94 protein-coding genes, 1 tRNA gene, 6 pseudogenes and 1 riboswitch (2 of these 102 cut by a window edge) are annotated in these 115,343 nt (G+C 61.2%); of the genes and pseudogenes, 50 read left to right on the plus strand and 51 right to left on the minus strand.

Annotation, left to right across the window (positions count from 1 at the left end):
• Together N0B28_RS03810 and N0B28_RS03815 are read right to left on the minus strand one after the other, a co-directional pair.
• Positions 1-755, minus strand: the 5' portion of a protein-coding gene (locus tag N0B28_RS03810; protein WP_275730418.1) for a PLP-dependent aspartate aminotransferase family protein. It extends 412 nt beyond the left edge of the window; 755 of the gene's 1,167 nt are visible here — the first part of the coding sequence; it begins with the start codon at positions 753-755; its stop codon lies beyond the left edge, outside the window.
• Complete coding sequence (locus tag N0B28_RS03815) at positions 752-2,128, minus strand: cystathionine beta-synthase (RefSeq protein WP_043864322.1); 1,377 nt, start codon at positions 2,126-2,128, stop codon at positions 752-754. The genes N0B28_RS03810 and N0B28_RS03815 overlap by 4 nt, the downstream gene beginning before the upstream one ends.
• Positions 2,129-2,336: 208 nt before the next feature.
• On the opposite strand from N0B28_RS03815, the gene metE reads away from it, so the two are divergent.
• On the plus strand, positions 2,337-4,625 hold the full coding sequence (metE, locus tag N0B28_RS03820) for a 5-methyltetrahydropteroyltriglutamate--homocysteine S-methyltransferase (protein ID WP_275730424.1): 2,289 nt from the start codon (positions 2,337-2,339) through the stop codon (positions 4,623-4,625).
• 99 nt (positions 4,626-4,724) lie between these two features.
• Here the strand turns inward: metE and N0B28_RS03825 are convergent, their stop codons facing one another.
• From N0B28_RS03825 to N0B28_RS03865, 9 genes are all read right to left on the minus strand, one after another.
• Positions 4,725-6,929, minus strand: coding sequence for an OsmC domain/YcaO domain-containing protein (locus N0B28_RS03825; RefSeq protein WP_058540633.1), 2,205 nt, complete (start codon positions 6,927-6,929; stop codon positions 4,725-4,727).
• A 179-nt stretch (positions 6,930-7,108) separates the two neighbouring features.
• Positions 7,109-8,209 (minus strand): redox-regulated ATPase YchF, encoded by a 1,101-nt coding sequence (ychF, locus tag N0B28_RS03830; protein ID WP_054916246.1) that lies wholly within the window; start codon positions 8,207-8,209, stop codon positions 7,109-7,111.
• Positions 8,210-8,230: 21 nt separating this feature from the next.
• The gene (pth, locus tag N0B28_RS03835) at positions 8,231-8,815 is read right to left on the minus strand and encodes an aminoacyl-tRNA hydrolase (RefSeq protein WP_043864326.1); all 585 of its coding nucleotides are present in this window, start codon (positions 8,813-8,815) and stop codon (positions 8,231-8,233) included.
• 75 nt (positions 8,816-8,890) lie between these two features.
• The gene (locus tag N0B28_RS03840) at positions 8,891-9,487 is read right to left on the minus strand and encodes a 50S ribosomal protein L25/general stress protein Ctc (protein ID WP_043864327.1); all 597 of its coding nucleotides are present in this window, start codon (positions 9,485-9,487) and stop codon (positions 8,891-8,893) included.
• 138 nt (positions 9,488-9,625) lie between these two features.
• Complete coding sequence (locus N0B28_RS03845) at positions 9,626-10,567, minus strand: ribose-phosphate pyrophosphokinase (RefSeq protein WP_010225730.1); 942 nt, start codon at positions 10,565-10,567, stop codon at positions 9,626-9,628.
• Positions 10,568-10,614: 47 nt separating this feature from the next.
• Positions 10,615-10,689 (minus strand) — tRNA-Gln (locus tag N0B28_RS03850).
• A 34-nt stretch (positions 10,690-10,723) separates the two neighbouring features.
• Positions 10,724-11,572 carry a 4-(cytidine 5'-diphospho)-2-C-methyl-D-erythritol kinase gene (ispE, locus tag N0B28_RS03855; RefSeq protein WP_043864328.1) on the minus strand — a complete coding sequence of 283 codons (849 nt, stop codon included), beginning with the start codon at positions 11,570-11,572 and terminating at the stop codon, positions 10,724-10,726.
• The gene (gene lolB / locus N0B28_RS03860; protein WP_043864329.1) at positions 11,572-12,189 is read right to left on the minus strand and encodes a lipoprotein insertase outer membrane protein LolB; all 618 of its coding nucleotides are present in this window, start codon (positions 12,187-12,189) and stop codon (positions 11,572-11,574) included. The genes ispE and lolB overlap by 1 nt, the downstream gene beginning before the upstream one ends.
• Before the next feature lie 4 nt (positions 12,190-12,193).
• A complete protein-coding gene (locus N0B28_RS03865; RefSeq protein ID WP_054916245.1) occupies positions 12,194-13,924 on the minus strand; it encodes a tetratricopeptide repeat protein in 1,731 nt (576 codons plus the stop codon).
• A gap of 177 nt (positions 13,925-14,101) precedes the next feature.
• Between N0B28_RS03865 and hemA the strand changes: the two genes are divergently transcribed.
• The 6 genes from hemA to N0B28_RS03895 all read left to right on the plus strand — a co-directional run bounded on the left by hemA (position 14,102) and on the right by N0B28_RS03895 (position 19,455).
• Entirely contained in the window at positions 14,102-15,379 is a 1,278-nt protein-coding gene (hemA, locus tag N0B28_RS03870; RefSeq protein WP_043864331.1) for a glutamyl-tRNA reductase, read from the plus strand.
• Positions 15,376-16,458: a peptide chain release factor 1 gene (prfA, locus tag N0B28_RS03875; RefSeq protein WP_054916244.1), complete on the plus strand. Its 1,083-nt coding sequence runs from the start codon at positions 15,376-15,378 to the stop codon at positions 16,456-16,458. Before hemA ends, prfA begins: the two co-directional genes overlap by 4 nt.
• Entirely contained in the window at positions 16,459-17,289 is an 831-nt protein-coding gene (gene prmC / locus N0B28_RS03880; protein ID WP_275730432.1) for a peptide chain release factor N(5)-glutamine methyltransferase, read from the plus strand.
• Positions 17,283-18,038: a molybdopterin-synthase adenylyltransferase MoeB gene (locus N0B28_RS03885; RefSeq protein WP_078481516.1), complete on the plus strand. Its 756-nt coding sequence runs from the start codon at positions 17,283-17,285 to the stop codon at positions 18,036-18,038. Before prmC ends, N0B28_RS03885 begins: the two co-directional genes overlap by 7 nt.
• Positions 18,031-18,822, plus strand: a complete 792-nt coding sequence (murI, locus tag N0B28_RS03890; protein WP_043864474.1) for a glutamate racemase — start codon at positions 18,031-18,033, stop codon at positions 18,820-18,822. The genes N0B28_RS03885 and murI overlap by 8 nt, the downstream gene beginning before the upstream one ends.
• A 114-nt stretch (positions 18,823-18,936) precedes the next feature.
• Positions 18,937-19,455, plus strand: a complete 519-nt coding sequence (locus N0B28_RS03895) for an acyloxyacyl hydrolase (RefSeq protein ID WP_043864335.1) — start codon at positions 18,937-18,939, stop codon at positions 19,453-19,455.
• Positions 19,456-19,512: 57 nt separating this feature from the next.
• On the opposite strand, the gene N0B28_RS03900 is transcribed toward N0B28_RS03895, so the two are convergent.
• The 5 genes from N0B28_RS03900 to N0B28_RS03920 form a co-directional block, all read right to left on the minus strand.
• Entirely contained in the window at positions 19,513-20,214 is a 702-nt protein-coding gene (locus tag N0B28_RS03900; RefSeq protein ID WP_275730437.1) for an SDR family NAD(P)-dependent oxidoreductase, read from the minus strand.
• A gap of 10 nt (positions 20,215-20,224) precedes the next feature.
• Positions 20,225-21,652: a deoxyribodipyrimidine photo-lyase gene (phrB, locus tag N0B28_RS03905; protein WP_275730440.1), complete on the minus strand. Its 1,428-nt coding sequence runs from the start codon at positions 21,650-21,652 to the stop codon at positions 20,225-20,227.
• A gap of 28 nt (positions 21,653-21,680) precedes the next feature.
• Entirely contained in the window at positions 21,681-22,571 is an 891-nt protein-coding gene (locus tag N0B28_RS03910; protein ID WP_043864337.1) for a MerR family transcriptional regulator, read from the minus strand.
• Positions 22,561-23,517: a DUF523 and DUF1722 domain-containing protein gene (locus tag N0B28_RS03915; protein WP_054916238.1), complete on the minus strand. Its 957-nt coding sequence runs from the start codon at positions 23,515-23,517 to the stop codon at positions 22,561-22,563. The genes N0B28_RS03910 and N0B28_RS03915 overlap by 11 nt, the downstream gene beginning before the upstream one ends.
• A 112-nt stretch (positions 23,518-23,629) precedes the next feature.
• Entirely contained in the window at positions 23,630-24,616 is a 987-nt protein-coding gene (locus N0B28_RS03920; protein ID WP_043864339.1) for an NAD(P)/FAD-dependent oxidoreductase, read from the minus strand.
• Between the two features lie 185 nt (positions 24,617-24,801).
• Here N0B28_RS03920 and N0B28_RS03925 point away from each other — a divergent pair, with 185 nt between their 5' ends.
• Both N0B28_RS03925 and hemH read left to right on the plus strand, forming a co-directional pair.
• Complete coding sequence (locus N0B28_RS03925; RefSeq protein WP_058540648.1) at positions 24,802-25,704, plus strand: TIGR01777 family oxidoreductase; 903 nt, start codon at positions 24,802-24,804, stop codon at positions 25,702-25,704.
• A 12-nt stretch (positions 25,705-25,716) separates the two neighbouring features.
• Positions 25,717-26,733: a ferrochelatase gene (gene hemH / locus N0B28_RS03930; RefSeq protein WP_043864341.1), complete on the plus strand. Its 1,017-nt coding sequence runs from the start codon at positions 25,717-25,719 to the stop codon at positions 26,731-26,733.
• 87 nt (positions 26,734-26,820) lie between these two features.
• Here hemH and N0B28_RS03935 read toward each other — a convergent pair whose 3' ends face one another.
• Together N0B28_RS03935 and upp are read right to left on the minus strand one after the other, a co-directional pair.
• On the minus strand, positions 26,821-28,095 hold the full coding sequence (locus N0B28_RS03935) for a uracil-xanthine permease family protein (RefSeq protein WP_043864342.1): 1,275 nt from the start codon (positions 28,093-28,095) through the stop codon (positions 26,821-26,823).
• A gap of 2 nt (positions 28,096-28,097) precedes the next feature.
• Complete coding sequence (gene upp / locus N0B28_RS03940; protein ID WP_054916236.1) at positions 28,098-28,736, minus strand: uracil phosphoribosyltransferase; 639 nt, start codon at positions 28,734-28,736, stop codon at positions 28,098-28,100.
• Between the two features lie 165 nt (positions 28,737-28,901).
• Between upp and N0B28_RS03945 the strand changes: the two genes are divergently transcribed.
• The 3 genes from N0B28_RS03945 (at position 28,902) to N0B28_RS03955 (ending at position 30,440) form a co-directional block, all read left to right on the plus strand.
• Entirely contained in the window at positions 28,902-29,459 is a 558-nt protein-coding gene (locus N0B28_RS03945; protein WP_043864344.1) for a hypoxanthine-guanine phosphoribosyltransferase, read from the plus strand.
• 154 nt (positions 29,460-29,613) lie between these two features.
• A complete protein-coding gene (locus N0B28_RS03950) occupies positions 29,614-30,081 on the plus strand; it encodes a hypothetical protein (protein WP_043864345.1) in 468 nt (155 codons plus the stop codon).
• 71 nt (positions 30,082-30,152) lie between these two features.
• On the plus strand, positions 30,153-30,440 hold the full coding sequence (locus N0B28_RS03955; RefSeq protein WP_054916234.1) for a PA4642 family protein: 288 nt from the start codon (positions 30,153-30,155) through the stop codon (positions 30,438-30,440).
• 54 nt (positions 30,441-30,494) lie between these two features.
• On the opposite strand, the gene mqo is transcribed toward N0B28_RS03955, so the two are convergent.
• Positions 30,495-32,000 carry a malate dehydrogenase (quinone) gene (mqo, locus tag N0B28_RS03960; RefSeq protein WP_043864347.1) on the minus strand — a complete coding sequence of 502 codons (1,506 nt, stop codon included), beginning with the start codon at positions 31,998-32,000 and terminating at the stop codon, positions 30,495-30,497.
• A 791-nt stretch (positions 32,001-32,791) separates the two neighbouring features.
• On the opposite strand from mqo, the gene N0B28_RS03965 reads away from it, so the two are divergent.
• Positions 32,792-33,376, plus strand: coding sequence for a YajG family lipoprotein (locus tag N0B28_RS03965; RefSeq protein WP_043864348.1), 585 nt, complete (start codon positions 32,792-32,794; stop codon positions 33,374-33,376).
• A 72-nt stretch (positions 33,377-33,448) separates the two neighbouring features.
• Here N0B28_RS03965 and N0B28_RS03970 read toward each other — a convergent pair whose 3' ends face one another.
• Complete coding sequence (locus N0B28_RS03970; RefSeq protein ID WP_043864349.1) at positions 33,449-33,655, minus strand: hypothetical protein; 207 nt, start codon at positions 33,653-33,655, stop codon at positions 33,449-33,451.
• A 163-nt stretch (positions 33,656-33,818) separates the two neighbouring features.
• Here N0B28_RS03970 and N0B28_RS03975 point away from each other — a divergent pair, with 163 nt between their 5' ends.
• Positions 33,819-34,079, plus strand: a complete 261-nt coding sequence (locus N0B28_RS03975) for a hypothetical protein (protein WP_054916233.1) — start codon at positions 33,819-33,821, stop codon at positions 34,077-34,079.
• Between the two features lie 89 nt (positions 34,080-34,168).
• Here the strand turns inward: N0B28_RS03975 and N0B28_RS03980 are convergent, their stop codons facing one another.
• Positions 34,169-35,332: a 1-acyl-sn-glycerol-3-phosphate acyltransferase gene (locus N0B28_RS03980; protein WP_043864351.1), complete on the minus strand. Its 1,164-nt coding sequence runs from the start codon at positions 35,330-35,332 to the stop codon at positions 34,169-34,171.
• 123 nt (positions 35,333-35,455) lie between these two features.
• Between N0B28_RS03980 and N0B28_RS03985 the strand changes: the two genes are divergently transcribed.
• Genes N0B28_RS03985 through N0B28_RS03995 form a run of 3 tightly spaced genes read left to right on the plus strand, consistent with a single transcriptional unit; the run spans position 35,456 to position 36,528 of the window.
• Complete coding sequence (locus tag N0B28_RS03985; RefSeq protein WP_043864352.1) at positions 35,456-35,638, plus strand: CPXCG motif-containing cysteine-rich protein; 183 nt, start codon at positions 35,456-35,458, stop codon at positions 35,636-35,638.
• A complete protein-coding gene (locus N0B28_RS03990; RefSeq protein ID WP_054916231.1) occupies positions 35,638-35,898 on the plus strand; it encodes a DUF2007 domain-containing protein in 261 nt (86 codons plus the stop codon). Before N0B28_RS03985 ends, N0B28_RS03990 begins: the two co-directional genes overlap by 1 nt.
• Positions 35,899-35,907: 9 nt before the next feature.
• Positions 35,908-36,528, plus strand: coding sequence for an SOS response-associated peptidase (locus tag N0B28_RS03995; protein ID WP_043864354.1), 621 nt, complete (start codon positions 35,908-35,910; stop codon positions 36,526-36,528).
• Between the two features lie 20 nt (positions 36,529-36,548).
• Here the strand turns inward: N0B28_RS03995 and N0B28_RS04000 are convergent, their stop codons facing one another.
• Positions 36,549-38,690, minus strand: a complete 2,142-nt coding sequence (locus N0B28_RS04000) for a methyl-accepting chemotaxis protein (protein WP_088515272.1) — start codon at positions 38,688-38,690, stop codon at positions 36,549-36,551.
• Between the two features lie 154 nt (positions 38,691-38,844).
• Here N0B28_RS04000 and N0B28_RS04005 point away from each other — a divergent pair, with 154 nt between their 5' ends.
• Complete coding sequence (locus N0B28_RS04005; protein WP_043864476.1) at positions 38,845-39,660, plus strand: M48 family metallopeptidase; 816 nt, start codon at positions 38,845-38,847, stop codon at positions 39,658-39,660.
• Between the two features lie 87 nt (positions 39,661-39,747).
• On the opposite strand, the gene N0B28_RS04010 is transcribed toward N0B28_RS04005, so the two are convergent.
• The 3 genes from N0B28_RS04010 to N0B28_RS04020 all read right to left on the minus strand — a co-directional run bounded on the left by N0B28_RS04010 (position 39,748) and on the right by N0B28_RS04020 (position 42,586).
• The gene (locus N0B28_RS04010) at positions 39,748-40,335 is read right to left on the minus strand and encodes a TMEM165/GDT1 family protein (RefSeq protein ID WP_043864356.1); all 588 of its coding nucleotides are present in this window, start codon (positions 40,333-40,335) and stop codon (positions 39,748-39,750) included.
• Between the two features lie 88 nt (positions 40,336-40,423).
• A riboswitch (yybP-ykoY riboswitch) is annotated at positions 40,424-40,543 on the minus strand.
• 39 nt (positions 40,544-40,582) lie between these two features.
• Positions 40,583-41,581: a class I SAM-dependent methyltransferase gene (locus tag N0B28_RS04015; RefSeq protein WP_275730458.1), complete on the minus strand. Its 999-nt coding sequence runs from the start codon at positions 41,579-41,581 to the stop codon at positions 40,583-40,585.
• 42 nt (positions 41,582-41,623) lie between these two features.
• Entirely contained in the window at positions 41,624-42,586 is a 963-nt protein-coding gene (locus tag N0B28_RS04020) for a 2-hydroxyacid dehydrogenase (protein ID WP_054916229.1), read from the minus strand.
• Between the two features lie 188 nt (positions 42,587-42,774).
• Between N0B28_RS04020 and N0B28_RS04025 the strand changes: the two genes are divergently transcribed.
• From N0B28_RS04025 to N0B28_RS04085, 13 genes are all read left to right on the plus strand, one after another.
• A complete protein-coding gene (locus tag N0B28_RS04025; protein WP_043864359.1) occupies positions 42,775-43,404 on the plus strand; it encodes a LysE family transporter in 630 nt (209 codons plus the stop codon).
• 132 nt (positions 43,405-43,536) lie between these two features.
• Complete coding sequence (locus N0B28_RS04030; protein ID WP_043864360.1) at positions 43,537-45,219, plus strand: fatty acid--CoA ligase; 1,683 nt, start codon at positions 43,537-43,539, stop codon at positions 45,217-45,219.
• 337 nt (positions 45,220-45,556) lie between these two features.
• Positions 45,557-47,440 (plus strand): DUF1302 domain-containing protein, encoded by a 1,884-nt coding sequence (locus N0B28_RS04035; protein ID WP_043864361.1) that lies wholly within the window; start codon positions 45,557-45,559, stop codon positions 47,438-47,440.
• Between the two features lie 25 nt (positions 47,441-47,465).
• Positions 47,466-48,830, plus strand: a complete 1,365-nt coding sequence (locus N0B28_RS04040; protein ID WP_043864362.1) for a DUF1329 domain-containing protein — start codon at positions 47,466-47,468, stop codon at positions 48,828-48,830.
• A gap of 252 nt (positions 48,831-49,082) precedes the next feature.
• Positions 49,083-51,803, plus strand: a complete 2,721-nt coding sequence (locus tag N0B28_RS04045; protein WP_078481525.1) for a LuxR C-terminal-related transcriptional regulator — start codon at positions 49,083-49,085, stop codon at positions 51,801-51,803.
• Positions 51,804-52,054: 251 nt separating this feature from the next.
• Positions 52,055-53,662 (plus strand): tetratricopeptide repeat-containing response regulator, encoded by a 1,608-nt coding sequence (locus N0B28_RS04050; RefSeq protein WP_043864364.1) that lies wholly within the window; start codon positions 52,055-52,057, stop codon positions 53,660-53,662.
• On the plus strand, positions 53,659-54,351 hold the full coding sequence (locus tag N0B28_RS04055) for a HAMP domain-containing sensor histidine kinase (protein ID WP_054916226.1): 693 nt from the start codon (positions 53,659-53,661) through the stop codon (positions 54,349-54,351). The genes N0B28_RS04050 and N0B28_RS04055 overlap by 4 nt, the downstream gene beginning before the upstream one ends.
• A 156-nt stretch (positions 54,352-54,507) precedes the next feature.
• Positions 54,508-55,815 carry a carbohydrate porin gene (locus tag N0B28_RS04060; RefSeq protein WP_275730464.1) on the plus strand — a complete coding sequence of 436 codons (1,308 nt, stop codon included), beginning with the start codon at positions 54,508-54,510 and terminating at the stop codon, positions 55,813-55,815.
• A 278-nt stretch (positions 55,816-56,093) separates the two neighbouring features.
• A complete protein-coding gene (locus N0B28_RS04065; RefSeq protein ID WP_054916224.1) occupies positions 56,094-56,600 on the plus strand; it encodes a GNAT family N-acetyltransferase in 507 nt (168 codons plus the stop codon).
• Positions 56,601-56,935: 335 nt separating this feature from the next.
• On the plus strand, positions 56,936-58,225 hold the full coding sequence (locus N0B28_RS04070; RefSeq protein WP_034039555.1) for a site-specific integrase: 1,290 nt from the start codon (positions 56,936-56,938) through the stop codon (positions 58,223-58,225).
• Positions 58,218-59,948, plus strand: coding sequence for a site-specific integrase (locus tag N0B28_RS04075; RefSeq protein WP_034039553.1), 1,731 nt, complete (start codon positions 58,218-58,220; stop codon positions 59,946-59,948). The genes N0B28_RS04070 and N0B28_RS04075 overlap by 8 nt, the downstream gene beginning before the upstream one ends.
• The gene (locus N0B28_RS04080; RefSeq protein ID WP_034039551.1) at positions 59,945-61,984 is read left to right on the plus strand and encodes a hypothetical protein; all 2,040 of its coding nucleotides are present in this window, start codon (positions 59,945-59,947) and stop codon (positions 61,982-61,984) included. The genes N0B28_RS04075 and N0B28_RS04080 overlap by 4 nt, the downstream gene beginning before the upstream one ends.
• Positions 61,985-62,006: 22 nt before the next feature.
• Positions 62,007-62,429: a hypothetical protein gene (locus N0B28_RS04085; protein ID WP_173896084.1), complete on the plus strand. Its 423-nt coding sequence runs from the start codon at positions 62,007-62,009 to the stop codon at positions 62,427-62,429.
• Positions 62,430-62,496: 67 nt separating this feature from the next.
• Here the strand turns inward: N0B28_RS04085 and N0B28_RS04090 are convergent, their stop codons facing one another.
• Both N0B28_RS04090 and N0B28_RS04095 read right to left on the minus strand, forming a co-directional pair.
• A complete protein-coding gene (locus N0B28_RS04090; protein ID WP_173895841.1) occupies positions 62,497-65,187 on the minus strand; it encodes an AAA family ATPase in 2,691 nt (896 codons plus the stop codon).
• A gap of 417 nt (positions 65,188-65,604) precedes the next feature.
• Positions 65,605-67,356, minus strand: a pseudogene (locus tag N0B28_RS04095) (Tn3-like element TnAs1 family transposase); the annotation flags it as partial.
• A 3-nt stretch (positions 67,357-67,359) separates the two neighbouring features.
• On the opposite strand from N0B28_RS04095, the gene N0B28_RS04100 reads away from it, so the two are divergent.
• Positions 67,360-67,752 (plus strand): isochorismatase family cysteine hydrolase, encoded by a 393-nt coding sequence (locus N0B28_RS04100; protein WP_001351729.1) that lies wholly within the window; start codon positions 67,360-67,362, stop codon positions 67,750-67,752.
• Positions 67,753-67,889: 137 nt separating this feature from the next.
• A complete protein-coding gene (locus N0B28_RS04105; RefSeq protein ID WP_000058717.1) occupies positions 67,890-68,774 on the plus strand; it encodes an EamA family transporter in 885 nt (294 codons plus the stop codon).
• Between the two features lie 31 nt (positions 68,775-68,805).
• On the opposite strand, the gene tet(A) is transcribed toward N0B28_RS04105, so the two are convergent.
• A complete protein-coding gene (gene tet(A) / locus N0B28_RS04110) occupies positions 68,806-70,005 on the minus strand; it encodes a tetracycline efflux MFS transporter Tet(A) (protein ID WP_000804064.1) in 1,200 nt (399 codons plus the stop codon).
• Positions 70,006-70,110: 105 nt separating this feature from the next.
• Between tet(A) and tetR(A) the strand changes: the two genes are divergently transcribed.
• Positions 70,111-70,761 carry a tetracycline resistance transcriptional repressor TetR(A) gene (gene tetR(A) / locus N0B28_RS04115; RefSeq protein WP_000164043.1) on the plus strand — a complete coding sequence of 217 codons (651 nt, stop codon included), beginning with the start codon at positions 70,111-70,113 and terminating at the stop codon, positions 70,759-70,761.
• Positions 70,762-70,792: 31 nt separating this feature from the next.
• On the opposite strand, the gene N0B28_RS04120 is transcribed toward tetR(A), so the two are convergent.
• From N0B28_RS04120 to N0B28_RS04130, 3 genes and pseudogenes are all read right to left on the minus strand, one after another.
• The gene (locus N0B28_RS04120) at positions 70,793-71,035 is read right to left on the minus strand and encodes a transposase (protein WP_000844627.1); all 243 of its coding nucleotides are present in this window, start codon (positions 71,033-71,035) and stop codon (positions 70,793-70,795) included.
• Positions 71,036-71,092: 57 nt separating this feature from the next.
• Positions 71,093-71,809 (minus strand): annotated as a pseudogene (locus N0B28_RS04125) (Tn3 family transposase); the annotation flags it as partial.
• A 33-nt stretch (positions 71,810-71,842) separates the two neighbouring features.
• A pseudogene (locus N0B28_RS04130) lies at positions 71,843-73,681 on the minus strand (Tn3 family transposase); the annotation flags it as partial.
• 60 nt (positions 73,682-73,741) lie between these two features.
• Between N0B28_RS04130 and N0B28_RS04135 the strand changes: the two are divergent.
• Both N0B28_RS04135 and N0B28_RS04140 read left to right on the plus strand, forming a co-directional pair.
• Positions 73,742-74,446: an IS6-like element IS26 family transposase gene (locus N0B28_RS04135; protein WP_275730491.1), complete on the plus strand. Its 705-nt coding sequence runs from the start codon at positions 73,742-73,744 to the stop codon at positions 74,444-74,446.
• A 91-nt stretch (positions 74,447-74,537) separates the two neighbouring features.
• Positions 74,538-74,717, plus strand: coding sequence for a hypothetical protein (locus N0B28_RS04140; RefSeq protein ID WP_000902128.1), 180 nt, complete (start codon positions 74,538-74,540; stop codon positions 74,715-74,717).
• A 153-nt stretch (positions 74,718-74,870) separates the two neighbouring features.
• Here N0B28_RS04140 and N0B28_RS04145 read toward each other — a convergent pair whose 3' ends face one another.
• A complete protein-coding gene (locus tag N0B28_RS04145; RefSeq protein ID WP_000018326.1) occupies positions 74,871-75,686 on the minus strand; it encodes an aminoglycoside O-phosphotransferase APH(3')-Ia in 816 nt (271 codons plus the stop codon).
• Between the two features lie 129 nt (positions 75,687-75,815).
• Between N0B28_RS04145 and N0B28_RS04150 the strand changes: the two genes are divergently transcribed.
• Entirely contained in the window at positions 75,816-76,520 is a 705-nt protein-coding gene (locus N0B28_RS04150; RefSeq protein WP_001067856.1) for an IS6-like element IS26 family transposase, read from the plus strand.
• 81 nt (positions 76,521-76,601) lie between these two features.
• On the opposite strand, the pseudogene N0B28_RS04155 reads toward N0B28_RS04150, so the two are convergent.
• A pseudogene (locus N0B28_RS04155) lies at positions 76,602-77,630 on the minus strand (DUF4158 domain-containing protein); the annotation flags it as partial.
• A 125-nt stretch (positions 77,631-77,755) separates the two neighbouring features.
• Here N0B28_RS04155 and N0B28_RS04160 point away from each other — a divergent pair.
• The 3 genes from N0B28_RS04160 (at position 77,756) to N0B28_RS04170 (ending at position 80,075) form a co-directional block, all read left to right on the plus strand.
• Complete coding sequence (locus N0B28_RS04160; RefSeq protein ID WP_000904906.1) at positions 77,756-78,370, plus strand: recombinase family protein; 615 nt, start codon at positions 77,756-77,758, stop codon at positions 78,368-78,370.
• 65 nt (positions 78,371-78,435) lie between these two features.
• Positions 78,436-79,239 carry an aminoglycoside O-phosphotransferase APH(3'')-Ib gene (aph(3'')-Ib, locus tag N0B28_RS04165; protein WP_001082319.1) on the plus strand — a complete coding sequence of 268 codons (804 nt, stop codon included), beginning with the start codon at positions 78,436-78,438 and terminating at the stop codon, positions 79,237-79,239.
• Entirely contained in the window at positions 79,239-80,075 is an 837-nt protein-coding gene (locus tag N0B28_RS04170; RefSeq protein ID WP_000480968.1) for an aminoglycoside O-phosphotransferase APH(6)-Id, read from the plus strand. The genes aph(3'')-Ib and N0B28_RS04170 overlap by 1 nt, the downstream gene beginning before the upstream one ends.
• 105 nt (positions 80,076-80,180) lie before the next feature.
• Here N0B28_RS04170 and N0B28_RS04175 read toward each other — a convergent pair.
• The 3 genes and pseudogenes from N0B28_RS04175 to intI1 form a co-directional block, all read right to left on the minus strand.
• A pseudogene (locus tag N0B28_RS04175) lies at positions 80,181-80,780 on the minus strand (DUF4158 domain-containing protein); the annotation flags it as partial.
• A 3-nt stretch (positions 80,781-80,783) separates the two neighbouring features.
• On the minus strand, positions 80,784-81,344 hold the full coding sequence (locus tag N0B28_RS04180; RefSeq protein ID WP_033943780.1) for a recombinase family protein: 561 nt from the start codon (positions 81,342-81,344) through the stop codon (positions 80,784-80,786).
• A 443-nt stretch (positions 81,345-81,787) separates the two neighbouring features.
• A complete protein-coding gene (gene intI1 / locus N0B28_RS04185) occupies positions 81,788-82,801 on the minus strand; it encodes a class 1 integron integrase IntI1 (protein WP_000845048.1) in 1,014 nt (337 codons plus the stop codon).
• A 352-nt stretch (positions 82,802-83,153) separates the two neighbouring features.
• On the opposite strand from intI1, the gene N0B28_RS04190 reads away from it, so the two are divergent.
• The 7 genes from N0B28_RS04190 to N0B28_RS04225 all read left to right on the plus strand — a co-directional run bounded on the left by N0B28_RS04190 (position 83,154) and on the right by N0B28_RS04225 (position 88,092).
• Positions 83,154-83,810, plus strand: coding sequence for a quinolone resistance pentapeptide repeat protein QnrVC1 (locus tag N0B28_RS04190; RefSeq protein ID WP_000415714.1), 657 nt, complete (start codon positions 83,154-83,156; stop codon positions 83,808-83,810).
• A 152-nt stretch (positions 83,811-83,962) separates the two neighbouring features.
• On the plus strand, positions 83,963-84,313 hold the full coding sequence (locus N0B28_RS04195; RefSeq protein WP_275730510.1) for a hypothetical protein: 351 nt from the start codon (positions 83,963-83,965) through the stop codon (positions 84,311-84,313).
• Positions 84,314-84,402: 89 nt separating this feature from the next.
• A complete protein-coding gene (locus N0B28_RS04200) occupies positions 84,403-84,957 on the plus strand; it encodes an aminoglycoside N-acetyltransferase AAC(6')-IIa (RefSeq protein ID WP_023622803.1) in 555 nt (184 codons plus the stop codon).
• 55 nt (positions 84,958-85,012) lie between these two features.
• Positions 85,013-85,360: a quaternary ammonium compound efflux SMR transporter QacE delta 1 gene (locus N0B28_RS04205; protein ID WP_000679427.1), complete on the plus strand. Its 348-nt coding sequence runs from the start codon at positions 85,013-85,015 to the stop codon at positions 85,358-85,360.
• Positions 85,354-86,193 (plus strand): sulfonamide-resistant dihydropteroate synthase Sul1, encoded by an 840-nt coding sequence (gene sul1 / locus N0B28_RS04210; RefSeq protein ID WP_000259031.1) that lies wholly within the window; start codon positions 85,354-85,356, stop codon positions 86,191-86,193. Before N0B28_RS04205 ends, sul1 begins: the two co-directional genes overlap by 7 nt.
• 127 nt (positions 86,194-86,320) lie before the next feature.
• Entirely contained in the window at positions 86,321-86,821 is a 501-nt protein-coding gene (locus N0B28_RS04215; protein ID WP_000376623.1) for a GNAT family N-acetyltransferase, read from the plus strand.
• A gap of 506 nt (positions 86,822-87,327) precedes the next feature.
• A complete protein-coding gene (locus tag N0B28_RS04225; protein WP_001389365.1) occupies positions 87,328-88,092 on the plus strand; it encodes an IS6-like element IS6100 family transposase in 765 nt (254 codons plus the stop codon).
• Positions 88,093-88,314: 222 nt separating this feature from the next.
• On the opposite strand, the gene N0B28_RS04230 is transcribed toward N0B28_RS04225, so the two are convergent.
• Positions 88,315-88,872 (minus strand): TetR/AcrR family transcriptional regulator, encoded by a 558-nt coding sequence (locus tag N0B28_RS04230; protein ID WP_090519109.1) that lies wholly within the window; start codon positions 88,870-88,872, stop codon positions 88,315-88,317.
• Positions 88,873-89,051: 179 nt separating this feature from the next.
• Between N0B28_RS04230 and tmexC the strand changes: the two genes are divergently transcribed.
• Genes tmexC through N0B28_RS04245 form a run of 3 tightly spaced genes read left to right on the plus strand, consistent with a single transcriptional unit; the run spans position 89,052 to position 94,803 of the window.
• The gene (gene tmexC / locus N0B28_RS04235; protein WP_090519108.1) at positions 89,052-90,215 is read left to right on the plus strand and encodes a multidrug efflux RND transporter periplasmic adaptor subunit TMexC; all 1,164 of its coding nucleotides are present in this window, start codon (positions 89,052-89,054) and stop codon (positions 90,213-90,215) included.
• Between the two features lie 15 nt (positions 90,216-90,230).
• Positions 90,231-93,365: a multidrug efflux RND transporter permease subunit TMexD gene (tmexD, locus tag N0B28_RS04240; protein WP_275730515.1), complete on the plus strand. Its 3,135-nt coding sequence runs from the start codon at positions 90,231-90,233 to the stop codon at positions 93,363-93,365.
• Between the two features lie 4 nt (positions 93,366-93,369).
• Positions 93,370-94,803 carry a multidrug efflux transporter outer membrane subunit TOprJ1 gene (locus N0B28_RS04245; RefSeq protein WP_003152694.1) on the plus strand — a complete coding sequence of 478 codons (1,434 nt, stop codon included), beginning with the start codon at positions 93,370-93,372 and terminating at the stop codon, positions 94,801-94,803.
• A gap of 1,293 nt (positions 94,804-96,096) precedes the next feature.
• On the opposite strand, the gene N0B28_RS04250 is transcribed toward N0B28_RS04245, so the two are convergent.
• The 14 genes and pseudogenes from N0B28_RS04250 to N0B28_RS04310 form a co-directional block, all read right to left on the minus strand.
• A complete protein-coding gene (locus N0B28_RS04250) occupies positions 96,097-96,405 on the minus strand; it encodes a DUF3630 family protein (protein WP_054916223.1) in 309 nt (102 codons plus the stop codon).
• Entirely contained in the window at positions 96,402-96,797 is a 396-nt protein-coding gene (locus tag N0B28_RS04255) for a hypothetical protein (RefSeq protein ID WP_275730518.1), read from the minus strand. The genes N0B28_RS04250 and N0B28_RS04255 overlap by 4 nt, the downstream gene beginning before the upstream one ends.
• A gap of 17 nt (positions 96,798-96,814) precedes the next feature.
• The gene (locus tag N0B28_RS04260; RefSeq protein WP_275730520.1) at positions 96,815-97,606 is read right to left on the minus strand and encodes a hypothetical protein; all 792 of its coding nucleotides are present in this window, start codon (positions 97,604-97,606) and stop codon (positions 96,815-96,817) included.
• Positions 97,607-97,871: 265 nt separating this feature from the next.
• A complete protein-coding gene (locus tag N0B28_RS04265) occupies positions 97,872-98,201 on the minus strand; it encodes a hypothetical protein (RefSeq protein WP_078481531.1) in 330 nt (109 codons plus the stop codon).
• 37 nt (positions 98,202-98,238) lie between these two features.
• Positions 98,239-99,401: pseudogene (locus N0B28_RS04270) on the minus strand (IS3 family transposase).
• Positions 99,370-99,696, minus strand: a complete 327-nt coding sequence (locus N0B28_RS26250) for a DNA/RNA non-specific endonuclease (protein WP_201023434.1) — start codon at positions 99,694-99,696, stop codon at positions 99,370-99,372. The pseudogene N0B28_RS04270 and the gene N0B28_RS26250 overlap by 32 nt, the downstream one beginning before the upstream one ends.
• A gap of 257 nt (positions 99,697-99,953) precedes the next feature.
• Complete coding sequence (locus N0B28_RS04275; protein ID WP_177346342.1) at positions 99,954-100,277, minus strand: hypothetical protein; 324 nt, start codon at positions 100,275-100,277, stop codon at positions 99,954-99,956.
• Positions 100,258-100,500, minus strand: coding sequence for a colicin E5-related ribonuclease (locus N0B28_RS04280; protein ID WP_078481539.1), 243 nt, complete (start codon positions 100,498-100,500; stop codon positions 100,258-100,260). The genes N0B28_RS04275 and N0B28_RS04280 overlap by 20 nt, the downstream gene beginning before the upstream one ends.
• A gap of 58 nt (positions 100,501-100,558) precedes the next feature.
• Positions 100,559-101,287 carry a hypothetical protein gene (locus N0B28_RS04285; RefSeq protein ID WP_078481540.1) on the minus strand — a complete coding sequence of 243 codons (729 nt, stop codon included), beginning with the start codon at positions 101,285-101,287 and terminating at the stop codon, positions 100,559-100,561.
• 11 nt (positions 101,288-101,298) lie between these two features.
• A complete protein-coding gene (locus tag N0B28_RS04290; RefSeq protein ID WP_275730526.1) occupies positions 101,299-102,315 on the minus strand; it encodes a hypothetical protein in 1,017 nt (338 codons plus the stop codon).
• Positions 102,316-102,922: 607 nt separating this feature from the next.
• Complete coding sequence (gene imm2 / locus N0B28_RS04295) at positions 102,923-103,276, minus strand: Imm2 family immunity protein (RefSeq protein ID WP_024672729.1); 354 nt, start codon at positions 103,274-103,276, stop codon at positions 102,923-102,925.
• Positions 103,276-103,602, minus strand: a complete 327-nt coding sequence (locus N0B28_RS04300; RefSeq protein WP_275730531.1) for a deaminase domain-containing protein — start codon at positions 103,600-103,602, stop codon at positions 103,276-103,278. The genes imm2 and N0B28_RS04300 overlap by 1 nt, the downstream gene beginning before the upstream one ends.
• A 228-nt stretch (positions 103,603-103,830) precedes the next feature.
• Positions 103,831-104,307, minus strand: coding sequence for a lytic transglycosylase (locus tag N0B28_RS04305; RefSeq protein ID WP_274097132.1), 477 nt, complete (start codon positions 104,305-104,307; stop codon positions 103,831-103,833).
• 873 nt (positions 104,308-105,180) lie between these two features.
• On the minus strand, positions 105,181-115,343 hold the 3' portion of the coding sequence (locus N0B28_RS04310) for a DUF637 domain-containing protein (RefSeq protein ID WP_275730535.1). Its footprint extends 736 nt past the window's final position; 10,163 of the gene's 10,899 nt are visible here — the last part of the coding sequence; its start codon lies beyond the right edge, outside the window; it ends in the stop codon at positions 105,181-105,183.

Below are 115,343 nucleotides of genomic sequence, written 5' to 3' on the forward strand. Positions count from 1 at the left end.
GTCTTGACCCCGCGCAAGGTGAGGAAGGCATCGAACGGGCCGGCGATGGCGCCCACCGCGTTCTGTATGAAGCCCAGGCGCTCGGCCAGCTCGGCGTTGTCACCCACCACGGCAATGCCGCCGATCACGTCCGAATGCCCGTTGAGGTACTTGGTGCTCGAGTGCACCACGATGTCGAAACCCAGTTCCAGCGGGCGCTGGATCCATGGGCTGGCAAAGGTGTTGTCGGCCACGCAGAGGATGCCGCGTGCGCGGCAGAGGCGTGCGATGGCCGCCAGGTCGCTCAGGCGCAGCAGCGGGTTGCTCGGGGTTTCGATGCACACCATGCGCGTGTCGTCCTGCAACGCTGCCTCGAACGCGGCAAGGTCGGACAGGTCGACGAAGCTGAAGCGGTGCCCGGCGCTGCGCCGACGCACCCGTTCGAACAGGCGGAAGGTGCCGCCGTACAGGTCATTGCCCGAAACGATGTGGGAGCCGGCATCCAGCAGTTCGAGCACCGCCGAGATCGCCGCCAGCCCGGAGGCGAAGGCGAACGCCTGGGGGCCGCCCTCCAGATCGGCCACGCAGCGTTCCAGTGCCCAGCGCGTGGGGTTGTGCGAGCGCCCGTAGTCCAGGCCCTTGTGCACGCCGGGGCTCTGCTGGATGTAGGTGGAGTTGGCATAGATCGGCGGCATCAGCGCGCCGGTGGACGGGTCGGGCGATTGCCCTGCATGGATCACGCGGGTGGCGAAGGCGGTCTTGTCGTGCTGGGTCATGGGAGTGCTCTGCGCAAGTGGTTAAGCATATCGACACGGGTGATCAGGCCGTGAAAGCCCGAGGCGTCGGCAATGATCGCCACCAGGCCACGGTCCAGTTCGGCCTGCAGCGCCGCCAGGCTGGCAGACGGCGGCAGGGTTTCCAGCTGGTCGGTCATGGCGCTGGCCACGCTCAGGGAGAAGTGCGACGGGTCTTCATGCATGCCCAGCAGGATGTCGGATTCATCGATCACGCCCACCAGGCGCTGGCCGTCGACCAGCACCGGCAATTGCGACACGTCGGCCAGGCGCATGCGCTGGAAGGCAGTGAGCAGGGTGTCGTCGGGGCGCACGCTGATCACCCGGCCATCCTCGAAGCGCCGCGCGATGAGGTCGCGCAGGTCGCCGTATCGGGTGCGCTGCAGCAGGCCCTGGTCGGTCATCCACTGGTCGTTGTAGACCTTGGACAGGTAGCGCGTGCCGGTGTCGCACACAAAGCTGACCACGCGCTTGGGTTCGGTCTGCTCGCGGCAGTAGCGCAGCGCGGCGGCCAGCAGGGTGCCGGTGGAGGAGCCGCCCGGAATGCCTTCGGCGCGCAGCAGCTGACGCGCATGCTCGAAGCTTTCTTCGTCGCTGATCGAGTAGGCCTGGCGCACGCTGGAGAGGTCGGCGATCGAGGGCACGAAGTCCTCGCCGATGCCTTCCACTGCCCACGCCCCAGGCGTGATCAGGGTGCCGCTGCGGCTGTACTCGGCCATCACCGAGCCCACCGGGTCGGCCAGCACCATGGCCAGGCCCGGCTGCACGCGCTTGAAGAAACGGGTCAGCCCGGTAAGGGTGCCGGCCGAGCCCACGCCGACCACGATGGCGTCCACATCGTGCTGGGTCTGCGCCCAGATTTCCGGGGCGGTGCTGGTCTCGTGGGCCAGCGGGTTGGCGGGGTTGTTGAACTGGTCGGCGAAGAACGCATCGGGGATGTCCGCCGCCAGCCGTGCGGCCACGTCCTGGTAATAGTCGGGGTGGCCCTTGCCGACGTCGGAGCGGGTGATGTGCACCTCGGCGCCCATGGCCTTGAGGTGCAGCACCTTCTCGGTGGACATCTTGTCGGGCACCACCAGCACCACTCGGTAGCCCTTGGCCCGCCCGACCAGCGCCAGGCCCAGGCCGGTGTTGCCGGCGGTGGCCTCGACGATGGTGCCGCCGGGGCGCAGGCGCCCGTCGCGCTCGGCGGCATCGATCATGGCCAGGCCGATGCGGTCCTTGATCGAGCCGCCGGGGTTCTGTGATTCGAGTTTGAGAAACAGTGTGCAGGGGCCGGTATCGAAGCGGCTCACCTGCACCATCGGGGTGTTGCCGATCAGGGCAAGTACGGCGGGGTTCGAGGCGTTGGGCATGACGTCATCTCGCTTCGGGGTCGTTTGACCTTAGGCGCAGATCAGGGGCCTCGCAACCCTGTCCAGCCAGCCGGTTGCGCCTCCAGGCGCAGCGCTGTCGATGTCTTTACATGAGCAGAACTTGATTTGATGTGAAATTAAATGAGTTTGTCTCATTCTGCGGCCCTGCCGACAATGGCTGCCATCACCCCCTAAGGAGAGCATTGTCATGGCATTGGCCCACTCACTCGGATTCCCCCGTATCGGTCGCGACCGCGAACTGAAAAAGGCGCAGGAAGCGTTCTGGAAAGGCGAGCTGGACGAGGCGGGCCTGCGTGCTGTGGGCAGCGAACTGCGCAAGGCCCACTGGGCCCTGCAGCGCCAGGCCGGCATCCAGTTGCTGCCGGTGGGCGATTTTGCCTGGTACGACCAGGTACTGACCCATTCGCTGATGTTCGGCGTGGTGCCCGAGCGCTTTCGCCCGCAGCACGGCAAGGCCACCCTGCAGACCCTGTTCGGCATGGCGCGTGGCGTCAGCGACAGCTGTTGTGGCGGTGCGCATGCCCAGGAGATGACCAAGTGGTTCGACACCAACTACCACTACCTGGTGCCTGAATTCAGCGCCGACCAGCAGTTCAGCCTGGGCTGGGAACAACTGTTCGAGGAAGTGGCCGAGGCCAGGGCCCTGGGCCACGACGTCAAGCCGGTGGTGATCGGCCCGCTGACCTACCTGTGGCTGGGCAAGACCAAGGGCGGCGACTTCGACAAGCTCGAGCTGCTCGAGCGCCTGCTGCCGCTGTACGGCGAGATTTTCCAGCGCCTGGCGGCACAGGGTGTGGAGTGGGTGCAGATCGACGAGCCGATCCTGGCGCTGGACCTGCCGCAGGCGTGGAAGAACGCCTTCGAGCGTGCCTACAACCTGATCCAGCGCGACCCGCTGAAAAAGCTGGTTGCCACCTACTTCGGTGGCCTGGAGGAGAACCTGGGGCTGGCGGCCAACCTGCCGGTCGACGGATTGCACATCGACCTGGTGCGCGCCCCCGAGCAGTACCCGACCATTCTCGACCGCCTGCCGGCCTACAAGGTGCTGTCGCTGGGTGTGGTCAACGGCCGCAACGTGTGGCGCTGCGACCTGGACAAGGCCCTGGCCGTGCTGCAGCACGCCCATGAACGCCTGGGCGAGCGCCTGTGGGTGGCGCCGTCGTGCTCGCTGCTGCACAGCCCGGTAGACCTGGGCCGTGAAGACACCCTCGATGCCGAGCTCAAGAGCTGGCTGGCCTTTGCCGTGCAGAAGTGCGAGGAAGTCGCGATCCTGGCCCATGCCCTCGACCAGCCCGAGGCGGCCCTGGTGGTGCAGGCCCTGGCCCGCAGCCGTGCAGTGCAGGCCAGCCGCGCTGCCTCCACGCGCATCCACAAGCCGGCGGTGCAGGCCCGTGTGGCAGCCATCAGCGAGAAGGACAGCCAGCGCCACTCGCCCTTTGCCACGCGAATTGCCCGCCAGCGTGCCCGCCTGAACCTGCCGCTGTTGCCGACCACCACTATCGGTTCGTTCCCGCAGACCGGTTCCATTCGCCTGGCACGCCAGTCGTTCAGGCAGGGCAAGCTGAGCGAGGGCCAATACGTGGAGGCGATGCACAGCGAGATTCGCCACGCCGTGCAGGTGCAGGAGCGCCTGGGCCTGGACGTGCTGGTGCACGGTGAAGCCGAGCGCAACGACATGGTCGAGTACTTTGCCGAGCAGCTCGATGGGTACGTGTTCACCCGCTTCGGCTGGGTGCAGAGCTACGGTTCGCGCTGTGTGAAACCGGCGGTGATCTTCGGCGACCTGAGTCGACCGCATGCCATGACGGTGGAGTGGATCCGCTACGCACAGGGCCTGACCGACAAGGTGATGAAGGGCATGCTGACAGGGCCGGTGACCCTGCTGATGTGGTCGTTCCCGCGTGAAGATGTGTCGCGCGAGGTGCAGGCGCGGCAACTGGCGCTGGCCATCCGCGATGAAGTGGTGGACCTGGAGGCGGCCGGCATCAAGATCGTGCAGATCGACGAGGCGGCGTTTCGCGAGGGCCTGCCGCTGCGCCGGGCGCAGTGGCAGCAGTACCTTGACTGGGCTACCGAAGTGTTTCGCCTGTGCGCCTCGGGCGTGCGTGACGAAACCCAGATCCACACCCACATGTGCTACAGCGAGTTCAACGATGTGATCGAATCGATTGCCGCCATGGATGCCGACGTGATCACCCTCGAAACCTCGCGTTCGGACATGGAACTGCTGGGGGCATTCGAAGCCTTCCACTACCCGAACGAGATCGGCCCGGGGGTTTACGACATTCACTCGCCCCGGGTGCCGGAGGCTTCGGAAATGGCCGAGCTGCTGCGCAAGGCTGCCCGGCGCATTCCGGTCGAGCGCCTGTGGGTCAACCCGGACTGCGGCCTGAAGACCCGCGGCTGGCCGGAAACCGAGGCGGCGCTGGCGAACATGGTGAGTGCTGCCCGCTTGTTGCGCAACGAGCTGGGGTGATCGTTCGAGGCTTGTTGGCCGCCACCACGACCTGTTGGTGAACGAACAAGCCTGGCAACGCCGATCCTGCAGGCCATGGCCTGCAGGATCGGCGTTGTATCAGCGTGTGCCCGCTACCGCACGGGCACGTGCCGCGTGCAGCTTCTTGTAGCTGTCGATCAGGCGCAGGTGACGGTCCAGACCTTCGAGCTTCATGCTGGTGGGGGTCAGGCCGTAGAAACGCACGCTGCCATCCACCGAGCCCAGCACGGCATCCATGCGCTCGTCCCCGAACATGCGCCGGAAGTTGACGGCGTAGTCTTCAAGCGCCATCTCGTCGTCCAGCACCACCTCCAGCACCACGTTCAACGCCTGGTAGAACAACCCGCGCTCGACGGTGTTGTCGTTGTACTGCAGGAAGGTCTCCACCAGCTCCTTGGCCTCCTCGAAACGCTCCAGCGCCAGGTGAATCAGCAGCTTGAGCTCCAGGATGGTCAACTGACCCCACACCGTGTTGTCGTCGAACTCGATGCCGATCAGCGTGGTGATGTCGGTGTAGTCGTCCAGTTCGCTGTCTTCGAGGCGCTCGACCAGCGCTTGCAGGGCGTCATCGTCCAGGCGGTGCAGGTTGAGGATGTCGGCACGGAACAGCAGCGCCTTGTTGGTGTTGTCCCACACCAGGTCGTCGACCGGGTAGATCTCCGAGTAGCCCGGTACCAGGATGCGGCAGGCGGTGGCACCCAGGTGCTCGTACACCGCCATGTACACTTCCTTGTCCATGCCTTCGAGGATGCCGAACAGGGTGGCAGCTTCTTCGGCGTTGGAGTTTTCACCCTGGCCGGAGAAGTCCCACTCGACGAACTCGAAGTCGGCCCTGGCACTGAAGAAGCGCCACGACACCACGCCGCTGGAGTCGATGAAGTGCTCGACGAAGTTGTTCGGCTCGGTCACCGCCTGGCTTTCGAAGGTCGGCTGCGGCAGGTCATTCAGACCCTCGAAGCTGCGCCCTTGCAGCAGCTCGGTGAGGCTGCGTTCCAGCGCCACTTCAAGGCTTGGGTGCGCGCCGAACGAGGCGAACACGCCGCCGGTGCGCGGGTTCATCAGGGTCACGCACATCACCGGGAATTCACCGCCCAGCGACGCATCCTTGACCAGCACCGGGAAGCCCTGGGCCTCCAGGCCCTGGATGCCGGCGAGGATGCCGGGGTACTTGGCGATGACGTCCTGCGGCACGTCGGGCAGGGCCAGCTCGCCTTCGAGGATCTCGCGCTTGACCGCGCGCTCGAAGATCTCCGACAGGCATTGCACCTGCGCCTCGGCCAGCGTGTTGCCGGCGCTCATGCCGTTGCTCAGGTACAGGTTTTCGATCAGGTTGGACGGGAAGTACACCACCTCGCCATCGGACTGGCGCACGAAGGGCAGGGCGCAGATGCCACGCTCGGTGTTACCCGAGTTGGTGTCGTACAGGTGCGACCCACGCAGTTCGCCGTCGGGGTTGTAGATGTCGCGGCAGTGGGCGTCGAGGATCTCGGCCGGCAGCGCGTCCTTGCGGCCCGGCTTGAACCAGCGCTCGTCGGGGTAGTGCACGAAGTCGGCGTTGGCGATGTCTTCGCCCCAGAACTGGTCGTTGTAGAAGAAGTTGCAGTTCAGGCGTTCGATGAACTCGCCCAGTGCCGAGGCCAGTGCGCCTTCCTTGGTTGCGCCCTTGCCGTTGGTGAAGCACATGGGCGAATGCGCATCGCGGATGTGCAGCGACCAGACGTTGGGCACGATGTTGCGCCACGAGGCGATCTCGATCTTCATCCCCAGCCTGGCGAGGATGCCCGACATGTTGGCGATGGTCTGTTCCAGCGGCAGGTCCTTGCCGGCGATCACGGTGCGCGTCTGCGCCTGGGCGTCCAGCATCAGCAGGGCCTGGGCGTCGGCATCGAGGTTGTCGACTTCCTCGATCACGAACTCGGGACCGGTCTGCACCACCTTCTTCACGGTGCAGCGGTCGATGGAACGCAGGATGCCCTGGCGGTCCTTGGCCGAGATGTCGGCCGGCAGCTCGACCTGGATCTTGAAGATCTGGTTGTAGCGGTTTTCCGGGTCGACGATGTTGTTCTGCGACAGGCGAATGTTGTCGGTGGGGATGTTGCGCGTTTCGCAGTACAGCTTGACGAAGTAGGCCGCGCACAGGGCCGAGGAGGCCAGGAAATAGTCGAACGGGCCGGGTGCCGAACCATCGCCCTTGTAGCGGATGGGTTGGTCGGCCACCACCGTGAAGTCATCGAACTTGGCTTCAAGTCGAAGGTTGTCGAGAAAATTGACCTTGATTTCCATGCGGGAATACCGTGCTGAAAGTGCGAAACGAATTGGCCGCCATTATCCGGCTTTTTGCCCGGAAGTCTTGGCATGTCACCCGAAGGCGTGACCGACACCGGTAAAAACAAAACCCCCTGAGGCGTAAACGCTCAAGGGGTTTGGTGTGCGTCGGGCGTCGTGGCGACCCGGCTCGGGGCTTAGACGTTGAAGCGGAAGTGCATCACGTCGCCATCCTTGACGATGTAGTCCTTGCCTTCCAGACGCCATTTGCCGGCTTCCTTCGCGCCGCTTTCACCGTTGTACTGGATGAAGTCGTCGTAGGCGACCACTTCGGCACGGATGAAGCCCTTTTCGAAGTCGGTGTGGATCACGCCGGCCGCCTGAGGCGCGGTGGCGCCCACGCGAACGGTCCAGGCCCGCACTTCCTGCACGCCGGCCGTGAAGTAGGTCTGCAGGTTGAGCAGCGAGTAACCGGCACGGATCACGCGGTTCAGGCCTGGCTCTTCGAGGCCCAGGGCTTCGAGGAACATGTCCTTCTCTTCACCGTCTTCCAGCTCGGCGATCTCGGCTTCGATCTTGTTGCAGACCGGTACCACGATCGCGCCTTCTTCCTCGGCAATGGCCTTGACCACGTCCAGGTGCGGGTTGTCTTCGAAGCCGTCTTCGGCAACGTTGGCGATGTACATCACCGGCTTGCTGGTCAGCAGGTGGAAACCGCGTACCAGTGCCTTCTCGTCGTCGGCCATGGTCTTCATCAGGCTGCGCGCCGGCTTGCCTTCAGTGAAGTGCGCAATCAACTTCTCGAGGATGGCCTTTTGTGCCAGGGCATCCTTGTCGCCGCCCTTGGCGTTGCGCGCGACCTTCTGCAGTTGCTTCTCGCAGCTGTCCAGGTCGGCGAAGATCAGTTCCAGGTCGATGATCTCGATGTCGCGCTTGGGGTCGACGCTGTTGGAGACGTGAATCACGTTCTCGTCTTCGAAGCAGCGGACCACGTGGGCGATGGCATCGGTTTCACGGATGTTGGCCAGGAACTTGTTGCCCAGGCCTTCACCCTTGGACGCACCTGCCACCAGGCCGGCGATGTCGACGAACTCCATGGTGGTCGGCAGCACGCGGTTGGGCTTGACGATCGCAGCCAGGGCATCCAGACGTGGGTCGGGCATCGGCACGATGCCGCTGTTCGGCTCGATGGTGCAGAAGGGGAAGTTTTCTGCCGCGATGCCGGATTTGGTCAAGGCGTTGAACAGGGTGGACTTGCCGACGTTGGGCAGGCCGACGATGCCGCAATTGAAACCCATGGTGAATCCCTCTTCGTGGAGTCAGGCCTTTTGGCTGTGCAGCTCTCTCATCGCACGCGTCCAATCGCCGGCGAGGATGTCCGGCAGCACGCCGAGGGCAAAATCGATACTGGCATCGAGTTTTTCCTGCTCGGCGCGGGGCGCCTTGCCAAGGACAAAACCGGACACCTTGGTGCTGTCACCCGGGTGGCCGATGCCAAGCCGCAGACGGTGAAAGTCTTTGTTGTTGCCCAGCTGCGCGATGATGTCGCGCAGGCCGTTGTGCCCGCCATGGCCGCCGCCTTTCTTGAGCTTGGCGACGCCGGGGGGCAGGTCGAGTTCGTCGTGGGCCACCAGGATGGCATCTGGCGGGATGCGGAAGAAGTTCGCCAGTGCAGCAACGGCCTGGCCGCTACGGTTCATGTAGGTGGTGGGGATCAGCAGACGAACGTCCTGGCCCTGATGGCTGAATTTAGCCGTCAGGCCGAAATACTTGCGGTCAGCGGTCAGGTTGACGCGCTGGGCGCTGGCAATGCGTTCCACGAAAAGAGCCCCTGCGTTATGCCGGGTCTGTTCGTATTCGGGGCCGGGGTTTCCCAGGCCGACGATCAGTTGGATGGCGGTCACGTCAGGGGCTCTTCCTTGGAGTTGTGGGTTGCAGCGCGGGGCTGCAACCCGGTCAACGCCGGCGTGTCGAGTGGATTACTCGGCAGCGCCTTCTGCTTCAGGCGCAACACGCGGAGCGTGAACGTTTGCAACAGCCTTGTCATCACCGTGGGCCAGAGCGACGAACTCTACGCCTTTCGGAGCTTTGAGGTCCGACAGGTGGATGATGGTGCCGATTTCGGCCTTGGCCAGGTCGACTTCGATGAACTCAGGCAGGTCTTTGGCTTCGCAGGAAACTTCGATCTCCGAAACTACGTGGGAGATTTCGCCGCCTTTCTTGACCGGTGCTTCTTCGTTGACGAAGTGCACAGGAACGATAGCGGTCAGTTTCTGGCCAGCAACAACGCGCACGAAGTCGGCGTGCATGATGAACTGCTTGGCTGGGTGACGCTGCAGGGCCTTGACGATGACGTTCTGCTTGGTGCCGTCAACGTTCAGTTCGATCACGTGGCTGAAGGCAGCTTCGTTTTCGAACAGCTTGGCGATTTCCTTGGCCACGATGGTCAGGGATTGCGCTTCTTTGTCACCACCGTAGACAACGGCAGGGATTTGGGCGGCGAGACGACGCAGGCGGCGGCTCGCACCTTTCCCCAGGTCGGTACGCGCTTGGGCGTTCAGAGTGAAATCAGTCATGTTGTTTCTCCAAAATAGCCAGACCCCGGCGGCGTTTGCGACCAGCGCCAAACCGGGGAGGGCAAAAAAGCCCCGCCCCAACAACCAGTGCTGGGGCGGGGCGCTTTACGTCAACGTGATCTCGCGAGGGCCAGGCCCTCAGCGGAACATCGCGCTGATCGATTCTTCGTTGCTGATGCGGCGAACCGCTTCGGCCACGACCGGTGCGATATCCAGTTGACGGATACGGTCACAGGCTTGTGCTGCAGCGGACAGCGGGATGGTGTTGGTCACCACCAGTGCGTCCAGCACGGAGTTTTCGATATTCTCGATCGCGCGACCCGACAGGACAGGGTGCGTGCAGTAGGCGTAAACCTTTGCCGCGCCGTGTTCTTTCAGGGCCTTGGCCGCGTGGCACAGGGTGCCGGCGGTGTCGACCATGTCGTCGACGAGAATACACGTACGTCCTTCGACGTCGCCGATGATGTGCATCACTTCGGAGTGATTGGCCTTCTCGCGGCGTTTGTCGATGATACCCAGATCGACGCCCAGGGACTTGGCAACAGCACGTGCACGCACGACGCCGCCGATGTCCGGGGACACGATCATGAGGTTCTCGAAACGCTGGTCTTCGATGTCATCCACCAGAACGGGGGAGCCGTAGATGTTATCTACCGGAATATCGAAGAAACCCTGGATCTGGTCAGCGTGCAGGTCGACGGTGAGAACACGGTCGATCCCGACGACGGTGAGCATGTCGGCAACCACTTTGGCGCTGATAGCTACACGCGCCGAACGCGGACGGCGATCCTGGCGGGCATATCCGAAGTAAGGAATCACGGCAGTGATTCGAGACGCTGAGGAGCGGCGGAAGGCATCGGCCATCACTACCAGTTCCATCAGGTTATCGTTGGTTGGCGCGCAAGTCGGCTGAATAATGAAAACGTCTTTACCACGAACATTTTCATTGATCTCAGTGCTGATTTCGCCGTCGGAGAACTTACCGACAGAGACGTCACCGAGAGGGATATGCAGCTGACGTACGACACGCCGAGCCAGATCGGGGTTAGCGTTCCCCGTAAAGACCATCATCTTGGACACGCGCAGTACCTGAAGGCTGAGGGTATACCTGGATGAGTATAGGAAAATGGCAGGGGCGGCTGGATTCGAACCAACGCATGGCAGGATCAAAACCTGCTGCCTTACCGCTTGGCGACGCCCCTGTATCTGTTGCTGCGAGTACCTGATACTCGATTCCTAGAGCAGACCTTGCAGCGTGCGATGCAACATTGAGATGTTGCTTCCTTTAGCCACAAACCCTGTTTGGGTCTCTGTAAGAAGGGCCAAAACTTTATCAGCTTCAGCTTTGCTTGGGAAGGCCCCAAACACACAACTTCCAGTTCCGGTTAGCCTAGCATCCGTGAATTTACCTAGTAAATTCAGTGAGTTACGTACTTCCGGGTAACTCTGCTCTACTACCGGTTGGCAGTCATTACGACTGTTTCCCTTGGGAACGGGGCGCATCTTAATGGGCGGTGAATTACGTGTCAACAACGGATGCGAAAAAATTTCTGCTGTACTTACAAATACTTGCGGTACCAGCACGACGTACCAGGGTTCCTCGGGGTCGACGGGGGTGAGCTTCTCGCCCACGCCTTCGGCAAACGCCGCGTGCCCGCGCACGAAAACCGGCACGTCGGCGCCCAGTGTCAGGCCCAGCTCGGCCAGCTGGTCTTCGCTGCAGCCAAGCTGCCACAGGTGGTTGAGACCGAGCAGGGTGGTGGCGGCATCCGAACTGCCACCGCCGATGCCGCCGCCCATGGGCAGTACCTTCTTCAGGTAGATGTCCACGCCCAGGGGGCAGCCGGTCAGTTGCTGCAGCTTGCGCGCCGCGCGCACGATCAGGTTGCTCTCGTGGGGCACATCCTTGAGGTCGCTGTGCAGGATGACCTGGCCGTCGTCGCGCAGGTCGAAACTCAGTTCGTCGGCATGGTCCAGAAACTGGAACAGCGTCTGCAGCTCGTGGTAGCCGTCGTCGCGGCGGCCGAGAATGTGCAGCATCAGGTTGAGCTTGGCCGGGGCCGGCAGGGTCAATCGGCTCATCATCAATGCCCCAGCTGGCGCGGTTGCCATTCCTTGACCACCACGGTCACGTCGAGGTCCTGGCCGTGCAGCTTGAGGCGCTCGGGCAGCCAGTAGCCGTTCTGTTCGGTGTAGCTCAGGTACTCGACGCTCCAGCCGTCCTGCTTGAGGCTGGCCAGGCGGCTGTCGCCGTCCAGGGTCAGCTGGCTCTTGCTGTCGGGGGCGGGCAGGCCGCGTACCCACCACACCAGGTGCGATACCGGCAGTTCCCAGCCCAGTTGCTCGGCCAGCAGGCTTTCCGGGCTTTGTGCCTCGAAACGGCCCTGGTTGGCCACTTCCAGCACCACCTGGCCCGGACGGCCGGTAAGCCGTGCGGCGCCGCGACCCAGCGGGCCGGACAGGCGAATGTCGTAGTAGTCCTGGCGTTGCAGCCAGAAGAGGGTGCCACTGCCGGAGTCTTTCGGTGCGCGGATGCCCACCTTGCCGTTGATCTGCCAGCCGTCGAGGGTGCTCAACTGCTGTTTGTGTTCACGCCACAGTTGCGCGTTGCCCTGGCCCTGCACGGCCTCGCGGGAGCCGAAGCTGGAGCAGCCGGCAAGCACGGCGATCAGGCTGAAGGTGATGAAATGGCGCAGTAACATAAGCTTATAGAGTCTCGGATCCGGTCAGGCGCAAGACGGTCTTGCGCAGAATAGGGCTGTCGGGCTGGCCTTCGAAGGCCTTGGCCCAAACCTGGCGGGCTTCACGACGCTTGCCGTTGGCCCACAGCACTTCGCCCAGGTGCGCCGCGACCTCGTGGTCGGGGAAGCGCTCCAGGGCCTGGCGCAGCAGGCGCTCGGCCTCGTCCAGGTTGCCCATGCGGTAGTTGACCCAGCCCAGGCTGTCGAGCACGGCCGGGTCTTCGGGGTTGATCTGCAGGGCTTTCTCGATCAGGCCCTTGGCTTCGGCATAGCGGGTGGTACGGTCGGCCAGGGTGTAGCCCAGCGCATTGAGCGCCATGGCGTTTTCCGGTTCGCGTTGCAGGATGCTGCGCAGGTCCCTTTCCATCTGGGCCAGGTCGTCGCGCTTCTCGGCGAGCATGGCACGGCTGTACAGCAGGCTCAGGTCGTCCGGGTACTGCCGGATCGCTGCCTGCAACACCTGCATGGCCTGGGCGTCCTTGTCATTGTTGCCAAGGGTTTCGGCCTCGATCAGGTACAGCTGGATCGCGTAGTCCGGCTGCGCCTCGCGGGCTTCGGCAAGGCGCCGGCTGGCCTCGTCGGTGCGCCCGTTGGCAATCAGGATGTCGGCCTGGCGCAGTTGCGCGGGCAGGTAGTCGTTGCCAGGGCCGACCAGGGCGTACTCGGTCAGGGCCGCTTCGGAATCGTTGCGCTCTTCGAAGATGCGCCCCAGGTTCAGGTGCGCCGCATCCACGTGGCTGTCGCGCTCGATCAGTTCCTGCAGGTAGCTGGTGGCTTCGTCGAGCGCCTTGGCCTCGATGCTCACCAGCGCCAGCGAATAGCGCAGTTCGTCGTCTTCGGGGTATTGCTGCAGCAGGTTGGCGAACTCGACCTTGGCGTCGTCGATGCGGTCCTGCTCCACCAGGGTGCGTGCGTAAGTCAGGCGCAGGCGCTTGTCGTCGGGGTTGCGGGCGATGGCCTTGCGCAGCAGCGGCAGGGCTTCGGGGCCACGGTCGAGCGATTGCAGCAGGCGCGCACGCAACAGGATCGGGGCAATTTCACCGTCGGCCGGCGGGTGGGCTTCGAGCAGCGCCAGGGCGGCCTCGGACTTGCCGTCCTGCTGCAGCAGCAGGGCCTTGCCGAACACCAGCTGGCTGTTGTCGGGGTACTTTACCAGCAGGCGGTCGAAACTTTTCTGCAGGCCGTCGCGGGTGTCCTGGTCGGTTTCGGCCGCCGACAGCGCGAGAAAGTCGAAATGCGTGTCGCCCTGACCCTGCAGCACCTTCTCCATGAACACCATCGAATCGTCATAGCGTCCGCTGCGCGCCAGCTGGATGGCGGCGGCGCGTTGTGCGTCGAGGTTCTCGGGGTCGTTCCTGGCCCATATCAGTGCGGTATCGAGGGCGGCCTGATCGGCGCCCAGGTACTCGGCAATGCGAAATGCCCGCTCGGAAATGCCCGCGTCCTGGGTCTTGATCGCCTGGGTGACGTAGTTGTCCAGGGCGATATCGAAGCGGTTGCGCTGCCCGGCGAGCTCGGCGGTCAACAGGCTGTACACCGTGTCCTGGGTGAACGAGCCGTACACCGTGGGCTTCTTGGCCTCGGCGACCGTGGCCGCATCGTCGGCAGGCGCCGTGGCGTCCCGGGCGCCCGGGGTCAGCGTCTGGCAACCCTGGAGCAAGGCAAAGGCGAGGAATAACGCGGAAGATCTATTCATAGGGAGGATTTGGGCGGCTTACCTGCGGTCGGATCATCATGACACAAGGATCATGGCAAACCCATCGTCGATGGGGCTTTTGGATACAGACTATAAGAGACAATAACGAGCGGTGGTTGTTCTCTATCCGGCGAAGTAGGACAATTATCGGCTTCTCGTCACAATCAGCGACCTTGAATGGCCTTTCTTGCCCTCGGTATCAACCATAAGACTGCCTCGGTAGACGTACGCGAGCGCGTGGCGTTTACGCCCGAGCAGCTGGTCGAAGCCTTGCAGCAGCTGTGTCGACTGACCGCCAGCCGCGAAGCTGCGATCCTTTCGACCTGCAATCGCAGCGAACTGTACATCGAACAGGATCACCTGGCGGCGGACAGCGTACTGCGCTGGCTGGCCGATTATCACAAGCTGAGCCTGGATGAACTGCGCGCCTGTGCCTATATCCATGAAGATGATGGCGCCGTGCGGCACATGATGCGGGTGGCCTCCGGGCTCGACTCGCTGGTGCTGGGCGAGCCGCAGATCCTCGGCCAGATGAAATCGGCCTATGCCGTGGCGCGCGAGGCCGGCACCATCGGCCCGCTGCTGGGGCGCCTGTTCCAGGCGACCTTCAGCGCCGCCAAGCAGGTGCGTACCGATACCGCCATCGGTGAAAACCCGGTGTCGGTGGCATTTGCCGCCGTGAGCCTGGCCAAGCAGATCTTCAGCGACCTGGGCCGCAGCCAGGCCCTGCTGATCGGTGCCGGCGAAACCATCACGCTGGTGGCGCGACACCTGCACGAGCAGGGCGTGCGCCGCATCGTGGTGGCCAACCGCACGCTGGAGCGCGCCAGCACCCTGGCCGAGCAGTTCGGTGCCCATGCGGTGCTGCTGTCGGACATCCCGCAGGAGCTGGTCAACAGCGATATCGTGATCAGTTCCACTGCCAGCCAGTTGCCGATCCTGGGCAAGGGCGCGGTCGAGAGTGCGCTCAAGCAGCGCCGGCACAAGCCGATCTTCATGGTCGACATCGCCGTGCCCCGCGACATCGAGGCGCAGGTGGGCGAGCTGGACGACGTGTACCTGTACACCGTCGACGACCTGCATGATGTGGTGGCCGAAAACCTCAAGAGCCGCCAGGGCGCCGCCCAGGCCGCCGAAGAGCTGGTCACCGTGGGCGCCGAGGACTTCATGCTGCGCCTGCGCGAGCTGGCTGCGGTGGATGTGCTCAAGGCCTACCGCCAGCAGAGCGAGCGCCTGCGCGACGAAGAGCTGCAAAAGGCCCAGCGCCTGCTGGCCAACGGCAGCAACGCCGAAGAGGTGCTGGCGCAGCTGGCCCGCGGCCTGACCAACAAATTGCTGCACGCGCCGAGCGTGCAACTGAAAAAGCTGTCTGCCGAAGGCCGCCTCGATGCGCTGGCCATGGCCCAGGAACTCTTTGCCCTCAACGAGGGCTCCACGGATAAAACCCCGCAATGAAAGCGTCGCTGCTGAATAAACTGGACACGCTCCAGGACCGTTTCGAGGAATTGACCGCCCTGCTGGGTGATGCCGAAGTGATTTCGGACCAGACGCGCTTCCGTGCCTACTCGCGCGAATATGCCGAGGTCGAGCCCGTGGCACAGACCTACGCGCAGTGGCGCAAGGTGCAGGCTGACCTGGAGGGCGCCCAGGCCTTGCTCAAGGACAGCGACCCGGACCTGCGCGAAATGGCGGTCGAGGAAGTGCGCGAGGCCAAGGAGCAACTGGCCGCTATCGAAGGGCAACTGCAACGCATGCTGCTGCCCAAGGACCCCAACGACGGGCGCAACGTGTTCCTCGAGATCCGTGCCGGCACGGGTGGCGACGAGGCGGCGATCTTCTCCGGCGACCTGTTCCGCATGTACTCGCGTTATGCCGAGCGTCGCGGCTGGCGCCTGGAAATCCTCTCCGAGAACGAGGGCGAGCACGGCGGCTACAAGGAAATCATCGCCCGCGTCGAGGGCGACAGCGTGTACGGCAAGCTCAAGTTCGAGTCTGGCGCACACCGCGTGCAGCGGGTGCCGGAAACCGAGTCCCAGGGCCGCATCCACACCTCCGCGTGCACCGTGGCGGTGCTGCCCGAGCCCGACGAGCAGGTGGCCATCGAGATCAACCCGGCCGACCTGCGGGTGGACACCTACCGCTCCTCCGGCGCGGGCGGCCAGCACGTGAACAAGACCGACTCGGCCATCCGCATCACCCACTTGCCCACCGGCATCGTGGTCGAATGCCAGGAAGAGCGCTCGCAGCACAAGAACCGCGCCCGTGCGATGTCCTGGCTGTCGGCCAGGCTCAACGACATGCAGACCAGTGCCGCGCAGAACGCGATCGCCAGCGAGCGCAAGCTGCTGGTGGGCTCGGGTGACCGCTCCGAGCGTATCCGTACCTACAACTATCCACAGGGCCGGGTGACCGATCACCGCATCAACCTGACCCTGTATTCGCTGGATGAAGTACTGGCGGGCGGCGTCGATGCGATCATCGAGCCGCTGCTGTCCGAATACCAGGCCGATCAACTGGCCGCACTGGGTGAGTAAATGACCATCATTGCCAGCCTGCTGCGCGGGGCGCAGCTACCCGACTCGCCCACCGCGCGCCTGGATATCGAGCTGCTGCTGGCTGCGGCCATCGGCAAATCGCGCAGCTACCTGCACACCTGGCCCGAGCGCATCGTCAGCAGCGAAGCGGCCGCGACCTTCGCCACCTACCTGCAGCGGCGCAGCCAAGGCGAGCCGGTGGCCTATATCCTCGGCCAGCAGGGCTTCTGGAAGCTTGACCTGGAAGTGGCCCCGCACACGCTGATCCCGCGGCCGGACACCGAGCTGCTGGTGGAGGTCGCCCTTGAGCTGCTGCCGGCAACGCCATTGCAGGTGCTCGACCTGGGCACCGGCAGCGGCGCCATCGCCCTGGCCCTGGCCAGCGAGCGCGGCGGCTGGCAGGTGACGGCCGTCGACCGGGTGCCAGAAGCCGTGGCCCTGGCCGAGCGCAACCGCCAGCGTTTGCAGCTGGACAACGCCAAGGTGCTTGCCAGCCACTGGTTCGACGCCCTGCCAGGGCAGCGCTTTGCGCTGATCGTCAGCAATCCGCCCTACATCGCCGAGCAGGACCCGCACCTGGCGGCTGGCGACGTGCGCTTCGAGCCCAGCAGTGCGCTGGTGGCCGGCAGCGACGGGCTCGACGACCTGCGCCAGATCATCACACAGGCCCCGCAGCACCTGCTGCCCGGCGGCTGGCTGCTGCTGGAACATGGCTATGACCAGGCTGCAGCGGTGCGCGAACTGCTGGCGCGACACGGGTTCGAGCAGATCCAGAGCCGCACCGACCTTGGCGGCCATGAGCGCATCAGCCTCGGGCGCCTGGCATGCTGAACGACGAGGAGCTGTTGCGCTACAGCCGGCAGATCCTGTTGGCCCAGGTGGATATCGACGGGCAGTTGCGTCTCAAGGGCAGCCGGGCACTGATCGTCGGCCTGGGCGGTCTGGGTTCGCCGGTGGCGCTGTACCTGGCGGCGGCCGGTGTCGGCGAGCTGCACCTGGCCGACTTCGACACGGTCGACCTGACCAACCTGCAACGCCAGGTGATGCACGACACGGCCGCCGTGGGCCTGAGCAAGGTCGATTCGGCCATGGCCCGGCTGCAGGCGATCAACCCGCAGGTCGCCCTGGTTGCCCATCGCCAGGCCCTGGATGAAGATTCCCTGGCCCAGGCGGTGGGGGCGGTCGACCTGGTACTGGACTGCTGTGACAACTTTGCCACCCGCGAGGCGGTGAACGCAGCCTGCGTCGCGGCCGGCAAGCCGCTGGTCAGCGGTGCGGCCATTCGCCTGGAAGGCCAGCTGTCGGTGTTCGACCCGCGCAACCCGCTCAGCCCCTGCTACCACTGCCTGTACGGGCATGGCAGCGAAGCCGAGCTGACCTGCAGCGAAGCCGGTGTGCTCGGCCCGCTGGTAGGCCTGGTGGGCAGCCTGCAGGCGCTGGAGGCCTTGAAGCTGCTGGCCGGGTTTGGCGAGCCGCTGGTGGGTCGCCTGCTGCTCGTCGATGCCCTGGGAACGCGGTTTCGCGAGCTGCGGGTCAAGCGCGACCCGGCCTGCAGCGTGTGTGGCGCCGGCCATGCGTGAAGCGCCGGTCGGGGTGTTCGATTCCGGCGTGGGCGGGCTGTCGGTGCTGGCGGAAATCAGCCGCCTGCTGCCCGACGAGTCGCTGCTGTATGTGGCGGACTGCGGGCATATTCCCTATGGCGAGAAGTCGCCCGAGTTCATCCGCCAGCGCTGCCGCCTGGTAGCCGAATTCTTTCAGCAGCAGGGCGCCAAGGCCATGGTGCTGGCCTGCAACACCGCCACCGTGGCGGCGGTGGCCGATCTGCGCGAGCGCTACCCGCACTGGCCGCTGGTGGGCATGGAGCCGGCGGTAAAGCCGGCGGCAGCGGCCACCCGCAGTGGCGTGGTAGGGGTGCTGGCAACCACCGGCACCCTGCAGAGCGCCAAGTTCGCCGCGTTGCTGGATCGCTTTGCCAGCGACGTTCGTGTAGTTACCCAGCCGTGCCCGGGGCTGGTGGAACTGATCGAGGCGGGCGACCTGGACAGCCCCGCGCTGCGCCAGTTGCTGCAGGGCTATGTCGAGCCGCTGCTGGCCGCCGGCTGCGACACCCTGATCCTGGGCTGCACCCATTACCCCTTCCTGAAACCGCTGCTGGCGCACATGGTGCCGCCGGCCGTGGCCATCATCGATACCGGCGCTGCCGTGGCCCGGCAACTCCAGCGTTTGCTGGGTGAACGGGACCTGCTGGCCCACGGCCCGGCGCAGCCTGCACAGTTCTGGACCAGCGGCAGTCCGGCACATTTAGTAAAGATTCTGCCGATGTTGTGGAATAAATCTGACAGTGTGCGAAGCTTCGACTTGTAAAAAAACTGTGAAAAATGCATTTTTTTCCTGAACTATCGTACTACTGCCGATTTCTATTCAATCGTCTGATGAGACACAAAACCACAACAGCATTTAGGAAAAGGGACGTTTCTCATGAAGAAACTGCTTTGCTTGGCTGCGATTGCAGCCGTTACCCTGGGGCACTCTTTCACCGCAAACGCCGCTGACGCCTCGTTTTCCGTAGGGCAGACCGGTGACTCGACCATGGTCTATCGCCTTGGGCTGCAGTCCAACTGGGACGCCAGCTGGTGGCAGACCAGCGTCGGCCGCGTGACCGGCTACTGGGATGGTGCCTACACCTACTGGGACGGCGACAAGACTTCCAGCAACCACAGCCTCTCGTTCGCGCCCGTGTTCGTCTACGAGTTCGCCGGTGAGTCGGTCAAACCCTACATCGAGGCGGGTATCGGTGTTGCGGCCTTCTCCAGCACCAAGCTTGAAACCAACAAGCTCGGCTCGTCGTTCCAGTTCGAAGACCGCATCGGGTTCGGCTTGCGCTTCGCGGGCGGACACGAGGTAGGCGTGCGCGCCATCCACTATTCGAACGCGGGCCTGCAAAGCCCCAACGATGGCGTGGAAAGCTATTCGCTGCACTACCGCATGCCGCTCTGACGGTCGGCCGGTACCCTGCACCACGAAAAAGGCCCTGACTTGCGTCAGGGCCTTTTTTCATTTTGGCAGCGGCCACAGCTCATTGACCGCCAGCGCCTGCAGGGTCAACTGCTGCGGGCGTTCGCCCAGGCGTTGCAGGATGGCGCTGGCAGCCGAACTGGCGTCCCACTCATCCGGGATGGCAGTGGCTGTGTTCATGGCCTGTGCAGGTGTCTGAGGGGCCACGATGGTCAGGTCGATGCCGTGTGCGACCAGCAGGGGGCGGGCGTCTTCGAACAGTGACGCGATGCTGTTGGCAGGGCGCCGCGGCTGGCCGGGCTCGCCCAGCTGCAGGGCAGAGTACGCACTGAGAATCCCCACCACCTGCGGGGCGCGCCCCTTGTCCAGAAGGGGGAGCGCGCCTTCGAGGCAGTGCGAGGCGGCGGCCAGGTTGCTTCGCACCACGTCCTGCAGCAGTGTCTGGGTAATCGGCAACGGCAGGTAGTCGCAGGTGCCGGCGTTGACGATCAGGCCGTCGATGGCCTGCCATTGCTCGGTCAGGGTGGCGCAGGCGCGCCTGGCCTGCGGCAACTGGTGCAGGTCGCCGGCAAGCACAAGGACCCTACCGGGATAGTCGGTCTCAAGGGGGTGTGCATCGTCGCGATTGCGAACACTGAGCGCCACCTTGCAGCCCTGTTCAAGCAGCGCCTCTGCCAAGGCATGCCCAAGTCCGTTGCTGGCACCGGTAATCCAGATGCGCCGAGGTCGATCACTGCTCAAGATCCTTTCCTCAATCGTTGCGTTTAGGTAAGTGTTTGAACGCATCCAGTGCGCGTTGGCGACTAGAACTTAAGTCTACAATTGCATGAGGATAGACATCTATTGCAAACAAATCGTTCTGGACATTGGGTAAATGGACGGCCTTGTGGTCTAGGTTGCCGCGTTCAGGCAGCCAGTGCTTCAGAAATCGCCCTGCAGGGTCGAAGCGTTGCGACTGGCTCACCGGATTGAAGATCCGAAAGTAGGGCACGGCGTCGGTACCGGTCGAGGCGCTCCACTGCCAGCCGCCGTTGTTGGCGGCCAGGTCGCCGTCGATCAGGTGGCGCATGAAGAAGCGTTCGCCTTCACGCCAGTCGATCAGCAGGTTCTTGGTCAGAAACATGGCCGTGACCATGCGCAGGCGATTGTGCATCCAGCCTGTGGCGAGCAACTGGCGCATGGCCGCATCCACGATAGGGATGCCGGTGCAGCCCTGTTGCCAGGCCAGCAGGTCCTGTGGCGCGTTGCGCCAGGGCAGGGCTTCGGTATGTGACCTGAAGGCACGGTGGCGGGAAACCTGCGGGTAGCCCACCAGAATGTGCTTGTAGAACTCGCGCCACAGCAGTTCGTTGATCCAGGTGATGGCGCCGGCATTCCCGCTGTCGAATTCGCCGAAGTTGCAGGCCAGGGCGGCATGCAGGCACTGGCGGGGGGAGATCACCCCGGCGGCGAGGTAGGCCGACAGCTGGCTGGTGCCAGGCACGGCAGGAAGGTCGCGCTGTACCGGATAATCCTCGATGGCCTCGTCGACAAAGCGCGCCAGGCGGCGCGCGGCTTCATCCTCGCCTGCCGGCCACAGCGTGCGCAACGCGTCGGGCGGTGTCTCGAAGCCGGCCACCTGGGTGGGGACGGTGTCGCTGGCAATGGCCAGCCGGGCCTGGGCTGCCGGCGCCGCTACCCGTGAGGGAAGCCCCAGGTGAAGGCGTTCGTAGCACACCTTGCGAAACTGGCTGAACACCTGGAAGTAACCGCCGCTGCGGGTCAGGATGCTGCCGGGCTTGAACAGCAACTGGTCCAGGTAGCTGTGCACCTGGATGTCGGCCTGGCGCAATGCCTGCTGCACGGCCTGATCGCGACGTTGTTCGTGTACCCCGTATTCCTCGTTCAGGTGCACGGCACTGACCGCATGTTGCCTGCACAGCGCGAGCAGCACCCGAGGCGCATCGGCCCACTGGTCGGCATGCACAATCAGCAGGGGAATGTTCAGGGCGTCCAGTGACTGGCGCAGGCTGTGCAGGTTGCGCAGCCAGAAGTCCACCTTGCACGGGGCGTCGTCGTGGGCGAGCCACTGCCCGGGGCTTACCAGCCACACCGCCAGGGTGGGGCCGCGCGAGCAGGCAGCGGCCAGCGCAGTGTTGTCGTGAACGCGCAAGTCGTTGCGCAGCCAGATAAGTTGCATACGAAATCCTGTGAATGTGGGGGAGACGTCAGGTGGCCAGCAGGCCCAGCAACAGGGCGGGCAGCGCCACCACAGAGGACGGCAGATGCACGTTGCCTGCCTGCAGGCCCGCCGCCTCGGCATGCTCCTTGTAGAGCGCGGCCATGCTGCCCAGCAGCAGGGTCGGCAGATCGATCGCATTGAGGCTGCGCTGCAGTTCACGCGGATCGAGCGCCGCGTTCAGGCACATCACCAACGCACAGGGTTTGAGCTGCTGCACGGCAAACGCCAGCTCTCGAGGTGGCAGCGGCCAGTCGAATACCTCGACCGCGCAGCCGGCATCACTGAGCAGCCAGGCGCACAGCCACAGCTGCGGGTCGAATGGCAGGGCCGAGGCGTTGACCAGCAGGGCGGGCGCGGCGTTCAGCTGACGGTTGTTGTGATACACCCGCACGCCAAGTTTGCTGCGCAGCCAGGTATGGAAGAACACCTGCTCCATGCGGGCTGCAAAGTGCCCGTGCCAGCGGGTGTCGAGTTCTTGCAGCAACGGCAGCAACAGTTGCTCGCACAGGGTGGCGGCGGGGTAGAGGGCCATGGCCTGGTTGAACAGCTGGTCGAGTCGGCGTTCGGCCAGTTGCGCGATGCAGTCGACCAGTTGCAGGCGCAGGGTGTGCCAGTCGTCGTTGCCGGGTGCGGGTTGCACTGCTGGGGAGGTGTCGAGCAGCGGCTTGACCTGGCCCACCGCGATTCCGCGGTTGAGCCATTGCAGAATCTGCTGGATGCGCTGCACGTGTGCGGCGCTGTAGAGCCGGTGACCCTTGCCGGTGCGCTGCGGCACGATCAGCCCGTAGCGACGCTCCCACGCGCGCAGGGTCACGGGGTTGACCCCGGTCAGGCGGGTGACTTCACGAATGGGCAGCAGGTCGTCTTCAGATGGCATTGCGCAGGCTCAGGTTTTCCGGGTGCGGTTGCAGATAGACCTGCTGCATGAGGTAGGGGTCGGGGTGGCGGCGCAGGTGGTGCTTGAGCAGGGTCAGCGGCACCACCAGCGGGACGATGCCGGCCTGGTACTGCTCGATCAGGGCGCGGATTTCCTGTTTGTCGCGGGGGTCGAGAAACCGGCGCAGGTAGCCGCTCAGGTGCATCAGCACGTTGCCGTGGGTGCCGCGACTGGCGCAGCGGCTCAGGGCGCTCATCAGCTGGCTGAAATACCGTGGGCCGATCTGGGTGGGGTCGTCCTGGCGCTGCATGCTGCCCAGCAACTTGCCGAGCACCTTGTACTGCTGGGGGTTGTGCGCCATCAACTGGTACTTGTAGCGCGAGTGGAAGGCGATGAGGGCATGACGACTGAGCCCGCCTGCCAGCAATTGCTGCCAGTCGGCGTAGGCATACACGCGGGTGATGAAGTTTTCCCGCAGTACCGGATCGCACAGCCGGCCATCCTCTTCGACCGGCAGGTCGGGGCGCTGGGCACAGAACCGTGCGGCATACAGGCCGCGACCGCCTTCGGTGGCCGGGTAGCCGTTGGCCTGGTACACCTTGACCCGTTCCAGGCCGCAGGAAGGCGATTTCTGCATGAAGATGTAGCCGCAGATGTCGGTCAGTTGCCCGGCCATTTCTGCGCCGTAGGCATCCAGTGCCTGGCTGACGTCCAGGCTGGCATCGCGGCTGCCCACGGCCCTGGGGTTGGCCGGGTCACCGGTCAGGCGGATGGCCTGGCGAGGTGTGCCCAGGCCGATGGCAACCTCGGGGCAGATGCCGATGAAGTCGAAGTGCTCGGCCAGCACTTCATTGCACAGGCGTGAGGCCTTGTGCCCGCCGTTGTAGCGGACCTCTTCGCCGGTCAGGCATGCACTGATGGCAATCTTTGGTCTGGTGGCCGCCATGGTCGCTCTCGACTGAAATTTGTACAGAAACAAAATTATGTACAGCTTCGCTCATCATAGATAACGCGTTGTACAAGTCAAATATTCTGTACAGCTTCAGCCGGTGCAGGGGTCATTCCAGGTGTTCGAGCAGGCGCCGCGCTGCTTCCTGGCCGCTGAGCCATGCGCCCTCGACGCGCCCCGACATGCACCAGTCGCCGCAGGCGTACAGGCCCAGGTCGGCATCGGCCAGCGCGCCCCATTCATGGCTGCTGCTCGGGCGGGCATACAACCAGCGATGGGCCAGGGTGAAGGTGGGGGCCGGCACGGCGCAGCCCACCAGTTCGGCGAAGTTGCCCAGCAGGTGCTCGATCACGGCCTCGCGCGACAGGTCGATGTGTTGCTTGCTCCAGCTGGCCGTGGCGTGCAGAACCCAGGTGTCGAGTTTTTCGTCACGCCCGGGCTTGCTGCGGTTGCGCGCCAGCCAGTCGAGGTCGCAGCCCTGCACGAAGCAGCCCTGCATGGGGGTGTCCAGGGGAGTATCGAAGCCCAGCGCAATGGCCCAGGTGGGCTCCATCTGCACGCTGGCGGCCATGCCGGCCAGCTTGGTGGTGGCGCTGAGCAACTGCGTGGCCTGGGGCGCCGGCACCGCAATGATGACGCGACTGAACGGCCCGTGGCTGCCGCCCTCGGTGTCCTGCAGGTGCCAGTACTGTTTGCCGCGGAACACCTCGGCAATGCGGCAATTGAAGTTGACGGTGACATCCTTGAGCAGGCCGCGGGTGATGGCGCTCATGCGCGGTACACCCACCCAGCGGATCTGCTCGTCCGGCGAGGGGGTCAGCTGACCTTCGCGGTAGTTGTACAGTTGCGGCTTCCATTCGGCCGCCCAGCCCTTGGCCTGCCAGGCCTGGACCTGTTCGACGAAACGTCGGTCGCGGGCCGTGAAGTACTGCGCGCCCAGGTCCAGGGCGCCGGCTTCGCTGCGTTTGCTGGCCATGCGTCCGCCACTGCCGTGGCCCTTGTCGAACAGGTGCACGGTGTGCCCGGCCTTCTGCAGGGCCTGGGCGGCGGACAGGCCGGCGATGCCGGCACCGATGATTGCGATAGGAACAGTCATGATGGCCTCTTCGAACCTTTTGGAAACAGCCTACGCTGCCCGACAAGCCTGTACAATATCTCCAGCTTGTATAAGATGATTCCGCTCGACGTTGCAGGTTGGCCTATGTTTATCCGAGAGCGTTCGGTCAAAAAAGTGCCTTGAACTTAAAAATAGACCAGCGCGCGCCATGTGAGGACACAGCCATGCATATATTGCTGACCGGTGGTACGGGCCTGATCGGCAGACACCTTTGCCGCTTCTGGCTGGACAGGGGTTACCGCCTGACGGTGTGGAGCCGGCGTCCGGCGCAGGTCGCTCAGGTGTGCGGGGCAGGGGTGCGCGGCATTGCCCGGCTCGACGAACTGGGCGAGGAGCCGGTGGACGCCGTGGTCAACCTGGCCGGTGCGCCGATTGCCGATCGCCCCTGGACGTCGCACCGACGCGCGCTGCTATGGGCTAGCCGCATCACCCTCACCGAGCAGTTGATCGCCTGGCTGCAAGGCCGGCAGCAGCGCCCTGCGGTGCTGATCTCGGGGTCGGCGGTGGGGTGGTATGGCGATGGTGGTGAGCGCGAGCTGACCGAGCTGTCGCAGCCGGTCAAGGAGGACTTTGCCAGCCAGCTGTGCATTGCCTGGGAAGAAACCGCGCTGCGCGCCGAGGCCCTGGGCATGCGGGTGGTGCTGGTGCGTACCGGGCTGGTGCTGGCGGCCGAGGGCGGCTTTTTGTCGCGCCTGCGCCTGCCGTTCAAGCTCGGGCTGGGCGGGCCGATTGGCAGTGGTCGCCAGTGGATGCCGTGGGTCCATCTGGACGACCAAATCGCCCTGATTGATTTTCTGTTGCAGCGCGAGGATGCCAGCGGTCCTTATAATGCCTGCGCGCCGGAGCCGGTGCGCAACCGTGAATTTGCCCGACGCCTGGGGCGCGCGCTGCACCGCCCGGCGTTCATGCCGTTGCCGGCGCTGGTACTGCGCGCCGGGCTCGGCGAACTGTCGGTATTGCTGCTGGGTGGCCAGCGGGCGCGCCCGGTGCGCTTGCTGGCGGCAGGCTTCACGTTCCGTTACAACGATGTGCAATCGGCGCTGGATGACTTGTCCGCGCGCCTCTGAAAAGGATGTTGCATGACCGATCATGCTCTGCTGCTGGTCAACCTGGGTTCACCGGCTTCCACTTCCGTCGCCGACGTGCGTCGTTACCTCAACCAGTTTCTGATGGACCCGTATGTGATCGACCTGCCGTGGCCGGTGCGTCGCCTGCTGGTCTCGCTGATCCTGATCAAGCGTCCGGAGCAGTCGGCCCACGCCTATGCTTCCATCTGGTGGGAGGAAGGCTCGCCGCTGGTGGTGCTGACCCGGCGCCTGCAGCAGGCCATGGGCGCGCACTGGGCCCACGGGCCTGTGGAAATCGCCATGCGCTATGGCGAGCCTTCGCTGTCCACGGTGTTGCAGCGTCTGGCCGGCCAGGGCGTCACCAAGGTGACCCTGGCGCCGTTGTACCCGCAGTTTGCCGACAGCACCGTGACCACCGTGATCGAGCAGGCCAAGGCCGTGGTGGCCGAGCACAAGCTGGCATTGCAGATGCCGGTGCTGCGTCCGTTCTATGACCAGCCGCTGTACATCGACGCGCTGGTGGCCAGTGCCAGGCCGTACCTGGAGCAGGGCTTCGATCACCTGCTGCTGAGCTTTCACGGTTTGCCCGAGCGGCACCTGAAGAAACTCGACCCTACCGGTTCGCATTGTTTCCAGAATGCCGACTGCTGTCGCAACGCTTCGCCCGAGGTGCTGGCGGTGTGTTATCGCGCGCAGTGCCTGCGTTCGGCACAGTTGTTCGCGCAGAAGATGGGCCTGGCCGAGGGCCAATGGTCGGTGTCGTTCCAGTCGCGGCTGGGCCGGGCCAAGTGGATCGAACCCTACACCGAGGCGCGCCTGGACGAGCTGGGCAAGGCAGGCGTCAAGAAGCTGCTGGTGATGTGCCCGGCGTTCGTGGCCGACTGCATCGAGACGCTGGAAGAAATCGGCGATCGCGGGCGCGAGCAGTTTGTCGAGGCGGGCGGGCAAGAGCTGGTGCTGGTGCCGTGCCTGAATGATCACCCGCAGTGGGTGGAGGCGCTTACGCAGTTGTGTGAGCAGGCGGGTTAGGTAGTGCAGCGTTCGCCGGCAAGGCCGGCTCCTACAGGTTTGCGCGAACCCCTGTAGGAGCCGGCCTTGCCGGCGAAGCGTTTCAGATCAAGGCAAATGGTCGTCCAGCACCTTGTTCTTCCAGCCGTCATTGCCCGGCAGCAGCAGGTTGAGCGCAATGGCCACCACGGCGCACAGCGCGATACCCTTCAGGCCCCAGTCGTCCGGGCCGGTACCGGTGCCGACCAGCACACCGCCAATCCCGAACACCAGGGTCACCGAGACGATCACCAGGTTGCGCGCTTCGCTCAGGTCGATCTTGTGGCGGATCATGGTGTTCATGCCCACTGCCGCGATCGAGCCGAACAGCAGGCACAGGATGCCGCCCATCACCGGCACCGGAATGCTCTGCAGCAACGCGCCGAACTTGCCGACGAAGGCCAGGCTGATGGCGAACACGGCCGCCCAGGTCATGATCTTGGGGTTGTAGTTCTTGGTCAGCATCACCGCGCCGGTCACTTCGGCGTAGGTGGTGTTGGGCGGGCCGCCGAACAGGCCGGCGGTGGTGGTGGCGATGCCGTCACCCAGCAGGGTGCGGTGCAGGCCAGGCTTTTTCAGGTAGTCGCGACCGGTCACGCTGCCCACTGCAATCACGCCGCCGATATGCTCGATCGCCGGGGCCAGGGCCACCGGTACGATGAACAGGATCGCCTGCCAGTTGAAGGCCGGCGCGGTGAAGTGCGGCAGGGCCAGCCAGGGGGCGGCGGCGATCTTGGCGGTGTCGACCACACCGAAGTAGAACGACAGGCCAAAGCCCACCAGCACCCCGGCAATGATCGGCACCAGGCGGAAGATGCCCTTGCCGAACACCGCCACGATGAGGGTGGTGAGCAGCGCCGGCATCGAGATCATCATCGCGGTGCTGTAGGGCAGCAGTTCGGCGCCGTCGCCGGCCTTGCCCATGGCCATGTTGGCGGCAATCGGCGCCATCGCCAGGCCGATCGAGATGATCACCGGGCCGATCACCACCGGCGGCAGCAGGCGGTCGATGAAGCCGGTGCCCTTGATCTTCACGGCCAGGCCCAGGAAGGTGTAGACGAACCCGGCCGCCATTACCCCGCCCATGGTCTCGGCCAGGCCGAACTGGCCCTTGGCGAGAATGATGGGGGTGATGAAGGCAAAACTGGAGGCGAGGAACACCGGCACCTGACGGCCAGTGACCACCTGGAACAGCAGAGTCCCCAGGCCCGCAGTGAACAGCGCAACGTTGGGGTCGAGGCCGGTAATCAGCGGCATCAGCACCAGCGCGCCGAATGCCACGAAGAGCATCTGCGCGCCGGAGACGACCTGGCGCCAGAGCGGGTCGTTGAACTCGTCCTGCATGTTCAGGTGTCCTTCTGCTTGGTGCCGAAGATCTTGTCGCCTGCATCGCCCAGGCCGGGAATGATGTAGCCGTGTTCGTTCAGGCGTTCATCGATCGAGGCGGTGTAGATGTGCACGTCGGGGTGTGCACCCTCGACCGCCGCGATGCCTTCGGGCGCTGCCACCAGCACCATGGCGCGGATGTCCTTGCAGCCGGCCTTCTTCAGCAGGTCGATGGTGGCGATCATGGAGCTGCCGGTGGCCAGCATCGGGTCGATGATCATGGCCAGGCGCTCGTCGATCTCGGGTACCAGTTTTTCCAGGTAGGTGTGCGCTTCGAGGGTTTCCTCGTTGCGGGCAACGCCCACGGCGCTGACCTTGGCGCCCGGGATCAGGCTGAGCACGCCGTCGAGCATGCCGATACCGGCGCGCAGGATCGGCACCACGGTGATCTTCTTGCCGGCGATCTTCTCGACCTGTACGGTGCCGCACCAGCCTTGAATGTCGTAGCTTTCCAGCGGCAGATCCTTGGTTGCCTCGTACGTCAGGAGCGCGCCGACTTCCTGGGCGAGTTCGCGAAAATTCTTCGTGCTGATATCGGCGCGGCGCATCAGGCCGAGCTTGTGACGGATCAGCGGATGGCGGATCTCACGGGTTGGCATAGGGAAAGGCTCCGGGGGGCGGGCAAAAAAACCGCGCTAGAGTAATCTATTCGGCCGCAGGTGTCCTATAGGCATTGTGCACGTTAGTCCATAAATGCTTGATCTGATGCGTGAGGGTGCGTACCTTTGCCCGCTTTTCTCAACCGCAGCCCCCTGGAGAGCGTCATGTCCGCTGATCTCGAGCATATCCGTCAAGTCATGCGTGAAGCAGACTGCCTGCACAGCGAAGCCGAAGTCGAAGCGGCGATTGCCCGTGTGGGCGCGCAGATCACCGCCGACCTGGCCGACCGCAACCCGGTGGTGTTCTGCGTGATGAACGGTGGCCTGATCTTCTCCGGCAAGCTGCTGACCCATTTGCAGTTCCCGCTGGAGGCGTCCTACCTGCATGCCACGCGCTACCGCAACCAGACCAGCGGCGGTGACCTGTTCTGGAAGGCCAAGCCCGAAGTGTCGTTCATCGATCGCGAAGTGCTGATCATCGACGACATCCTCGACGAAGGGCACACCCTCAGCGCCATCATCGACTTCTGCAAGCATGCCGGTGCCAAGGCGGTGTACAGCGCGGTGCTGGTGGACAAGGACCACGACCGCAAGGCCAGCCCTGACCTGAAGGCCGACTATTGCGGTTTGAGCTGCGTTGACCGCTATGTGTTCGGCTACGGCATGGACTACAAGGGCTACTGGCGCAATGCGGCGGGTATCTATGCCGTGAAGGGCATGTAAAACCGGGTGGGAGCTGACTCGGCCCGCGAAAGGGTCGATGCGGTATCAGCTATTTGCGGTGCCTGCATCGCGGGTCAAGCCCGCTCCCACAAGAGGCCATCAGCTTCGTACATTTCTCATGCTAGAGTGCCAGGCCGCCCCCAAGGAGCCTGCCATGCGCGCCATCCTCGCCCTCCTGCTGCTGACCAGCCTGCCCCTGGCCGCCGCGCCGCTGCACAGCCAGTTCCTGCCGCCCGACGATCTTACCCTGCGCCAGGAAACCCCTGACGCCCAGCAACTGCTGCAGGTGACCCAGTATTCGGTGGTGGTCGGCAACCAGCGTCAGTCCAACCAGCAACCGATACCGGTCACGGCACCGGTGCTGATGCGCCTCAAGGGCAAGCCCCTGAACAAGGGGGCCACCATCAGCGAGGTGCTGATCAGCTTCGACGGCGAAGGCAAGAGCCTGCGCAAGCCGGCGTTCGACGCCAAGAGCCGCACCCTGACCCTCAACTATCCCGCCAGCCAGTACCGGGTGATTCTCGACCTGCTGCGCAACGACACCCTGTACGTGCAGTTCCTCAGCTATGCCAACGGTCATATCTGGGCCGATGTGCACACCGGCACCCTACGCGCGCGTTGAGCCACAGCGCTGCCGGGGGGTAAACTGCCGGCCCGTGAAAAATGTCCGTGATGGTTCAGTTGGAGTCGGCAATGCGTAAAGACAAGAAGCAAGTGATTGGTGATGAGATCAGCGACGACTACATCAAGTCGTTTCTCCAGTTCGAACCGGCCGATGCCAGCTCGCCCTCGCACCACAAACTGATCAAGGCCTATCGCGGCCTGCGCATCGATGACTTCGAACGTTTCGTCGGCTTCTTCGTCGAGGCCGGATACGATGTGGACGGCAAGGACGAGCACGGCAACACCTTCGCCCAGGTGATCGGCGACCAGCGCAATGCGCCCGAGTACATCGAGATCATCGACAGCGCCCGCAAGTGAGTACATCGCAGCCATGAAAAAACGCCCCGAGGGGCGTTTTTTCATGCATCACGCTTACGCGTAGCTTTGCGTCGGCTGGTTCTCGACCAGGCCCAGGGCCTCGTCGTTCTGCGCGCTGATCTTGTGGTACAGCGCAGCGTCGGTCGCCAGGACCTTCTCCCGTGCCGGGAAGATCTCGTTGAGCTTGGCCGCCCAGGCGCCCTTGGCCTGCTCGGGGAAGCAGCGTTCGATCAGTTCCAGCATGATCGACACGGTGACCGAAGCACCCGGCGAGGCGCCCAGCAGGGCGGCCAGCGAGCCGTCCTTGGCCGCCACCAGTTCGGTACCGAACTGCAGGATGCCGCCTTTTTTCGGGTCTTTCTTGATGATCTGCACCCGTTGCCCGGCCACTTCCAGGCGCCAGTCTTCGGCCTTGGCTTCAGGGTAGAAGCGACGCAGCGATTCCAGGCGCTGTTCCATCGACTGCATCACCTCGCTGACCAGGTACTTGGTCAGGTCGAAGTTGTCGCGGGCCACGGCCAGCATCGGCCCGATATTGCCCAGGCGCACCGACAGCGGCAGGTCGAGGAACGAGCCGTGCTTGAGGAACTTGGTGGTGAAGCCGGCGTACGGGCCGAACAGCAGCGAGGTCTTGCCGTCGACGACGCGGGTATCCAGGTGCGGTACCGACATCGGCGGCGAACCCACGGCGGCCTGGCTGTAGACCTTGGCCTGGTGGCGCTTGACCACCTCGGGGTTGTCGCAGCGCAGCCACTGGCCGCTGACCGGGAAACCGCCGAAGCCCTTGCTCTCCTCGATGCCCGACAGCTGCAGCAGCGGCAGGGCCGCGCCACCGGCGCCGAGGAACACGAAGCGGGCATCGACGTCGCGGCTGCTGCCGCTGTTGACGTCCTTGATGGTGACGGTCCAGCCGCTGCCGTTACGGCGCAGGCCGGTGACCTTCTTGCTGTACTTGACCTGCGACTCGGGGGTGTCGGCCAGGTGCTTGAGCAGCTTGTTGGTCAGGGCGCCGAAGTTGACGTCGGTGCCTTTCATCACGCGGGTGGCGGCGATGTGCTGGTCGGCGGGGCGGCCCGGCATCATCAGCGGCATCCACTCGTTCATCAGCGCCTTGTCTTCGGTGTATTCCATCTCGGCGAAGGCGTGGTGAGGCTTGAGCGATTCAAAGCGCTTTTTCAGGAACGCGACGCCCTTGTCACCTTCGACGTAGCTCAGGTGCGGGATCGGGTTGATGAAGGCACGCGGGTTCTTGAAGGCGCCCTTTTTGCTCAGGTAGGCCCAGAACTGCCGGGATACCTCGAACTGGGTATTGATGTGCACCGCTTTCTTGATGTCGATGCTGCCGTCGGCGGCCTGCGGCGTGTAGTTCAGCTCACACAGCCCGGCATGGCCGGTCCCGGCGTTGTTCCACGGGTTGGAACTTTCCGCGGCACCCGAATCCATCAACTCGACGACTTCCAGCTTCATCGCCGGGTCGAGTTCCTTGAGCAGTACGGCCAGGGTGGCACTCATGATGCCGGCCCCTACCAGTACTACATCGACTGCTTCGTTCTGCGCCATTAACGCGTCTCCAAAAATCTTCAGCACCAAATTGACAGCATGGCTCCCAGGCTTGGCCGGGATTTCCATGTCCGCTACTTCGCAGGTTTTTCAACTTCCGCGGACACCACCAACCGGGCTTTGCGTTGCCTATGAACGCATTTTACCGCCCGTGCGGCAATTCGACTTATGGTCAAGGTGTCCATCGTGCGCTATGGACCGGCCTTAGTCACCCATCGCAGATGAGTGCTGTTGCCAGCTGTTTGGGGCTTTCAGGGACGCAGTTGCTGCTTTTACACATGCCAGACTGTTCATTGCTCGCCACACTCTCGTGAAGTTGTGAAAACCGTTTTTTCACGCTCTTTTGGAGTCGTGAACCTCAAAAAGGGTGTGCACGATGGCAAACCCGGCAGGTTCAGGCAGAGCAGAGCGCCGAAGGAACGCGGGCACACCAGCTTGGCAAGACCTGTGTGGGCGGCTCTCTGTGGGCGATTCGGGGATGCCGATGCAATGGCATTGGCGGTGCTGCGAGGCCCGATCAGGAGACGTCCTTATAATCGGGGGGAGATTATAACGAGGTCGCGGGCAGAAACGATCTTTATTAACGACTTTTGTTGCGCTTTGCTTCGCCGGCCACGCCGTGGCGGGCTGGCCTGCAGGGGGCAGGCGGCTGAACAGAGCGTTCACCGGCGCAGGTGGGCAGTCTACGCGGTCGATGATGAAACGATTGTGACAGTGGCTGGCCCCGATGGCTGGGGTGGTCCCGGGTGGTTATACTGGCGACCTTTGCTGCTATTCCTGGAGAGATGAGCATGTTGCAACGTTTGTTGTTCGGTTTGATCGCTGTCACCAGCCTGACCCTGGTCGGTTGTGCCCACAGCCCGCAACAACTCAGCCCGCAACCCAAACTCACTGCCCAGCTCGCGCCCGTGGGTCGTGGCCAGCCGGTGGTGGTCAAGGTGGTCGATGGTCGTCCTTCGCAAACCCTGGGTACCCGCGGCGGGCTGTACCCGGAAACCAGCGCCATCACCGTGAACGGCAATGACATCGTGCCCAAGCTGCAGGCCCAGGCCGAGGCAGCGGTGCGCCTGCTGGGCTTCACGCCCACGGCGAACGCCTACAACGCCCCGCAGCTGACCGTGACCCTGGCCGAGCTGAAGTACCAGTCGCCCAAGGAAGGCCTGTACGTGACCGAGGCCACCATCGGCGCCACCTTCCGTGCCGACGTGTCCAATGCCAACCGCCGCTACAGTGGTCGCTACGGCGCCTCGCTGGACCAGCGCTTCGGCATGGCGCCCAACCAGGAAACCAACACCAAGCTGGTGGGTGACGTGCTCAGCGACGCCCTGACCCGCCTGTTCAAGGACCCGACGGTCGGTCAGGTACTGGGCGAGTAAACCCGCTGACGGCAAACGAAAAAGCCCGATGCCTCGTTGCAGGCATCGGGCTTTTTAGTGGGCGTGACCTGCTCAGGCGGCTTCGACGTAGAAGTCCAGCAGGCTGATGCCGGTGCCCTGGTCGACCTCCGGCAGGTCATGGTGGGCATGCCCGCCAAGTGCGCAGTACACCAGCCACTGGCGGTCCTGGACGTTGAACGCCAGGCCGTCGATCAAGGCCTGTTGTTCATCGCTGGGGGCGATCAGATAGAGGCGGTCCTGGTTTTCGGCGTGCAGCATGACAAGCTCCCTGAGTGTTGAAGGGCAATAGAGTGGCTTGTCGGGATGACGAACGTGTGACGGCCGGATTTAATTGTCATCGGTCGCAAAGTACGAGAGAGCCGCTGGCGCTTGGGTAGAATGCGCAGCGTGTCGAGGTCTGGTTTTTTATCGAGGTTGTGCGATGTCGTTGCAAGTGATGTGGGGGCTGCTGGCGGCCCACCCGGCCAAGCTGATCAATGTGCTGGCCTTGTTGATTACCTGCCCTGGCGGGTTGCTGTTGCAAGCGGCGCGGCGTCGTGGCGCGCAGGCGCTGGCGGGGCTGGCGCGTGATGAGGTGATGGTGGAGGGGATGAACCTGCGGGTGAACCGGTTCTACTACATCCTGGGGTTTTCGTGCCTGGCGATGGCGCTGCTGCTGTCGTGGTTCAGTACCTGGATCTGAGGTGAGCCATTCGCCGGCAAGGCCGGCGCCTACAGGTTCAGCGTGATCCATGTAGGAGCCGGCCTTGCCGGCGAATGGCGCGACGCGGTCTAGAGCGCCAACCCCGCCTTGACGCGGTACTGGTTGCGCACCGGCATCGCATACTGCAGCACCAGGTACGGCTGGTGTTCCACCGGGCAGGCGTCCAGGCGCCGCTGCCACTCGGCCTGGGCTCGGGCCAGCTCATCGGCCGGGAACACCTCGGCGGCCCTGGGCACCTGCAACTGCGGGTCGGCATCGGCCCACTGTGCATACGCCAGGTAATGCACCGGGAACAACCGGTAGCCACCCAGTATCTGCCGATCGATTTCCGCCGCCAGCTGCTTGGTGTCTTCGAAGTACTCGCTCACCGGCGGGGCGAAGTTGATGTGCACGCGACCTTTGTAGCCGGTGATGCCCTGGGCGATGCTCACGTCATCCTCGCCAGGCGCCTTGCTGTAGGTGCCGGTGGTGGCGCGGATGTACAGCTCGCGGGCCTTGGCCTGGTCGCACGGGTCGTACTCGTAGCTGATCGACACCGGGCTCAGGTTCAGCGACTGGATCACTGCGCCGAACGGTTCGTCCTTGCGGCTCATGTGGAACATCTTGAGGATCGCCGAATCGGTGCGGTCGTCACCATCCTTGGCGCGGCCCTCGGCCTGGGCGATCCAGATCGAGGCGCAGTCGTTGCGGATCGAGTGGTTGATGTAGGCCGACAGCAGCTGATAGGCCGCCAGCTTTTCGCGCCGCCCGGTGATCGAGCGGTGCACGATGAAGCTCTTGTTAAGGCGCATCATGTCGCTGACGAACGGCTTTTGCAGCAGGTTGTCGCCGATCGCGATGCGCGGGGTCGGCAGGCCGGCGTGGTACACCGCATAGTTGACGAAGGCCGGGTCCATCACGATGTCGCGGTGGTTGGCCAGGAACAGGTAGGCACTGCCGGACTTGAACTGCTCGACACCGGTGTAGGTCACCCCGTCGGTGGCGCGGTCGATGGTGTGGTCGACGTAGTATTCGACCTTGTCCTGCAGGGTCGATACGCAACTGACCCCGGCAAATTCCTTGCGCAGGCGCCGAGCGATCAGCGGCTTGAGCAGCCAGCCGAAGGCCCCGGCCATGCGCGGGAAGCGAAAGTGGGTGAGGATATCCAGAAATGCCGGGTCGCTGAGCAGGCGCGCCAGCACGGCGGGCACCTCGGCGTCGTTGTACGGTCGGATGGCATCGAATTCGCCCATCATGCTCTCTTGTTGGAAACGGCTAGGGTAATAGTAGGGCTGCGGACTGAAAAACGGCTCAGACACCGGCAAGGCCTGTAAATAGACCGGCAATTATACGCACAAGTCACCTGGGAGACTGCGATGGTGGAATCTGCTTTCTATGATTGTCCTTACTGCGGTGAGCAAGTGGAAACCACCGTTGACCTGTCCGGTGGCGACCAGGTCTATATCGAGGACTGCCAGGTCTGTTGCCGGCCGATCGTGTTCGTGCTGCAGGTGCATGGCGAGGAGTGGATGCTGGACGTCAAGCGCGAGGACGAGTGATGCAGCGTATCTACGAGCCGGAAAGTCTGCTGGAGGCCGAGCTTCTGATCGGCATGCTGCGCAGCGAAGGGATCAAGGCGCACCTGAGTGGGCGCGACCTGATGGGCGCCGTGGGCGAGCTGCCGATGCAGGGGCTGCTGGGCCTGGCGGTGCCCGATGCGCAGGCCGAATACGCACGCCAGCTGATCGCCGCGTACAATGGCGCCCAGCCGCTTCCTGGCGACGAGCCGGAGAGCCTTCCGGGAATACTGATTTGCTAGGTTTTGCTCATGTGTGGACGTTACGCCCTGTTTCGCTGGTCTTCGGCGTTTGCCGCGCTGCCTGGGTTCCCGCCTGACCAGCAGGCGCAATGGAACATCTCGCCCGGCGCCTCGGTGCTGATCCAGCGTCAGCGCGAAGGCCAGCTGGAGCTGGCGCGGGCGCGCTGGGGGCTGACCCCGGCGTGGCTGACCGACCTGTCGCGCACCCCGGCCCAGGCGCGCGCCGAGACCCTGGCCGAGCAACCGATGTTTCGCGAAGCGTTTCGCCTGCGCCGTTGCCTGCTGCCGGCCAACGGCTTCTACGAGTGGCGCGGCACCGCGCGCAAGCGGCCTTACTGGCTGACGCCGGGCGAGGGGTCTTCGCTGTTCTTTGCCGGCGTGTGGGAGGCCTACCCGGTGCAGGACCAGGTGTGGCTGAGCACGGCGGTGGTGACCCAGGCCGCAGTCAACCAGCGCCGGCCGCTGATTCTGGATGCGGCAGGGCAGGCCGCGTGGCTGGACCCGCAGACGCCGCTGGTGAAGTTGCAGGAATTGCTCGCTGGCCCGCAGGCCGCCTTGCGCGAGCGGGTGCTGGCGAACCTGGTGAATGATCCGAAGTTGAATGCGCCGGAGTGCCTGACCCCGGCGTAAGTGGTGAGCCCTTCGCCGGCTCAGACGCGAAACTGATTGATCAACCGCCGCTGCTGCTCCGCCAGCTTGGTCAGCTCCGCGCTCGCCGTGCTTGACTCATCCGCCCCACCGGCCACTTCGTTGGCCACCTGGCCGATATTGATCACATTGCGGTTGATGTCCTCGGCCACTGCGCTCTGCTCCTCCGCCGCGCTGGCGATCTGGGTGTTCATGTCGTTGATCACCGACACCGCCCGGGTGATGCTCTCCAGCGCCTGGGCCGCCTGCGCCGCCTGTTGCACGCTGACTTCGGTCTTGCCCTGACTGTCCTCCATTACCTGCACCACATCCCGCGTGCCCTGCTGCAGCTGCTGGATCATCTGCTGGATCTCTTCGGTAGCCTGCTGGGTCTTCTGCGCCAGGTTGCGCACTTCATCGGCCACCACGGCAAACCCGCGTCCCTGTTCACCGGCTCGCGCCGCCTCGATGGCCGCGTTGAGCGCCAGCAGGTTGGTCTGTTCGGCAATTGCACGAATCGCCACCAGGATCGCGTTGATGTTCTCGCTGTCGCGCGCCAGGGCCTGTACCACACCCACCGCACGGCCGATCTCCTCGGCCAGGGCGCTGATCGAGGTGGAGGTGTTGCGCACGATCTCCAGGCCCTGGTTGGCGGCCTGGTCGGCATTGCTGGCCGCTTGCGCCGCATGGGTGGCATTGCGCGCCACGTCCTGGGCGGTCGCGGTCATTTCATGCACCGCAGTGGCCACCAGGTCGATCTCGGCCATCTGCTTGTGCACGCCCTGGTTGGTGCGAATGGCGATGTCGGCGGTGTGCTCGGACGAGTCGCTGACCTTCTGTACCGACACCACCACCTGGCTGATCATTGCCTGCAGCTTGCTCAGGAATGTATTGAAGCCACGGGCGATGGCGCCCAGTTCGTCGGCGCGATCGCTGCTCAGGCGCCGGGTCAGGTCACCTTCGCCCTGGGCGATGTCGTCCAGCATGCCGACCATCTGGCGCAGCGGCCGGGCGATACCGTGGGCCAGCAGCCAGATGACCAGCAGGCCAAGCCCGGCGATGCCCAGGCCGACCACGATCATGCCGGTGAGGTCGGTGCTGCGCTGGGCGCTCATTTCGCGCTGCAGCGCGTCGAGGTCGGCCATCACCGCGCTGACCGGCAGTTGCAGCAGCAAGGTCCAGCGCGAGGCGGTGTTGCCCACGGCAAATGGCACGAACAGCTCGATCTGTCCGCTGGCATGGTCGATTTCGTAGTGCAGCGCCTTGCCCGACAGGTTGCCGAGCACCGCCACTTCATCGGGTTGCAGCACATCGCTGGCTTTTTTGCCGAACGTGCTCGCATCCTTGGTGTAGGCCACCACGCGTCCGTTGTTGGACAGCAGCGCCATCTCGCCCGCACCGTCATACAGCTGGGCGTCGGCGGCCTTGAGCATGTCCTGGATGAAGTTCAGCGACAGGTCGGCGGCGGCGATGCCCTGGAACTGTCCGTTGACCATGATCGGCTCGACGAACGAGGCCAGCATCACGGTCTTGTTGCCCACCTGGTACGGGGCCGGGTCGATGGCGCAGGCCTTGCCGGTCTCCTTGGAACACAGGTAGTACTCGCTGGTGCGCACGCCCGTGGGCAGCAGGGTACGGTCGTCCACATCCTGGAGTTTGTCGAGGGTCAGGCTACCGTCGTCGTTACGGTACCACCACGGCAGAAAGCGCCCGCTCTGCGGGTTGACGCCCGCCAGCGTGCTGCCTGCATAGCGGGCATCGTCGTGGTCCAGCGCGTTGGGCTCCCAGCCCACGTAAACGCCCAGCAGCAGCGGGTTGTCCAGGGCGGTCTGCCTGAGCAGGGCGATCATCTGTTCGCGTTCGAGCTTGAGCTGCGGGTTGCCGGCAGCATCCTGCATGCCGATCAGGGCATTGGTGGTGGCCAGGCCGCGGGCGATCAGCAGCGGCGCCTCGAGGCTGCGCTGGATCTGGCTGACCTGGGTCTGGGCCAGGGCCGTCAGGCGTTGCTCGATCACTGCCTCGAACTGTTGCTGGGTGCGGTTGTGCACCAGCGTCTGGGTGCGGGCACCGGAATACACTGCGTATAGCACCAGTGCTGCAACGATGCTCAGCACGATGGCACCGGCCAGCGCGGCCACGGAAAACTGGATCGACTTGAACTTCATGGGAGCTCCGAGCGCAAAGAGGGTCGCCTGTCTGGGCGTTATCGGCGCGCCGGGGGCAAAGCATGAGTGTGGCGATGCAATTCTTCGCGAACGGCTGTAGCGCGTTTATGATGCGCGGCCTAGGATACGCCGCATGTTCGAAGGGAGTGTTTTCATGCGTAGATCAGTTGTTATCGGTGCCCTGAGCGCCAGTGTGCTGCTGGCCGGTTGCCAGGCCGTGAACACCACCAGTGGTGGAGCGGTAGGCGTGGAGCGCAAGCAGTACATGTTCAGCATGCTGTCGACCGATGAGGTCAACCAGATGTACGCGCAGTCGTACCAGCAGACCCTGGGTGAGGCATCCACCAAGGGTATGCTCGACAAGACCAGTGCCACCGCCAAGCGGGTGCAGGCCATTGCCGACCGGCTTATCGTGCAGGCGCCGAAGTTCCGCCCCGATGCGGCGCAGTGGAAATGGGAAGTCAACCTGATCAAGAGCGACGAGCTCAATGCCAACTGCGGCCCGGGTGGCAAGATCATTTTCTATACCGGCCTGATCGACAAGCTCAAGCTGACCGACGACGAGATCGCGGCGGTGATGGGCCACGAGATCGCCCACGCCCTGCGCGAGCATGGTCGCGAGGCGATGTCCAAGGCCTATGGTGTTGAGATGGCGCGCCAGGGCGCAGGTGCCCTGTTCGGCCTGGGCCAGGACAGCCTGGCGCTGGCCGACACCGTGGTGCAGTACAGCATGACCTTGCCCAACAGCCGCAGCAACGAGAACGAAGCCGACCTGATCGGCCTGGAGCTGGCGGCGCGTGCGGGCTACAACCCGAATGCGGCGATCAGCCTGTGGAACAAGATGACCGAAGCGTCGGGTGGTTCGCAGCCTGAGTTCATGAGCACTCACCCGGCTTCGAGCAGCCGTATCGCGTCGTTGCAGGCGGCGATTCCCAAGGTGATGCCGTTGTACGAGCAAGCCAGAAAATAGCGCCGTGACCTTCGCCGGCACTGTCGGCTCCTACCTGAACCTGTAGGAGCCGGCCTTGCCGGCGAATGCTTCATACGCTAGCCGGTATCAGCCCACCCACCCGCTGACCTTCATCGCCGAATACACCGCCACCAGCGCCAGCACCACGAATGCCGTGGCCGCCAGGCGACGGATCAGGGTCAACGGCAGCTTCTCGGCGGCAAAATTGCCCGCCAGCACCACCGGCACGTTGGCAATCAGCATGCCCAGGGTGGTGCCGATGATCACCATGATCAGGTGCGGGTACTGCGCCGCCAGCATCACCGTGGCCACCTGCGTCTTGTCGCCGATCTCGGCAATGAAGAACGCGATCAGCGTGGTCAGGAACGGGCCGAAGCGCCGCGCCGTACTGGCTTCATCGTCATCCATCTTGTCCGGCACCAGGGTCCACAGGGCCGTGGCGGCAAAGCTTGCGGCCAGGATCCAGTGCAACGTGGCCTCCGAGAAGAAACTGCCGAACCACGCACCCACCGCACCGGCCGCCGCATGGTTGGCCAGGGTCGCGGCAACGATACCGGCGATGATCGGCCAGGGTTTGCGAAAGCGTGCAGCGAGGATGAGCGCGAGCAGTTGCGTCTTGTCGCCGATTTCGGCGAGCGCGACGATGGCGGTGGGGACCAGCAATGATTCCAGCATCAGGATTCCTACGGGGGCGGGTCGACACGGCTATGACACGTACAGCCTTCCCGCCCCGGGTAAGGTGTGCGTGTCATAGGTCTTGTCAAACCCTGGATCCGTCTGTGCGGACCGTGGGTCGTACGCGCCATGGTCTGAGGACCAAGTATGTTGACGCGTACCGGGCGAGCTGGGTGCTCGCGGGAGACTACTCCCCTAGGACGGAGCGGATTCTGCCTAGGCAAAACCGTTTGGGCAAGCGAAGTTTTTAAGTTCGTGTGGCCTGGTAGATCCGAAAGCCTTGTCCCTCGTCGCGAATCATGCAGTTGCCCAAGGCGCCTTCGATGAGCGGTTGGTACCGCAGGAAGCTGTTGGCCACAAGCCGAAGTTCGCCGCCTTTTTTCAGATGATCGGCCGATTTTTTCAGCAAGATTTCCGAGGCGTGGTAATTGGTGTGAACCCCGGTGTGAAACGGCGGATTGCTCAGGATCACGTTCAGCTCGCGGGGCGCGGCATCGATGCCGTCGCCGGCGATGACCTCCCCCTCCAGGCCATTGGCGGCCAGGGTCAGGCGGCTGCTGGCCACGGCGAAGGCATCCACGTCCAGCAGCGTTACCCGGCTTTGTGGGTAGCGGCGCTTGATCGCCGCGCCGAGCACGCCCGCACCGCAGCCAAAGTCCAGCACATGGCCCACGGGCAGTTGCTCGAGGTTGTCCAGCAGCAGCGCGCTGCCGCGGTCCAGCCGGCCATGGCTGAAGACCCCGGGCAGGCTCACGATCTGCAGCGGGCCTTCGGCCAGTGGCAGTTCGAATCGTTGCGCCAGGCTTTCCAGCGGCTGCGCCTCTGGCGGGGTGTCCACCGTGACCTGCCACAGCTGGCAATGGCGTGCACTGTCGAGCTTGCGCGGCTTGCCGAAGGCGTGCAGCTGCTTGGCCGCACCCTCGATACCCCCGCGCTTTTCACCCACCAGGTACAGCTGGCGCCCACCCAGGCGCGAGGCCAGGGCATTGAGCAGGTAGTTGGCCAGATCGCGGGACTTGGGCAGAAACAGCACGGCGCCGTCGAACGCCACCGGCGGCACCTCCACGCCATAGTGACTGCGCCCGGCAAATCGCGCCTCGAGCGCGGCCTGGTCGCCGGCGTGCCAGCTCCAGGCTCGGGCATCGGGCAGGCTGCCCAGCAGGTCGTCGGCGGGCAGGCCGGCCAGCAACACGGGGCCTTTGAACAGCTCGGCCTGACGGAGCAACACTTCACTACGCGGGTCCATGGTCGGCGCCCCTCTGCAAAAAGTCGCGAATTCTAGCAGAACTCAGCTGACCACTCGGCGCGGGTTGCCCTGCAGGAAGGCTTCGGCGTTCTCGGCCAGTTGGCCGACGATGCGCTGGCGCGCCTCGACCGCGCCCCAGGCACTGTGCGGGGTGACCACAAGGCGCGGGATATCGCCTGCCAGCAGGGGGTTGCCATTGACCGGAGGCTCCACGCTGAGCACGTCGGTGGCGGCGCCACCCAGGTGCCCGCTGCGCAGTGCGTCGGCCAGCGCCTGCTCGTCGATCAGCCCGCCACGGGCGGTGTTGACCACGAACGCGCCGGGCTTGAGCAGGGCCAGCTCGGCGGCGCCGATCATGTTGCGGGTGCTGTCGTTGAGCGGGCAGTGCAGGGTCAGCGCATCCACCTGCGGCAGCAGCTCGGCCAGGCTCAGGCGATCATCGCGGGCCGGGCGGCCGGGCAACTGGCCGGACAGCACGCGCATGCCGAAAGCTTCGGCCAGGCGCGCCACCGCACCGCCAAGTTCGCCGTGGCCGAGCAGGCCGAGGGTCTTGCCCTCCAGTTCGACGATGGGAAAGTCGAGCAGGCAGAACTGCCTGGCCTGGGCCCATTTGCCGTCGGCCACCGCCTGCTGGTAATCGGGCAGGCGAGTGGCCAGCGCCAGCAGCAGGGCCAGGGTGTGCTGCGCCACCGAGGGCGTGCCGTAGCCCTGGCAGTTGCTGACCACGATGCCCTGGGCGCGCGCGGCCTGCAGGTCGACGTTGTTGGTGCCGGTGGCCGACACCAGGATCAGCCTGAGGTCGGGGCAGGCGGCGAGGGCGGCGGCGTCCAGGTGCACCTTGTTGGTGATCGCCACGCTCGCGCCCTGCAGGCGCTCGGCCACTTCGTGGGGGGCAGTGGCCGGGTGCAACTGCAGTTCATCGAAGCAGCCGCGCAGGCGGCTCAGGTCGAGGTCGCCCAGGTCCAGGGAGCTGTGGTCGAGGAATACAGCGCGGCGCAAGGTCATGGGGCAGGCTCCTGGGGTGTGGTTTGGGCAGGTAGTGGGGCATTAGAGCCTGCATCGCCGTGGGCGTAAAGCCAGGCATCCGGCTGCACGGGAGGTGACTGTGCCGATTCACTTGTAACTGTATCTTTCAGAACTGCCAGGCAGTGGGTAAGGTACGCCACCCGATCGTTTGCCAGGAGCGTCACCCCATGTACTGGGCAGAATTTCTCACCGTTGCGCTGATCCACCTGCTGGCCGTGGCCAGCCCCGGCCCGGACTTTGCGGTGGTGGTGCGCGAAAGTGTTACCCACGGTCGGCGCGCCGGTACCTGGACCGCCTTCGGCGTGGGCACGGCGATCTTCCTGCATGTGGGCTATTCGCTGCTGGGCATCGGCCTGATCGTGTCGCAGTCGATCATGCTGTTCAACGTGCTCAAGTGGCTGGCTGCGGCCTACCTGGTGTACATCGGCATCAAGGCCCTGCGTGCCCGCCCGGCGCCTGCCGGCAGCGAGAGCGTGCAGGTCTCGACCGTGGCGCGCACCCCGCGTGCCGCCTTTGTGGCAGGGTTCATGACCAACGGCCTGAACCCCAAGGCCACGCTGTTCTTCCTGTCGCTGTTCACGGTGGTGATCAACCCGCACACTCCGCTGCTGATACAGGCCGGCTACGGGGCCTACCTGGCGCTGGCCACCGGCCTGTGGTTCTGCCTGGTGGCCCTGCTGTTCAGCCACGCCCGCGTGCGCTCCGGCTTTGCGCGCATGGGCCACTGGTTCGATCGCGGCATGGGCGCGGTGCTGGTGGCGCTGGGTATCAAGATCGCCTTCACCGAGATGCACTGAGGCGGTTGATGGCCATTGGCCTGTCATCCCTGCGGGCGCGCAAATCATTCCTTTGGCTGATTTGAGCGCCCCCGTCCCGTTCTAGAGTAAGCGCCGTATTGCCATGCCTGCGTACTCGAAAAAGGGACTCCCATGCTGCAAACCAGGATTATCGCCCCCGCTGCGGGCGCTTACGAATACCCGCTGCTGATCAAGCGCCTGCTGATGTCGGGCAGCCGCTACGAGAAAACCCGCGAGATCGTGTACCGCGATCAGCTGCGCTACAACTACCTGACCCTGAGCGAGCGCATCGCGCGCCTGGCCAACGTGCTCACCGCAGCCGGGGTCAAGGCCGGCGACACCGTGGCGGTGATGGACTGGGACAGCCATCGCTACCTGGAGTGCATGTTCGCCATCCCGATGATCGGCGCGGTGGCCCACACCATCAACGTGCGCCTGTCGCCCGAGCAGATCCTCTACACCATGAACCACGCCGAAGACCGCTTCGTGCTGGTCAACAGCGATTTCATCGGGCTGTATCAGTCCATCGCGCCGCAACTGACCACGGTCGAGAAGACCCTGTTGCTCACCGACGGCCCCGACAAGCATGCCGAACTGCCGAACCTGGTGGGCGAGTACGAGCACTTGCTGGCCGGCGCGGCCACCACCTACGACTTCCCCGACTTCGACGAGAACTCGGTGGCCACCACCTTCTACACCACCGGTACCACCGGCAACCCCAAGGGCGTGTATTTCACCCACCGCCAGCTGGTGCTGCACACCCTGGGCGTGGCTACCGTGACCGGCAGCATCGACAGCATCCGCCTGCTGGGCACCGATGATGTGTACATGCCCATCACCCCGATGTTCCACGTGCACGCCTGGGGCATCCCCTACGTGGCCACCATGCTCGGGCTCAAGCAGGTCTACCCGGGGCGCTACGAGCCGGAGATGCTGTGTCAGCTGTGGCGGGACGAAAAGGTCACCTTCTCGCACTGCGTACCGACCATCCTGCAGATGCTGCTCAACGCCAAGGGCGCGCAGGGCCAGGATTTCGGCGGCTGGAAGATCATCATCGGCGGCAGCTCGCTCAACCGCGCCCTGTATGAGTCGGCCAAGGCCCAGGGCATCCAGCTCACGGCGGCCTATGGCATGTCGGAAACCTGCCCGCTGGTGGCCTGTGCCCACCTCAACGAAGAGCTGCTGGCTGGAAGCGACGACGAATGCATCAGCTATCGCATCAAGGCCGGCGTGCCGGTGCCGCTGGTGGAGGCCGCGGTGATGGATGCCGAAGGCGGCTTCCTGCCGGCTGACGGCGAGTCCCAGGGCGAACTGGTGCTGCGCGCGCCGTGGCTGAGCATGGGGTATTTCCGCGAACCGGAGAAAGGCGCCGAGCTGTGGCAGGGCGGCTGGCTGCACACCGGGGATGTGGCGACCATCGACAGCATGGGCGTGGTCGATATCCGCGATCGCATCAAGGACGTGATCAAGACCGGCGGGGAGTGGGTGTCGTCGCTGGCCCTCGAAGACCTCGTCAGCCGCCACCCCTCGGTGCGCGAAGTGGCGGTGGTGGGTGTACCCGATCCGCAGTGGGGCGAGCGTCCGTTTGCCCTGCTGGTGGTGCGTGAGGGCACCAGCATCGACGCCCGCGAGCTCAAGGAGCACCTCAAGCCCTACGTGGAGCTGGGCATGATCAACAAGTGGGCAATCCCCAGCCAGATCGCCCTTGTTACCGAAATTCCCAAGACCAGCGTGGGCAAGCTGGACAAGAAGCGCATCCGCGTCGACATCAGCCACTGGCAGGCTAGCAACAGCGCATTTCTGTCCACCCTCTGAAGGCTGGCCGGTCGCGCCCTGGCGGGTGCGACCCTCGCGCCAGACACCTGCGCGCCTTGTCAAAGCGAAAAAATAGGCCATCCTTGCCGCTGCCCGCGCAGTTGGCGAGCGAATCAGCTCTTTGGGTGTAGTACCAACGTGCAAATCACACTTTAGAGGGATCAAGCACAGGTACCTGCTGGCTATAGTCGGGTCAGGGGATTTTTAGGGACGGGGGCCCGCGCAAATGACTGCGCACTGCCACGTTGGTCGACCAGCAGGCGTATTCACGTCGGTCGTTCGATGCGTTTCTCAAAGGACTCACTGCCATAAAAATAAAGTACATGGAGTAGCGTCGATGACATCAGTAAATCTGTTCTGGCGCCGGGCGAAATTGCCATTGGCCGTCAGCCTCGCTTCTACGCTCGCCGGCCCTGCATTCGGCGTCAGTTTCAACATCGGTGAAATCGAAGGTCAGTTCGACTCGTCGCTGTCCGTGGGGGCCAGCTGGTCGACGGCCAAGCCGAACCAGAACCTGATCGGCGTCAACAACGGCGGCAAGGGGCTGTCGCAGACCTCCGACGACGGCCACCTGAACTTCAAGCGCGGCGAGACCTTCTCGAAGATCTTCAAGGGCATCCACGACCTGGAGCTCAAGTACGGCGACACCGGCGTGTTCGTGCGTGGCAAGTACTGGTACGACTTCGAACTCAAGGACGAACACCGCCAGTTCAAGGACATCAGCGACTCCAACCGCAAAGAGGGCGCCAAGTCGTCCGGTGCCGAGCTGCTCGACGCCTTCGTCTACCACAACTACTCGATTGGCGAACTGCCGGGTTCGGTGCGTTTCGGCAAGCAGGTGGTGAGCTGGGGTGAAAGTACCTTCATCGGTGGTGGCATCAACTCGATCAACCCGATCGACGTTTCCGCGTTCCGCCGCCCGGGTGCCGAGATCAAGGAAGGCCTGATCCCGGTCAACATGTTCTACATCTCCCAGAGCCTGACCGACAACCTGTCGGCCGAAGCCTTCTACCAGCTGGAATGGGACCAGACCGTCGTCGACAACTGCGGCACCTTCTTCTCCCAGCCGGACATCATCGCCGACGGTTGCACCGACAACCTGCGCGTATTGTCCAGCAGCCGCACCATGACCCCGGCACAGATCGCCGGCCTGGCCAACTTCGGCGTGGACGTGAACGAGGAAGGCATCAAGGTGGCGCGCGGCCCCGACCGCGATGCCCGTGACAGCGGCCAGTTCGGTGTTGCCCTGCGCTACATGTTCGAACCGCTCAATACCGAGTTCGGCGCCTACGCCATGAACTACCACAGCCGTGCGCCGATCTTCAGCGCCACGGGGGCTTCTGCACAGGCCTACGCCATTGCCGGCATGGTCGACCCGCGCACCGGCGCCGCCATCGTGGCGGGCAACTCCAAGTACTTCGTCGAGTATCCCGAAGACATCCGCCTGTACGGCCTGAGCTTCTCCACCACCCTGCCTACCGGCACCGCGTGGAGCGGTGAAATCAGCTACCGGCCGAACGCACCGGTGCAGCTGAACACCACCGACATCCTGTACGCCGGGGTCACCCAGCTGGGCGGCACGTTCGGCAATGCCTCGCTGCTCAAGGGCCAGGCCGATACCGACCTGCACGGCTACAAGCGCAAGGAAATCACCCAGTTCCAGACCACCCTGACGCACTTCTTCGACCAGGTGATGGGCGCCAGCCGCATGACCGTGGTAGGTGAAGTGGGCGTGACCCACGTGGGCGGCCTGGAAAGCGCCGACAAGCTGCGCTACGGCCGCGATCCGGTGTATGGCCCTGGCCCGCTGCCGGATACCTTCGGCCTCAACACCTGCTCGGACATCCTCAACGCCGGCACCATCGGTGGCGCCGCGCCTGGCGGTGGTTCCTCCGCCAACCGCAGCCGCAAGTGTGAAAAGGACGGCTACACCACCAGCACCTCGTGGGGCTACCGTGGCCGCGTGATCTGGGACTACAACGATGTGTTCGCCGGGGTCAACCTCAAGCCGAGCGTGGCCTGGTCGCATGACGTGTCCGGCTACTCGCCCGGCCCGGGCGGCAACTTCGAGGAAGGGCGCAAGGCGGTCAGCCTGGGCCTGGACGCCGAATACCAGAACACCTACACCGCGAGCCTGTCGTACACCAACTTCTTCGATGGCAAGTACACCACCGTGGATGACCGCGACTTCATCGCCCTCAGCTTCGGCGTGAACTTCTAAGCACTGATCCGGGAAGACCAAGATCATGAAAGCAACCAAGAGTCTGTTGAAAATCGGTGTGCTGAGCCTGTCGCTGCTCGCCACCGGCGTGATGGCGGCGGTGTCCGCCGACGAAGCCGCCAAGCTGGGCACCAGCCTGACCCCGATGGGCGCCGAGAAGGCCGGCAATGCCGACGGTTCGATCACCGCCTGGCAGCCCCTGAGCACCACGGCCGGTTCGGTCGATGCCAAGGGCTTCCTGTCCGACCCGTACGGCAACGACAAGCCCAAGTTCACCATCACCGCGCAGAACGTCGACCAGTACAAGGACAAGCTGTCCCCTGGCCAGTTGGCCATGTTCAAGCGCTATCCGGACACCTTCAAGCTGCCGGTGTACCCGACCCAGCGTGGCTCCACGGTGCCGGACTCGGTGTTCGCCGCCATCAAGAAGAACGCCACCACCACCAACCTGGTAGCTGGCGGCAACGGGCTGGAGAACTTCCAGATCGCGATCCCGTTCCCGATCCCGAAAAGCGGTGTGGAGGTGATCTGGAACCACATCACCCGCTACCGTGGCGGTGGCGTCACGCGTGTGGTGAACCAGGCCACGCCGCAGCAGAACGGCAGCTACAGCATGGTGAAGCTCGAGGAACAGTTCATGTTCCGCGATCGCCTGAAGGATTTCGATCCGGCCAACCCTGGCAACGTGCTGTTCTACTTCAAGCAGAAAGTGACCGCCCCGCCGCGCCTGGCCGGTACCGTGCTGCTGGTTCACGAGACCCTCGACCAGGTCAAGGAGCCGCGCAAGGCCTGGATGTACAACGCTGGCCAGCGCCGCGTGCGCCAGGCCCCGCAAGTGTCGTATGACGGCCCGGGTACCGCCGCTGACGGCCTGCGTACCTCCGACAACCTGGACATGTTCAACGGTGCGCCGGACCGCTACGACTGGAAGCTGGAAGGCAAGAAGGAGATGTACATTGCCTCCAACAGCTACAAGCTCGATTCGACGAGCCTCAAGTATGCCGACATCATCAAGCCGGGGCATATCAACCAGGACCTGACCCGTTACGAGCTGCGTCGCGTGTGGCATGTGGTGGGCACCCTGAAGCCGGGCCAGCGGCATATCTATGCCAAGCGTGACTTCTACATCGACGAAGACACCTGGCAAGCGGCCGTGATCGACCAGTACGACGGCCGCGGCCAGCTGTGGCGGGTATCCGAGGCACATGCCCAGGACTACTACAACAAGCAGGTGCCGTGGTACACCCTGGAAGCCATCTACGACCTGCAGTCGGGCCGTTACCTGGCGCTGGGCATGAAGAACGAAGAGCAGAAGGCCTACAACTTCGACTTCACTGCCAGCAAGGCCGACTTCCAGCCGGCAGCGCTGCGCCAGGATGGTGTGCGCTGAGTTAGAACCTCCTCCGTGTGATCCCCAGAACGCCCCGGCTTGCCCGGGGCGTTTCTGTGTGTGGCCCGACAACAGGCCGGGAGGGGCAATGCGGGATGAAGTGCGCGCAATGCCGCGCTTCGTGAGTTTTTGTCGCTTTTTGTTGTAGTCTTTTTTCCGACCTCTGCGCCAATCATCTTCAAATGTGCCGTTTAAAGCGCTAGTCTCGGCGGGTCTGTTCTGCCGAAGACTTCCAACTAAAACGAGCCGGCCATGACTGATCTGTCGCGTATGCAAGGGTTCGCCAGCCAGGCCATCAGCGCTGTGGAGGGCCGCTTCTACCGTCCACCACTGCCCGAGGGGCACGTGCCGCGCCCGCGGCTATGCCAGCGCCTGCACGCCGGCCTTAGCGGTCGACTGCTGCTGGTTTCGGCGCCCGCCGGTTTCGGCAAGAGCTCGCTGGCCGTGGAGTTCTGCCAGAGCCTGCCGGCCTCGTGGGGCAGCCTGTGGCTGGGGCTGAGTCAGCGCGACAGCGACCCCGGGCGCTTTCTGGAGCGCCTGCTCGAAGGGCTGCAGCAGTTCTGCCCGGACCTGGGCAACCAGGCCCTGGGCCTGCTCAAGATGCGCCAGCGGCACCAGCCTTTTGCCTTCGAGGAGTGGCTCGACAGCCTGCTCGACGAACTGGCCCTGCACCTGCACCCGCAGAACCCGCTGCTGCTGGTGCTCGATGACTACCATCTGGCCCAGGGCCCGGTGCTCGACCGCTGCCTGCAGTTCTTCCTCAATCATTTGCCGCCTGGCCTGGTGCTGCTGGTCACCAGCCGCCAGCGTCCCGACTGGCATCTGGCGCGCCTGCGCCTGTCGCAGCAGTTGCTCGAACTCACCGAACAGGACCTGCGCCTGAGCCCCGAGGAATCCCTGGCCGTGCTCGACCAGCACCCCACCACGCTGCGTGGCCAGGCCCTGGACAACCTGATTCAACGCAGCGATGGCTGGGTCGCCGGCCTGCGCTTCTGGCTGCTGGCCGCCTCCGAGGCGGGGGTCGACAGCGCCTTGCCCCACGCCCTGCATGGCGGCGAGGGGCTGATCCGCGACTACCTGCTCGAAGAAGTCATCGACTGCCTGCCGCCCGAGGTGCAGGCGTTTCTCTACGACACCGCCTGCCAGGAGCGTTTTTGCGCCGACCTGTGCGATGCCCTGCGCGAAAGCCACGACAGCGCGCAGATACTGCGTTACCTGAAGGCACACCAGGTGTTTCTGGTACCGCTGGACGAGCAGGGTCAATGGCTGCGTTATCACCACCTGTTCTCCGACCTGCTGCGCACCCGCCAGGCCAGCCAGCCGCTGGCCAGCCTGCATCTGCGCGCGTGCCGCTGGTTCCACGCCCAGGGCCTGCTCGACGAGGCGGTGGAGCAGGCCCTGCGCGCCGGTCACCTGGACGTGGCGGCCAACCTGGTGCAGAACCTGTCCGAAGAGCAACTGCTGGCCGAACAGAACGTCGGCATGCTGCTGCGCTGGAAGATGGACCTGCCCGACAGCCTGCTGATCAGCACCCCGCGCCTGATCGTGCTGTACAGCTGGGCGCTGGGGCTGGCCTGCCAGCTGGATGCGGCCGAGGAACTGGTCAGCCACCTCAGCCGGTTCCTGCCGGCGCCTTCGGCCACGGCGCAGAAGTCCATGCTGGCGCAATGGCTGGCCCTGAGCGGAATCATCGCCCGCGGTCGCGGCGACCGTCTGAAAACCCGCTCGTACTGCCAGCAGGCGCTGCGCAGCCTGCCCACCAAGCGCTACGGCCAGCGCCTGATGTGCCTGTCCACCTTGTCCAACCTGGCCATCGCCGAGGGCGATTTCTGGCACGCCCGTGGCTGGAACCGCGAGGCGCTGGAGCTGGCACGGCGGGTCGGCAACCCGTTGTTCGAGGCCCTGGCCCACTACGATCGCGCGCGGGTGCTGCATGCCCGTGGCGAGGTCCTGCGTTCGATGGAGGAGGTGCGCCACGGCCTGCAACGCCTGCAAGGGCTGTCGGCCCAGCGCCTGTACGCGGCGCGTGCGCGCCTGGCGCTGTACGAAGGCTACCTGCTGGTCGCCGGGCTGCAGCCCCAGGAAGGGCGTGCGCGCTTGCGCGCCGGGCTGGTGGAAGCGCGTGCCTGTCGCGACATCAGCGTACTGATCGGGCATTGCGTGCTGGCCACCCTGGACGGACGCGAGGGGCGTTTTACCGAGGCCTTCTGCGAGCTGGCCGAGGCCGAGCGCCTGATGCATATCTGGGACGTGCCGCCGGTGTTCTATCTGGCCATGATCACCCTGGTCAAATGCGAGCTGTGGCTGGCCCAGGGGCGCATGGACCTGGCCGAATCCTGGCTGCTGCGTCTGGGCCAGACCTACGGTGGCGAACGTGCCGCCGCCGCACCGGAGTTCCACCCGCTGCTGCCTTTGCACATCGAACTGCAGCAGGCCCTGCTGGAGCAGGCCCAGGGGCGTACCGCACAGGCCGCACAACGCCTGCAGGCGCTGACCGAGCACGGGCGCAGCAATGGCGGCCAACTGCTCGGCACCACCGCAGTGTGTCAGCATATCGGCCTGTTGCTGGCGAGCGGTGCTGCAGAGGCGGCCGTGGTGTTGCTGCCCCAGGCCCTGGAGGCCGCGCAGGGGGGCGTGCTGCAACCCTTCCAGCGGCTGCTGGAAGATCACCCCGAGTGGATGCGCGAGCAGTTGCTGGCCCAGCCGGCGGGGCCGGTGCAGGCGCGCCTGCTGTCGCTGTTGCCGGTGGTTGATACCCCGCCGGCCCCCGGGGCGGGCACCGAGGCTCTGAGTGCGCGAGAGATGTCGGTACTCAAGCTGATCGCGCTGGGGTGCTCCAACCAGCAGATCAGCGAGCAACTGTTCATTTCGTTGCACACCGTCAAGACCCACGCCAGCCACATCAACAGCAAGCTCGGCGTCGAGCGCCGCACCCAGGCGGTTGCCCGGGCCAAGGCGCTGGGCCTGTTGTAGCACGGCAGTCGGCCAAGTATGATGGCATCGCGCCATCACGCTTGGCGCGTTGGCTTCGTGCCGCATGCTTGCGGCGCCTCAAGCAAAGTGCACGTGCTGCCGATAGCCTTTCCGAGGCCTGCAGCCGTTGACGTTGCTTGCCAAGCAGCATGCGCTGGCGATGATCGTCGCGCTGCTTGCGTCCTGAAGCCGAGCCTGTCCCTGTAGGCGCCTTGGCGCCGCTCTTCTTTCTTCCAAGTCAGGTTTTGTGGATGTTGGTGTATAGCCAAAAAAGTTTTCTGATCGTCGATGACTTCACCGACTTCCGCACGTCCGTGCGTTCGATGTTGCGGGAAATGGGTATCCGCGACGTCGATACTGCCGAGAGCGGCGAGACGGCGATTCGCATGTGCGGGCAGAAGCGCTATGACTTCATCCTGCACGACTTCCACCTGGGCGACGGCAAGAAGAACGGCCAGCAGGTGCTGGAAGACCTGATGATCGACAAGCTGATCAGCCACGAGGCGATCTTTGTCATGGTGACGGCCGAGAGCAGCCAGGCGGTGGTGCTCAGTGCCCTGGAGCACGAGCCGGACGCCTACCTGACCAAGCCCTTCAACCGCCTGGGGCTGACCCAGCGCCTGGACAAGCTGGTACAGCGCAAGACCCTGCTCAAGCCTATCTTGCAGGCGCTGGACCGTGGCCGACCGGCCGAAGTGCTGCTGGCCTGCGACAACCTGTGCAAGCAGGACCCGCGCTTCGCGCCGCTGTGCCTGCGCTACCGTGCCGACGCCCTGGGTGCCCTCAACCGGCATGAAGAGCTGGAGCGCTTTCTCAAGGCGATCCTGGCCAATCGCCCTACGCCATGGGCATACGCGGCGCTGGGCAAGCTGCTGTTCAAGCGCGGCCAGGCCGTCCAGGCCAAGGAAATCTACGAACAGGCGATCAAGGCGTTTTCGATGATGCCCGGCCTGTACGACGGCTTGGCCGACGTGCTGGCTGCCGCAGGTGAAACCCGCCGTGCCCAGTCGGTGCTCGAAGAGGCCGTACGCCTGTCGCCGCTGGCGGTCCGCCGGCAGATGCAACTGGGCAAGCTGGCCCTGGGCAACGCCGACTTCGACACCTCGTCGCGGGCCTATCGCCAGGCCGTGAGCCAGGGCCAGAATTCGCGTTTCAAAGACCCTGAAAGCAACCTGGGCCTGGCCCAGGCGCTGATCCAGAAGAACGTGGGCAACGGCCTGGATGCACGCACACGGGTGGAGCTGAACCAGGTGCTGGGCGATGTGGCCAAGGAGTACACCGACGACCAGGGCCTGCAGGTACGTGCGCGCTTGATCAAGGCCACCGGCCTGGCGCAGGCGGGCGATGCCGAGACGGCCGCCAAGCTCACCGAGGCGGCGGTTGCGCGGCTGGAGAACATGGACCAGTTCTTCTCGGCCGAAACCGCCCTGGCAGTGGCTGCGCAGTTGCAGCAACTGGGTCAGGAGGCGGCGGGCACGGCCATCCTCAAGAACTGCGTGGAAGTCTACGGTGACGACGCGAGCGTGATGCAGAGCATCGCCAAGCTGACCGACGACCCGACGATTCTGGGCGCCGGCAACGAAGCCGTCGACCTCAACCGCCAGGGCGTGCGCAGCTATCAGGCCGGCAAGGTCGGCGAGGCGCTGGAGCAGTTCCGGCGCGCGCTGGCGTTGCAGCCCAAGAACATCAGCATTGCACTGAACACTGCCCAGGCGCTGCTGCGCATGGCCGGGGAAAACCCCTCGAGCGCCGCGCTGGAGGAATGCCGCGCGTGCCTGGCCAAGGTGGCGGGCATTCCCAATACCGATCCGCGCTACGAGCGCTATCGAAAACTGCGTATCCGGGCGGTGGGCTCATGAGCAACGATTCCCAGGGGCTGGATTTTTCCACGGTGATCGCCTCCACCGTACACGACATGAAAAACTCCCTGGCGATGCTGATGCAGGCGCACAGCCAGTGGCTGTCGCGCCTGCCGGCCGCCCAGGCGCAAGGCCCGGAGCAGGCGGTGGTGGAGCACGAGTTCGCGCACCTCAACGGCATGCTCGTGCAGCTGCTGGGGTTGTACAAACTCGGGGTCAATCAGTTGCCCATGTGCCCCGACTACCATGACCTGGACGACTTCATCGGCGGCCTGCTGGCCTCCAATCAGCCGATCATCGACAGCCGCGAGATCATTGCGCGCTACGAGATCGATGCCTTCAACCCGCTGGGCTTCTTCGACCGCGAGCTGGTCGGTTCGGTGATCTCCAACGTGATCAACAACGCCATCCGCTATGCCGGGCACGCCTTGCTGGTCACGGTGGCGGAGCAGGGCGAGCAACTGGTGCTGAGCATCAATGACGACGGCCCGGGTTATCCACAGGGCATGATCGACCGTCAGGCCGACTACGTGCAGGGCATCAACCTGCACACCGGCAGCACCGGGTTGGGCCTGTACTTCGCTGAACGCATTGCTGCGCTGCACGAGCGCAACGGTGTGCGCGGGCGCATCGAGATCGCCAATGGCGGTGCCCTGGGCGGCGGCCTGTTCCAGCTGTACCTGCCCTGAGCCAGCCGCCGGTCGGCCAGGGCGTTGCACCAAAGTCTACAAATTAAACGGTTAGTACATAAAATCCCGTAACATAGGCCACCTGCATTTCTTGTGTCCCGGTTCGCGCCTTCGTCGCTGACCGGGTGGCGATCTATTGTCTTTCGGGAGGGCCGTTTGAGCCTCTTTTCGCGTTTTCCGTTCAGCCCCCTCGCGTTTGCCGTGGGCCTTTCTTCCAGCCTGCTGGCGTGTGCGGTGCAGGCCGATGCATTCGACAACCTTGTCGACAGCCCGACCCTGACCGGCGACTGGGGCGGCAGCCGCTCACGCCTGGAGGCGAGCGGCGTCAAGCTCACCGGCGAATATGTGTCGGAAACCATGGGCCTGGTCAGCGGTGGCCTCAAGCACGGTGCGCGCTATGCGCAGCAGGTCCGCCTGGGCGCCACCTTCGATCTCGAGACATTGCTGGACGAGGCGGATGCAGGCACGGTCCAGCTGACGATCAATGACCGGCGCGGCCACAGCGCCTCGCAAGACCTGGTGGGCAACCGGCTGCCGGTGCAGGAGATCTATGGCGGGCTGTACACGCGCCTGAGCGAACTGAGCTATGCGCGCAGCCTGTTCACCGACGACCTGAACGTCAAGCTCGGCTGGATGGCCATGGGCAATGACTTCGGCGGCATGGGCATCCTCACCAACTTCGTCAACGCAGGTTTCTGCGCGCACCCGCTGAGCATGTCCGGTGGCAGTGGCTGGGGCAACTACCCCACGGCGCACTGGGGCATGGAGCTGAAATACCGCATCAGCCCCGAGTGGACGGTGCAGACCGCCTGGTTCAACGTGAACCCCGAGACCAACAGCGCCTCGTCCAAGGCCTTCGACCTGACCTCCAGCGGCACCACCGGGGCCATCCTGCCGGTGGAGCTGATTTACAACAACCTGGCTACCTATGATGGGCAGTACAAGTTCGGCTGGTATTACGACACCTCCGACACTGCGCGCATCGGCCAGCCCGACAGCAAGGCGGCGGGGCGTCACGGTGCCTATGTCCTGGTCGATCAGATGGTATGGCGTTCGGATTCGACCCGGGGGCGCAGCGTACGCCTGTTCGCGCAGGCCACCGACACCGACACGGCCACTTCGCCGTTCTCGCACTGGTACGCGGCCGGAGCGGTGCTGAGCCGACCGTTCGCTTCGCGCGAGCATGACAACGTGGGGTTGGCATACGGCCGTGCGGTGTTCAACTCGCGCAGCCGCGATGTCCAGATCGCCAACCTGGAGCGCGGTGGCGACCTGGCCCAGGCGCAGAGTGTCAGCAACCTGGACATGGGCGAGCAGTTGGTGGAACTGAGCTACACCGCCCAGGTAACCCGCTGGCTGACGGTGCGCCCGAGCGTGCAGTACGTGATGGAGCCGGGTGCATTTTCCGGCAAGGACACCCAGGACGCGTTGCTGGCCGGCGTACAGGTGAAGGTGCAGTTCTGATGGAGTGAGCGCGATGCGCTTGTTCGCCGGGAGGCTGACCCCTGCACAGGACTGTAGGAGCCAGCCTTGCTGGCGAAGAGGGGTGCATGACATCATCCCGCGCCCAGATCGCCCAGGATGGCCTCGCCTTCATGCTTCGCACTGCACTGCTTGCCCTCGCTCTGTTGTCCTTCCCGAGTCGAACCGGTTCAGCGTCTACTCGCAGGGCGAATGGGTTGAGTTGTGACGCGAATCGTGGCTGACTGCGCGCTCTTTTTCATCGAGCCCCTGCCGTAGCCATGAGTGAACTCACCGTCGAACTGATCCCGACCGGCCCTGAACACATCGAGCTGATCCGCAACCTCTACCAGTTCTATGCCTACGAGTCCTCGGACTGGGAGCAGGAAGACGTCGAGGTGGACGGCCGTTTCTACATCCACGACGAACACCTGGCCCGCTACTGGCAGGAGCCGCAGTGGAGCGCCAACCTGATTCTGGTCGATGGCTACATCGCCGGCTTCCTGCTGGTCGAGCGCAGCGAACTGGCAGGGCTGGACGCACAGGAGCTGGCCGACCTGTTCATTCTCAAGCGCTACCGGCGCAAGGGCATCGGCCAGGCATTGGCTACCCAGGTGCTGATGAGTGGGGAAGGGGACTGGCTGGTGCGCTTCTATGACCAGGATGAAACCTCACAGGCGTTCTGGCGCAGCGTGCTCGACAACCTGCCACGGCCGGTGCAGGCCATCGAACTGGATGACGAGGGCGAGTTGCTGAGCTTTTTGATTACGCGGGCGGTCATGCATTGAAAGGGCCGGCTACCAGCGGCAAGCCTCACCAGACTTCATGGGGCTGGGCCCTGTAGTTTTTTTCGATGCGCTCGACCAGCAAGGGCGCGCTGATTAATCCTCGGGTGGGGTACTTCTGCTCTTGCGAGCTGAATGCCCTGTCCGGTCGATACTCTTCGTCACCGTCCCACAGCCAGAGCGAGCCACCCGGCCCACCCGCCCTTGTGCGGAATGTCAGAGATCCATACCGCCGTGCATTGACAATTATTCCAGCGATAAGAGTAAGTTGTATAGTGCGGACGCCTAAGCTATTGAGTTCTATCTATGGACATTGTTAAGCGTCCCAGGGGCGTTGAATGGCGACGCTAGAGCGCATTCATTTCGTGCCCCATTACCTCGTGCGCAGAGAGAACGCCGTCGCATACTCCCCCAGTAGCAGCCGGCCATCCATTGAGGGCTTGCCCCAAATCTTTTGGGCAGACTATGCACCTTGGAGGGAGGCAAACCTGTGGGCAGTGGAGCGAGCAACGACTGGTGACGCTTCTCTTAAGACCGTTGCCAGTAACATGAATGGCCTTCTCAATTACGCTAAATTTCTTGAATCTCGTGATTTGCAGTGGTTCGAGTTTCCCGCTCGCAAAGCTGACCGCTGCCTGGTGCTATACCGAGGGGCGTTGATCAAGATGCGCGATGCCGGCCAGATCGGCCCATCCACGGCGTCTGAGTACATGCGCAATTGCATCATGTTCTATCGGTGGGTAAGGCATAGGGAGCTTCTTTCTCCACACGTCCAGCTGTGGCGGGAAAAACCCTACGTCGTTAAATACTTCGACCGGGTGGGGTTCGAGCGAACGATCAGCGGAACCACCACCGACCTCAGCATCCCGAACCGTAAGCGCCCAGGCCAAACGCTTGAAGATGGGCTGTTGCCAGTCTCGGAGACCGATCGCGATGCAATTCTGGATTTCGCCGCAGAGAACGCCACGCCCGAGCTCTACCTCATGTTGGCCCTTGGATTTTTTACCGGGATGCGGCTCGGCAGCATCTGTGATCTCAAGATTCAGTCTCTGGAGCGCGCCGCCCCCGACCCTTCCGCTGAAGGGCTTCTACGCCTTGCAGTTGGTCCAGGCGCAGCTCCGCCAGTGCACACGAAATTCGGTGTGACTGGCCAGGTCTGGATACCCGAAGCGTTGCGTGATGAATTGCTGGAATATGCCAAAGGCTGGCGGAGGATGGAACGAGAGGCGAAAGCCTCGCCCGAGAATCGTGATTTGCTGTTCTTGACCCGCTTTGGTAACGCCTATGGCAGGCGCGGCACCGATCAGTCATCTGCTGTGAATGTTGAGATGTCCGAGTTTCGAAAACGGGGCGTCAAAGCAGAACTACAGGTGCTCCGTAAATTCCGCTTCCATCAGTCGCGCTGCACCTTCGGTACCGAATTGGCACGTCTGGCGCTATCGGCTTGTGCCGATGTCGCTATTGTAATTGCGACGGTCAGCGACGCGTTGCTCCATGGGCCTAACTCTGAAGCCACCACCTTCAAATACATCCGATTCGTACAGGCACTGCCGATCAAACAAGCCCTCTCAAATAGCTTCATGGCGGCATTTAGCGGGATCGGCGCTGGGGCGCGGCACGATGGATAGTTCCGAATTCGACCTCACTTTCCCGATGCTTGAGTATGGGGCCACTGAAACGCCCTGGGACCTCCGGCCGCTGCTGTTTCGCGGAGGTGCAGCAGCAAAGGTGAAGCATGTGGGCCGCCAGATCGCGCAGGGCGAACTCGGCAGTCCCTTGCCGGAACGTTTCGAGCTGGTGACGCAGCTGCATGAGCACATGACTGACGACCTTGCTGGTGGCGGAAGTCGCTTCTCGGTGCAGAACAAGATCAGTGCATTGCGCCGATTCTTTGCCTGGATCGATTCAGAAAACGTGAATCTCAGTCTCGAGACGGCGGCCGACACGTTCATTCGTTGGACCGATCACTTGCTCCAGCGTCATCGAGTCGAACGCAATTTCAGCGATGGGTCCCTGTACGATCTCACCAGGCTCACGGCGACGATGCTGGACCGAGCATTGGACCGCCAAGCAAGCCTGAGCAAGAGCACACGTATTCGCAAGCCGCGCGGCAAAGGCAAGGTACATACGAGCAAAGCGGACAAGCAGAATCTGCAAAACACCTTCGCATTCGGACACCTTCTAGCTGACGTATGCGAGGCATTGACCTGGAGGGGGACAATGGCCCCCCTCCCAGTTTGTATTTCGTTACGCACCGGCCAAGTGCTGGAACTATGGTCGGGATTGCAGAGCCCCGAGAAAGTAGCGGCCCGCCGTACCAGGCCGCAAAACCAAGCGCAAATCGAAGCATCCCTGGCGGCGCGTGCCGCCCACGATGCAGATCGGACACTGCGGACCCGTTTCCCCATCGTCAATTTACGGATCGAGAGTGAATTGCTGATGTTCATCGCCCAGACCGGTCTGAACCTCCAGCAAGCACATACCCTGCGGGTTGAGCAGTTTCATTACACCAGCCACATAGACGGCTACCAGGTACGTACCTACAAAAATCGACGGGAAGGAGAAGTGCTATTCGAGATCTTTGCCAGTTATCGAGAGTGGTTCGAGCGCTATCTCGAATGGCGTTCCGAATGGTTTCCCAATGAGCCGGATGGTTTGCTCTTTCCGCTTATACGTAGCGGGGGACGAATCCTAGAAGAGGCGACGCAGTTCACGAACGTTACGCGCATCTGCCGCGAGCTTGGCATACCGATAGTGAGACCGCGAAAACTGCGCGGGACGCGCATCAACTGGTTGCTTCGGGAGTCCCAGAATCCCCAACAGGTTGCGGAGTTGGCCCAGCATACGGTGCAAACGCTGATACGCGTATATGCCGACCCCCATCCGCAGATCGCTATGGTGGAAATTACGCGCTTCCATCAGCAAACCGATCCGTCCCTTTCACCTCCTGCTCCTGGTAGATGTGTATCGGCCACACCTGAACCAGTGGGCACGATGCCGAAGAATGGTCCGCGACCCGACTGCATCAATGCTGCCGGTTGCCTGTTCTGTACCCAGCACCGGGATATCGAAAGTGAGGATCATGTGTGGTCTCTCGGTAGCTTGCGCCACCTCAAATCGCTTGAACTGGCACGCTACCGCCCATCCAGTTCGGGTAAGCACCTGACGACAGAGCATCCGGCCCTGCTGGTGATCGATCGGCTGACGGCCAAACTGCGCTTCTTCGAAGAAAGTAGCGAGGTCCGCAGGCTTTGGGTCGAAGAAGCCAGAGCGCGCATAAGTGAAGGTGACTACCACCCGGCCTGGGATGGCTTCATCCGATTGGCAGAACTGCGACAAAGATCAGCATGACGAAAAATATTCTTTCCGAACTTGGCCTCGGCATCGACTCGCCCCTAGCGATTCCTGATGCGCCGAACTACCGTCCGCCGTGCTGGCCACCGCAGCGTGATTGGCCGGTCATCATAGATGCCGCTGGCCAGGTGGTGAGCCGTTGGGGCGATGCCATTTGGCGGCTCGACCCATGGGCGGGAAAACGGCTCACTCTCAATTTCGGCGATGGCCCAGCTAAGAAATATGTCGCCGCGATCGATCCTGCGAACGCCGATTTATTGCGGACCGTAATCGGCTGGTGGCTATACGGCCCCAATGGAGCCCGTGGATACCGAGGCCTGAAAACGCGCTTCGACCAGATGCGTCGGCTGTTCGTCTTGTGCACTCAAGAAGGCATTCTCGCATCCGAACTGAGTCATTTTCCGCGCGTTGCCGACCGTCTCCCGGAGGTGCTCCAGGCTTCCCGGTCCGGTGAGTTCTTGGCATTGCTGCACGAACTGTACGAGCGGCGGGATGCGCTGGGGTTCACCTTGTTGGATCGCGCAGGGTTGGCACGCCTCGCAGCGGCCATGCCCGACCACCAGAAGCTCCAGACCCCCTATATCCCGCCCCGCATTTGGCACTATCAAATCACACGCTTGCGCGAATGCCTGGATGACTTTTTGGCGCATCGAGGCCAAGTCGAGGAGTGCTTCCGCTTCTGTCTGGCTGCCTATCGGCACAACTCTGCCAGTCTCCAAGGACAACGCAGGCCACAATCGTTCTATCCGTTTCAGTGGCCGTCGGATGGATCAAACGGAAAGTGGACTGGGCGGCAGTACTACGGCCCATTCATCGACACCGCGCATCGGTTTGGCATGGTGGAACTATTTCGTCGCTGGCTGGGAGTGAGCGACGACGAAATTCGCATTCAAACTCTGAGTCGCTACCTCAACCTCGTGAGTCGATCTGGACTGTGCTATCTGCTGAACTTCAGCCTCATGCGAGTCGAAGAGGCTTGGAACCTGCGCGCCGATTGCTTGCACATAGAACGTGATCCGCAGTTTGGCGACATCCATGTATTGTGCGGACGAACGACCAAGACGATGTCGGATTCTGAGGCACTTTGGGTGACGTCCCCGTCAGCTCAGGTGGCAGTTGAAGCCATGCGTGTGGTCGCAGACCTCCGCGCAGAATGCGACTCTCCCCCCGGCGAGGCCTCGGTGCCGGATGATCCGGCCAAGCGCTATCTGCTTGATTATTGCCTTGAACCGTGGGGAACGAAGTTCACCAAGATCAACCGCACGATTCGGCCATCGATTCCGAGCTATGCCCATGTGCTTCAGTGGTTCGACAAGCTGTTCGACCGTGAGCAATTGCGCATTACGCCGGAAGATTTCGAATTGGCTCGGTTGGTGACGCCGACGCTGACCGACGAGTTTGCGGTCGGCAAAATCTGGCCGTTGGCCTGGCATCAACTCCGACGAACCGGCGCAGTGAATATGCAGGCATCCGGGCTGGTCAGCGACGCTTCATTGCAGTTTCAGCTAAAGCACGTCGCCAGAGCGATGAGTCTCTACTACGGGCAAAACCATTCCAGGGTACGGCTGGAAGAGAAGGCCCATACCTACTACGTCCGCACCATGTACGAAACTTTGGGTAGGCAGCTGCAACAGCTGACGAGCAACCGATTCGTCAGCCCCCACGGCGAGAAGCGAAAATCTGAGATTGTCCGCCTGATCTCAGCCTCTGATGCTAAGAAAGCGATCAATCTGGCTAAGAAGGGGACGGTCACTCATCGACCGATTTTGCTGGGCATCTGCACGAGCCGTACCCCCTGTCCCTATGGGGGCATCGACAATATCGCTCGCTGCGGAGGGGGCGATTCCCCCGGAGAAACCAAACCATGTGCGGACGTTCTCTATGACCCCGAGCAACTCGACGAAGTCGAAGTGTTGGAGGCGGTATTGGATGAGCGCCTGGCCGCTGCCGAGGTAGATAGTCCGCTAAGGACTTCGTTGGAAGCCCAGAAACGTAGTGTGGAGAATTATCGCCATGTCATCCGGCAAACCTGAATCCGCTGACTCGGCTAAGCGAATGAGTGCCGGCGAGCAGTATCGCGCAGCGTTCGAGCGGCTGAAGAGCAACAAGCCCGAACGACTGCCGAAGGGGACGCCTGTAAGTCAGAACAACGTTGCCAAGGAAGCCGGCAGCGACCCCTCTGCACTGAAAAAAGCTCGTTTCCCCCTACTGATCGCTGAGATCCAAAAGTACGTGGAAGGACACGCTGAGCAACGTCCGCCATCAGTGCGCCAAGTCAACTTATTAGCCCGCAGAAAAAATCGTGGACTTCGAGAACGGATCGAGGAAATCACGCAGCAGCGTGACCACCTAGCCAGCCTACTCGGTGAGGCCGACGCCACCATTCTTGAGCTGTACGACCGTATTGCGGACTTGGAGCGCCAACTGCCGGCCTCCAATGTGCTTCCTCTTAATCCGCGAGGCCACAAAAAACTTTGAAACGGAGAGCTCGCAATATTCGAAAGAAACACAGCCATGCCCGACCAGCCCGGCATGAAACGTCGGGCTAGCCGCCGAAGAGCTTCTTGCGTTGCGCGGTCCGCTCCCGGCGTAGATTCTCGTAGGCAGTTCGGCGTTTAGTCGCGTTTTTGATTAATTCCAGGACCTGGGCGATATCGCCGAGCAACTCCTCGCGCGCGGGAAGCGGTAGTTGGCGCTCGCCTGGGGTGTCGTGGGCCTCGGTAGCTTCGCAGGCCCGCGCATACACTGCCAGCAACTGCTCCCACTCCTCTGCGGGGTAGCCAATGACAGCACCAAATGCTTCTACGCTCACCACATCACTGAACGGCTGGACGGTATTGTTCAAAAAAACCTCGCGGATTGCGCGCTCGACAGTGCCTCGGAGGCTTGAGTATCCCGATGCAATTTGCCGCTCAAGCTCATCATCCGGGTCGCTGCCGACCGGAACGTTCAGCGCTTTCGCACGACTTTCGAGATCAGCCAGGCGGGCCTTGGTGTCCATCGTCGCCCACGTCAGCCCCTCGCTCACTAGTCCCGGCGACTCGTCCCAACCGATGGTCTTGTAGCTGGCCGAGCGATCAGCACGCTGAAGCGCCATCGCGAGCTCGGTCAGGAACACCGCATCATGGGTGAACACCAGCACTTGGCGGGTCTCAGCCAGCGCTACCAAACGCCGAGCTATGGCCCGACGATATACGTGATCCAGCGACGTAGACGGATCGTCGAAAATAACGGTCGAAGTATGTGGCAGGGATTCGAGCTCGGCGAGGAACATAGCCATCCCCAACGCGCGCTGCTCGCCCTCTGACAGCACCTTGGAGGCTTTCGCCGTGATTTCCTGCAGGCGCAGCGTGACCTTGGTCACCCCCAGCTCTGTGCGCCCGCTCAGGTCGGGTTGCACCCGTCGCTTATAGCCCAGGGCTTTCAACTCAGCATTCATAGAAGCGGCCAGAGCCTCGGTCACATGCGTCGCCGCCAGGGACGTCAGTTTGCGTGACACTGCCGCTGGGTTGAGGGCGGCATGGCAGCGGCTCAATGTGGCATGGACCTGACTGTCCTGAACAAAGCGCTCCACCGCGCCAAGCTGGTTGGCGAGGCGTTGTCGGGCTTCTAGCTCTGCCAGTTCTTGGGTCAGCGCCAAGCGTAGAGCGGGATCGGCAGAGGTCCGCAGGGTATTGGCGTCGACTCGGAGCGAAGCAGCTTTGGCGGCGAAGAGACTATCGAGGTTTGCTTCGATAGGAAGCGGTTCTGACTCGGGGGACCAGTTTCCAGTTTGCAGGGCTTGGCTAACCCAAGTATGCCGGGCGGTCCAGACCGATGCCGCTGCGGTGATGGCAGCGTGTAGGTCGGGCAGTCGCTCCTCCACGTCAGCCCGTGTTGGCACATCCAGAACGTTTAGATCGACAGCCTGCACCTTCCCTAGAGCGTTCATGCGCGCAAGCGTGGCGGCTTGCGCATCCGCCGTGGCGCTGTCGGCGACAAATGCCGCGAAACGCCGCATGCGCTCCGAGGCATCCGTTGAATAAGGTTGCTGGCAGAGTACGCAGTAAGCGTCCGGTTCCAGGTGCGGGAAGGGATGTTCAGGGTATGCCGTCTGCTGAGAGAAAGCCTCAGCGGCTCGGTACATCGTTTGCCAGAGTTCAGCTCCTGTGCCTTCCAGCAGCGTGGCGGTGGGTGAGGACGTTACCGGCAACTCCATGGCGTTCAGTGTGTCTCGATCCTGAAGACGCGCTTGCGCCAGTTGCATGGCGAGATGCGCGGTTTTTTCCGTTGTAATCAGTTCCTTTGCCCGTGCTATGGCACGATCATTCACCCAGCGCTGGACTTCCTCGGCTCGACGCTGCGCCTGGTCCAAGCGTGTCGCCAAACGTTCCAAGGCCAGCGCCTGCGGCACAGGATCGCTTTCCAGTAATGTCCGCTTCAGAAACTCCAGTCGCCGGAGTTCATCGTCACCGACCGTCCCTAATCGAGCAAGCACGGCGCGGTCCGAGTCCCCACCTAATTTGGCGATGTAGCGGCCGACTTCGGTGTCACCCTTCAGCGGTTCGAATTGCCGGGTATCCAGAGCCAAGGCATTGCGTTCGGTCCCAATCCGTGCCTGTAAATCACGCTGAAGTAGGACCAGGCGCGTCAGATGAGTGAGTCCGTAGGGCTGAAATGCAGGGGTCCCTTCCGCGTCGATGTAGTCATTGGCACAGGCCGCGTCGTAGACCGAGACCGAACTCAAATGCAAATGGGCCGGCCCGTTCTGGACCCAACGTGCGGTTTCCGGAGTGCCATCCACCAAAATGGCGAAATCTGCTGATGGCAGTCTAGCTGGGGTTGCCGCCCCAAAAGCGTCGGGCAGGACCTCCACCCGATGCCGAGCGTTGCAGGCATTCTTGAAGACGCGGGCGTAGCCGGATTTGCCGGCGCCGTTATGACCAAAGAAAATGGTCATGCCCTCCGGTGCGAGGTCAAAGGCACGACCGGACGGGAAGCCGTTTACCTGGTCTAGCCCCGAGACACCCACCAACCGCACGGTTGCGCCACTTCCGGCGCCTGGTACGTCGTCCAGCGTGAATGGCCGTGCTCCCCCCGTGGTTGCGTCTTCCCGTTCTTGCTCGCGAACCATTCGCAGAATGGTCTCGATGTCATCTTGGGTTAGTTCGGCCCGGGCAAATATCCGGCGCAGTGCTTCCTGCTGCCAGGGTCTGAGTCCGCCGGCCCACCCAATAATCTCGTCCAACAATGGCATATCCGTCTCCTTTCCAGATCCGCCGATTAAAGGCCGCGCCCAGTTGGATGGCAAGTGGCCAGCGCCTTCGAGGTGCTTCGCCGTGTTCCGTTTGCCTGCCTTCCTGACCGCCACCCTAGTGGCTTGTCCGGTCGTGACGCTACACGGGCAGAATTTCTGCATGCTGGCCAGTATCAAGCCGCTCTAAAGTCCGCTACCGGAAAGCGCTGTTTAGCGGTGAGAGACGGGGAAAGTGCGGAAGCTACTACCGACGCAAGCGATGTGGTGAGCAGTCCTCAGGTATGTGCGAAATTGCACTCCTCTTGACCACCAATTTGGGTTGGCGTTGACCACGGATTGCGTTCAACTTGACCAGGGCGTGTCACTGTCACGACCGTCAGAGAAGGGGAGCCCGCAGAATTCGGAAAAAATCGTACGCTAAGGTTTTCCGGGCATCCGTAAGGGCCGAAACTTCCCGTCTTCCAGTCTGCGGCTCTGCCGCCAGACGTAATCGCCGGTTAGGTTGATGTGCTCCCAGCCCAGCGGCGACAGGAATTGCAGCAGCTCGCCGTCCACCGGCTTGCCGGCCTCGACCAACCCCTGGGTGGCGCGTTCCAGGTACACCGTGTTCCACAGCACGATAGCCGCCGTCACCAGGTTGAGGCCGCTGGCCCGGTAGCGCTGCTGCTCGAAGCTCCGATCCCTGATTTCCCCAAGGCGGTTGAAGAACACCGCCCTGGCCAGCGAGTTGCGCGCCTCACCTTTGTTCAGGCCGGCATGCACGCGGCGGCGCAGTTCAACACTTTGCAGCCAGTCCAGGATGAACAGCGTGCGCTCGATCCGGCCCAGCTCGCGCAGGGCCACGGCCAGTCCGTTCTGGCGCGGGTAGCTGCCGAGCTTGCGCAGCATCAGCGAGGCGGTGACGGTGCCCTGCTTGATCGAGCTGGCCAGGCGCAGGATGTCGTCCCAGTGGGCACGCACGTGCTTGATGTTCAGGGTGCCGCCGATCAGCGGGCGCAACGTCGGGTAGGCTTGCACGCCCTGCGGCACGTACAGCTTGGTTTCGCCGAGGTCGCGGATGCGCGGCGCGAAGCGGAAGCCTAGCAGGTGCATCAGGGCAAAGACGTGATCGGTGAAGCCGGCCGTGTCGGTGTAGTGCTCCTCGATCCGCAGGTCGGACTCGTGGTACAGCAGGCCGTCGAGCACATAGGTGGAATCGCGGACGCCGACATTCACCACGCGGGTGCTGAACGGCGCGTACTGGTCGGAGATATGGGTATAGAACAGCCGTCCCGGCTCGCTACCGTACTTCGGGTTGACGTGCCCGGTGCTCTCGCCCCGGCCACCCGCGCGGAAGCGCTGGCCATCGGAGGATGAGGTCGTGCCGTCGCCCCAGTGGGCGGCAAAGGCGTGGCGATACTGGTGGTTGACCAGCTCGGCCAAGGCCGCCGAATAGGTTTCGTCGCGGATGTGCCAGGCTTGCAGCCAGGACAGCTTGGCGTAGGTCAGGCCGGGGCTCGACTCGGCCATCTTGGTCAGCCCGAGGTTGATCGCATCACCGAGGATTGCGGACAGCAGCAACGTCCTGTCTTTGGCCTCGGCCCCGTCCTTCAAGTGGGTGAAGTGGCGGCTGAAGCCCGTCCAGTCGTCCACGTCCATCAGCAGTTCGGTGATCTTGATGCGCGGCAGTAACTGGCTGGTTTGGTCGATCAGCGCCTGCGCCCGATCCGGCACCGCCGCATCCAGCGGGGTGATTTTCAGCCCTGACTCGGTGAGGATGGCATCGGGCAGCTCGTTGTCCTTGGCCAGGCGGGTGACGGTGGCCAACTGCTCGTCCAGCAGCTGCAAACGCTCTTCCAGGTACTGGTCGCTGTTCGGGTTGATCGCCAGGGGCAGGGCCTGCTCGCGCTTGAGTGCGGCGAACTTCTCGGCCGGCAGCAGGTAGTCGTCGAAGTCGCGGAACTGCCGCGAGCCCTTGACCCAGATGTCGCCGGAGCGCAGGGCGTTCTTCAGCTCGGACAGGGCGCAGATTTCGTAGAATTTCCGGTCGAGGCCTTCCGGGGTGATCACCAGCGGCTTCCAGCGCGGCTTGATGAAGGCCGTGGGTGCATCGGCCGGCACCTTGCGCAGGTTGTCGGCGTTCATCTCACGCAGGGTCTGCACGGCTGCCAGCACGCCTTGCGCGGCCGGCCCGTGCTGTTCCCCAACTTTTCGCTCGGCGAAGAGTATGAACATGCGCCGCCGGCGACGAATCGCCAAATCTCACCGTATCTCCCGAGCGGACGATTTCGCACCGGTCTGCCCGTCGAAGGGCTTGCGATCGAACGGGGCGACCTTTTCTATGCATGTCCGCGAGCCAGCGTCTTTTATGGCACGGCGCTCGACGCCGACCTTCGGACGCGCGGCGTAAGCACGCTTGTCATGGCCGGGATAAGCACCACCGGCGTTGTTCTTTCAAGCGTCGCCTGGGCTAGTGATGCGGACTACGACGTGCGTTTGGTCCAGGACTGCTGCTACGACCCGGATCGGGATGCCCACGAAGCTCTGTTGCGTTCCGGGTTCGGCGGACGTGTACAGGTCGTGTAATTTTCGGGCCTCGCATGATCGCGGCCATAGCCGCAGGTGGATTGGTGCGAGGCAGGGCCAGTCCAAGTCAGGGTGCGGTCATCGCGGCGCCTGCAACTCTCAAAAACCCATCGCCGTAGCGGAGGTCTTGTAATCGCATGTCATTACGCACGCCCGATTTATTGTTCACAGCGATAGCACCTGCCATTTGGGGCAGCACCTACATTGTCACCACCCAATACCTGCCGAACTTCTCACCGATGACGGTCGCGATGCTGCGGGCGTTGCCGGCGGGTTTATTGCTCGTGATGATCGTCCGACAGATTCCAACGGGAATCTGGTGGATGCGCATCTTCATCCTCGGCGCACTTAATATTTCGCTATTCTGGAGCTTGTTGTTTATTTCGGTCTACCGCCTGCCGGGCGGGGTCGCGGCGACGGTAGGCGCTGTGCAGCCGCTGATGGTCGTGTTCATCTCTGCCGCTCTGCTAGGTAGCCCGATACGATTGATGGCGGTCCTGGGGGCTATTTGCGGAACTGCGGGCGTGGCGCTGTTGGTGTTGACACCAAACGCAGCGCTAGATCCTGTCGGCGTCGCAGCGGGCCTGGCGGGGGCGGTTTCCATGGCGTTCGGAACCGTGCTGACCCGCAAGTGGCAACCTCCCGTGCCTCTGCTCACCTTTACCGCCTGGCAACTGGCGGCCGGAGGACTTCTGCTCGTTCCAGTAGCTTTAGTGTTTGATCCGCCAATCCCGATGCCTACAGGAACCAATGTTCTCGGCCTGGCGTGGCTCGGCCTGATCGGAGCGGGTTTAACCTACTTCCTTTGGTTCCGGGGGATCTCGCGACTCGAACCTACAGTTGTTTCCTTACTGGGCTTTCTCAGCCCGGGGACCGCCGTGTTGCTAGGATGGTTGTTCTTGGATCAGACGCTGAGTGCGCTTCAAATCATCGGCGTCCTGCTCGTGATCGGGAGTATCTGGCTGGGCCAACGTTCCAACCGCACTCCTAGGGCGCGTATAGCTTGCCGGAAGTCGCCTTGACCCGCATGGCATAGGCCTATCGTTTCCACGATCAGCGATCGGCTCGTTGCCCTGCGCCGCTCCAAAGCCCGCGACGCAGCGCCGGCAGGCAGAGCAAGTAGAGGGCAGCGCCTGCAATCCATGCCCACCCGTTCCACGTTGTTATAGAAGCCGCATAGATCGCCGTGAAGAGGAGGGGTCCGACGATCGAGGTCAGGCTGGTGAGCGCCGCCAGTGAGCCTTGCAGCTGCCCCTGACGTTCCTCATCCACCTGCCTGGACAACATTGCTTGCAGCGCCGGCATTCCGATGCCACCCGAAGCAAGCAGGACCATGATCGGGAACGCCATCCATCCCCGTGTCGCGAAGGCAAGCAGGATGTAGCCTGTGCCGTCGGCAATCATTCCGAGCATGAGTGCCCGCCTTTCGCCGAGCCGGGCGGCTACAGGGCCGGTGATCATTGCCTGGGCGAGTGAATGCAGAATGCCAAATGCGGCAAGCGAAATGCCGATCGTGGTCGCGTCCCAGTGAAAGCGATCCTCGCCGAAAATGACCCAAAGCGCGGCCGGCACCTGTCCGACAAGTTGCATGATGAAGAAGACCGCCATCAGGGCGGCGACGACGGTCATGCCCCGGGCCCACCGGAACGAAGCGAGCGGGTTGAGAGCCTCCCGGCGTAACGGCCGGCGTTCGCCTTTGTGCGACTCCGGCAAAAGGAAACAGCCCGTCAGGAAATTGAGGCCGTTCAAGGCTGCCGCGGCGAAGAACGGAGCGTGGGGGGAGAAACCGCCCATCAGCCCACCGAGCACAGGTCCCGCGACCATCCCGAACCCGAAACAGGCGCTCATGAAGCCGAAGTGCCGCGCGCGCTCATCGCCATCAGTGATATCGGCAATATAAGCGCCGGCTACCGCCCCAGTCGCCCCGGTGATGCCGGCCACGATCCGCCCGATATAGAGAACCCAAAGGAAAGGCGCCGTCGCCATGATGGCGTAGTCGACAGCAGCGCCGGCCAGCGAGACGAGCAAGACCGGCCGCCGCCCGAAACGATCCGACAGCGCGCCCAGCACAGGTGCGCAGGCAAATTGCATCAACGCATACAGCGCCAGCAGAATGCCATAGTGGGCGGTGACGTCGTTCGAGTGAACCAGATCGCGCAGGAGGCCCGGCAGCACCGGCATAATCAGGCCGATGCCGACAGCGTCGAGCGCGACAGTGCTCAGAATTACGATCAGGGGTCTGTTGGGTTTCACGTCTGGCCTCCGGACCAGCCTCCGCTGGTCCGATTGAACGCGCGGATTCTTTATCACTGATAAGTTGGTGGACATATTATGTTTATCAGTGATAAAGTGTCAAGCATGACAAAGTTGCAGCCGAATACAGTGATCCGTGCCGCCCTGGACCTGTTGAACGAGGTCGGCGTAGACGGTCTGACGACACGCAAACTGGCGGAACGGTTGGGGGTTCAGCAGCCGGCGCTTTACTGGCACTTCAGGAACAAGCGGGCGCTGCTCGACGCACTGGCCGAAGCCATGCTGGCGGAGAATCATACGCATTCGGTGCCGAGAGCCGACGACGACTGGCGCTCATTTCTGATCGGGAATGCCCGCAGCTTCAGGCAGGCGCTGCTCGCCTACCGCGATGGCGCGCGCATCCATGCCGGCACGCGACCGGGCGCACCGCAGATGGAAACGGCCGACGCGCAGCTTCGCTTCCTCTGCGAGGCGGGTTTTTCGGCCGGGGACGCCGTCAATGCGCTGATGACAATCAGCTACTTCACTGTTGGGGCCGTGCTTGAGGAGCAGGCCGGCGACAGCGATGCCGGCGAGCGCGGCGGCACCGTTGAACAGGCTCCGCTCTCGCCGCTGTTGCGGGCCGCGATAGACGCCTTCGACGAAGCCGGTCCGGACGCAGCGTTCGAGCAGGGACTCGCGGTGATTGTCGATGGATTGGCGAAAAGGAGGCTCGTTGTCAGGAACGTTGAAGGACCGAGAAAGGGTGACGATTGATCAGGACCGCTGCCGGAGCGCAACCCACTCACTACAGCAGAGCCATGTAGACAACATCCCCTCCCCCTTTCCACCGCGTCAGACGCCCGTAGCAGCCCGCTACGGGCTTTTTCATGCCCTGCCCTAGCGTCCAAGCCTCACGGCCGCGCTCGGCCTCTCTGGCGGCCTTCTGGCGCTCCTGCTGCGGCGTCCGCTCGTGGGCCGTGGCGCGGGTCCGCGCGCCGGCCTCGTGCGCCTGGCGCTCGCGGGCGAGGTCCAGGGCGGCCGTCTTCACGTTCTGCCTTGCGCAGATGAGATAGGGGAGCCCGCAGAATTCGGAAAAAATCGTACGCTAAGGTTTTCCGGGCATCCGTAAGGGCCGAAACTTCCCGTCTTCCAGTCTGCGGCTCTGCCGCCAGACGTAATCGCCGGTTAGGTTGATGTGCTCCCAGCCCAGCGGCGACAGGAATTGCAGCAGCTCGCCGTCCACCGGCTTGCCGGCCTCGACCAACCCCTGGGTGGCGCGCTCCAGGTACACCGTGTTCCACAGCACGATAGCCGCCGTCACCAGGTTGAGGCCGCTGGCCCGGTAGCGCTGCTGCTCGAAGCTCCGATCCCTGATTTCCCCAAGGCGGTTGAAGAACACCGCCCTGGCCAGCGAGTTGCGCGCCTCACCTTTGTTCAGGCCGGCATGCACGCGGCGGCGCAGCTCAACACTTTGCAGCCAGTCTAGGATGAACAGCGTGCGTTCGATCCGGCCCAGCTCGCGCAGGGCCACGGCCAGGCCGTTCTGGCGCGGATAGCTGCCGAGCTTGCGCAGCATCAGCGAGGCAGTGACGGTGCCCTGTTTGATCGAGCTGGCCAGGCGCAGGATGTCGTCCCAATGGGCGCGGACGTGCTTGATGTTCAGGGTGCCGCCGATCAGCGGCCGCAGCGTCGGGTAGGTCTGCACGCCCTGCGGCACGTACAGCTTGGTTTCGCCGAGGTCGCGGATGCGCGGCGCGAAACGGAAGCCCAGCAGGTGCATCAGGGCGAAGACGTGATCGGTGAAGCCGGCCGTGTCGGTGTAGGGGTCGTTTGCGGGAGGGGGCGGAATCCTACGCTAAGGCTTTGGCCAGCGATATTCTCCGGTGAGATTGATGTGTTCCCATCCGAGCGGCGAAACATGGGCCAAGAGATCGGGCGATAGCAGCTTTCCATCGCGTTTCTGGTTTGCAACGACCTCGCCGAGCTTCATGGTGTTCCAGAAGATGATGATGGCGGCGAGCAGATTCATGCCGGCGATGCGGTAATGCTGGCCTTCGGCGGAACGGTCGCGGATTTCACCGCGGCGGTGGAAGCTGATTGCCCGCTTCAGCGCATGATGAGCTTCGCCTTTGTTGAGCCCGATCTGGGCACGCCGTTGGAGTTCGGCATCCAGAATCCAGTCGATCATGAACAGGGTGCGCTCGACGCGACCGACTTCCCGCAGGGCTGTCGCGAGCTCGTTCTGCCGCGGATAGGAGGCGAGTTTCCGCAGAATCTGGCTTGGCGCGACGGTCCCGGCAGCAATGGTGGCGGCGATGCGCAGGATGTCGGGCCAATTGCGCTCGATCATGGCTTGGTTGACCTTTCCGCCGATCAACGCTCGCAGGTGCGCCGGGGCGGCCGACGGATTGAACGCGTAGAGCCGTTTGGATGGCAGGTCGCGGATGCGCGGAGCGAACCGGTAGCCGAGAATGGCACATGCGGCAAAGACGTGATCGGTGAAGCCGCCCGTGTCGGTGAACTGCTCGCGGATATGGCGTCCAGCATCGTTCATCAGCAGGCCATCGAGGATGTAAGGCGCTTCGCTTGCCGTTGCAGGAATCACCTGGGTTGCGAACGGCGCATATTGGTCGGAGACGTGGCTATAGGCTTTCAGGCCCGGGGTATTGCCATATTTCGCGTTGACCAGGTTCATGGCCTCACCTTGCTCTGTAGCGACGAAGAACTGTCCGTCGCTCGAAGCCGACGTGCCCATGCCCCAGAACCGGGCCATGGGTAACGCTGCCTGTGCCTCGACCACCATGGCCAGCGCCCGGTCATAGGCTTCGCCCTCGACATGCCACCGTCCAATGCGGATCAATTCCCAGAAGGTGTGGGTGTTTGTCGCATCCGCCATTTTGCGCAAGCCGAGGTTGATCCCTTCCGCCAAGATAACGTTCATTAGCCCGATCCGGTCAGCGCAGGGTGCTCCTGTGCGCAGATGGGTGAACGCTTCGGTGAAGCCGGTCGCCGCATCCACCTCCAGCAGGAGATCGGTGATGCGCGTGGGCGGGATCTGCTTGTAGAGATCGAGCACCAGATCTTCGGCGCCTGTCGGCGCGGCGGCTTCGAGTTTCTCGATATGCAGAACGCCGTTTTCAATCGACCCGCCCGGGATCGTGCCTGCGCGAGCGGCACGGCCAAGCTCGCGCAACCGCATGTCGAGGCGAGCTTGCCGGTCTGCCAGCCATTCCTCCGGCCGCAATGGCACAGCGAGACGACCGCCTTCCGCGATGGCTTGTGCCGGAACGAGTGCGTGTTTCAGATCGCCATAGCGCCGGGACCTAGTAAGCCAGACATCTCCGGAGCGGAACGCATCGCGCAGATGGAACAGCACCGCGATCTCCCATAGGCGAGCGTCGCCAGCCCTCTGGGCCCGAAGGTGGCGATGCCATTTCGAGCTGGGCCGCAAGAAGCTGGTCATCGCGGCATCGTTCAAACCGGTACGAAGGGCCGTCACCGCTTCCAGAAGCGGCAGTGCAACGGGCGCAGCTCGCAGATCGAGCAGGCGCAACATGCGTGGAGCGTATCGGCGGAAGCGGTGATAACCGTCGAGCACATGATTGAGCGGATCGTCGGCCATGGTGGCGGTCAGCCTGGTTGCCATTGCAACAAGGGTTTTTAAGCCGTCCCACCCTGACCCACTCGCGATGGCACTGTTGCAAATAGTCGGTGGTGATAAACTTATCATCCCCTTTTGCTGATGGAGCTGCACATGAACCCATTCAAAGGCCGGCATTTTCAGCGTGACATCATTCTGTGGGCCGTACGCTGGTACTGCAAATACGGCATCAGTTACCGTGAGCTGCAGGAGATGCTGGCTGAACGCGGAGTGAATGTCGATCACTCCATGATTTACCGCTGGGTTCAGCGTTATGCGCCTGAAATGGAAAAACGGCTGCGCTGGTACTGGCGTAACCCTTCCGATCTTTGCCCGTGGCACATGGATGAAACCTACGTGAAGGTCAATGGCCGCTGGGCGTATCTGTACCGGGCCGTCGACAGCCGGGGCCGCACTGTCGATTTTTATCTCTCCTCCCGTCGTAACAGCAAAGCTGCATACCGGTTTCTGGGTAAAATCCTCAACAACGTGAAGAAGTGGCAGATCCCGCGATTCATCAACACGGATAAAGCGCCCGCCTATGGTCGCGCGCTTGCTCTGCTCAAACGCGAAGGCCGGTGCCCGTCTGACGTTGAACACCGACAGATTAAGTACCGGAACAACGTGATTGAATGCGATCATGGCAAACTGAAACGGATAATCGGCGCCACGCTGGGATTTAAATCCATGAAGACGGCTTACGCCACCATCAAAGGTATTGAGGTGATGCGTGCACTACGCAAAGGCCAGGCCTCAGCATTTTATTATGGTGATCCCCTGGGCGAAATGCGCCTGGTAAGCAGAGTTTTTGAAACGTAAGGCCTTTGAATAAGACAAAAGGCTGCCTCATCGCTAACTTTGCAACAGTGCCGAATTTAGCGCGGTCGCTAAACATTTCGGCACCACCCAGGTGCTGCACGATATCAATCTGAAAATTGATGCCGGTGAATACCGGCTGGCTGCCGACGATCCGGATGAGGAGAACACCCTCGCCACGGCAGTTTTCACCCTCGATGCCAACCACGTCAGGTGGCAAATTTTCGACATTAACCGCGACGATGCTAAATTTCAGGGAGAAGTGCGTGGGTGAGATAGCCGGTCGTCAGTCATAAAGGGCAGGGTAGTACCGTTGGCCCGGCGTTCGATAGTACCGTCCGGATACTGCCAGATATCGGCGTCCAGGGAGATGTCCTGAAGCGCGGTGTCCGGAATTTCAGGTTTGTGTCTCTACAAAGACTAACTATCAGAAAAACTCATCGAGCATCAAATGAAACTGCAATTTATTCATATCAGGATTATCAATACCATATTTTTGAAAAAGCCGTTTCTGTAATGAAGGAGAAAACTCACCGAGGCAGTTCCATAGGATGGCAAGATCCTGGTATCGGTCTGCGATTCCGACTCGTCCAACATCAATACAACCTATTAATTTCCCCTCGTCAAAAATAAGGTTATCAAGTGAGAAATCACCATGAGTGACGACTGAATCCGGTGAGAATGGCAAAAGCTTATGCATTTCTTTCCAGACTTGTTCAACAGGCCAGCCATTACGCTCGTCATCAAAATCACTAGCATCAACCAAACCGTTATTCATTCGTGATTGCGCCTGAGCGAGACGAAATACGCGATCGCTGTTAAAAGGACAATTACAAACAGGAATCGAATGCAACCGGCGCAGGAACACTGCCAGCGCATCAACAATATTTTCACCTGAATCAGGATATTCTTCTAATACCTGGAATGCTGTTTTCCCGGGGATCGCAGTGGTGAGTAACCATGCATCATCAGGAGTACGGATAAAATGCTTGATGGTCGGAAGAGGCATAAATGCCGTCAGCCAGTTTAGTCTGACCATCTCATCTGTAACATCATTGGCAACGCTACCTTTGCCATGTTTCAGAAACAACTCTGGCGCATTGGGCTTCCCATACAATCGATAGATTGTCGCACCTGATTGCCCGACATTATCGCGAGCCCATCTATACCCATATAAATCAGCATCCAGGTTGGAATTTAATCGCGGCCTCGAGCAAGACGTTTCCCGTTGAATATGGCTCATAACACCCCTTGTATTACTGTTTATGTAAGCAGACAGTTTTATTGTTCATGATGATATATTTTTATCGGCACTGTTGCAAATAGTCGGTGGTGATAAACTTATCATCCCCTTTTGCTGATGGAGCTGCACATGAACCCATTCAAAGGCCGGCATTTTCAGCGTGACATCATTCTGTGGGCCGTACGCTGGTACTGCAAATACGGCATCAGTTACCGTGAGCTGCAGGAGATGCTGGCTGAACGCGGAGTGAATGTCGATCACTCCACGATTTACCGCTGGGTTCAGCGTTATGCGCCTGAAATGGAAAAACGGCTGCGCTGGTACTGGCGTAACCCTTCCGATCTTTGCCCGTGGCACATGGATGAAACCTACGTGAAGGTCAATGGCCGCTGGGCGTATCTGTACCGGGCCGTCGACAGCCGGGGCCGCACTGTCGATTTTTATCTCTCCTCCCGTCGTAACAGCAAAGCTGCATACCGGTTTCTGGGTAAAATCCTCAACAACGTGAAGAAGTGGCAGATCCCGCGATTCATCAACACGGATAAAGCGCCCGCCTATGGTCGCGCGCTTGCTCTGCTCAAACGCGAAGGCCGGTGCCCGTCTGACGTTGAACACCGACAGATTAAGTACCGGAACAACGTGATTGAATGCGATCATGGCAAACTGAAACGGATAATCGGCGCCACGCTGGGATTTAAATCCATGAAGACGGCTTACGCCACCATCAAAGGTATTGAGGTGATGCGTGCACTACGCAAAGGCCAGGCCTCAGCATTTTATTATGGTGATCCCCTGGGCGAAATGCGCCTGGTAAGCAGAGTTTTTGAAACGTAAGGCCTTTGAATAAGACAAAAGGCTGCCTCATCGCTAACTTTGCAACAGTGCCCTCGCGATGACATCGCCCAGCGGCTGGCCATCATCCTGTGCATCGACCAGGGCGCCCCCGATCTCGGCGAAGGATTTCAGGGTGTCACGCACCACCCCCGCTTCGTCTGCGACCTTTGCATGGCAAATACGCTCCGAAGCACGGTAGAGACGGCCGACGATCCGGTCGTGGGTTTCGACCACTGCGTCGGCCAACATCGCCTGCCATTCCGAGACGCAAACAGCCAAGATCGCAAGCCGCCTGTCCTCCGGGAGATCGCGCATGCCGTCGGCATAATACCGTTCACCCTGCCTGCGCAGACGAGTCACCCGATGGGCAGGAACGCCGGCAAGCAGATCCTCGGGGAGATCGACGCGTTGCAGATATTCGAGCCGGTCGAGCAGCCGGTTGGCCGACGAAGAGTTCGAGCCAGGCTCGAACTGGCGCAGCCACACAAAACGGGTCACCCGATCATCAGCCGTCTCCTCGAGCAATGCCAGCAACTGTTCTCGGATCGACATAGGCAGCCGACTGGCGATCCTCGTCTCGATGCGTCGCTCGGCATCGACGAGAGCCGCGGCACAAAGCCGCTCGATCGTGGATGTCGCGGGAAGGACAGTGCGGGTGCGTCGGCACTCGGCTACGAAGCGACGGGCGATATCCTCGTTCGACACCGCCATCTCGGCTTCTCGGAACAACCATTCCTTCAGCTCGCTCGCACCACGTCCGGAGAAGGTGCGGAAGCCGTAGAGCCCCCGTAACTCGGCAAGATGCTCGTGCCGTGTTTCCTCGCGGGCAGCATAGTCTACGAGATCGTCGGCACCCAGGCCAAGCTGCGCTCCGATAAATTCGATGACCTCTGCAGGGATCAGTTCGCCTGGAGCCAGCACCCGGCCGGGATAGCGCAGGACACACAATTGCAGGGCGAAGCCGAACCTGTTGTGAGCGCGCCGACGCAGCCTGATATGCCCAAAGTCTTCATCACTCAGCGTATAGTGCTTGAGCAAATCCGTCTGTGAAGTCGGCAAGCGCAACAGCGCGTCTTTCTGCCGATCGGTTAGAGTGACGCGACGCGGCATACATGTTCCTTTTTCAAAATCTGATAGCGTTCAAGACGCTTTGTTTATGAAGCTGGTTGAGATACATTTCCAGAGGTCAATGCAATCGTGGCCGAAGCGCCGCCTCAAACCAACGTTTGTGATACATGCTGATCGGATATGCCCGCGTCTCCAAAGCCGATGGCTCGCAGTCTCTCGACCTGCAGCACGACGCCTTGCGCGCCGCAGGTGTCGAACGGGACAATATCTATGATGATCTTGCTTCCGGCGGTCGTGATGATCGCCCTGGCTTGACTGCCTGCCTCAAGTCATTGCGTGACGGCGATGTGCTGGTGGTCTGGAAGCTCGATCGCCTCGGACGATCGCTTGCCCATCTGGTCAACACGGTGAAGGAGCTGTCAGACCGCAAGATCGGCCTGCGGGTTCTGACTGGAAAGGGCGCTCAGATCGACACCACGACTGCGTCCGGTCGCATGGTGTTCGGAATCTTCGCCACCTTGGCCGAGTTCGAGCGGGATCTGATCCGAGAGCGCACCATGGCGGGTCTCGCCTCCGCGAGAGCGCGCGGTCGCAAGGGCGGACGAAAATTCGCGCTCACCAAAGCTCAGGTGCGTCTCGCGCAAGCCGCCATGGCCCAGCGCGATACTTCAGTTTCCGATCTCTGCAAGGAACTCGGCATCGAGCGCGTCACTCTCTACCGATATGTCGGTCCCAAAGGCGAGCTCAGAGACCATGGAAAGCATGTTCTCGGACTTACGTAGCAACTCGTTTCTTTTCGCAGGTTGAGCCACCTCCGCGCTTCATCAGAAAACTGAAGGAACCTCCATTGAATCGAACTAATATTTTTTTTGGTGAATCGCATTCTGACTGGTTGCCTGTCAGAGGCGGAGAATCTGGTGATTTTGTTTTTCGACGTGGTGACGGGCATGCCTTCGCGAAAATCGCACCTGCTTCCCGCCGCGGTGAGCTCGCTGGAGAGCGTGACCGCCTCATTTGGCTCAAAGGTCGAGGTGTGGCTTGCCCCGAGGTGATCAACTGGCAGGAGGAACAGGAGGGTGCATGCTTGGTGATAACGGCAATTCCGGGAGTACCGGCGGCTGATCTGTCTGGAGCGGATTTGCTCAAAGCGTGGCCGTCAATGGGGCAGCAACTTGGCGCTGTTCACAGCCTATCGGTTGATCAATGTCCGTTTGAGCGCAGGCTGTCGCGAATGTTCGGACGCGCCGTTGATGTGGTGTCCCGCAATGCCGTCAATCCCGACTTCTTACCGGACGAGGACAAGAGTACGCCGCAGCTCGATCTTTTGGCTCGTGTCGAACGAGAGCTACCGGTGCGGCTCGACCAAGAGCGCACCGATATGGTTGTTTGCCATGGTGATCCCTGCATGCCGAACTTCATGGTGGACCCTAAAACTCTTCAATGCACGGGTCTGATCGACCTTGGGCGGCTCGGAACAGCAGATCGCTATGCCGATTTGGCACTCATGATTGCTAACGCCGAAGAGAACTGGGCAGCGCCAGATGAAGCAGAGCGCGCCTTCGCTGTCCTATTCAATGTATTGGGGATCGAAGCCCCCGACCGCGAACGCCTTGCCTTCTATCTGCGATTGGACCCTCTGACTTGGGGTTGATGTTCATGCCGCCTGTTTTTCCTGCTCATTGGCACGTTTCGCAACCTGTTCTCATTGCGGACACCTTTTCCAGCCTCGTTTGGAAAGTTTCATTGCCAGACGGGACTCCTGCAATCGTCAAGGGATTGAAACCTATAGAAGACATTGCTGATGAACTGCGCGGGGCCGACTATCTGGTATGGCGCAATGGGAGGGGAGCAGTCCGGTTGCTCGGTCGTGAGAACAATCTGATGTTGCTCGAATATGCCGGGGAGCGAATGCTCTCTCACATCGTTGCCGAGCACGGCGACTACCAGGCGACCGAAATTGCAGCGGAACTAATGGCGAAGCTGTATGCCGCATCTGAGGAACCCCTGCCTTCTGCCCTTCTCCCGATCCGGGATCGCTTTGCAGCTTTGTTTCAGCGGGCGCGCGATGATCAAAACGCAGGTTGTCAAACTGACTACGTCCACGCGGCGATTATAGCCGATCAAATGATGAGCAATGCCTCGGAACTGCGTGGGCTACATGGCGATCTGCATCATGAAAACATCATGTTCTCCAGTCGCGGCTGGCTGGTGATAGATCCCGTCGGTCTGGTCGGTGAAGTGGGCTTTGGCGCCGCCAATATGTTCTACGATCCGGCTGACAGAGACGACCTTTGTCTCGATCCTAGACGCATTGCACAGATGGCGGACGCATTCTCTCGTGCGCTGGACGTCGATCCGCGTCGCCTGCTCGACCAGGCGTACGCTTATGGGTGCCTTTCCGCAGCTTGGAACGCGGATGGAGAAGAGGAGCAACGCGATCTAGCTATCGCGGCCGCGATCAAGCAGGTGCGACAGACGTCATACTAGATATCAAGCGACTTCTCCTATCCCCTGGGAACACATCAATCTTACCGGAGAATATCGTTGGCCAAAGCCTTAGCGTAGGATTTCGCCCTCTCCCGCAAACGACCCCTTGAGCTTCAACAGCTCGTCCAGCTTGGCCCGATGCGAGTCCGTGAGCGGTTCAACCAGGGCGCGGTAGACCCGCCGATTGGCCCGTGCAATGGCCTCCGAGCAAGCCCGGTCGATCACGCTCAACGCCGGCAGGATGCGTCGCTTCTGCCGCAGGCTCTCCAGCGCCTGGCCGGCCAGCAGCAAGCCCTTGTCGGTCTGCTGGGCCAGTTCGGTCAGCTCGCGCACCAGGGCGCGGAAGTCGGACAGGCCGAACGGGGCCAGTTGAAGGTAGGTGCGCAGTTCCTGGGCGTGCTCGCGACGGGTCACATCGCGCTCGCCGTACTTCGTCCAACTCGCCGGATCGGTCTGGACTTGCTTGGCCACCCACAGGATGACCGGTTCGGGCAGCTCGCTGTCAGTGCCCAACGCATAGCCGGGGTAGCGCAGCAGGCAGAGTTGCACGGCGAAGCCGAGGCGGTTGGCGTCGCCGCGCCGCTGACGGATCAGCGACAGGTCGGAGTCGTTGAAGGTGTAGTAGCGGATCAGGTCATCCTGGCTTTCTGGCAACGCGAGCAGGGTGCCCCGCTCCGTGGCCGAGAGGATCAAGCGACGCGGCATGTGTCAGTCGTCCGTGCGGAGGTACTGGTAGAGGGTTTCCCGGCTGATGTTGAACTCGCGGGCAAGCTGCGCCTTGGGCTCGCCGGCCGTCGCTCGCTGCCGCAGGGTAGCAGCCTGCTCATCGGACAGGGCTTTCTTGCGGCCCCGGTACGCGCCACGCTGCTTGGCCAAGGTGATGCCCTCACGCTGCCGCTCGCGGATCAGGGCGCGCTCGAACTCAGCGAAGGCCCCCATCACCGACAGCATCAGGTTGGCCATCGGCGAGTCCTCGCCAGTGAACACCAGGCCCTCCTTCAGGAACTCGATGCGCACGCCGCGTTGAGTCAGCTTCTGTACCAAGCGACGCAGGTCATCGAGGTTGCGGGCCAGCCGGTCCATGCTGTGCACCACCACTGTATCGCCTTCGCGGACGAAGCTCAGCAGCGCTTCGAGCTGGGGGCGCTGGGTGTCCTTGCCCGATGCCTTGTCGGTGAACACCTTGCTCACCTTTGTCTGTTCCAGCTGGCGTTCCGGGTTCTGGTCGAAGCTGCTGACCCGGACGTAGCCGATGCGGTGCCCCTGCACGATGTCTCCTTGGTTGAAGGCGGCTTAAGTGCTCCTTCTGTTCCGTTGTGCCTCAAACCCCGTTTCTGTCAGGCTGAAATCTATGACCTTCGCAGGCATGTGTCAAAAAATGCGAAAGATGACTCTATTCTGACGAAGCGGCGCGGCCCTGCCTGACATCCAGTTAGGGTATAGGTCAGATGGTCACTGGATGGCTGCTATCGGCCACGAGCGGTCATTCGAATGCGCCTAGCAGATTAGGTGTCGTTTTCAGAAGACGGCTGCACTGAACGTCAGAAGCCGACTGCACTATAGCAGCGGAGGGGTTGGATCCATCAGGCAACGACGGGCTGCTGCCGGCCATCAGCGGACGCAGGGAGGACTTTCCGCAACCGGCCGTTCGATGCGGCACCGATGGCCTTCGCGCAGGGGTAGTGAATCCGCCAGGATTGACTTGCGCTGCCCTACCTCTCACTAGTGAGGGGCGGCAGCGCATCAAGCGGTGAGCGCACTCCGGCACCGCCAACTTTCAGCACATGCGTGTAAATCATCGTCGTAGAGACGTCGGAATGGCCGAGCAGATCCTGCACGGTTCGAATGTCGTAACCGCTGCGGAGCAAGGCCGTCGCGAACGAGTGGCGGAGGGTGTGCGGTGTGGCGGGCTTCGTGATGCCTGCTTGTTCTACGGCACGTTTGAAGGCGCGCTGAAAGGTCTGGTCATACATGTGATGGCGACGCACGACACCGCTCCGTGGATCGGTCGAATGCGTGTGCTGCGCAAAAACCCAGAACCACGGCCAGGAATGCCCGGCGCGCGGATACTTCCGCTCAAGGGCGTCGGGAAGCGCAACGCCGCTGCGGCCCTCGGCCTGGTCCTTCAGCCACCATGCCCGTGCACGCGACAGCTGCTCGCGCAGGCTGGGTGCCAAGCTCTCGGGTAACATCAAGGCCCGATCCTTGGAGCCCTTGCCCTCCCGCACGATGATCGTGCCGTGATCGAAATCCAGATCCTTGACCCGCAGTTGCAAACCCTCACTGATCCGCATGCCCGTTCCATACAGAAGCTGGGCGAACAAACGATGCTCGCCTTCCAGAAAACCGAGGATGCGAACCACTTCATCCGGGGTCAGCACCACCGGCAAGCGCCGCGACGGCCGAGGTCTTCCGATCTCCTGAAGCCAGGGCAGATCCGTGCACAGCACCTTGCCGTAGAAGAACAGCAAGGCCGCCAATGCCTGACGATGCGTGGAGACCGAAACCTTGCGCTCGTTCGCCAGCCAGGACAGAAATGCCTCGACTTCGCTGCTGCCCAAGGTTGCCGGGTGACGCACACCGTGGAAACGGATGAAGGCACGAACCCAGTGGACATAAGCCTGTTCGGTTCGTAAGCTGTAATGCAAGTAGCGTATGCGCTCACGCAACTGGTCCAGAACCTTGACCGAACGCAGCGGTGGTAACGGCGCAGTGGCGGTTTTCATGGCTTGTTATGACTGTTTTTTTGTACAGTCTATGCCTCGGGCATCCAAGCAGCAAGCGCGTTACGCCGTGGGTCGATGTTTGATGTTATGGAGCAGCAACGATGTTACGCAGCAGGGCAGTCGCCCTAAAACAAAGTTATGTGCTTTCTCTAAAACAAGCCAGATTCACTGAAACTTTCTTCTGGCTGGCCGCATCGGTCGTTTCGAATTAGCCACCTTTAAAATGCCGTTTTGATGCCTTATTTTGGCTAAAACGGGGTGTTTTAAGTTTCTGTTTTTATTGGTTTTGTTTTTGTTGAGAACTTTCAGGTAAATGATAGTCTTCAAATCAAATGTTTTTTGGAGCCACAGCATGGAAAAATCAAAGCAATTATATAATCAAGTGAACTTCTCACATCAGGACTTGCAAGAACATATCTTTAGCAATTGTACTTTTATACATTGTAATTTTAAGCGCTCAAACCTCCGAGATACACAGTTCATTAACTGTACTTTCATAGAGCAGGGGGCATTGGAAGGGTGCGATTTTTCTTATGCTGATCTTCGAGATGCTTCATTTAAAAACTGTCAGCTTTCAATGTCCCATTTTAAGGGGGCAAATTGCTTTGGTATTGAACTGAGAGATTGTGATCTTAAAGGAGCAAATTTTAGTCAAGTTAGTTTTGTAAATCAGGTTTCGAATAAAATGTACTTTTGTTCTGCATACATAACAGGTTGTAACTTATCCTATGCCAATTTTGAGCAGCAGCTTATTGAAAAATGTGACCTGTTCGAAAATAGATGGATTGGTGCAAATCTTCGAGGCGCTTCATTTAAAGAATCAGATTTAAGCCGTGGTGTTTTTTCGGAAGACTGCTGGGAACAGTTTAGAGTACAAGGCTGTGATTTAAGCCATTCAGAGCTTTATGGTTTAGATCCTCGAAAGATTGATCTTACGGGTGTAAAAATATGCTCGTGGCAACAGGAACAGTTACTGGAGCAATTAGGGGTAATCATTGTTCCTGACTAAGCGCAAGATTCGGCTACGCACATAACAAACGCTTTAAGACGGATTCGCAACGTTTGGCGGTTTTAGTTTGAATTGGCTTTTGTATTTACGGTGTAATAATTGAGTGTTGTGGTAGCGTTGCTCACCACTTAAGCGGGCGTTAGGGTTGCAAGATGGATCTTCGCCATATAACCAGAATTGTTTTCATCGTTGTTATTACATATGCCTTGCCAATATTCCTTGGTTGGCATCTTCATGGTGAAAACCCTCAAGGCTTTCTTTTGTACACTCCGCCACCTGATGAAACGAACCCCAAATATTCTCCAGCTTTCCTCGTCGGTGCATTTGTCGGATTACTAATCACATCCATAATTTCTGCGCTACTAGTTTTTGGGGGCTTGTTAACTTCACGCTTTAGCAGGAATATTCGCTTGGAAGAACAAGCAAAAAATTTAGCAAAAGTGGGCGGAGTAGCGCTCGCAGCATCTCTAGCAGGAGTTGCTGCATGTGCAATGCAACCCTAACAAATGGTTCAAACCGTTCGCTGCGCTCACTGGGACGGGCTAAAGCCCGCCCCTTAACCAAACGTTAGGCAGCACAGAGCGACCATTTCATGTCCGCGAGCACCCCCCCCATAACTCTTCGCCTCATGACCGAGCGCGACCTGCCGATGCTCCATGATTGGCTCAACCGGCCGCACATCGTTGAGTGGTGGGGTGGTGACGAAGAGCGACCGACTCTTGATGAAGTGCTGGAACACTACCTGCCCAGAGCGATGGCGGAAGAGTCCGTAACACCGTACATCGCAATGCTGGGCGAGGAACCGATCGGCTATGCTCAGTCGTACGTCGCGCTCGGAAGCGGTGATGGCTGGTGGGAAGATGAAACTGATCCAGGAGTGCGAGGAATAGACCAGTCTCTGGCTGACCCGACACAGTTGAACAAAGGCCTAGGAACAAGGCTTGTCCGCGCTCTCGTTGAACTACTGTTCTCGGACCCCACCGTGACGAAGATTCAGACCGACCCGACTCCGAACAACCATCGAGCCATACGCTGCTATGAGAAGGCAGGATTCGTGCGGGAGAAGATCATCACCACGCCTGACGGGCCGGCGGTTTACATGGTTCAAACACGACAAGCCTTCGAGAGAAAGCGCGGTGTTGCCTAACAACTCATTCAAGCCGACGCCGCTTCGCGGCGCGGCTTAATTCAGGTGATATATCATGAAAGGCTGGCTTTTTCTTGTTATCGCAATAGTTGGCGAAGTAATCGCAACATCCGCATTAAAATCTAGCGAGGGCTTTACTAAGCTTGCCCCTTCCGCCGTTGTCATAATCGGTTATGGCATCGCATTTTATTTTCTTTCTCTGGTTCTGAAATCCATCCCTGTCGGTGTTGCTTATGCAGTCTGGTCGGGACTCGGCGTCGTCATAATTACAGCCATTGCCTGGTTGCTTCATGGGCAAAAGCTTGATGCGTGGGGCTTTGTAGGTATGGGGCTCATAATTGCTGCCTTTTTGCTCGCCCGATCCCCATCGTGGAAGTCGCTGCGGAGGCCGACGCCATGGTGACGGTGTTCGGCATTCTGAATCTCACCGAGGACTCCTTCTTCGATGAGAGCCGGCGGCTAGACCCCGCCGGCGCTGTCACCGCGGCGATCGAAATGCTGCGAGTCGGATCAGACGTCGTGGATGTCGGACCGGCCGCCAGCCATCCGGACGCGAGGCCTGTATCGCCGGCCGATGAGATCAGACGTATTGCGCCGCTCTTAGACGCCCTGTCCGATCAGATGCACCGTGTTTCAATCGACAGCTTCCAACCGGAAACCCAGCGCTATGCGCTCAAGCGCGGCGTGGGCTACCTGAACGATATCCAAGGATTTCCTGACCCTGCGCTCTATCCCGATATTGCTGAGGCGGACTGCAGGCTGGTGGTTATGCACTCAGCGCAGCGGGATGGCATCGCCACCCGCACCGGTCACCTTCGACCCGAAGACGCGCTCGACGAGATTGTGCGGTTCTTCGAGGCGCGGGTTTCCGCCTTGCGACGGAGCGGGGTCGCTGCCGACCGGCTCATCCTCGATCCGGGGATGGGATTTTTCTTGAGCCCCGCACCGGAAACATCGCTGCACGTGCTGTCGAACCTTCAAAAGCTGAAGTCGGCGTTGGGGCTTCCGCTATTGGTCTCGGTGTCGCGGAAATCCTTCTTGGGCGCCACCGTTGGCCTTCCTGTAAAGGATCTGGGTCCAGCGAGCCTTGCGGCGGAACTTCACGCGATCGGCAATGGCGCTGACTACGTCCGCACCCACGCGCCTGGAGATCTGCGAAGCGCAATCACCTTCTCGGAAACCCTCGCGAAATTTCGCAGTCGCGACGCCAGAGACCGAGGGTTAGATCATGCCTAGCATTCACCTTCCGGCCGCCCGCTAGCGGACCCTGGTCAGGTTCCGCGAAGGTGGGCGCAGACATGCTGGGCTCGTCAGGATCAAACTGCACTATGAGGCGGCGGTTCATACCGCGCCAGGGGAGCGAATGGACAGCGAGGAGCCTCCGAACGTTCGGGTCGCCTGCTCGGGTGATATCGACGAGGTTGTGCGGCTGATGCACGACGCTGCGGCGTGGATGTCCGCCAAGGGAACGCCCGCCTGGGACGTCGCGCGGATCGACCGGACATTCGCGGAGACCTTCGTCCTGAGATCCGAGCTCCTAGTCGCGAGTTGCAGCGACGGCATCGTCGGCTGTTGCACCTTGTCGGCCGAGGATCCCGAGTTCTGGCCCGACGCCCTCAAGGGGGAGGCCGCATATCTGCACAAGCTCGCGGTGCGACGGACACATGCGGGCCGGGGTGTCAGCTCCGCGCTGATCGAGGCTTGCCGCCATGCCGCGCGAACGCAGGGGTGCGCCAAGCTGCGGCTCGACTGCCACCCGAACCTGCGTGGCCTATACGAGCGGCTCGGATTCACCCACGTCGACACTTTCAATCCCGGCTGGGATCCAACCTTCATCGCAGAACGCCTAGAACTCGAAATCTAACGTCCGTTCGGGCATCGAGGTCCATGTCGGGGTGGGACGGGCCCGTGGCTTCAAGATCACTTGCAGTCCGACCGCGATGTCTTGGTTGCGCGAGAGGTTGTCGATATCCTCCACTTCCATCATCAACCCTGGATAATGCCGCCGCCGTCATCGCCGCCGACGCCCGTGCCGGGCTTTTCGGGCCTGTCAGGCTTGCTCGGCCTTCAGCCTGCCTGGGCGAGATCTCCGGCGGACGGATTAACGGCGGAGCTTCGCCGCCTTTCGTGCGTGTGAAGGCCGAAGATAGTTCTCTCAAAAACATCCGTTTATGAGAGATACCAAATGTCATTTTCAGAAGACGACTGCACCAGTTGATTGGGCGTAATGGCTGTTGTGCAGCCAGCTCCTGACAGTTCAATATCAGAAGTGATCTGCACCAATCTCGACTATGCTCAATACTCGTGTGGGCTCTGTTGCAAAAATCGTGAAGCTTGAGCATGCTTGGCGGAGATTGGACGGACGGAACGATGACGGATTTCAAGTGGCGCCATTTCCAGGGTGATGTGATCCTGTGGGCGGTGCGCTGGTATTGTCGCTATCCGATCAGCTATCGCGACCTTGAGGAAATGCTGGCGGAACGCGGCATTTCGGTCGACCATACGACGATCTATCGCTGGGTCCAGTGCTACGCCCCGGAGATGGAGAAGCGGCTGCGCTGGTTCTGGCGGCGTGGCTTTGATCCGAGCTGGCGCCTGGATGAAACCTACGTCAAGGTGCGGGGCAAGTGGACCTACCTGTACCGGGCAGTCGACAAGCGGGGCGACACGATCGATTTCTACCTGTCGCCGACCCGCAGCGCCAAGGCAGCGAAGCGGTTCCTGGGCAAGGCCCTGCGAGGCCTGAAGCACTGGGAAAAGCCTGCCACGCTCAATACCGACAAAGCGCCGAGCTATGGTGCAGCGATCACCGAATTGAAGCGCGAAGGAAAGCTGGACCGGGAGACGGCCCACCGGCAGGTGAAGTATCTCAATAACGTGATCGAGGCCGATCACGGAAAGCTCAAGATACTGATCAAGCCGGTGCGCGGTTTCAAATCGATCCCCACGGCCTATGCCACGATCAAGGGATTCGAAGTCATGCGAGCCCTGCGCAAAGGACAGGCTCGCCCCTGGTGCCTGCAGCCCGGCATCAGGGGCGAGGTGCGCCTTGTGGAGAGAGCTTTTGGCATTGGGCCCTCGGCGCTGACGGAGGCCATGGGCATGCTCAACCACCATTTCGCAGCAGCCGCCTGATCGGCGCAGAGCGACAGCCTACCTCTGACTGCCGCCAATCTTTGCAACAGAGCCGTCCTCAGGTATGTGCGAAATTGCACTCCTCTTGACCACCAATTTGGGTTGGCGTTGACCACGGATTGCGTTCAACTTGACCAGGGCGTGTCACTGTCACGACCGTCAGAGAACGGCCAAAAACGGACACCGCCAACCCGTTGGAAAAAAACTGAGCGTTGCTTTCCGTTAAGTTTGGTAGTTGCAAGCCCCGTTCAGGAAGAATTGCTCGATCAACGCCGCCATACCTGCGCGTGCGATACGGCCGCGGCGCTCGGCGTCTACCAGGCCGAAGATCAAGGAGGAGAAGATTTCGGTAAGCGCCGGGGCACCGATATCGATACGGAATACGCCCAGTTTTTGCCCGCGGAGAAAGAACTCGTCCAGCGTTTCCGAGTAAGGCAGCCATCGGCAGCCGCCTGCATCTAAATCAAACGTGTCCGGGCGCCACTGGAATGAGAGGAATACCAACAACTCCCTGTGAATCAAATGGCCTTCGATCAGACGATGCAATGCGTCCAAGGGCGCCGCCTCAAGATCGGCATCGGCAATGACCCTATAAATAACCACCGAACCATGATTCAGAAGCATCTCGATCAGGTTGTCGCGGGTGCCGCAAAACCTGTTGAGCGTCGCCTTGCTGACCCCCGCTGCCTGGGCTATTTCTTTGAACGTGGCTCGCGGGTGGTCAACGATGGCGATCGCCAGGGCCTTCAGCAATTTCTCATCGGCAGCAGTTAAATCCATCGGTCACTCTTTATCTATCGCGGGCAGATGCGGGTATTTTGCCTAGAACACTCATTTTTCTCAAAGAGGATACTAGCTTTGTTCACACCAAAATCAAATGAGTCAATATTGACTCATTTGATTTTTTCGTGGATCATGCGCGGCTTCGACTACGTACTGGCTTCGCGCTTGGGTGAGATGTGAACAAATTCCGCGAATGGATCACTTTTTCCGTGATCTCCTATTTGATCGCCGTGACCCTGGTTGGCTGCGACAAGCCCGAAGAGCAACGGGAAGAGGCGCCAGCGCGTGAAGTCGATGTGCTCAGCGTGAAGACCGAGCCCTTCACAGTGTTCGCCGAGCTACCAGGGCGCATCGAGCCGGTGCGTGTCGCCGAGGTGCGCGCGCGGGTGGCGGGGATCGTGCTCAAGCGCACCTTCGAGGAAGGGGCCGACGTGAAGGCCGGTGACGTGCTGTTCCAGATCGACCCTGCGCCGTTCAAGGCGGCCCTGTCGCGGGCGCAAGGTGAACTGGCTCGCGCCGAGGCGCAGCTGTTCCAGGCTCAGGCGATGGTTCGCCGTTACGAACCACTGGTGAAGATCGACGCCGTCAGCCAGCAGGATTTCGACAACGCCAAGGCCGCTCTGCAGAGCGCCCAGGCCGACAAGCGCTCGGCCCAGGCCAATGTCGAAACTGCCCGCCTGGACCTGGGTTATGCCGAGGTTCGCGCCCCCATCGCCGGGCGTATCGGTCGCGCCCAGGTCACCGAAGGGGCTCTGGTAGGCCAGGGCGAAGCCACGCTGCTGGCACGTATCCAGCAACTCGATCCGGTGTACGCCGACTTCACCCAGCCTGCTGCCGATGCCCTGCGCCTGCGCGCGGCAATCGCCGAGGGCAAGGTTGCCGGTGCGAGCGACCAGCCGCTGTCGCTGCGTGTCGACGGTACCGATATCGAGCGCAAGGGCACGCTGCTGTTCACCGATATCTCGGTGGATCGCAGCACCGGGCAGATCGCCCTGCGAGGCCAGTTCGACAACCCCGAGGGCGTGCTGCTGCCGGGTATGTACGTGCGTGTGCGCACACCGCAAGGGCTCGACCAGAACGCCATCCTGGTGCCGCAACGTGCCGTGCAGCGTTCGGCTGACGGCCAGGCCAGCGTGATGCTGCTGGGGGAGGGCGATACCGTCGAGGCGCGCCAGGTCACCACCGGTGCCATGCAGGGCTCGCGCTGGCAAATCAGCGAGGGCCTGCAGGTCGGCGACAAGGTGATCACCAGCTCGCTGGCGGCTATCCGTCCGGGCGCCAAGGTCATCCCCCGCGAGCAAGATGCCGCCGAAGCCGCTCCACAGTCCCAGGCGCAGTAAGCCGGAGAACCTCTCATGTCCCTGTTTTTCATCCGGCGCCCCAATTTCGCCTGGGTAGTCGCCCTGTTCATCTCGCTGGGTGGCCTGCTGGCCATCCCGTTCCTGCCGGTGGCGCAGTACCCCAACGTGGCGCCGCCGCAGATCACCGTGACCGCCACCTATCCCGGCGCTTCGGCGCAGGTGCTCACCGACTCGGTGACCAGCGTCATCGAGGAAGAACTCAACGGCGCCAAGAACCTGCTGTACTTCGAGTCCACCAGCAACGCCAACGGCATCGCCGAGATCACCGTCACCTTCCAGCCAGGGACCGACCCCGAACTGGCCCAGGTTGACGTGCAGAACCGTCTGAAGAAGGCCGAGGCACGCATGCCGCAGGCCGTGCTGACGCTCGGCATCCAGACCGAGCAGGCCACCGCCGGCTTCCTGCTGATCTATGCGCTGAGCTACACCGATGGCGACAAGGACGCCAACGTCACGGCGCTGGCCGATTACGCCGCGCGCAACATCAACAACGAAATCCGTCGCGTGAACGGCGTCGGCAAGCTGCAGTTCTTCGCCTCCGAGGCGGCCATGCGCGTGTGGATCGATCCGCAGAAGCTGGTCGGCTACGGCCTATCCATCGATGACGTGAACAACGCCATCCGCGCGCAGAACGTGCAGGTGCCGGCCGGTGCCTTCGGCAGCACGCCGGGTTCCAGCGAGCAGGAGCTGACGGCGACCCTGGCGGTCAAGGGTACCCTGGACAACCCGCAGGAATTCGCCGCCATCGTGCTGCGTGCCAACCAGGACGGCTCGCGCCTGACCCTGGGCGACGTGGCGCGCATCGAGGTCGGCAGCCAGGACTACAACTTCGGCTCGCGCCAGGACGGCAAGCCCGCCGTTGCCGCCGCCGTGCAGCTGTCGCCCGGTGCCAACGCGATCCAGACCGCCGAGGCGGTCAAGCAGCGTCTGACCGAGCTGTCGGCCAACTTCCCGGACAACGTCGAGTTCTCCGTGCCGTACGACACCTCGCGCTTCGTCGACGTGGCGATCGACAAGGTCATCATGACCCTCATCGAGGCCATGGTGCTGGTGTTCCTGGTGATGTTCCTGTTCCTGCAGAACGTGCGCTACACCCTGATCCCGTCCATCGTCGTGCCGGTGTGTCTGCTCGGTACGCTGACCTTCATGTACCTGCTTGGCTTCTCGGTGAACATGATGACCATGTTCGGCATGGTGCTGGCCATCGGCATCCTGGTGGACGACGCCATCGTGGTGGTGGAGAACGTCGAGCGGATCATGGCCGAGGAAGGCCTGGCGCCGGTGCCGGCGACCATCAAGGCGATGGGGCAGGTGTCCGGGGCGATCATCGGTATCACCCTGGTGCTGTCGGCGGTGTTCCTGCCGCTGGCCTTCATGGCCGGCTCGGTGGGGGTGATCTACCAGCAGTTCTCGCTGTCGCTGGCGGTGTCGATCCTGTTCTCGGGCTTCCTCGCGCTGACCTTCACCCCGGCGCTGTGCGCCACGCTGCTCAAACCGATCCCCGAAGGCCATCACGAGAAGACCGGTTTCTTCGGCTGGTTCAACCGCAAGTTCACCGCCCTGACCGGCCGCTACACCAAACTCAACGGCAAGCTGGTGCCGCGCGCCGGGCGGGTGATGTTCATCTACCTGGGCGTGGTGGTGCTGATGGGTTTCTTCTACCTGCGCCTGCCGGAATCCTTCGTGCCGGTGGAAGACCAGGGCTACATGATCGTCGACATCCAGTTGCCGCCAGGCGCCACCCGTGAGCGCACCTCGGCCACGGGTGAGGAGCTGGAAGAGTTTCTGATGGCCCGCGAGGCCGTGCAGACGTCCTTCCTGGTCCTCGGCTTCAGCTTCTCCGGCATGGGTGAGAACGCGGCCATTGCCTTCCCGCTGCTCAAGGACTGGTCCGAGCGAGATTCTTCGCAGTCGCCGGAAGCCGAGTCGGTTGCGGTCAACGAGCACTTCGCCAACCTCGATGACGGCGCAATCATGTCGGTACCACCACCGCCGATTGAAGGCCTTGGTAACTCCGGTGGCTTCGCCCTGCGCCTGCAGGACCGCGCCGGTCTCGGCCGCGATGCCCTGTTGGCAGCGCGCGATGAAGTGCTGGGCAAGGTCAACGGCAATCCGAAGTTCCTCTACGCCATGATGGAAGGTCTGGCCGAGGCGCCGCAGCTGCGCCTGGTGATCGACCGTGAGCAGGCCCGCACGCTGGGTGTCAGCTTCGAAGCGATCAGCAGCGCGCTGTCCACTGCGTTCGGCTCGTCGGTGATCAACGACTTCGCCAACGCCGGCCGCCAGCAGCGCGTGGTGGTACAGGCCGAACAGGCCGAGCGCATGACGCCGGAAAGCGTCCTGCGCCTGCATGTGCCCAACGACAGCGGCAGCCTGGTACCGCTGAGTGCTTTCGTCACCACGAGCTGGGAGGAAGGCCCGGTGCAGGTCGCGCGTTACAACGGTTACCCGTCGATCCGCATTGCCGGTGACGCCGCGCCCGGCGTGAGCACTGGCGAGGCGATGCTCGAACTGGAGCGCATCGCTGCCGAGCTGCCCGAAGGTATCGGCTACGAGTGGACCGGGCTTTCGTATCAGGAGCGGGTCGCCAGCGGCCAGGCGACGATGCTGTTCGCGCTGGCCATCACCGTGGTGTTCCTGCTGCTGGTGGCGCTCTACGAGAGCTGGGCGATCCCGCTGACGGTGATGCTGATCGTGCCGGTCGGCGCACTCGGCGCGGTACTGGCGGTGACTGCCATCGGCCTGCCCAACGACGTGTACTTCAAGGTCGGCCTGATCACCGTGATCGGCCTGGCGGCGAAGAACGCCATTCTCATCGTCGAGTTCGCCAAGGACCTGTGGGAAGACGGCTACTCGCTGCGCGATGCCGCTGTCGAAGCCGCGCGCCTGCGTTTCCGCCCGATCATCATGACCTCCATGGCGTTCATGCTCGGCGTGGTGCCGCTGGCCATCGCCACTGGCGCCGGCGCTGCGAGCCAGCGCGCACTGGGCACCGGGGTGCTGGGCGGGATGCTCAGCGCGACCATGCTCGGGGTGATCTTCGTGCCGATCTTCTTCGTCTGGGTGCTGTCGCTGCTGCGCACCAAACCTCAGCAAACCGACAACCATCCCCTGCATAAAGCGGAGTAATGCGATGACCTCTCACTTCATGCTCCGTCGCGCTCTGCTGCCCCTGGCCATCGCCGCCCTGGCGGGGTGTTCGCTGGCCCCGACCTACGAGCGCCCGCAGGCACCGGTCGCGTCGCACTGGCAAGCCGCCGACGCGGAGGGCGCCCGTGCCCAGGCGCTGGACTGGCAGACCTTCATCGTCGATGCCGACTTGCGCCGCGCGGTGGATACGGCGCTGAGCAACAACCGCAGCCTGCGCCAGGCGCTGCTGGATATCGAAGCTGCGCGTGCCCAGTACCGCATCCAGCGTGCTGATCGCCTGCCTTCGATCAACGCCAATGCCAGCGGCAACCGCCAGCGCCTGCCTGCCGATCTGTCGCAGACCGGGCGCTCGGAAGTGACCAGCAACTATCAGGTCGGCCTCGGCCTCGCGGAGTACGAAGTCGACCTGTTCGGCCGCGTGCGCAACCTCTCCGAGGCCGCGCTGGAGACCTACCTGGCGACCGAGGAGGCGACCCGTGCCACGCAGATCAGCCTGGTTGCCGAGGTCATCCAGGCCTACCTGACCCGCGATGGTGCGCTACGCCGCATGGCCCTGGTCGAACAAACCCTGGACAGCCGCATGGCCTCGCTGGAGCTGGTCAGCCAGCGCCGTGCAGCGGGGGCCGCCACCGCCCTGGATTACCAGGAAGCGGTCGGCCTTGCCGAACAGGCTAGGGCCGAGCGCGAGAGCACCGAACGCCAGTTACGCCAGGCGGACAACGCCCTGGTCCTGTTGCTCGGCACGCCAGATGCCGCTCGCCTGCTGCCCGCGACGCCCCGCGACGACCTGATGGTGCTGCAGGACATCGCCCCCGGCACCAGCTCGGAACTGATCGAACGGCGCCCGGACATTCTCGCCAGCGAGCACCGCCTCAAGGCGCGCAATGCCGATATCGGTGCAGCTCGCGCCGCGTTCTTTCCCCGGATCAGCCTGACCGGTTCGGTGGGCAGCTCCAGTGCCGAGTTGTCCGGATTGTTCGATGGCGGCTCGCGGGCCTGGAGCTTTGCCCCGACGCTGTCGCTGCCGATCTTCGCCGGTGGCCGCAACCGCGCCAACCTGGACCTCGCCGAAGTGCGCCAGGACGCGGCGGTGGCCGACTACGAAGGCACCATCCAGACCGCCTTCCGCGAAGTGGCCGATGCCCTGGCCGCCACCGACACCCTGCGCCGCGAGGAGGCTGCCCGCCAGGCTCTGGCCGGTTCCAGCGAGGCTGCGATGGCCCTGGCTAAGGCGCGTTACGAGGGCGGCGTGGACGACTACCTGCGTTATCTTGACGCCCAGCGCAGCACCTTTAGCAACCAGACCACACTAATTCAAATCAGCACGGAACGGCAGATTGCGCTGGTTGACCTGTTCAGGTCTCTGGGCGGTGGCTGGGGCCAAACTGAACCGATGGCCGGGATCGGCGCTGAGTGAGCAAAGCCAGGAGTCCTGCATCCGAAGACCGGACTCTGGCTCCATCACCGGTGAGCTACTGGTCATCGACGGGGCAATCGTCTGATCGAGAATAAGACTGTCTGACGACTGGCAGGCCTATGGATTATTGGTGGCAGCAGCTAACGGCTCTATAAAGAGCTGCAAAAAATCACTGTAACGCATGATTGACTGACTGCTTCTGGCCGGTTTCTGCCTGTTGCGTCTCTGCTGCCCACTGGCCAAGTCGGATGCACGCGGTGGTCAGTACCAATGCAATTGACTGGTCAAATGGGTGCAATTGCGCAGGTATGGACTTCAAGCCCCAATTTCCTGGAAAAGAGGTTCTTTCTATGGACATCCGACATCAGAGATTGAGTAGCGGAATGTCTGAGCTGAAGTCATGTCCATGGCTGTTCTTCTTTCCTTTACATCGATGAGAGCTGGCCCGACTGCTTTCGACCAAACTCGAAGAGCTGTTTGGTCAGCAGCAGGAAACCACTGTGCGTAAGCGTGGCCCAAGACCTGTTCCACTTGGAAGGTTTGACGCTGAGCTTAAGCCACTAGTAGCTAGATCATCTACCTTTCTGGCAGCGCCACCAGTTGCTTTTGCACCGTTAAATCACCTAGATTTCACGGCCTTCTCTTTTATGTAGTCCTCCAAATAACTTTCTAAGGGCTTTGCTGTTCCAAGAACATGAAGCGCACCAGACTGCGTAGTATTTTGAAATTACTGAGATTTGCTGGCTTCCCGGTCTGCCCATCAAGGAATCTAACAACACCATTCTGATTAAATACATTGAAAACATGCCCTGGCTGACCCAGCCCATAAGAACCAAACACAACTCCCCGAGCGCCATTTCCGGAGCTTGCCATTTGCTGCGCAATATTGTCAGGCGCCGTTATAGGGCCAAATTTAGAGCCAAATTGTTTTTGAAACACACTCAGCGGGACACCTTTCGCCTGGCCTTGCAGGCGCAAAACAAACCATACTTGGTCTGTTTTTTGATGGACTATGTAGAGTTAGTATTGATTAACGTGCCGCCATCTTTACCAAGGCCATCGTAATCGATCAGTGTTTGCTCAACTGCCCGAGCGTCAGCACGAGAAATATTCTCAAGCCCTCTGATTTCGGAAACCACTATACCTTTTTGTCTGAGGTGAGCTTGACTGCGTTTAACTATGTCGTCGGTTTCCAACGTAACGAGTCACGCCATCAATAACGCAGTTATAAACACAGGCCTTTCCGCCTATAGAGGCAACCTCACCTGCGCCTTTTGCACCGAAGGACTAATTCTACTTAATAGAAATTTCTTTTAATTCCTCGATAAGTCGATCCCCCTCCTCACTTTGCGACTCCAAACTAATCATCACAGGAAAGTCTTCATAAACCAATCGCAGGAGCCGGTCTTTTATAATCACCCCCCACACTCTAGTATCAACAGAATCACTTCTGCTAATAATCTTTCCAGAAAATAACTTAACGAATTCTTCGGCATAATTAGGGAAGCCTTCCCAGCCCACATCAGAAGTCAGCTCCGCATACAGTCTCCCAGACCTCATGCGGCCAAGAGAAAACACTTTTTCATCAATAAATTTTTTCATTGAAAAAGATCTCCACCACCAGCTCGCGTAGAGCTCTCAATTATCTGATCAAAAGTTTTTCCCTTTTTAACTAAATCATCAAATGCAGGGCCGATCTTGTTACCATATCGCTCCAAATTTCTTGCATCGATTACGTCAAGCATATCCGGAGGCGTATACTCCCTATACTTTACTTTCAACTCGTTTCTTGCGCCATATGCATATTTTGCGACTTCTTCTGCGCTAGCGCCGCCGGCACGCATTTTGTCCACAGCACCTTGCAAGTCGTAAACATCTTTAACATAGTTTTGTCGGACAGGTGGGAGATACCCGAAGTCTCCGTCAGCTTTAGATATAGCGTTGTCCCAAGCAGGAGTACCTTTTGCACCCCCCACCGAATGCGCATAAGGCATCCCTGCCTCCGCATCCGTTATACCACTTGTCGAATTCGGATTCTTTCTAGGTGGCCCATTTTTACCACCAGCGTTGTCAGCCAGGCTCGACGCCTTCCACGCCGTCTCCCGCTCCCCAAGCGCCCCAGCTTCCCTGCTTTGTTGATCACCGCAAAGCTCAGGGCGAACTCGGTCTCCCACTGCATTTCCACCCGCAGGGCAGCCTGTTCCTGGCCTTGCAGGCGCAAAACAAACGCCTGGACTTTCGCGTCCTGCTTGGCGCTCTCAAAGGCTTGTGCGACTTCGTATGGATTGCTGGCCTTCTGAATCAGTCCGTTGGTGATACGAGAACTGGTGCCACTAAAGTCCGTGACCAGCCCTTCACCCAAGCCGTAGATGTTTCTGGCTGACTCGGCCACTGCCGCCGCAATGCCTTGCCCTACGCCAATCCCACCACCCAGCAGATCGGTTTTGCCGTAATTGAGGTTGCGGTCGTAATAGGCGAGTTGTTCCCAGTTCTGAAGGAATCTGTCGTTGATCAGGTATTCCTGATTCACCTTCGGATCATAGAAGTTCGCGTGGTTGATCTCGTAGTTCTTGAGCAACGCCAACGTTTCCGAGGCGGTATACACCTTGTGCGGGTCGCTGATGCTCGGCACATCCCCTTTGTCCGTGGTCGCATAGTTCGCCCCCAGCGGCGCCAGCGCCTGCCCGAGGTGGGCGAGGGTGCTGTCGTCGAACTTCACGCCCGCAGCGCTGATCGTGGTCTGCCAGTCCTTGTCGGTGTAGTAGGCAAATGCCTCGGCCATGCGCCGCTCGGCTTCGGCCACGCTGATGTTCTGCTCTTGCGCCAGCGCCTTGGCCTGCTCGGAGATGAGCTTGCGTTCTTCCGGGTGCAGTACGAGGCTTGGAGGTGTCTACGAAACCAGGGGCGATTCAGACCGTAGGTCGTCAGGGTGGGTGCAAAAGGAATGCAACTTGACTGCAGAAAGGATGCAAATAGGGTGCAAGAAGGCGGCAAAAAGGGTGCAGATAGGGTGCAAAAACACCCCATATTCAGCCTAAGCTTCTACATCTAAACCTGCCGCTTAATTTTCAAGGATAAATAAAGTCTATACTTATTTTAACTTTAACTAAGTCCAAGGTTACCTCACAGCCACTCCACGCTGGCAGCCCTCCTGTAAGTTTATTCTCAAGATACCAACTGCGAAGCTCTGTTAAAAGGTCTAAAATATCTGTATTGGCTCGCCCGCCTGCCGTGAACCAGGCAACGTTACCTTGTTCATCAATGTAGTCATACTCATACTCACAGCTATCTAGCTCTTGGGATAACTGTGCCCGCATTATAATTTTACAGGCTCCGCCGGGAGCAATTTCAAATAAAATACCCCCAATGTCATTGTAGATATCATCATCACTACGCATCAATTTCCACCCGGTGAGTTTTTAAATACTGTAGTGGTCAACTGATCCCGGACACTGAATTGAGTTTTTCCTCTGCGACCGCAGGCGGTAGCCCTTCGTTGAATTGATGCGGTCGCCGCCAGTTGTACCGCTCCATCAAAAACCGACTGATATCTTGCTGCGCCAGCACAGCGCTCATGTAGCCCACCGTCGGTATCCATTCAGTCTTCAGGCTGCGAAATAGCCGCTCCATCGGCGCGTTGTCGTGGCAGTTGCCGCGCCGACTCATGCTCTGCGTGAAGCGGTATCTCCATAGTCTCTGGCGGAAACTCAGGCTGCCGTATTGGCTGCCCTAGTCGCTGTGAAACAGCACATTCTGAGGCCGGCCACGCCGCTCATAGGCCATATCCAATGCCTTGATCACCAGGTCGGCATCAGGCTTGGCTGAGAACGCCCAACCTACAACACGCCGGGCACAAAGGTCGATGACAGCCGCCAGATAGTGCCATTGGCCTTCAGCCCAGACGTACGTAATGTCACCGCACCAGATTTTGTTCGGGGATGCCACGCTGAACCCACGATCAAGCACGTTCGGGATATCAGGCCGCTCCACGGTAGCCTTTTTGTAGGCATGGGAGCCCGGCTGTTTGCTGATCAAGTTCAGCTCGCGCATCAACCTACGTACCTTGAATCGCCCGATCTGAATGCCGTCCTCTTTCATCATCGGCATGATGCTCCGGCTGCCCGCAGCGCTTCGGCTTTGCGTAAACAACTCGTTCACGCGGCTACGCAAGACTACTCGTTCGGCATCCGGATACCGACGTTTCCGGCAGTACGCGTAGTAGCAAGATCGGGTGACATCAAATACCGAGCACAACAGATCAACAGGCTCTTGAGCCCGCAGTTGATCGATTAACGCGAACGCTCGTGTTCCTCGGCCATCAAGAGCGCGGTGGCCTTTTTTAAGATCGATTTTTCCCGTTCTAGCCGATTGATACGGGCTTCGAGTTCCTGGATTTTTTGCTGCTCAGGTGTCAGAGCCTTGCTGGTGGGAGTAACACCGCTACGTTCTTGCTGAAGCTGGCTCACCCATCGACGAAGCGCCGATTCGACCAATCCGAGCGAACGGGCGGCTTCGATATGGCTGTAGCCTTGGTCGAGCACCAGGCACGCAGCCTCGCGCTTGAACTCAGGGGTAAAGGTACGACGTTGCTTGGTCATCAGACACCTCTCTATGGCGAGCATTCTCGCCTAAATGGGTGTCCGGTTTCATTAGACCACTACATACAATCTCTTTTGGACGAGCACCGCCTATTGAATACTCCACATTAAAGCTATCTGGCCGAACACTTTTGCCAGAATACACAGGCTCAATCTTCACGCTAACCTGCTTGCCTTCCTTAAGTGCGGACGTCCATGTATTCTCCATAGACTTCCAAGTACCTTTATTCAAGTTCCCATTCATGGGAAGGAGATTCAATCTCTCCCCAGGTCCGTTGAATATACTAGCAATCAAGTGCCCACCCTCGTCCCCACTGACGCCTCACTTACCTGCCACACATTGCTGATATGTATTCCGATCATTTTTAGTCAATGAAAGATTTGACTCGACTTTCTCAACGCGGCCCAAGCCATCTGTTTGAAAAGTTTTATTCCCATCGACCTTATATACGGTATTCGGCACAAGCTTATTCAGCTCTTTATTCCATGCACCTTTACCACCAGAACTAATCTCGACCTCCCGTAAAGCTTGCCCTGTTCCTTTTGCACCATCTAAACCTTAACGAGCACAAACTCCATCAAAATACCACTACCACTCATGCTTTCAATAATTACTCGACTCGCTTCTATCGACTTCAAAGCGAAATTCATTTCATTTAATGACGCGGAAAAGTCGACAATACAATCCATGTCTGGAACTCTCTTGTTTCCCTTGATTTTAAAACCCTCAATACCAAGAACTGCAATATTATTATTTTTGCAGTAGTCGACCAGCCTGATTCCATCGCCAACATCAAACAAAGGAATGCCACTCCACATCAATGTAGGTGTAACAGGTAAATCCTCAACGAATACTTCAACTGTAATCAGTCCCATGGTGCAACCCACTCAGGATCTTTTTATTGGAGACTTGGACAATCGCTCCCGTGCGATCATTCCTTACCACATAAGAACCATCCTTAGCGATATACCCAGTAGCTGGATCGTTAAGGCGGCTCCCTGACACAGTATCAAAACGAGTATCTTTCGTCACAACCGTTTTGACTGGTTTATCGATTACAGACTGTATAGAGCTTTCCGTCCAACCCCATTTACCCATTTGGTCGGCAATCTTTGGTTCAATCGTAATTGAAATTCCTTTTGCACCATCTAAACCGTCAATTTAATCCAAATAAAATCTGCCTGAGAGCACGTTGTTTTTCTAGGGTTGAACCATCAAAAAAAACCTTATCAGACGTTATAACTTTAATAACTTTACCACACTCATAAACTTTAAATCCCTGGCTCTCCAACAGCGAAATGCTGGCAAATCTATCCACGCCTGCTCTCTCCCAGAAGAGGTTGCCTAGCCACATAGTGCTTCCAATCGCCTCAATATATCCTTGCCTGAGCACGTTACGGCCAGGATTCCCTGAGGTATCAATTTCCATTTGATCCAAGGGGGGAGGCAAGCCATTCGACTTCATTGGAAGACCTGAAAGAGGGCGACCCACGCATTCATACTCTAGAGGGTCTGTAGCGTTCTGCCAAAAATCATATTCGACATCAGAAACCCATGCCTGAATAAAACCTTCAACATTGAGAATAGGCCTTATTTCCTCTTCCAACTTAGTATTACCATGACCCTCTGATTCTTCTAGTACCAAAAAGCAATAACCCAGTGCTGGAAGCAACCCGAATCGGAGCTCAAACCCACCAGACACCAAACCACTAGGCCATGATTTTTTTTTCAATATTTTCTTTTCAAGCGTTTTGATATCAATCTTAACCCCATGCAGAAAAAATATCGTAGGGGAGGAAAACTTACTTAAAAGCTCTTCAACCAAAGCCAGCATCTGCAAACCACTGATCGACTCGACATCAAAAACAAACTTGAATCGCTTCATCTTTTCAGGTCTCACTTGAATTCTTTAACAACCACTTTGACATTATATTCACGGCCGAATTCGATAAGCGACTTAGCAGCAGCCGAGCCACCAGGCTGAACTCGCAGGTCAAGCACCATATTTGCTGGTACACCATTGACTTTCGCGCCATTTGTCCCTAAGTCGATAATATGATCTTGCATTCGGCCTAACCACGTACTTCCTACCGTATCTACAGATTTCAGACTAACGAGCGTATTACCATTCTGAAAATCAACAAGCGGGAAATACCCATTTCTTTCGGCCCCTACGTTATACCAGCCGCTCTGCGGTGAATACTCAGTTTTAGCAAGGTATGACTCAATGTCTACCCCTCGTTGAGTCGGTTTAAGAGTCCAAACCTCTGAAAGATTCGTTGTGAGATCTTTTGCACCATTTTTTTCCCCGCTTTGCAACATCCCCGCCAGCTTCTCAAGCCACCCTGGCGTTTTCGAAGCCACAGCTTTAGCAGCACTTCCCAGCGAAATAATGGCCAGCGCCAGTTCCGCTTCTGCCTCCACCCCAAGCCGATGACTCTCCGATTCGGTCGGCGTAAACAGCGTATCTTTGGTGCTCTCAAACTGGTTCAGAAACTGACTGACCAATTGCAGCGCAGCAGGATCGACCTTTTCCCTCCCTTGACCATGCCGCGCGGTGGCTTCCAGCGCTTGAACCATCTGCTGTTCAGTTACGTTTTCAGCCCCTGGCGCGCAGTAACCGGGCATTTGCCTGCATGCATCGGCGATGCCTTTGGCGAAGCTTTCGGCATTCTTCCTGTGCAGGTCATGGTTGTAAATGGTTGCACTCTGAGCAACCTCGGAGCCTTTCTGAAGATCACCGTTGACGGCTGCGGCGGCAAGCACACCAGTCAATTGGGACAGCATCACATGAACGTTGGTGTCGCCACCGGATAACGTTGACAGCGTATCTGCTATGGCTTCGTTCAAGCCCGCAGCCATGGCGCCAGTTTTGAAATCGCTGCCCGTGGCCTCTGCCAGCAAACCACCCATGACGGCATGCACCACAATTTTGGGCAGGCTGCCGTTCTCAAAGGGGTGATGAAGAGGTATTTAGTGATTACGGCGGAGTGAAATAAATAACCCCGGCACTGCCGGGGTTATTTTTCTATGTACAATGACTGATAGCTAATCGAAGAGTCGCACCGATTTCAGCTGGAGAACTATTACCTGAAATCACCACATAGTCGCTTTCAGTTATTCCTTTACCACTCCATGCTTCTGGTTTTTCGTGGTGGCTAGGTTTAATAGCCATAGTGCTTTTAAAGAATTCGATCACACATTGCTTCATATCCTTGAGCATCGCCCGTTTGGCTTTATACCCAAACCGACCCATAATTTCGCTTACCCATAAATTGTACTGAGGAACTACTCTTCCTCTAGCATCAAAAAAACTGGTTCATCTTTCGGGTTAATCATTCGACTAGTTAAAAGTCCTTTTATCACTGCCTCCCCCAAATCTTCATTAGATGATGAGTGAGACAATAAAAACTTTCTCCGCAGGGATCTGGGAGAAAATTCCAATATCCCGACACGGTCTATCGCCCCGCCAGTTGCTTTTGCACCAACAAATATTTCGGACTATATCTGCTTTACCCTATTAACATACCCCTAATAATCTAAGGTCATCTTTAAGCTCCACGACTTCATCAGAAGGCAGATCTTCCAAGATAGAGGAGAGTTCAAACTCCTCTAACAATTTAGAGATGGTATCCAGATGATACTTCTGGACCTTTTCCGGAGATCGTCCTGCTGAAAGAATAAGTGCTATAACTTCGAGCATTAACTTTTCAATAGGTAATTCAAATGAGTTTTCAAGCTCGCCATAGGCATAACCCACTTCACTTTCACCTTCGGCCCATGAGCTTTGGTGGCTGAGCTTGACCTTGCAATAGCTATAATAGCTACCCAGAAACCAAGCCCGGATTTCACCATAAGTCACTCTGTCTTCCATCACGGCGTCTTCCTCGGAGGGCGCAGCATAACACCCTGATTATCAAGAATATTAACGGTAATATTCGGGTACTTCGCTTTGAACTGCTCAGCCACATTCAGACAGCTGGCACAAGCCGCTTTCTCCGTAAGGATATTTACTGTTCCTCTTACGGAGGTATTTCTCCCCAACTGGTCAGCGATATTATCTAGAATTTTGTATTCCGTATCTATTCCCCGATAAACCAAGTCTCCAGCATTATTGGGTACAGATTGAGCGACAAAATTCCCATTTCCGGAGCCGACAAGCCCCTTACCAGCATCAGAGACTTGGCTGTGTGCGGCCATCTGCTTAGGTATTCCGGGAATATCTATTTCCGCGACACTACAAAGGGAGTATTGAGCAGATAGACCGTAGGTCGTCAGGGTGGGTGCAAAAGGGATGCAACTTGACTGCAGAAAGGATGCAAGAAGGCGGCAAAAAGGGTGCAGATAGGGTGCAAAAACACCGGCGCAAGGCCGGTGCCAGATCAACTCAGACCCCTTAAAATTTATAATGAAACTCACCCGCCTGTTTCATCTATCAGCTTTTGTTACATTAGAGTAACAACCGAACTTGGGGATTTTTTCATAATTTCGAGACGATTCGAAACTTGATCTGGCCTCTTCAATCTCATGAGGATTAAATTTTTCTCGCCTAATAACAAGGCCGCCTTCCTCATTGAAAATGTAGGACTCCCCACCAATGACCTCGTCTCCATCCCCTTCAAACTCACGATGAGTCGCCATAGTCAAAAATAAGTTATCCGCATCTGTTACTTGAAATTGGTAGGTCAGATACTCACGACATTTTTTATCTAAAAAACCGACACCAACCATTCCTTTATCTATGGAGAACTCAACAAAGCAAGATGGCGCAGAGTCCGACCCAATGAGAGCCGTATATGATTCACCCGAGAGATGCCTAGAATGTGCCAGAGATTCATCCATAGGCTCTATCGCAAACTTTTTCATCCGAAACCAAGACTTACAATAATAAATAGGCAGCCCCATTAATACACCTTCACATTAGTATCTCTAATTAAAACTCCTGCTTTATTGGCAGAGTCCAAGATGGTTTCTGGAATTACTCCATTCTGTGGAGGAACCTCAAGAATAACAGTACCTTGCAATTTTTGGCCACCCAAAGCCCCACTAGATGGACCATTCGCAATGGTCGCGCCAGAAGGGTATTTCGTAATGGCCTCACTTATGTAGCTCTTTGCTGTCGCCTCTGAAACCTCAGAAAGCTGTGTCAATTTACGAGAGGCGATTTCGCCTTTTATGGGATTATACGAATCAACACGATAATAGCCATTCCCGTCAGGTCGCTGAATATAAACTTAGTTATTCGAGTAATTTTTATACTGTACCTTATTAAACTCATTACCCGCATCAAGCCGCTGCAACCATTCAGGTTTAGACGATGGAGCTACAACATCATCTACCTTTTCTGCAGCACCGCCTGTCGCCTTGGCGCCTCTTTACATTTTTAATCCTATTTTCTCAACACCAATTTTTGCCTACTGTCTATTTAACTATAAGAAACCTAGGATCCTCACTCATAAGTCTTAAAACTTCTGACCAGTTCCAAAGTATGCCAGGAAGATGATCCCTCGGGACAAACCTCCCACGTTCAGAGTTTGGAAATTTTTCCATAGCAAGTTTGCAATTCTCATAAAACAATTTGAAGCAATGTGCATCCACCTCATCTAAAGCGATAAAACTCTGCCCCTGCTCGTCCAGCGGCCTATAAATCTCACTCATGCAACCCGCCTGACTACCACTAAATTGCTTTCTGGTTGCCTCGACTATGCAATCAAAAACGCCTCCAGAGGTTCCCCAACCTACATTCTTGCTAATTGCAACATACATACCCATAACGGTTCACCTAAGTATTAAAACCTTATTTTGCTGACTTTCAGGGAGCGCTTTTATCCAGCCGTTAACCATATTTTGGTTTGCCTGCGTGAGATTTCTGTAGTCCAACGGAACTATATCAGCCTTGTTTATATGATCTATTAACTGGGCTTGATTTCGAGCAGCATTGTTTGTGAAAAATTTATTTATCTGCTCTGCCCTGGTAGAGTCAGTCCACATGAAATCGACCGTTTTCCCAGCATTTGGGCCGTCAGTGAAAATAAAGTCAGGATTTTTCTGCCCTTGAGTAGGCTCTACGCGTTTCAGGGTACTGCCGAAGGTATTCTCCAGTTGAACGGCAGCCTGCCCTTCGTGCAAAGCTAGCTTTCCAGTATCCAGATCTTTAGCTAAGTCTTGAATCCTTCCCGTATTTATTGACGTAACCGGGTTGATTGAATTCAGCCCCGTATCTGCGTCTTTGAATACAGGCGTTAACACTGAACCTGTCGCTTTTGCACCACCCACCGAATGCGCATAAGGCATCCCTGCCTCCGCATCCGTTATACCACTTGTCGAATTCGGATTCTTTCCAGGTGGCCCATTTTTACCACCAGCGTTGTCCACCAGGCTCGACGCCTTCCAAGCCGTCTCCCGCTCCCCAAGCGCTTTCGCAACCTGCCCCAGCTTCCCTGCTTTGTTGATCACCGCAAAGCTCAGGGCGAACTCGGTCTCCCACTGCATTTCCACCCGCAGGGCAGCCTGTTCCTGGCCTTGCAGGCGCAAAACAAACGCCTGGACTTTCGCGTCCTGCTTGGCGCTCTCGAAGGCTTGTGCGACTTCGTACGGATTGCTGGCCTTCTGAATCAGTCCGTTGGTAATACGAGAACTGGTGCCACTAAAGTCCGTGACCAGCCCTTCACCCAAGCCGTAGATGTTTTTGGCTGACTCTGCCACTGCCGCCGCAATGCCTTGCCCTACGCCAATCCCGCCACCCAGCAGATCGGTTTTGCCGTAATTGAGGTTGCGGTCGTAATAGGCGAGTTGTTCCCAGTTCTGAAGGAATCTGTCGTTGATCAGGTATTCCTGATTCACCTTCGGATCATAGAAATTTGCGTGGTTGATCTCGTAGTTCTTGAGCAACGCCAACGTTTCCGAGGCGGTATACACCTTGTGCGGGTCGCTGATGCTCGGCACATCCCCTTTGTCCGTGGTCGCATAGTTCGCCCCCAGCGGCGCCAGCGCCTGCCCGAGGTGGGCGAGGGTGCTGTCGTCGAACTTCACGCCCGCAGCGCTGATCGTGGTCTGCCAGTCCTTGTCGGTGTAGTAGGCAAATGCCTCGGCCATGCGCCGCTCGGCTTCGGCCACGCTGATGTTCTGCTCTTGCGCCAGCGCCTTGGCCTGCTCGGAGATGAGCTTGCGTTCTTCCGGGTGCAGTTGGCGGTTGTAGGCGGTCGCGTTCTTGGCGATTTCGGCGCCCTTGTTCACGTCACCATTGACCGCTGCGGCAGCGCCCACACCGATGAGCTGGGAAATCATCAGTTCCAGCTTCTGGTCCTGGCGAACCCTTTCCGACAGCTGTGCGATCAACGCTTCACTGGCACCGGCCGCCGCCGCACCGGTTGCGAAATCACCGCCAGTGGCTTTGCTCAGCGCGCCTCCGACCAAGGCGTGGAATATGACCTTTTCCGGGCTGCCGTCCTTCCAGCCGAAGTGGCTGGAGGTGTCGCCAACCCAGTTGAACACCCCAGCCTGCAACAGGTGCTGGCCCTGGGCAGTCAAGGCGCCGTTCAGGTTGTCGCTGAAGCTGCCGCCACCGACGGCTGTCTGTGCGCCGGCCTGCACCACGCCTTGCGCACCCAGGTAGGTGCCGAACTTGGCTAACTCATCCAGCTTACCGAGGTCAAAGCCTTTGGTGACCTTGTTGACGTTGTCGCCGGTCACCCCGAATGCTTCGTCCAGCACGCCTGCGGTAAACCCGGCGGTGATGCCGCTGACTGCGTAGCCCTTGAGTGCGTCGGAAGAGGTGACGTCCTTGAACACCAGGCCCAGGTTGCCGCGGTTGTTGATGGTGCTGATGGCCGCATTGCTGGCCATGCCACTCAGGATGGCGGTGCCCGCGACGTTGGCCCAGCCGGCCGAGGCGCCTGCGGTCGCTGCTGCCGTGGCACCGGCCATGGACGTGCCGGTGCCGGCGGCAGCAATGGCGCCGCTGGCGGCACCGGCCGTAATGTACGTCACCAGAATTGCGACGATCAGCTGGGACGCCACACCCATGCCGGAATGTTTGTAATCCCAGCTGTCATGCAGCTCTTTGACCTTGCGCCAATCCACGTCACCCTGTTGCTCGGCCGTCTTGAGCCAGGCCATCTTGGGGTCGGCCTGCACCATGGCATCGATGGTCTGGCTGACGGTCTTCTGGTCGACATCCCTGATATCGATTTTCAGGCCATTGACGGCCTTGATCATCAGCTCCCCGTTGGCCACCATCTGCGTCTGGCGCAGCGTCTCATCCGTCTGCCCCTTGCCCTTGGCACTGGTCCACGCCAGGTCGCCCTTACTCTTTTCGTGACTCTCCTGATGCATGTCCTTGACGGCTTCGAACGTCACCGCACCGCCGCTTTCTATTGTGAGGTCGCGGCCTGACTCCAGGGCGGCGCCCTGGTACAACTGGTCACCGCCGCTCACCAGGGTCAGGTCACCCCCGCTGGTGACCACGCTGCCCACCGCCTTTACATCGGTGACTTCGTCACGCTGGGTCTTCTTGCTGCCCCAACTGCCTTTCTTGTTCATGTCGTACAGCGAGTACTCGCTGTCGTTGGCGGCCAGTAGCTGCAGGGTATTGCCGGCGGAGATGTAGGCCTCGCCGCCCGCCGTGGCCTTGCTGGCAACCATCAGCAGGTTGTCGCCGGCCTCGATGCTGAGCGAGCCGCCGGCAGTCAGTTCGGCCGCCTGCTGGCGCACGCTGTCGTGCTGTTTCTCGGTTTTGGTGTTGCCTTTTTTGCCTTTGGAATAGGCATGGTCTTCGTCTGCCGCAGCAGCGATGAACACGTCGCGCCCAGCCTCCAGGGCGATGTCGCGACGTGCCTCGATCTCGCTGGCGATGACCGACAGGTCTTGCCCGGCCGAGGCACTGAAGCTGCCGCCAGCCTGCACTTGGCTGACGTACTGGGTGGTGGTGCTGTCGTAGCCGCTGACGCGGCGACGCTGGTACTCGTGGCTGTCGGTGACTTGTTGGCTGGCGATGTAGAGGTCGCGCTCGGCGCTCAGCGCAATGTTGCCGCCGGCGGTGGCCACGCCACCGACAAAGCCGATGTCGCGACCGGCCGAGAGGGTCAGGTCGTTGGCAGCCTCGATGCGCGCCGCATTGTTGACGATGTTCTGCACCACATGCTCGCCGCCGACACGATCGTCCAGGCGGGTGACGCTGCGCTCGTTGATGACATCGCCGGTCAGGGCCAACAGGCTCACGTCGCGGCCCTTGAGGATGCCGCCGGCGCTGTTGCGGATGGAATCGGTGGCCAGCAGGTCGAGGCGCTGGCCGGCTTCCATCAGGCCGCTGTTGTCGATGTTGCCGGCGGTGACGGAAAGGTTGTTGCTGGCGCGCAGGGTGCCGACGTTGTTCAGCTCGCCGCCGCTGATCAGGCTGACATCGCGCCCTTGGATCAACGCGCCGTTGGGCGCCAGGCGTCCTTCGGACTGGGCCAGGTAGAGCACCGGGGCCAGCACCTGCTCGCCGTTGACCTCGATGGTTTCCATCCACACGATGTCGTGGGTGAGGGCGGCCACCTGCTCGGCACTCAGCGACACGCCTACGCTCAGGCTCAGCGCATCCTTGCTGGCAATGGCGTTGTCCATCAGGTAGCGGAACATCGCCTCGTCGCTGTCCAGCCCGGCGATCAAGCGCTGCCCGGTGCGCTCCACTACCGCTTCGCGGATCAGGCGCTGTTCGTACAGGCCGTCGCCCAGGCGCTTCTTGGTGGCGTCGGGGTCGATGTCGAGGCTGCCCAGCAGGTAGTCGGAACTGAGGAATTTCTTCAGGTCGGTGAGCACCGGGTTGGTTTCCACCAGGTACTTGTGCGGCTGGCTGGCAGTTGCCGGGGTTGGCACGCCCTGTACCAGCTTCACGCCTGCCGGCAAGCCGTCCAGGCCCGTACCGGTTTGCCCGGCAACGCTGGCAGCCTGTGCGTCAGGGCCTGCCCAGTAACCCTGGCCGGCGTTGCCGGTGGCAGTGTTGGCCAGGCTGCCCAGCGTGCCGGCTTGCCCGTGCTGAGTCAGGTCGGCACCTGCGGCCAGTGCACCGCTGGCCTGGGCTGTCTGGCCGGTCTGCCCGCTAAGGCGGAACAGGCCGTGCTCGCCCTGCGGCAGGCTGAAGCTTGGCAGCGTGACCGGGTTGACCTGGCGCTGTGCCAGGTCGGGCGGCAACTGCGAGGTAACGGCACGTACCGAGGTTTGCGCGGTGGCCTTGTCGGCATTGGCACCGCGTTGGCCGATGCCGCCGACCCCGCTGGCATTGGCGCGCACCACACTGTTGTCGATGCGCTCGGTGGCGTTGATGGTGACGGCGCCCGCAGCCTGGATGACGGCAGGGGAGACCACGGCGCCAGCGATGGGCGTGCGGTTGTCGCTCAACCTGTATACGCCTTTGCCGGGGTAGCCGCCGGCGGCCAGGAATTGGTCCAGGGTTTCCATGCCGGGTACGCCGGACTGGTTGAACGCGTTCTTCTTTTGCATGAAGCCGGAATAGTGCGACCGGTTACGGCTGTAGAAACTGCCGTTCAAGTTGCGCTGCTCGCCACCGCTCACGCCAATGTTGTTGAGTACGGCAGTGTCGATGCTGATGTTGCGGGCGGCAGAGACGCTGCTGTAACGGTTGCTGAACTCGTTGCCGCTGAACGTCAGGCTGCCACCTGTGGTGATCGATGCCGCCTGGCTGTCCTGGTCGATGACATCGTGGGAGATCTCGACGGCGGTGAACTGGAACTCGCAGCCCTTGCCCTTGCAATGGTCGTCGGCATAGGTGTTGATGCTCCCCGATACCCGTTCGGTCCGGACCGTGAGCTTGTCCTTGCGATTGATCAGGGTGTCGGCCAGCAGGCTCATGTTGCCGGCGCTTTCCAGGCTGCCGGAAATGTTCTCCACGTGCGTGGCACGGGTACCTCGGTCATTACGGGCGATGCTCAGCCCGCCTAGGCTGTACAGGTCGGCATAGGTGTTGGTGAAGGTGCCTACCCGCAGCGTCATATCGTTGCCGCTGAAGATCAGCCCGCGGTCGTTGCGCAGGGTGTCGGCATTGATGCGCAAGGCCGTGGCGCCGCCCAGGGTGGCGTAGTTGTCGAGCGTGCCGGCCGTGGCGGTCAGATTGCCCGCCGAGGTGATCCGCCCGCGGTTGGTCAAGGTGTTGGTGGCGCTCACCACGCTGGTGGCGCCCCCGGTAAGGGTGCTGGTGCTGGCAAGGTCGATGCTGGCCGCGTTCAGGGTCAGGTTGCCCAGGCTGGTGGTGCGCCCGGTGCCGTTGTAGGTGCCGGTGAGGTCGAGCCGCAAACTGCCGTCGCTGGCCAGCAGGCCGTCGTTGCGCCAATTGACCCCCTTGCCGGTGAAACTCTGCGCCGCCAGCAGCTTGCCGCTCGCGGTCTGGGTGAACTGGCCGATGTCCAGGTTCAGGCGCGCGGCCTGCAATACGCTGCTGTTGGTCCAGTTGGCGGCCTTGATGTCGAGCAGGCCGTTGGTGTACAGCAGGCCGCCCGCACGCATCACCTTGTCGGCGGCCAGGCCGAAGTTGCCGCTACCGGTGTGCAGCAACTGCCCGCTGTTGTTGCTCAGGCCGGCGACTTGCAGGTCCAGGTGCTGGTTGGCGGTTTCCAGCAGGCCAGCGTTGTTGTTGAACGTCTCGCGGGTGCTGATCAGGGTGGTGCCGCTGCGCCCCAGCGCGCGCAGGCTGCCATTGGCGTTGTTCAGCGTCTGGCTGCGCAGGGCCAGGTCAGCCTCGCTCTCGAGATGGCCCAGTTGGTTGTCGAGCAGGCCCGACAGGTCGAAGTCGATGCGCCCGGCACCCACCTTGCCGGCCTGGTTGAGGAACTGCCCGGCGTTCACACCCAGCCATCCTGCGGCATACAGCCCGCCGCCCTGGTTGTCGAATGTGGCGGTGGCGATGCGGTTGTCGCCGGACAAGGCAGAGATGAAACCCTTGCGGTTTTGCAGGCCGTCGCGGGCCTCGAGGTCCAGCGTCTGGGCCTGGAGGGTGCCAGCATTGTTGTCGAGCAGGCCGCTGACCAGCGTGAGCCGGCCCTGGCTGCTATTGAGCATGCCGCCGGCGCTGTTGTTCAGGTGGGTGCTGTGGATATCGAGGTTGCCGGCCACGCTGTCCACGCGCCCGCCCTGATTGCGCAGGTCGTCGCCCAGGCGCAGCAGGATATTGCCCTGGGCCTTGAGGCTCGCCGCCTGGTTGTCGAGGGCCTGGGCCTGGATGTCGAGGCTGCCGCGTTCGCTGAATACCAGGCCGTCCTGCTGGTTGAGCAGGTCGCCCTTCAGACGTAATACCAGGTTCTGCTGGCTGGCCAGTGTGCCGCCAGCGCTGTTGTTCAGGCTGTCGGCGTCGATGCGCAGCAAGGCCTGGCTGACCAGCCTGCCGCCGCGATTGTCGAGGTTGGCGCTGTTTAGCAGCAGGTCGCCGCCACTGGCCAGGCGTGCGCCCTGGGTGTTGAGCAGCGCGCCGAGCAGGGTGACGCGCAGTGCGCCCTGGCTGGTCACCTGGCCGTTCTGGTTGTTCAGCTGCTTGCCGTCGATTTCCAGGCGCTGGCCATTGAGCTGGCCGCCGCTGTTGTCGATCACGCTGCTGGTACGGTTCAGGCTCAGGGTTTGGGTGGCCGCGATCAGGCCACCCTGGCTGTTGTCGAGCCGGCCGTCGATGCTCAGGGTCACATCGGCTTCGCCGGCGATGATGCCGTGTCGGTTATCCAGGCGCGTGGCAGTGATCTGCTGCCTGCCAAGGCTGACCAGTGCGCCCTGGTCGCGGTTGTCCAGGGTGTCTTCAAGGTGCACGTCGAGGCGGCCATGTTGGCTGGAGAGGGTGCCGGCGCCGCGGTTGTCCAGCGTAGTGCCCCTGACCTCAAGGCCCTGCAGGCCCGAGACAAGCCCCGCGTTGCTGTTGTCGATGCTGGTGGCCTCGACCTGCAATGTGCCGGCGCTGATGAGGCGGCCCTTGTGCTGGTTGTCGAGTTGCGTGGCGAGCAGGCTGAATGCCTGCTCGCTGGATATCTCACCGCCATTGCTGTTGTCGACCAGCCCCAGGTGCTCGAAGGTCAGCGGGCCGCGGGCGTGAATCAGCCCGCCCTGGTTGTCCAGCGTGCCGCCTTGCAGGTTCAGGTGCACGGCCTGTTCGCCGATCAGGCGGCCTTGCTGCTGGATCAGTCGCTGTACGCTCAGGCGCAGGTCGCCCTTGGCCGAGAGTTCGCCGCGCGGGCCATTGTCCAGGTGGCGGGCAGTGATCGTGAGGTTGGCGTCACTGCTGATGCGGCCACCGGGCAGGGCGTTGGCGTAGGCGCCGTTGCGCAGGTCGGTGCTGTTCAACAGCAAGGCTTTGGCGCTGGTGATGGCGCCGCTGCGGTTATCCAGCGTAGTGCTGTCGATGCGTGCATCGCCCTGGCTGATCAACTGGCCGCCCTGGCTGTTGTCCAGGGTGCCGGTGTCGATGTGCAAGCCCAGGTTGGCGGATACCAGCCCCTGGTCGCTGTTGTCGAAAACGCCGCTGTTCAGGCGCAGATTGCCGCCTGCCGACAGGGTGCCCTGATGCTGGTTGGCCAGCAGGCCTTCGAGGGTCAGCCCGATGTCGCCACGGCTGGCCAGGGTGCCGCCATGGGTGTTGCTCAGGCTGCCGGCTTCGATATCCAGCCCGGCGCCCGCCGACAGTACGCCGTTGCGGCTGTTGTCCAGGGCGTTGGCGATGCGCAGGATGAGGCTGTCGGCGCTGATCAGGCGCCCGCCCTGGTTGTCCAGGCGATCGGTGTGCAGGCTGTAGCCGAGGTCACTGGATATCTCGCCACCGGCGCTGTTGTCCAGCGCGCCGATCTGGCGCAGCAGTAGTTGGCCGGGGCTGGCGATCACGCCCTTGTCGCGGTTGATCAGTGTGCCGCCCTGCAGGTCCAGGCTGATGCCGGTTGCGCTGAACAGGTAGCCGCCATCGCGCTGGTCCAGCCCGCTGAGGGTGGCCTCGATCTTGCCCCTGGAAGTGATGCGGCCCTGTTCGCCGTTGTACAACTGGGCGCCATGCAGGGTGATGCCGGTGTCGCTGCCGATGCGGCCCTTGTCGCGGTTGTCGAGCCCGCCACTGCGCAGCTCGAGTGCGCCCACCGCGCTGATTGCGCCGCCATGACGGTTGTCCAGGTTCGCGCTGCGGATCGACAACGCGGCGTCGGTCACCAGGGTCCCGCCCTGGTTGTTCAGGGCGCCGTGGCTGACCACATTCAAGGTATCGATGGCCGATACCAGGCCCTTGTTGTGGTTGTCCAACTGAGCTGCACTCAGGCTCAGGCGGCCCTCGCTGACCAGCTCGCCGCCCACGCTGTTGTCCAGCGTGCCGCTGAGTTCGATATCGACCGAAGCCAGGCTGCTGACCCGGCCGGCATCGCTGTTGAGCAACTCGGCGCCGCGCAGTACTACCCCATCGCGTCCAGCCAGCAGGCCCTTGCTCTGGTTGAGCAGACGCTGCACGGTGAGGGTCAGGCCGCTGTCGCCGATGACCTTGCCGCTGGTGTTGTCCAGTTGCCCGGTAGCTGTGATGCCCACCGTGCCGATGCTCGACACCACACCTTGCTGGTTGAGCAGGTCGTGGGTGGTGATAGTCACCGCATCGTTGCCGACGATCTGCCCGGCGCGCTGGTTGTCGATGTGCTTGGCGTCGAGGGTCACGCGGCCCTGGCCGAGCAGCTTGCCGGCGTCATGGTTGCGCAGCGTGCCCACGTCAACGACCAGGTCGGCCTGGGTGCTGGCTTTGCCGCCGCCACTGTTGTCGAGGGTGTCGCCGACCACCGTCAGTCCCTGATCGGCAACCAGTACACCGCCTCGATTGTCCAGCCGCTCACCCGAAAGCGTCAGTGTGGCCTTGCTCGACAGCAGGCCGCTGCCACTGTTGTTCAGTTGGCCGGCCGTGACCTGCAGCGCGCCTTCGCTCACCACGTTGCCCTGGTTGCGGTTGTCCAGCAGGCCGCTGATGCGGGTGTTCAGCGTGCCCTGACTGAGCAGGGCGCCCTTGTTGCTGTTGTTCAGGCCAAGGCCCTGGATGTCCAGGTGCTGACTGGCCGAGATCAGGCCCAGGCGGTTGTCGATGGCAGCGCTGGCGATCAGCAGCACGTCGCCTCCAAGCAGTTTGCCGCCCTGGTTGTTCACGCTGGCGCTGCGCACTTCGTTGCGTGCGCCGGAAACCTCGCCGGCCTGGTTGTTCAGCGCGTGGCTTTGAATCACCACCTGCCGGTTGCTGGCCAGCAATCCTGCGTTGCTGTTGTCCAGCTGCGGTGCGTCAATGGCCAGGCTGTCGAGGCCGATCACTCGACCACCCTGGTTGTTCAGGCCGGAGTTGGCCTGCACCACGGTGCTGCGCTGGCTATGCAGCAGGCCCTTGTCGCGGTTGTCCAGCGTGTCGGCCTTGAGCGTGAGGGTGTGGCTGGCCAGTACCTGGCCCTGGCGGTTGTCCAGCTTGCCGGCGGTCACCGTGGTGGTAGCGCCCTTCAGGCTGCCACCCTGGTTGTCCAGGTTGGCGCGGGCGGTCACTTCGAGTTGGCGGCTGGCAACCACGCTGGCGCTGTTGCGCAGGTCCTGGCTGGCCAGGTGCAGGTCGCCGCGGTTGTTGCGGGTGTTGTTGGCTTCGACACCGGCTTCGATCACGCCGCGGTTGTCGATCTGCCTGGCTGCCACGTCGATGCGTTCGCGAGCAGCCAGGCTTTGCCGGTTGACCAGTTGCTCGGCGCTGCGAATCTCGGCGTTGCGCGTTGCGTAGGTCTTGCCTTCGAGCTCCACCTGGTGGGCGGCGATTTTCAGGTCGCGCTCGGCGGTGACATTGCCCAGGCTCAGCTTGCCGTTCACGTCGATCTGCACGTCACTGGCGGTGGAGGCCATGTTGCCGGCCAGTTTCACCCCCACGCCCTTTTCGGTGCCCACCAGGCGGATGGCGCCGGCGTACATGCCACCCAGTGCGGAAC

It is taken from the genome of Pseudomonas sp. SD17-1 (assembly GCF_029201585.1).
Taxonomy (GTDB): Bacteria; Pseudomonadota; Gammaproteobacteria; order Pseudomonadales; family Pseudomonadaceae; genus Aquipseudomonas; species Aquipseudomonas palmensis.

Coding starts and splice junctions, on each gene's coding strand:
- N0B28_RS03815 (WP_043864322.1), bottom strand. CDS start 2,128: ATGCCCAACGCCTCGAACCCCGCCGTACTTGCCCTGATCGGCAACACC.
- metE (WP_275730424.1), top strand. CDS start 2,337: ATGGCATTGGCCCACTCACTCGGATTCCCCCGTATCGGTCGCGACCGC.
- N0B28_RS03825 (WP_058540633.1), bottom strand. CDS start 6,929: ATGGAAATCAAGGTCAATTTTCTCGACAACCTTCGACTTGAAGCCAAG.
- ychF (WP_054916246.1), bottom strand. CDS start 8,209: ATGGGTTTCAATTGCGGCATCGTCGGCCTGCCCAACGTCGGCAAGTCC.
- N0B28_RS03840 (WP_043864327.1), bottom strand. CDS start 9,487: ATGACTGATTTCACTCTGAACGCCCAAGCGCGTACCGACCTGGGGAAA.
- ispE (WP_043864328.1), bottom strand. CDS start 11,572: ATGATGAGCCGATTGACCCTGCCGGCCCCGGCCAAGCTCAACCTGATG.
- lolB (WP_043864329.1), bottom strand. CDS start 12,189: ATGTTACTGCGCCATTTCATCACCTTCAGCCTGATCGCCGTGCTTGCC.
- N0B28_RS03865 (WP_054916245.1), bottom strand. CDS start 13,924: ATGAATAGATCTTCCGCGTTATTCCTCGCCTTTGCCTTGCTCCAGGGT.
- hemA (WP_043864331.1), top strand. CDS start 14,102: ATGGCCTTTCTTGCCCTCGGTATCAACCATAAGACTGCCTCGGTAGAC.
- prfA (WP_054916244.1), top strand. CDS start 15,376: ATGAAAGCGTCGCTGCTGAATAAACTGGACACGCTCCAGGACCGTTTC.
- prmC (WP_275730432.1), top strand. CDS start 16,459: ATGACCATCATTGCCAGCCTGCTGCGCGGGGCGCAGCTACCCGACTCG.
- N0B28_RS03885 (WP_078481516.1), top strand. CDS start 17,283: ATGCTGAACGACGAGGAGCTGTTGCGCTACAGCCGGCAGATCCTGTTG.
- murI (WP_043864474.1), top strand. CDS start 18,031: ATGCGTGAAGCGCCGGTCGGGGTGTTCGATTCCGGCGTGGGCGGGCTG.
- N0B28_RS03895 (WP_043864335.1), top strand. CDS start 18,937: ATGAAGAAACTGCTTTGCTTGGCTGCGATTGCAGCCGTTACCCTGGGG.
- phrB (WP_275730440.1), bottom strand. CDS start 21,652: ATGCAACTTATCTGGCTGCGCAACGACTTGCGCGTTCACGACAACACT.
- N0B28_RS03910 (WP_043864337.1), bottom strand. CDS start 22,571: ATGCCATCTGAAGACGACCTGCTGCCCATTCGTGAAGTCACCCGCCTG.
- N0B28_RS03915 (WP_054916238.1), bottom strand. CDS start 23,517: ATGGCGGCCACCAGACCAAAGATTGCCATCAGTGCATGCCTGACCGGC.
- N0B28_RS03920 (WP_043864339.1), bottom strand. CDS start 24,616: ATGACTGTTCCTATCGCAATCATCGGTGCCGGCATCGCCGGCCTGTCC.
- N0B28_RS03925 (WP_058540648.1), top strand. CDS start 24,802: ATGCATATATTGCTGACCGGTGGTACGGGCCTGATCGGCAGACACCTT.
- hemH (WP_043864341.1), top strand. CDS start 25,717: ATGACCGATCATGCTCTGCTGCTGGTCAACCTGGGTTCACCGGCTTCC.
- N0B28_RS03935 (WP_043864342.1), bottom strand. CDS start 28,095: ATGCAGGACGAGTTCAACGACCCGCTCTGGCGCCAGGTCGTCTCCGGC.
- upp (WP_054916236.1), bottom strand. CDS start 28,736: ATGCCAACCCGTGAGATCCGCCATCCGCTGATCCGTCACAAGCTCGGC.
- N0B28_RS03945 (WP_043864344.1), top strand. CDS start 28,902: ATGTCCGCTGATCTCGAGCATATCCGTCAAGTCATGCGTGAAGCAGAC.
- N0B28_RS03950 (WP_043864345.1), top strand. CDS start 29,614: ATGCGCGCCATCCTCGCCCTCCTGCTGCTGACCAGCCTGCCCCTGGCC.
- N0B28_RS03955 (WP_054916234.1), top strand. CDS start 30,153: ATGCGTAAAGACAAGAAGCAAGTGATTGGTGATGAGATCAGCGACGAC.
- mqo (WP_043864347.1), bottom strand. CDS start 32,000: ATGGCGCAGAACGAAGCAGTCGATGTAGTACTGGTAGGGGCCGGCATC.
- N0B28_RS03965 (WP_043864348.1), top strand. CDS start 32,792: ATGTTGCAACGTTTGTTGTTCGGTTTGATCGCTGTCACCAGCCTGACC.
- N0B28_RS03970 (WP_043864349.1), bottom strand. CDS start 33,655: ATGCTGCACGCCGAAAACCAGGACCGCCTCTATCTGATCGCCCCCAGC.
- N0B28_RS03975 (WP_054916233.1), top strand. CDS start 33,819: ATGTCGTTGCAAGTGATGTGGGGGCTGCTGGCGGCCCACCCGGCCAAG.
- N0B28_RS03980 (WP_043864351.1), bottom strand. CDS start 35,332: ATGGGCGAATTCGATGCCATCCGACCGTACAACGACGCCGAGGTGCCC.
- N0B28_RS03985 (WP_043864352.1), top strand. CDS start 35,456: ATGGTGGAATCTGCTTTCTATGATTGTCCTTACTGCGGTGAGCAAGTG.
- N0B28_RS03990 (WP_054916231.1), top strand. CDS start 35,638: ATGCAGCGTATCTACGAGCCGGAAAGTCTGCTGGAGGCCGAGCTTCTG.
- N0B28_RS03995 (WP_043864354.1), top strand. CDS start 35,908: ATGTGTGGACGTTACGCCCTGTTTCGCTGGTCTTCGGCGTTTGCCGCG.
- N0B28_RS04000 (WP_088515272.1), bottom strand. CDS start 38,690: ATGAAGTTCAAGTCGATCCAGTTTTCCGTGGCCGCGCTGGCCGGTGCC.
- N0B28_RS04005 (WP_043864476.1), top strand. CDS start 38,845: ATGCGTAGATCAGTTGTTATCGGTGCCCTGAGCGCCAGTGTGCTGCTG.
- N0B28_RS04010 (WP_043864356.1), bottom strand. CDS start 40,335: ATGCTGGAATCATTGCTGGTCCCCACCGCCATCGTCGCGCTCGCCGAA.
- N0B28_RS04015 (WP_275730458.1), bottom strand. CDS start 41,581: ATGGACCCGCGTAGTGAAGTGTTGCTCCGTCAGGCCGAGCTGTTCAAA.
- N0B28_RS04020 (WP_054916229.1), bottom strand. CDS start 42,586: ATGACCTTGCGCCGCGCTGTATTCCTCGACCACAGCTCCCTGGACCTG.
- N0B28_RS04025 (WP_043864359.1), top strand. CDS start 42,775: ATGTACTGGGCAGAATTTCTCACCGTTGCGCTGATCCACCTGCTGGCC.
- N0B28_RS04030 (WP_043864360.1), top strand. CDS start 43,537: ATGCTGCAAACCAGGATTATCGCCCCCGCTGCGGGCGCTTACGAATAC.
- N0B28_RS04035 (WP_043864361.1), top strand. CDS start 45,557: ATGACATCAGTAAATCTGTTCTGGCGCCGGGCGAAATTGCCATTGGCC.
- N0B28_RS04040 (WP_043864362.1), top strand. CDS start 47,466: ATGAAAGCAACCAAGAGTCTGTTGAAAATCGGTGTGCTGAGCCTGTCG.
- N0B28_RS04045 (WP_078481525.1), top strand. CDS start 49,083: ATGACTGATCTGTCGCGTATGCAAGGGTTCGCCAGCCAGGCCATCAGC.
- N0B28_RS04050 (WP_043864364.1), top strand. CDS start 52,055: ATGTTGGTGTATAGCCAAAAAAGTTTTCTGATCGTCGATGACTTCACC.
- N0B28_RS04055 (WP_054916226.1), top strand. CDS start 53,659: ATGAGCAACGATTCCCAGGGGCTGGATTTTTCCACGGTGATCGCCTCC.
- N0B28_RS04065 (WP_054916224.1), top strand. CDS start 56,094: ATGAGTGAACTCACCGTCGAACTGATCCCGACCGGCCCTGAACACATC.
- N0B28_RS04070 (WP_034039555.1), top strand. CDS start 56,936: ATGGCGACGCTAGAGCGCATTCATTTCGTGCCCCATTACCTCGTGCGC.
- N0B28_RS04075 (WP_034039553.1), top strand. CDS start 58,218: ATGGATAGTTCCGAATTCGACCTCACTTTCCCGATGCTTGAGTATGGG.
- N0B28_RS04080 (WP_034039551.1), top strand. CDS start 59,945: ATGACGAAAAATATTCTTTCCGAACTTGGCCTCGGCATCGACTCGCCC.
- N0B28_RS04085 (WP_173896084.1), top strand. CDS start 62,007: ATGAGTGCCGGCGAGCAGTATCGCGCAGCGTTCGAGCGGCTGAAGAGC.
- N0B28_RS04090 (WP_173895841.1), bottom strand. CDS start 65,187: ATGCCATTGTTGGACGAGATTATTGGGTGGGCCGGCGGACTCAGACCC.
- N0B28_RS04105 (WP_000058717.1), top strand. CDS start 67,890: ATGTCATTACGCACGCCCGATTTATTGTTCACAGCGATAGCACCTGCC.
- N0B28_RS04135 (WP_275730491.1), top strand. CDS start 73,742: ATGAACCCATTCAAAGGCCGGCATTTTCAGCGTGACATCATTCTGTGG.
- N0B28_RS04145 (WP_000018326.1), bottom strand. CDS start 75,686: ATGAGCCATATTCAACGGGAAACGTCTTGCTCGAGGCCGCGATTAAAT.
- N0B28_RS04150 (WP_001067856.1), top strand. CDS start 75,816: ATGAACCCATTCAAAGGCCGGCATTTTCAGCGTGACATCATTCTGTGG.
- N0B28_RS04160 (WP_000904906.1), top strand. CDS start 77,756: ATGCTGATCGGATATGCCCGCGTCTCCAAAGCCGATGGCTCGCAGTCT.
- N0B28_RS04170 (WP_000480968.1), top strand. CDS start 79,239: ATGTTCATGCCGCCTGTTTTTCCTGCTCATTGGCACGTTTCGCAACCT.
- intI1 (WP_000845048.1), bottom strand. CDS start 82,801: ATGAAAACCGCCACTGCGCCGTTACCACCGCTGCGTTCGGTCAAGGTT.
- N0B28_RS04190 (WP_000415714.1), top strand. CDS start 83,154: ATGGAAAAATCAAAGCAATTATATAATCAAGTGAACTTCTCACATCAG.
- N0B28_RS04195 (WP_275730510.1), top strand. CDS start 83,963: ATGGATCTTCGCCATATAACCAGAATTGTTTTCATCGTTGTTATTACA.
- N0B28_RS04200 (WP_023622803.1), top strand. CDS start 84,403: ATGTCCGCGAGCACCCCCCCCATAACTCTTCGCCTCATGACCGAGCGC.
- N0B28_RS04205 (WP_000679427.1), top strand. CDS start 85,013: ATGAAAGGCTGGCTTTTTCTTGTTATCGCAATAGTTGGCGAAGTAATC.
- sul1 (WP_000259031.1), top strand. CDS start 85,354: ATGGTGACGGTGTTCGGCATTCTGAATCTCACCGAGGACTCCTTCTTC.
- N0B28_RS04215 (WP_000376623.1), top strand. CDS start 86,321: ATGGACAGCGAGGAGCCTCCGAACGTTCGGGTCGCCTGCTCGGGTGAT.
- N0B28_RS04225 (WP_001389365.1), top strand. CDS start 87,328: ATGACGGATTTCAAGTGGCGCCATTTCCAGGGTGATGTGATCCTGTGG.
- N0B28_RS04230 (WP_090519109.1), bottom strand. CDS start 88,872: ATGGATTTAACTGCTGCCGATGAGAAATTGCTGAAGGCCCTGGCGATC.
- tmexD (WP_275730515.1), top strand. CDS start 90,231: ATGTCCCTGTTTTTCATCCGGCGCCCCAATTTCGCCTGGGTAGTCGCC.
- N0B28_RS04245 (WP_003152694.1), top strand. CDS start 93,370: ATGACCTCTCACTTCATGCTCCGTCGCGCTCTGCTGCCCCTGGCCATC.
- N0B28_RS04250 (WP_054916223.1), bottom strand. CDS start 96,405: ATGAAAAAATTTATTGATGAAAAAGTGTTTTCTCTTGGCCGCATGAGG.
- N0B28_RS04255 (WP_275730518.1), bottom strand. CDS start 96,797: ATGCCTTATGCGCATTCGGTGGGGGGTGCAAAAGGTACTCCTGCTTGG.
- N0B28_RS04265 (WP_078481531.1), bottom strand. CDS start 98,201: ATGCGTAGTGATGATGATATCTACAATGACATTGGGGGTATTTTATTT.
- N0B28_RS04275 (WP_177346342.1), bottom strand. CDS start 100,277: ATGGGACTGATTACAGTTGAAGTATTCGTTGAGGATTTACCTGTTACA.
- N0B28_RS04280 (WP_078481539.1), bottom strand. CDS start 100,500: ATGGGTAAATGGGGTTGGACGGAAAGCTCTATACAGTCTGTAATCGAT.
- N0B28_RS04285 (WP_078481540.1), bottom strand. CDS start 101,287: ATGAAGCGATTCAAGTTTGTTTTTGATGTCGAGTCGATCAGTGGTTTG.
- N0B28_RS04290 (WP_275730526.1), bottom strand. CDS start 102,315: ATGGGTGGTTTGCTGGCAGAGGCCACGGGCAGCGATTTCAAAACTGGC.
- imm2 (WP_024672729.1), bottom strand. CDS start 103,276: ATGGAAGACAGAGTGACTTATGGTGAAATCCGGGCTTGGTTTCTGGGT.
- N0B28_RS04300 (WP_275730531.1), bottom strand. CDS start 103,602: ATGGCCGCACACAGCCAAGTCTCTGATGCTGGTAAGGGGCTTGTCGGC.
- N0B28_RS04305 (WP_274097132.1), bottom strand. CDS start 104,307: ATGGGGCTGCCTATTTATTATTGTAAGTCTTGGTTTCGGATGAAAAAG.